Annotated in this window: 84 protein-coding genes, 2 tRNA genes and 4 pseudogenes; 46 read left to right on the top strand and 44 right to left on the bottom strand. The window is 60.5% G+C overall.

Going from position 1 to position 91,790, the window contains the following annotated elements:
- Positions 1 to 298: 298 nt before the first annotated feature.
- The 6 genes from QQL28_RS36770 to napE all read right to left on the bottom strand — a co-directional run bounded on the left by QQL28_RS36770 (position 299) and on the right by napE (position 5,759).
- Positions 299 to 1,414 (bottom strand): ATP-dependent DNA helicase, encoded by a 1,116-nt coding sequence (locus QQL28_RS36770; RefSeq protein ID WP_284273566.1) that lies wholly within the window; start codon positions 1,412 to 1,414, stop codon positions 299 to 301.
- Between the two features lie 164 nt (positions 1,415 to 1,578).
- Positions 1,579 to 2,232: a NapC/NirT family cytochrome c gene (locus QQL28_RS36765; protein WP_284273564.1), complete on the bottom strand. Its 654-nt coding sequence runs from the start codon at positions 2,230 to 2,232 to the stop codon at positions 1,579 to 1,581.
- Positions 2,229 to 2,699, bottom strand: coding sequence for a nitrate reductase cytochrome c-type subunit (locus QQL28_RS36760; protein WP_284273562.1), 471 nt, complete (start codon positions 2,697 to 2,699; stop codon positions 2,229 to 2,231). The genes QQL28_RS36765 and QQL28_RS36760 overlap by 4 nt, the downstream gene beginning before the upstream one ends.
- A 2-nt stretch (positions 2,700 to 2,701) precedes the next feature.
- A complete protein-coding gene (gene napA / locus QQL28_RS36755; RefSeq protein WP_284273561.1) occupies positions 2,702 to 5,206 on the bottom strand; it encodes a nitrate reductase catalytic subunit NapA in 2,505 nt (834 codons plus the stop codon).
- Positions 5,207 to 5,236: 30 nt separating this feature from the next.
- Entirely contained in the window at positions 5,237 to 5,551 is a 315-nt protein-coding gene (locus QQL28_RS36750; RefSeq protein WP_284273559.1) for a chaperone NapD, read from the bottom strand.
- Between the two features lie 25 nt (positions 5,552 to 5,576).
- A complete protein-coding gene (napE, locus tag QQL28_RS36745) occupies positions 5,577 to 5,759 on the bottom strand; it encodes a periplasmic nitrate reductase, NapE protein (protein ID WP_284273558.1) in 183 nt (60 codons plus the stop codon).
- 535 nt (positions 5,760 to 6,294) lie between these two features.
- Between napE and QQL28_RS36740 the strand changes: the two genes are divergently transcribed.
- The 8 genes from QQL28_RS36740 to QQL28_RS36705 all read left to right on the top strand — a co-directional run bounded on the left by QQL28_RS36740 (position 6,295) and on the right by QQL28_RS36705 (position 13,577).
- The gene (locus QQL28_RS36740; RefSeq protein WP_284273556.1) at positions 6,295 to 7,167 is read left to right on the top strand and encodes a L,D-transpeptidase; all 873 of its coding nucleotides are present in this window, start codon (positions 6,295 to 6,297) and stop codon (positions 7,165 to 7,167) included.
- A gap of 90 nt (positions 7,168 to 7,257) precedes the next feature.
- Positions 7,258 to 8,463: a cytochrome P450 gene (locus QQL28_RS36735; RefSeq protein WP_284273554.1), complete on the top strand. Its 1,206-nt coding sequence runs from the start codon at positions 7,258 to 7,260 to the stop codon at positions 8,461 to 8,463.
- Between the two features lie 348 nt (positions 8,464 to 8,811).
- The gene (locus tag QQL28_RS36730; RefSeq protein ID WP_284273552.1) at positions 8,812 to 9,762 is read left to right on the top strand and encodes an aliphatic sulfonate ABC transporter substrate-binding protein; all 951 of its coding nucleotides are present in this window, start codon (positions 8,812 to 8,814) and stop codon (positions 9,760 to 9,762) included.
- A 146-nt stretch (positions 9,763 to 9,908) separates the two neighbouring features.
- Positions 9,909 to 11,075 carry an FMNH2-dependent alkanesulfonate monooxygenase gene (gene ssuD, locus QQL28_RS36725; RefSeq protein ID WP_284273549.1) on the top strand — a complete coding sequence of 389 codons (1,167 nt, stop codon included), beginning with the start codon at positions 9,909 to 9,911 and terminating at the stop codon, positions 11,073 to 11,075.
- Positions 11,072 to 11,881, top strand: coding sequence for an aliphatic sulfonate ABC transporter permease SsuC (gene ssuC / locus QQL28_RS36720; RefSeq protein WP_284273548.1), 810 nt, complete (start codon positions 11,072 to 11,074; stop codon positions 11,879 to 11,881). Before ssuD ends, ssuC begins: the two co-directional genes overlap by 4 nt.
- Positions 11,882 to 11,888: 7 nt before the next feature.
- Positions 11,889 to 12,719, top strand: coding sequence for an ATP-binding cassette domain-containing protein (locus tag QQL28_RS36715; RefSeq protein WP_284273547.1), 831 nt, complete (start codon positions 11,889 to 11,891; stop codon positions 12,717 to 12,719).
- Between the two features lie 32 nt (positions 12,720 to 12,751).
- The gene (locus tag QQL28_RS36710; protein WP_284273546.1) at positions 12,752 to 13,333 is read left to right on the top strand and encodes a flavin reductase family protein; all 582 of its coding nucleotides are present in this window, start codon (positions 12,752 to 12,754) and stop codon (positions 13,331 to 13,333) included.
- Positions 13,334 to 13,421: 88 nt separating this feature from the next.
- A complete protein-coding gene (locus QQL28_RS36705; RefSeq protein WP_284273545.1) occupies positions 13,422 to 13,577 on the top strand; it encodes a hypothetical protein in 156 nt (51 codons plus the stop codon).
- A gap of 105 nt (positions 13,578 to 13,682) precedes the next feature.
- Here QQL28_RS36705 and QQL28_RS36700 read toward each other — a convergent pair whose 3' ends face one another.
- On the bottom strand, positions 13,683 to 14,831 hold the full coding sequence (locus QQL28_RS36700) for a M20 family metallopeptidase (protein WP_284273544.1): 1,149 nt from the start codon (positions 14,829 to 14,831) through the stop codon (positions 13,683 to 13,685).
- Between the two features lie 263 nt (positions 14,832 to 15,094).
- Here QQL28_RS36700 and QQL28_RS36695 point away from each other — a divergent pair, with 263 nt between their 5' ends.
- Positions 15,095 to 15,427 carry a GYD domain-containing protein gene (locus QQL28_RS36695; protein ID WP_284273543.1) on the top strand — a complete coding sequence of 111 codons (333 nt, stop codon included), beginning with the start codon at positions 15,095 to 15,097 and terminating at the stop codon, positions 15,425 to 15,427.
- A gap of 84 nt (positions 15,428 to 15,511) precedes the next feature.
- Here QQL28_RS36695 and flbD read toward each other — a convergent pair whose 3' ends face one another.
- The 8 genes from flbD to QQL28_RS36655 form a co-directional block, all read right to left on the bottom strand.
- Positions 15,512 to 16,894: a sigma-54-dependent transcriptional regulator FlbD gene (flbD, locus tag QQL28_RS36690; RefSeq protein WP_284273542.1), complete on the bottom strand. Its 1,383-nt coding sequence runs from the start codon at positions 16,892 to 16,894 to the stop codon at positions 15,512 to 15,514.
- Between the two features lie 126 nt (positions 16,895 to 17,020).
- On the bottom strand, positions 17,021 to 17,371 hold the full coding sequence (gene fliN / locus QQL28_RS36685; protein WP_027523198.1) for a flagellar motor switch protein FliN: 351 nt from the start codon (positions 17,369 to 17,371) through the stop codon (positions 17,021 to 17,023).
- 3 nt (positions 17,372 to 17,374) lie between these two features.
- Complete coding sequence (locus tag QQL28_RS36680) at positions 17,375 to 17,995, bottom strand: FliH/SctL family protein (protein WP_284273541.1); 621 nt, start codon at positions 17,993 to 17,995, stop codon at positions 17,375 to 17,377.
- Positions 17,995 to 19,089 carry a flagellar motor switch protein FliG gene (gene fliG / locus QQL28_RS36675; protein WP_284273540.1) on the bottom strand — a complete coding sequence of 365 codons (1,095 nt, stop codon included), beginning with the start codon at positions 19,087 to 19,089 and terminating at the stop codon, positions 17,995 to 17,997. Before fliG ends, QQL28_RS36680 begins: the two co-directional genes overlap by 1 nt.
- A gap of 18 nt (positions 19,090 to 19,107) precedes the next feature.
- The gene (gene fliF / locus QQL28_RS36670) at positions 19,108 to 20,727 is read right to left on the bottom strand and encodes a flagellar basal-body MS-ring/collar protein FliF (RefSeq protein WP_284273539.1); all 1,620 of its coding nucleotides are present in this window, start codon (positions 20,725 to 20,727) and stop codon (positions 19,108 to 19,110) included.
- Positions 20,728 to 20,906: 179 nt separating this feature from the next.
- Entirely contained in the window at positions 20,907 to 21,182 is a 276-nt protein-coding gene (sciP, locus tag QQL28_RS36665; RefSeq protein ID WP_002714638.1) for a CtrA inhibitor SciP, read from the bottom strand.
- Between the two features lie 285 nt (positions 21,183 to 21,467).
- The gene (locus tag QQL28_RS36660) at positions 21,468 to 22,166 is read right to left on the bottom strand and encodes a flagellar hook assembly protein FlgD (RefSeq protein ID WP_284273538.1); all 699 of its coding nucleotides are present in this window, start codon (positions 22,164 to 22,166) and stop codon (positions 21,468 to 21,470) included.
- 12 nt (positions 22,167 to 22,178) lie between these two features.
- A complete protein-coding gene (locus QQL28_RS36655; RefSeq protein WP_284273537.1) occupies positions 22,179 to 23,771 on the bottom strand; it encodes a flagellar hook-length control protein FliK in 1,593 nt (530 codons plus the stop codon).
- Positions 23,772 to 24,135: 364 nt separating this feature from the next.
- Here QQL28_RS36655 and mnmA point away from each other — a divergent pair, with 364 nt between their 5' ends.
- The 4 genes from mnmA to QQL28_RS36635 all read left to right on the top strand — a co-directional run bounded on the left by mnmA (position 24,136) and on the right by QQL28_RS36635 (position 26,652).
- Positions 24,136 to 25,317 (top strand): tRNA 2-thiouridine(34) synthase MnmA, encoded by a 1,182-nt coding sequence (gene mnmA / locus QQL28_RS36650; RefSeq protein WP_284273536.1) that lies wholly within the window; start codon positions 24,136 to 24,138, stop codon positions 25,315 to 25,317.
- 18 nt (positions 25,318 to 25,335) lie between these two features.
- On the top strand, positions 25,336 to 25,974 hold the full coding sequence (locus QQL28_RS36645) for a class I SAM-dependent methyltransferase (protein WP_284273535.1): 639 nt from the start codon (positions 25,336 to 25,338) through the stop codon (positions 25,972 to 25,974).
- A gap of 46 nt (positions 25,975 to 26,020) precedes the next feature.
- Entirely contained in the window at positions 26,021 to 26,389 is a 369-nt protein-coding gene (locus QQL28_RS36640; RefSeq protein WP_284273534.1) for a hypothetical protein, read from the top strand.
- Positions 26,390 to 26,575: 186 nt separating this feature from the next.
- Positions 26,576 to 26,652 (top strand) — tRNA-Met (locus QQL28_RS36635).
- Here the strand turns inward: QQL28_RS36635 and QQL28_RS36630 are convergent.
- The gene (locus tag QQL28_RS36630) at positions 26,609 to 28,267 is read right to left on the bottom strand and encodes a recombinase family protein (protein ID WP_431309706.1); all 1,659 of its coding nucleotides are present in this window, start codon (positions 28,265 to 28,267) and stop codon (positions 26,609 to 26,611) included. The genes QQL28_RS36635 and QQL28_RS36630 overlap by 44 nt on opposite strands.
- A 762-nt stretch (positions 28,268 to 29,029) precedes the next feature.
- On the opposite strand from QQL28_RS36630, the gene tenA reads away from it, so the two are divergent.
- The 4 genes and pseudogenes from tenA to QQL28_RS36610 form a co-directional block, all read left to right on the top strand.
- Positions 29,030 to 29,704, top strand: a complete 675-nt coding sequence (gene tenA / locus QQL28_RS36625; protein WP_284273533.1) for a thiaminase II — start codon at positions 29,030 to 29,032, stop codon at positions 29,702 to 29,704.
- A tRNA-Met gene (locus QQL28_RS36620) sits at positions 29,663 to 29,768 on the top strand. Before tenA ends, QQL28_RS36620 begins: the two co-directional genes overlap by 42 nt.
- 567 nt (positions 29,769 to 30,335) lie before the next feature.
- Positions 30,336 to 33,611, top strand: a complete 3,276-nt coding sequence (locus QQL28_RS36615; protein ID WP_284273532.1) for an ABC transporter substrate-binding protein — start codon at positions 30,336 to 30,338, stop codon at positions 33,609 to 33,611.
- A 221-nt stretch (positions 33,612 to 33,832) separates the two neighbouring features.
- Positions 33,833 to 34,099 (top strand): annotated as a pseudogene (locus QQL28_RS36610) (hypothetical protein); the annotation flags it as partial.
- A 131-nt stretch (positions 34,100 to 34,230) separates the two neighbouring features.
- Here the strand turns inward: QQL28_RS36610 and QQL28_RS46335 are convergent.
- Positions 34,231 to 34,275 (bottom strand): annotated as a pseudogene (locus QQL28_RS46335) (hypothetical protein); the annotation flags it as partial.
- A gap of 217 nt (positions 34,276 to 34,492) precedes the next feature.
- A complete protein-coding gene (locus QQL28_RS36600; protein ID WP_284273581.1) occupies positions 34,493 to 36,634 on the bottom strand; it encodes a tetratricopeptide repeat protein in 2,142 nt (713 codons plus the stop codon).
- 915 nt (positions 36,635 to 37,549) lie between these two features.
- On the opposite strand from QQL28_RS36600, the gene QQL28_RS36595 reads away from it, so the two are divergent.
- On the top strand, positions 37,550 to 37,885 hold the full coding sequence (locus tag QQL28_RS36595) for a hypothetical protein (protein WP_284273530.1): 336 nt from the start codon (positions 37,550 to 37,552) through the stop codon (positions 37,883 to 37,885).
- A gap of 79 nt (positions 37,886 to 37,964) precedes the next feature.
- On the opposite strand, the gene QQL28_RS36590 is transcribed toward QQL28_RS36595, so the two are convergent.
- The 6 genes from QQL28_RS36590 to QQL28_RS36560 all read right to left on the bottom strand — a co-directional run bounded on the left by QQL28_RS36590 (position 37,965) and on the right by QQL28_RS36560 (position 45,954).
- Positions 37,965 to 38,342, bottom strand: coding sequence for a hypothetical protein (locus tag QQL28_RS36590; protein ID WP_284273529.1), 378 nt, complete (start codon positions 38,340 to 38,342; stop codon positions 37,965 to 37,967).
- A 250-nt stretch (positions 38,343 to 38,592) separates the two neighbouring features.
- Positions 38,593 to 40,224 (bottom strand): arylsulfatase, encoded by a 1,632-nt coding sequence (locus tag QQL28_RS36585; RefSeq protein WP_284273580.1) that lies wholly within the window; start codon positions 40,222 to 40,224, stop codon positions 38,593 to 38,595.
- Between the two features lie 1,704 nt (positions 40,225 to 41,928).
- Entirely contained in the window at positions 41,929 to 42,876 is a 948-nt protein-coding gene (locus tag QQL28_RS36575) for a helix-turn-helix transcriptional regulator (protein ID WP_284273528.1), read from the bottom strand.
- Between the two features lie 382 nt (positions 42,877 to 43,258).
- Entirely contained in the window at positions 43,259 to 44,002 is a 744-nt protein-coding gene (locus QQL28_RS36570) for a S1 family peptidase (protein ID WP_284273527.1), read from the bottom strand.
- 196 nt (positions 44,003 to 44,198) lie between these two features.
- Entirely contained in the window at positions 44,199 to 44,942 is a 744-nt protein-coding gene (locus QQL28_RS36565; protein ID WP_284273526.1) for an AraC family transcriptional regulator, read from the bottom strand.
- Positions 44,943 to 45,540: 598 nt separating this feature from the next.
- Positions 45,541 to 45,954 (bottom strand): GNAT family N-acetyltransferase, encoded by a 414-nt coding sequence (locus QQL28_RS36560; RefSeq protein ID WP_284273525.1) that lies wholly within the window; start codon positions 45,952 to 45,954, stop codon positions 45,541 to 45,543.
- 366 nt (positions 45,955 to 46,320) lie between these two features.
- Between QQL28_RS36560 and QQL28_RS36555 the strand changes: the two genes are divergently transcribed.
- The gene (locus tag QQL28_RS36555; RefSeq protein ID WP_284273524.1) at positions 46,321 to 46,908 is read left to right on the top strand and encodes an IS110 family RNA-guided transposase; all 588 of its coding nucleotides are present in this window, start codon (positions 46,321 to 46,323) and stop codon (positions 46,906 to 46,908) included.
- Positions 46,909 to 47,361: 453 nt separating this feature from the next.
- Here QQL28_RS36555 and QQL28_RS36550 read toward each other — a convergent pair whose 3' ends face one another.
- A complete protein-coding gene (locus tag QQL28_RS36550; RefSeq protein WP_284273523.1) occupies positions 47,362 to 47,817 on the bottom strand; it encodes an SRPBCC family protein in 456 nt (151 codons plus the stop codon).
- A 379-nt stretch (positions 47,818 to 48,196) separates the two neighbouring features.
- Here QQL28_RS36550 and QQL28_RS36545 point away from each other — a divergent pair, with 379 nt between their 5' ends.
- The 6 genes from QQL28_RS36545 to QQL28_RS36520 all read left to right on the top strand — a co-directional run bounded on the left by QQL28_RS36545 (position 48,197) and on the right by QQL28_RS36520 (position 54,295).
- Complete coding sequence (locus QQL28_RS36545; RefSeq protein WP_284273522.1) at positions 48,197 to 49,144, top strand: ABC transporter substrate-binding protein; 948 nt, start codon at positions 48,197 to 48,199, stop codon at positions 49,142 to 49,144.
- Positions 49,145 to 49,395: 251 nt separating this feature from the next.
- The gene (locus QQL28_RS36540; RefSeq protein ID WP_284273521.1) at positions 49,396 to 50,838 is read left to right on the top strand and encodes an adenylate/guanylate cyclase domain-containing protein; all 1,443 of its coding nucleotides are present in this window, start codon (positions 49,396 to 49,398) and stop codon (positions 50,836 to 50,838) included.
- Between the two features lie 246 nt (positions 50,839 to 51,084).
- Positions 51,085 to 52,173, top strand: coding sequence for an ABC transporter substrate-binding protein (locus tag QQL28_RS36535; RefSeq protein ID WP_284273520.1), 1,089 nt, complete (start codon positions 51,085 to 51,087; stop codon positions 52,171 to 52,173).
- Positions 52,170 to 53,150 (top strand): ABC transporter substrate-binding protein, encoded by a 981-nt coding sequence (locus QQL28_RS36530; RefSeq protein WP_284273519.1) that lies wholly within the window; start codon positions 52,170 to 52,172, stop codon positions 53,148 to 53,150. Before QQL28_RS36535 ends, QQL28_RS36530 begins: the two co-directional genes overlap by 4 nt.
- A gap of 253 nt (positions 53,151 to 53,403) precedes the next feature.
- On the top strand, positions 53,404 to 54,012 hold the full coding sequence (locus QQL28_RS36525) for a hypothetical protein (protein ID WP_284273518.1): 609 nt from the start codon (positions 53,404 to 53,406) through the stop codon (positions 54,010 to 54,012).
- Between the two features lie 37 nt (positions 54,013 to 54,049).
- Positions 54,050 to 54,295 (top strand): hypothetical protein, encoded by a 246-nt coding sequence (locus QQL28_RS36520; protein ID WP_284273517.1) that lies wholly within the window; start codon positions 54,050 to 54,052, stop codon positions 54,293 to 54,295.
- A gap of 433 nt (positions 54,296 to 54,728) precedes the next feature.
- Here the strand turns inward: QQL28_RS36520 and QQL28_RS36515 are convergent, their stop codons facing one another.
- Positions 54,729 to 55,004, bottom strand: a complete 276-nt coding sequence (locus tag QQL28_RS36515; protein WP_284273516.1) for a hypothetical protein — start codon at positions 55,002 to 55,004, stop codon at positions 54,729 to 54,731.
- A 40-nt stretch (positions 55,005 to 55,044) separates the two neighbouring features.
- Entirely contained in the window at positions 55,045 to 55,905 is an 861-nt protein-coding gene (locus QQL28_RS36510; RefSeq protein WP_284273515.1) for a hypothetical protein, read from the bottom strand.
- A gap of 145 nt (positions 55,906 to 56,050) precedes the next feature.
- Between QQL28_RS36510 and QQL28_RS36505 the strand changes: the two genes are divergently transcribed.
- Positions 56,051 to 56,569, top strand: a complete 519-nt coding sequence (locus QQL28_RS36505; protein ID WP_284273514.1) for a thermonuclease family protein — start codon at positions 56,051 to 56,053, stop codon at positions 56,567 to 56,569.
- Between the two features lie 352 nt (positions 56,570 to 56,921).
- Here the strand turns inward: QQL28_RS36505 and QQL28_RS36500 are convergent, their stop codons facing one another.
- Positions 56,922 to 57,083 carry a hypothetical protein gene (locus QQL28_RS36500; RefSeq protein ID WP_284273513.1) on the bottom strand — a complete coding sequence of 54 codons (162 nt, stop codon included), beginning with the start codon at positions 57,081 to 57,083 and terminating at the stop codon, positions 56,922 to 56,924.
- A gap of 135 nt (positions 57,084 to 57,218) precedes the next feature.
- Here QQL28_RS36500 and QQL28_RS36495 point away from each other — a divergent pair, with 135 nt between their 5' ends.
- Entirely contained in the window at positions 57,219 to 57,521 is a 303-nt protein-coding gene (locus QQL28_RS36495) for a hypothetical protein (protein WP_284273512.1), read from the top strand.
- A gap of 476 nt (positions 57,522 to 57,997) precedes the next feature.
- Here the strand turns inward: QQL28_RS36495 and QQL28_RS36490 are convergent, their stop codons facing one another.
- From QQL28_RS36490 to QQL28_RS46330, 4 genes and pseudogenes are all read right to left on the bottom strand, one after another.
- Positions 57,998 to 58,354, bottom strand: a complete 357-nt coding sequence (locus tag QQL28_RS36490) for a response regulator (RefSeq protein ID WP_284273511.1) — start codon at positions 58,352 to 58,354, stop codon at positions 57,998 to 58,000.
- A gap of 10 nt (positions 58,355 to 58,364) precedes the next feature.
- A complete protein-coding gene (locus QQL28_RS36485) occupies positions 58,365 to 58,757 on the bottom strand; it encodes a response regulator (RefSeq protein WP_284273510.1) in 393 nt (130 codons plus the stop codon).
- A 103-nt stretch (positions 58,758 to 58,860) separates the two neighbouring features.
- Positions 58,861 to 59,001 (bottom strand): annotated as a pseudogene (locus QQL28_RS36480) (PilZ domain-containing protein); the annotation flags it as partial.
- Between the two features lie 179 nt (positions 59,002 to 59,180).
- A complete protein-coding gene (locus tag QQL28_RS46330) occupies positions 59,181 to 59,504 on the bottom strand; it encodes an HNH endonuclease (RefSeq protein ID WP_431309705.1) in 324 nt (107 codons plus the stop codon).
- Positions 59,505 to 59,725: 221 nt separating this feature from the next.
- Here QQL28_RS46330 and QQL28_RS36475 point away from each other — a divergent pair.
- A pseudogene (locus tag QQL28_RS36475) lies at positions 59,726 to 59,986 on the top strand (transposase); the annotation flags it as partial.
- 483 nt (positions 59,987 to 60,469) lie between these two features.
- On the opposite strand, the gene QQL28_RS36470 reads toward QQL28_RS36475, so the two are convergent.
- Complete coding sequence (locus QQL28_RS36470; RefSeq protein ID WP_431309703.1) at positions 60,470 to 62,065, bottom strand: SGNH/GDSL hydrolase family protein; 1,596 nt, start codon at positions 62,063 to 62,065, stop codon at positions 60,470 to 60,472.
- A 653-nt stretch (positions 62,066 to 62,718) separates the two neighbouring features.
- Here QQL28_RS36470 and QQL28_RS36465 point away from each other — a divergent pair.
- Both QQL28_RS36465 and QQL28_RS36460 read left to right on the top strand, forming a co-directional pair.
- On the top strand, positions 62,719 to 65,160 hold the full coding sequence (locus tag QQL28_RS36465; RefSeq protein ID WP_284273508.1) for a leucine-rich repeat domain-containing protein: 2,442 nt from the start codon (positions 62,719 to 62,721) through the stop codon (positions 65,158 to 65,160).
- Between the two features lie 26 nt (positions 65,161 to 65,186).
- Positions 65,187 to 65,729: an SDR family NAD(P)-dependent oxidoreductase gene (locus QQL28_RS36460; protein ID WP_284273507.1), complete on the top strand. Its 543-nt coding sequence runs from the start codon at positions 65,187 to 65,189 to the stop codon at positions 65,727 to 65,729.
- A 485-nt stretch (positions 65,730 to 66,214) separates the two neighbouring features.
- Here the strand turns inward: QQL28_RS36460 and QQL28_RS36455 are convergent, their stop codons facing one another.
- Positions 66,215 to 67,117, bottom strand: coding sequence for a LysR family transcriptional regulator (locus tag QQL28_RS36455; RefSeq protein ID WP_284273506.1), 903 nt, complete (start codon positions 67,115 to 67,117; stop codon positions 66,215 to 66,217).
- A gap of 135 nt (positions 67,118 to 67,252) precedes the next feature.
- Here QQL28_RS36455 and QQL28_RS36450 point away from each other — a divergent pair, with 135 nt between their 5' ends.
- The 5 genes from QQL28_RS36450 to QQL28_RS46325 all read left to right on the top strand — a co-directional run bounded on the left by QQL28_RS36450 (position 67,253) and on the right by QQL28_RS46325 (position 70,495).
- Positions 67,253 to 67,531: a DUF1330 domain-containing protein gene (locus QQL28_RS36450; RefSeq protein WP_284273505.1), complete on the top strand. Its 279-nt coding sequence runs from the start codon at positions 67,253 to 67,255 to the stop codon at positions 67,529 to 67,531.
- Positions 67,532 to 67,580: 49 nt separating this feature from the next.
- Complete coding sequence (locus QQL28_RS36445; RefSeq protein WP_284273504.1) at positions 67,581 to 68,606, top strand: NAD-dependent epimerase/dehydratase family protein; 1,026 nt, start codon at positions 67,581 to 67,583, stop codon at positions 68,604 to 68,606.
- A gap of 86 nt (positions 68,607 to 68,692) precedes the next feature.
- On the top strand, positions 68,693 to 68,971 hold the full coding sequence (locus QQL28_RS36440; RefSeq protein ID WP_348522547.1) for an EthD family reductase: 279 nt from the start codon (positions 68,693 to 68,695) through the stop codon (positions 68,969 to 68,971).
- Between the two features lie 64 nt (positions 68,972 to 69,035).
- The gene (locus QQL28_RS36435; RefSeq protein WP_284273503.1) at positions 69,036 to 70,025 is read left to right on the top strand and encodes a zinc-dependent alcohol dehydrogenase family protein; all 990 of its coding nucleotides are present in this window, start codon (positions 69,036 to 69,038) and stop codon (positions 70,023 to 70,025) included.
- Positions 70,026 to 70,273: 248 nt separating this feature from the next.
- Positions 70,274 to 70,495 (top strand): excisionase family DNA-binding protein, encoded by a 222-nt coding sequence (locus QQL28_RS46325; RefSeq protein ID WP_431309704.1) that lies wholly within the window; start codon positions 70,274 to 70,276, stop codon positions 70,493 to 70,495.
- A 125-nt stretch (positions 70,496 to 70,620) separates the two neighbouring features.
- On the opposite strand, the gene QQL28_RS36430 is transcribed toward QQL28_RS46325, so the two are convergent.
- The 4 genes from QQL28_RS36430 to QQL28_RS36415 all read right to left on the bottom strand — a co-directional run bounded on the left by QQL28_RS36430 (position 70,621) and on the right by QQL28_RS36415 (position 74,198).
- Positions 70,621 to 71,997, bottom strand: coding sequence for a site-specific integrase (locus QQL28_RS36430; RefSeq protein WP_284273502.1), 1,377 nt, complete (start codon positions 71,995 to 71,997; stop codon positions 70,621 to 70,623).
- Positions 71,998 to 72,469: 472 nt separating this feature from the next.
- The gene (locus tag QQL28_RS36425; RefSeq protein WP_284273576.1) at positions 72,470 to 73,027 is read right to left on the bottom strand and encodes an oxidoreductase; all 558 of its coding nucleotides are present in this window, start codon (positions 73,025 to 73,027) and stop codon (positions 72,470 to 72,472) included.
- On the bottom strand, positions 72,931 to 73,386 hold the full coding sequence (locus tag QQL28_RS36420) for an oxidoreductase (protein WP_284273574.1): 456 nt from the start codon (positions 73,384 to 73,386) through the stop codon (positions 72,931 to 72,933). Before QQL28_RS36420 ends, QQL28_RS36425 begins: the two co-directional genes overlap by 97 nt.
- Complete coding sequence (locus QQL28_RS36415) at positions 73,308 to 74,198, bottom strand: GAF domain-containing protein (protein ID WP_284273501.1); 891 nt, start codon at positions 74,196 to 74,198, stop codon at positions 73,308 to 73,310. The genes QQL28_RS36420 and QQL28_RS36415 overlap by 79 nt, the downstream gene beginning before the upstream one ends.
- 1,133 nt (positions 74,199 to 75,331) lie before the next feature.
- On the opposite strand from QQL28_RS36415, the gene QQL28_RS36410 reads away from it, so the two are divergent.
- Complete coding sequence (locus QQL28_RS36410) at positions 75,332 to 75,544, top strand: hypothetical protein (RefSeq protein ID WP_284273500.1); 213 nt, start codon at positions 75,332 to 75,334, stop codon at positions 75,542 to 75,544.
- Positions 75,545 to 75,615: 71 nt separating this feature from the next.
- Entirely contained in the window at positions 75,616 to 75,861 is a 246-nt protein-coding gene (locus QQL28_RS36405; protein WP_284273572.1) for a hypothetical protein, read from the top strand.
- Between the two features lie 363 nt (positions 75,862 to 76,224).
- Here the strand turns inward: QQL28_RS36405 and QQL28_RS36400 are convergent, their stop codons facing one another.
- The 3 genes from QQL28_RS36400 to QQL28_RS36390 form a co-directional block, all read right to left on the bottom strand.
- Positions 76,225 to 76,704, bottom strand: a complete 480-nt coding sequence (locus tag QQL28_RS36400; RefSeq protein WP_284273499.1) for a hypothetical protein — start codon at positions 76,702 to 76,704, stop codon at positions 76,225 to 76,227.
- A 301-nt stretch (positions 76,705 to 77,005) separates the two neighbouring features.
- Entirely contained in the window at positions 77,006 to 77,323 is a 318-nt protein-coding gene (locus QQL28_RS36395; protein ID WP_284273570.1) for a hypothetical protein, read from the bottom strand.
- 1,009 nt (positions 77,324 to 78,332) lie between these two features.
- Positions 78,333 to 78,620 carry a winged helix-turn-helix transcriptional regulator gene (locus tag QQL28_RS36390; RefSeq protein ID WP_284273498.1) on the bottom strand — a complete coding sequence of 96 codons (288 nt, stop codon included), beginning with the start codon at positions 78,618 to 78,620 and terminating at the stop codon, positions 78,333 to 78,335.
- A 307-nt stretch (positions 78,621 to 78,927) separates the two neighbouring features.
- Between QQL28_RS36390 and QQL28_RS36385 the strand changes: the two genes are divergently transcribed.
- On the top strand, positions 78,928 to 79,503 hold the full coding sequence (locus QQL28_RS36385) for a TetR/AcrR family transcriptional regulator (RefSeq protein WP_284273497.1): 576 nt from the start codon (positions 78,928 to 78,930) through the stop codon (positions 79,501 to 79,503).
- Between the two features lie 346 nt (positions 79,504 to 79,849).
- Complete coding sequence (locus tag QQL28_RS36380; RefSeq protein ID WP_284273496.1) at positions 79,850 to 80,122, top strand: hypothetical protein; 273 nt, start codon at positions 79,850 to 79,852, stop codon at positions 80,120 to 80,122.
- A gap of 421 nt (positions 80,123 to 80,543) precedes the next feature.
- On the opposite strand, the gene QQL28_RS36375 is transcribed toward QQL28_RS36380, so the two are convergent.
- Positions 80,544 to 81,314 carry an alpha/beta fold hydrolase gene (locus QQL28_RS36375; protein WP_284273495.1) on the bottom strand — a complete coding sequence of 257 codons (771 nt, stop codon included), beginning with the start codon at positions 81,312 to 81,314 and terminating at the stop codon, positions 80,544 to 80,546.
- An 87-nt stretch (positions 81,315 to 81,401) separates the two neighbouring features.
- On the opposite strand from QQL28_RS36375, the gene QQL28_RS36370 reads away from it, so the two are divergent.
- From QQL28_RS36370 to QQL28_RS36350, 5 genes are all read left to right on the top strand, one after another.
- Entirely contained in the window at positions 81,402 to 82,997 is a 1,596-nt protein-coding gene (locus QQL28_RS36370; RefSeq protein WP_284273494.1) for an HD domain-containing phosphohydrolase, read from the top strand.
- Positions 82,998 to 83,057: 60 nt separating this feature from the next.
- Positions 83,058 to 83,471, top strand: a complete 414-nt coding sequence (locus QQL28_RS36365; RefSeq protein ID WP_284273493.1) for an RrF2 family transcriptional regulator — start codon at positions 83,058 to 83,060, stop codon at positions 83,469 to 83,471.
- A gap of 55 nt (positions 83,472 to 83,526) precedes the next feature.
- Complete coding sequence (locus QQL28_RS36360; RefSeq protein ID WP_284273492.1) at positions 83,527 to 84,288, top strand: SDR family oxidoreductase; 762 nt, start codon at positions 83,527 to 83,529, stop codon at positions 84,286 to 84,288.
- Between the two features lie 189 nt (positions 84,289 to 84,477).
- Positions 84,478 to 85,974, top strand: coding sequence for an MFS transporter (locus QQL28_RS36355; protein ID WP_284273491.1), 1,497 nt, complete (start codon positions 84,478 to 84,480; stop codon positions 85,972 to 85,974).
- Positions 85,975 to 86,241: 267 nt separating this feature from the next.
- The gene (locus QQL28_RS36350) at positions 86,242 to 87,264 is read left to right on the top strand and encodes a zinc-dependent alcohol dehydrogenase family protein (RefSeq protein ID WP_284273490.1); all 1,023 of its coding nucleotides are present in this window, start codon (positions 86,242 to 86,244) and stop codon (positions 87,262 to 87,264) included.
- 376 nt (positions 87,265 to 87,640) lie between these two features.
- Here QQL28_RS36350 and QQL28_RS36345 read toward each other — a convergent pair whose 3' ends face one another.
- Positions 87,641 to 89,374 (bottom strand): adenylate/guanylate cyclase domain-containing protein, encoded by a 1,734-nt coding sequence (locus QQL28_RS36345; RefSeq protein ID WP_284273489.1) that lies wholly within the window; start codon positions 89,372 to 89,374, stop codon positions 87,641 to 87,643.
- Positions 89,375 to 89,391: 17 nt separating this feature from the next.
- On the bottom strand, positions 89,392 to 89,697 hold the full coding sequence (locus tag QQL28_RS36340; RefSeq protein WP_284273568.1) for a hypothetical protein: 306 nt from the start codon (positions 89,695 to 89,697) through the stop codon (positions 89,392 to 89,394).
- 352 nt (positions 89,698 to 90,049) lie between these two features.
- Between QQL28_RS36340 and QQL28_RS36335 the strand changes: the two genes are divergently transcribed.
- Positions 90,050 to 90,421: a cupin domain-containing protein gene (locus tag QQL28_RS36335; RefSeq protein WP_284273488.1), complete on the top strand. Its 372-nt coding sequence runs from the start codon at positions 90,050 to 90,052 to the stop codon at positions 90,419 to 90,421.
- 83 nt (positions 90,422 to 90,504) lie between these two features.
- On the top strand, positions 90,505 to 91,722 hold the full coding sequence (locus QQL28_RS36330; protein ID WP_284273487.1) for an ammonium transporter: 1,218 nt from the start codon (positions 90,505 to 90,507) through the stop codon (positions 91,720 to 91,722).
- Positions 91,723 to 91,790: the final 68 nt, after the last annotated feature.

The following is a 91,790-nucleotide window of genomic DNA, read 5'->3' as shown; positions in this document are numbered from 1 at the left end:
GCAATCGGCCACGCACTCGATGCCTTCACATCCGAGGAATGCGCCAACTACCTCAAAAATTCAGGTTATCGAACTTAATGCCATCACGCTTTAGTGCGCAATTGCGCACGGGGGGCCGGGACCCATAACCCAAGGGAGGAGTGGTGGTGCGAGTTGGCAACCACGAGTCTTCGCCAAACCAAATCCTGTGGTTATGGATCCCGGATCGGCGCTCGCTCCGCTCGCTTGTCCGGGACGACGAGCGGAGGTTGACACTCAGAAATCGTAGCCCGGATGAGCGAAGCGACATGCGGGGCGACTACACCACCACGCTCAGCCTCTTCGCCGCGCGCGTGATCCCCGTGTAGAGCCACCGTGCGCGGCTGTCCTGGAACGCAAAGCTCTCGTCGAACAGCACGACGTCGTCCCATTGCGAGCCCTGCGACTTGTGCACGGTCAGAACGTAGCCGTAGTCGAACTCGTCATAGGGCTTGCGCTGCTCCCAGGCGATCTGCTCGATGCCGCCCTCGAAGCAATCGGCGCGCACGGAGACCTTCGTCACCTTGTGACCGAAGTCCTCGTCCGGCGACAGCCGCATGCTGAGGATGCGCGATTTGGCGCGCGAGGTGTTGCGTGACTTCACGCGCCACAGGCCGCCGTTGAACAGGCCTTTCTTGCGATTGTTGCGCAGGCACACCAGCTTGTCGCCGGCGACCGGAAACTGGTCCTCGATGTTCTGGCGCTGGCGCACGCGCATGTTGTAGGCGCGGCGGGTGTTGTTGCGGCCGACCAGGATCTGGTCGGCGCTCATGACGCGGTCCGGATCGAGCTCCTTGCGCGAGACCACCTCGCTCTCGCCATAGCGGCCGATTTCGAGCTCGCGGCCCTCGCGGATGTCCATCGACATCCGCACGATCGGATCGTCCTGCGCCTGGCGGTGCACCTCGGTCAGCATCGCGTCGGGCTCGGTATTGGTGAAGAAGCCGCCGCCCTGGATCGGCGGCAACTGCGCGGGATCACCTAGCACCAGCAGGGGACAATCGAACGACATCAGGTCGCGGCCGAGTTCGGCGTCGACCATCGAGCATTCGTCGATCACGATCAGCTTTGCTTTCGACGCCGGCGCATCATCCCACAGCTCGAAGCTCGGCTGCTCCTCGCCGGATTCGCGGGCGCGGTAGATCAGGGAATGGATGGTGGAGGCGTTGTCGCAACCCTTGTTGCGCATGACGAGCGCCGCCTTGCCGGTGAAGGCGGCAAACTTGACCTCGCCGTCGACGCCGTCCGCGATGTGCCGCGCCAGCGTGGTCTTGCCGGTTCCGGCAAAGCCGAACAGGCGGAAGATCGGCGGCGTGCCGCCTCGGCCTGGCTTTGCCTTGAGCCAGTCGGCGACGGCCTTGAGGGCGGCATCCTGATGCGGGGTAAATGTCGGCATTTTCGTCTTGAGGAAGGCGAAAATAATCGATTCGCCAGCCCCCAAAACTAACCATTCCCCCCGCGGGTTCAAGCGGCGGCGCATGATCCGGAAAAGTGCGCAGCGGTTTTCCGAAAAGATCATGCTCAAACAACAACTAAAGCGCGATGACATCGCGCTTTGCCCTATTGCCAGCCGGGAACGCCGCGCATGTCGGGCAGGTGGTGGGCGATGCCCTTGTGGCAGTCGATGCAGGTCTTCTCGCCCGTGAACAGGAAGCGCTGATGCGCGACGGAAGCCCGCGGCGACTGCTTGGTGATGTCCATGGAATCGGCGCTGTGGCAGTTGCGGCATTCCAGGGAGTCATTGGCCTTGAAGCGGGCCCATTCATGCGCCGCGAGCTCGAGCCTGTGATCGAGGAATTTCTCGCGTGTGTCGATGGTGCCAAAGATCTTGCCCCAGACTTCCTTGGAGGCCTGCATCTTGCGCGCGATCTTGTCGGTCCAGTTGTGCGGGACGTGGCAGTCCGGGCAGGTCGCGCGTACGCCGGAGCGGTTGGTGAAGTGAATGGTCGACTTCAGCTCGGCGTAGACGTTGTCCTTCATCTCGTGGCAGCCGGTGCAGAATTTTTCGGTGTTGGTCAATTCCAGCGCGGTGTTGAAGCCGCCCCAGAAGATCACGCCGGCCGCGAAGCCCGCGAGCACCAGCGTGCCCAATGCGAACACCGTGCTCGGCCGCGTCAGCACGCCCCAGAGCTCGAGCGCGAAATCCCAGCTTCGCGCGAGAAAGCCGCGCTTGGCCTTGGGGCCTACGTTGGGGTCATCGGCGGTCGTCGTCATCGGCGGCCACCGGGGCTTGAACGCGAGAGCAGCGTGTCGATGTCGGTGAAGTCGTTGCTGACAGGCGGAGTGGCAGTGTTCTGCGGCACGTGGCATTCCGTGCAGAAGAAGCGCCGCGGCGAGATCGAGGCCAGGAACTGGCCGTCACGGTCCATGAAATGCGTGATGGAGACCATCGGCGCCTGCGATTCCGCCGTACGCGAGCGTGCATGGCAGGACAGGCATTTGTTGCTGTTGAGGTCGATCTGGTAGCCGTCGATCGAATGCGGGATCACCGGCGGCTGCTCCGGATAGTTGCGCGACTCCTTCTCGGAGGTGTTGCGGTTCGGCAGCATCGGCGGCGCCGGCCCTTCGTCGTTGAGCGGGGTCGGCCCGCGCAGGCCCGAGGTCACTGTCTGCGCGGTGAGCGAGCTCGCGCCCGCGGCAATGGCGAGCGCCAGAAGGACTACTCCGGATCGTTTCATCATGGTCACACCCGCTCGATGCGCACGGCGCATTTCTTGAAGTCGGTTTGCAGCGAGATCGGATCGGTGGCGTCCAGCGTCACCTTGTTGATCAGCTTGGACTCGTCGAACCAGGGCACGAAGACGAGGCCGCGCGGCGGCCGGTCGCGACCGCGCGTCTCGACGCGGGCGCGGATGTAGCCGCGGCGGGACACGACCTTCACCTCGTCGCCACGGCGCAGCTTTGCGTCCTGCGCGTCGTCGGGATGCATGAAGCAGACGGCTTCGGGGAAGGCCTTGTAGAGCTCGGGCACGCGGCGCGTCATGGTGCCGGAGTGCCAGTGCTCCAGCACGCGGCCGGTCGAGAGCCAGAGGGGGTAGTCGTTGTCGGGCGATTCCGCCGCCGGCTCGAAAGGCAGCGCAAAGATGCGCGCCTTGCCGTCGGGATAGCCGTAGAACTGCACGTCCGTGCCCTGCTTCACATAGGGATCGCTGCCCTCGCGGAAACGCCACTTGGTTTCCTGGCCGTTGACGACGGGCCAGCGCAGGCCGCGCTCGCGGTGATAGCTCTCGAACGGCGCGAGGTCGTGGCCATGGCCGCGGCCGAACTGTGCATATTCCTCGAACAGGCCCTTCTGGACATAGAAGCCGAACGCCTTCGATTCCTCATTGGCGTAACCAGCCTCGATCTCCGAGGTCGGAAACTTGTCGACCTGACCGTTCTTGTAAAGCACGTCGAACAGCGTCTTGCCGCGATATTCCGGTTTCTTGGCGAGCAACTCCTCGGGCCACACCTCCTCGATCTTGAAGCGCTTGGAGAATTCCATGAGCTGCCAGAGGTCGGACCGCGCTTCGCCCGGCGCGGTCACGAGCTGGTGCCAGAACTGCGTGCGCCGCTCGGCATTTCCGTAGGCGCCTTCCTTCTCCACCCACATGGCCGTCGGCAGGATGAGGTCGGCGGCGAGCGCCGTCACCGTCGGATAGGCATCGGAGACGACGATGAAATTGTCGGGGTTGCGGAAGCCCGGATAGGTCTCCTCGTTGACGTTGGGACCTGCCTGAAGGTTGTTGTTGACCTGAACCCAATAGGCATTGAGCAGGCCGTCCTTCAGCATCCGGCTTTGCAGCACGGCGTGATAGCCGGGCTTGTCGGGGATGGTGCCCTCGGGCAACAGCCAGATGTGCTCGGTCTTGTCGCGATGCTCCTTGTTGGTGACGACCATGTCGGCCGGCAGGCGATGCGAGAAGGTACCGACCTCGCGCGCGGTGCCGCAGGCCGAGGGCTGGCCGGTCAGCGAGAATGGGCTGTTGCCGGGCGAGGCGATCTTTCCGGTCAGAAGATGGATGTTGTAGACGAGGTTGTTGCACCAGACGCCGCGGGTGTGCTGGTTGAAGCCCATGGTCCAGAACGAGACCACCTTGGTCTTGGGATCGGCGTAGAGCTCGGCGAGCGCCTCCAGCCGGTTGAGCGGCACGCCGGACATTTTTGCGGCCTTCTCCAGCGTGTAATCCGAGACGAATTTGGCGAATTCGTCATAGGTCATGTCGGTGGAGTCGTTCGCCTTGGCCGCGCCGGTTGCCTTCTTCTGAAGCGGGTGTTCGGGTCTGAGGCCATAGCCGATATCGGTTTGCCCGCGCTTGAACACGGTGTGCGCGGCGACGAAATCCTTGTTGACGCGGCCGGTCTTGATGATGTGGTTGGCGATCGCGTTGAGAATGTAGAGGTCGGTCTGCGGCACGAACACCATGCCGATATCGGCAAGGTCGAACGAGCGGTGCTCGAAGGTCGAGAGCACGGCGACGCGGACATGCGGCGCGGAGAGGCGGCGGTCGGTCAGCCGCGTCCACAGGATGGGGTGCATCTCCGCCATGTTGGAGCCCCACAGCACGAAGGCGTCGGTCGCCTCGATGTCGTCATAGCAGCCGGCCGGCTCGTCGATGCCGAAGGTGCGCATCATGCCGGCAACCGCAGAGGCCATGCAGTGGCGCGCATTGGGATCGATGTTGTTGGTGCGGAAGCCGGCCTTGAACAGCTTCGAGGCCGCATAGCCTTCCCAGATCGTCCACTGGCCGGAGCCGAACATGCCGACGCCGCTGGGCCCACGCTTCTTCAGCGCGTCCTTCCACTTCTCCGCCATGATGTCGAAGGCTTCGTCCCACGACACGGGCGTGAACTCGCCGTTCTTGTCGTACTTGCCGTTCGTCTTGCGCAGCATCGGCTGGGTCAGGCGATCATGGCCGTACATGATCTTGGAGAGGAAGTAGCCCTTGACGCAGTTGAGGCCGCGATTGACCTCGGCCTTGATGTCGCCATGGGTCGCAACCACGCGGTTGTCCTTGGTCGCAACCATCACGGAGCAGCCGGTGCCGCAGAAGCGGCAAGCGGCCTTGTCCCATTTCAATTCGCTATCGTCACGCTCGGTGACGAGGTTGGCGGCGAGCGCCGGTGCCGGCATGCCCGCGGCGGCAGCTGCGATCGCAGCGGCCTCCAGCTTCAGCATCTGGCGGCGGTCGATCTTCGGTATGGTCATAACGGTTCTCCCGGCGTCAACGACGCGGTCTCAGGCAGTTTCGATGGCGTGAAAGACGAGCGTCGCGGAATAGACGTGCGGCATCGACTGGATGTCGTTGAGCATGGTGCCGAGGCTGCCGGCATCAGGCGCCTCGACCACGACGACAAGCTTGCCGCGCGCATCGCGGCCGTGAATTTCGCAGCCGGGCAGAGCCGTGATGTCGGCTTCGACCTCGGCGAGGCGCTCGGGGCGCGCCTGCACCAGAATGCTGGCGATCTCGCCTCCGGGCGGGGGCACGATGCGGTCGGCGGTGAGGACCCGGCCGGTGATCAATGCGCGGCGGTTGAATGTGGCTTGGGCCATGATGCCTGCCTTTCGCTCTCGGAAATCAATGTGGGGGAGGCGGGCCGGGAGGGCCTGCGAACATCTGGTAGATCCACACGGCGAGCCCGTAAGAGCCGACCGTTCCGACCGCGAGGGCGGGCATCACGACCGCGGTCAGGAACAGGAACGCAAAGATCTCCATGCGCTTACGGCGCACGCGCCCAGTCGTGTCGTCAGCGGCCGACATGTTCGGTCTCTCTGAAATTTGGGAATCGGACGGCTTCCGGGCCGTTACCTCTGATGCACCATTAGGTATCCGGCGGCAGATCGCTTTGATCTGAATCAATGATCCCGCCCGGGCACTTGGCCGCACGACCGGGGCTAAAGTCGCGGGGCCGCATGGACTGAACTGAGGGGATTCCAGGTCCCGCTTCCGGGGCAAGCGGACATGCACCCTGCCGCCGGGATCGTCGCCTTTTGACCCGCAGCAGGCTTGATCAGTATTGAAGCGAGTTCTTAAGTGCCTGCGAAGGACCGGGTGTCACGGCAGAGCATGGAATTCCTGTCAGCATGGATCGCGGCATATCTAGTCGGCGAGTCCGATGATTGGGTACCGCGAACGCTATTGGGCTGCGATCCAGGCTTGAACGACTCGGTCCAGCAAGCCGATCAACAGTTCGGCGTTAACCATCGCTGACGGTTCCGCTCCAAGCGACATCGCTTCGAAGTTCCTTAAATTTTGCTGGGTTACCTCTTCAGGCATTGTGACCTGGGGAAAGAGTATGGGTAAGCGGGCCAAGTGTGGAAAGGCGGAGACGTTCGCACTGCCAATGGCCGCGCGCGTTGCCGTTGGCGTCGTGGCTGTCGCCGCAGCGGGGTACGGTTTGCTGTATCACCCGGCGAGCGTGCAACCGGCACGGAAGCCGTCCGCACCCCAGGCCCAGGCGTCGTCAACGCCGGTTTACGTGGCACCTCCACTTCGTGCAGCAGCGGCAGCGCAGACTCCGCCTCCAGCTCCGATTCCGGCCCCGGCTCCTCTGGTCGAACCACCAAAAGCCGCTGACGGTCCCGGAGCACTTGTCCGGCAGGTGGTCGACTACGCCAGCCACCAGGCGCCGGGCACCGTGATCATCGATACCAAGAACACATTCCTCTATTTCGTCCTGAACGACACGCAAGCGATGCGCTACGGCATCGGTGTCGGCCGCGAGGGTTTCACATGGTCCGGCGAACAGACCGTGGCCCGCAAGACGGAATGGCCGGACTGGCGTCCGCCTGCGGAGATGGTCGTGCGTCAGCCTTACCTGCCGCGGTTCATGGCGGGCGGTCCCACCAACCCGCTCGGCGCCCGGGCGATGTATCTCGGTGAGACCGAATATCGAATTCACGGCACCAACAAGCCCGATACGATCGGGAAGCGGGTGTCGTCCGGCTGTATCCGGCTGACCAATGAGGACGTTGTGGACCTCTACGACCGGGTGAAGGTTGGGACGAAGGTGATTGTGCTTCCGGCAACCGTTGCCCGTCGACCATCCCAGGGCGCGCCGTCCGACGCGGCTTTCCGGTTGCCGGACCCGGCATCGCCGATGAGCCGGCCCTTGGCAGCCAACGCGCAGATGCCGCCATCTGGGCCGAGGATCGCCGAGGCCCGGTAACTTGGTCCTCCGTCGGTCCGCGCTAGGGACAGACACCGGCAGCGGAGTTCGCTAGTCTCGCCTGAAGCACACGAGCATCAGGGGAACGTCTTGAGCACCGCGCCGCGCATCGACATCGACCCGGCTTCGTTTTGGCAGGATCCCTATCCGATGCTTGCGACGATGCGGAAGGAGGCGCCGATCGCCTTCGTGCCGCAGCTCGGCTCGACGCTGCTTGTGAGCCGCGACGACATCTCGATCTCCGAGAAGCAGATCGACGTGTTCTCCTCGCACCAGCCAGAGGGGCTCATGAACAAGCTGATGGGCCACAACATGATGCGCAAGGACGGCGAGGCGCACCAGGTCGAGCGCCGAGTCCTGTTTCCCGCGGTCTCGCCGAAAACGGTGAAGGCGCACTGGACCGCGCAGTTCCAGGCCCATGCCGACCGCATCATCGATCAAATCGAGCCGGGCAGCCGGATCGATTTCATGCGCGACTTCGCGCTGCCGTTTTCGGGCGAATGCCTGAAGTCGATCACCGGCCTCACCAACATCGGCTTTGCGGAGATGGATGCGTGGTCACAAGGGATGATCGACGGCATCGCGAACTATGCCGGCGATCCCGCCGTGGAGGCACGCTGCCATGCGGCCACCGCCGGCATCGACGCGGCGATCGACGACATGCTGCCGGTGATGCAGAAAAATCCGGACCAGAGCTTGTTGGGTGTGATGCTGGCGTCCGCCATGCCGATGCAGAGTGTGCGCGCTAACGTCAAGCTCGCGATCTCCGGTGGCCAGAACGAGCCGCGCAAGGCCATCGCCGGCACTGTCTGGGCGCTCCTCACCCATCCTGATCAGCTCGAGTTCGTCCGGCGCGGTGAAGTGTCCTGGCTCCAGGCCTTCGAGGAATATGCCCGCTGGATTTCGCCGATCGGCATGTCGCCGCGCCGGATCGCAAAGCCGTGGACCATCCGTGACGTCTCGTTCGAAGCTAATGAGCGCGTGTTCCTGATGTTCGGCTCGGCCAATCGCGACGAGAAGCATTTTGAGCGCGCCGATGAATTCGACGTGCGGCGCGATGTGTCGAAGAGCGTCGCTTTCGGTGCGGGGCCGCATTTCTGCGCCGGCGCCTGGGCCTCGCGCGCCATGATCGCCGACGTCGCGCTGCCGACGGTGTTCGCCAAGGCGAGCAATCTGGAACTTGCCGACGACGAGCCGGTTCGGATCGGCGGCTGGGCTTTCCGTGGGCTGCTGAATCTGCCCGTGAGATGGGCGAATGAACCCACTAGGGCTCTGCGATCCCAAGCGCGGCCATGATGACATCTTGCCCCTGTTTTGCCCGACGTGTCAATTTGTTTTCGTAAAATCAGCAATGCCTCACGGCGGCCCGTCACTCCTCTGTACGACTCCTTTGCATGGGGTTGTTTTCGAGATTTTAGTCGTCCGGTCGCTAACCCTCACGTCAACGACGCGTGGCGCTCACATTCGCGTGCGGAAAATTTCTCTCTGCATTCGCTTCGGCAATTGAAAGATTAATCACGCGCATTGCCGCAGATGCAGTGCGCGTGTCGCTATTTTTCCGGGCGTCTCGACAGCCTTCGCAAGGCGCACCATCATTCCCGCATCGCAATGGAATGCACGGCCGCACGCGGTCGGGAGTTGGGAATGCAGCGTCGGGACTTCCTGAAATTCTCTCTTGGAACAGCGGCGCTGGCTGCGTTGCCCTCGCGCGCAAGCGCGCAAAGTGCCGTGAAGGAAATTCGAATCGGCTACCAGAAGAACGGCGTGCTGGTCGTCACGCGCCAGCAGGCCGCGTTGGAAAAACATTTCGTCCCGCAAGGCATCGAGGTGAAATGGGTCGAGTTCTCCTCCGGCCCGCCGATGATGGAGGCGATGAATGTCGGCAGCGTCGACTATGGTGCGGTCGGCGATTCCCCGCCGGTGTTTGCCCAGGCCGCAGGCGCGGCGATCGTCTATGCGGCAGGCCAGCCGATCACCAACGGCCAGGGCATCCTGGTGCCGAAGGATTCGCCGATCCGCTCGATCGCCGAGCTCAAAGGCAAGCGCATCGGCTTCACCAAGGGGTCCAGCGCGCACAACATTGTGGTGCAGGCGCTGGAGAAGGCCGGCCTGACCTATGCCGACATCACGCCGGTCTATCTGACGCCCCCGGACGCCGGCCCCGCCTTTGCCAATGGCAGCATCGATGCCTGGGCGATCTGGGATCCCTATTTCGCGATCGGCGAGACCAAGCAGAACGGCCGCATCCTGATCGATGCGCGCGAGGTCACCAAGAGCAACTCCTTCTATATCGCCAACCGCGATTTCGCGAAGAACCATGGCGAGATCCTTCAGCAGATCGTCGACGTGACGACGGCGACGGCGCGCTGGGCCGAGCAGCACCGCGACGAGGTCGCGAAATCGCTGGCTGCGGTGACCGGCATTCCCCTCGACATCCAGACCATTGCGGCCAACCGCTCGGCCTTCGTCGTCGGTCCCGTCACCGAGGACATCATCGCGACCCAGCAGGGCGTTGCCGACCGCTTCCACAAGCTCGGCTTGATCCCGAAGCCGATCGTCATTCGTGACATCGTCTGGCGCAGCACCGCGACCTGATCGTGCCCACCGGTCTTCCGATTTCAAAGGGTTTGAACATGAGGCGTCTCATTCAGCGTGTGATCGCGGCCATCGTCATGTCGATAGGGATCGTGGCGGCCGCTGTCGGGACGACCTACGGCTAAGCATCCAAGCGTGAGAGATCCATGAGTCAATCTCAGAAGAGCAACATCCTCTGGTTCCTGCCGACCCATGGCGATGGCCGCTATCTCGGCACGTCGCAGGGTGGCCGCGAGGTGAATTTCAATTATCTGCGCCAGGTCGCGCAGGCTGCCGACCAGCTCGGCTATTACGGCGTGCTGCTGCCGACCGGGCGAAGCTGCGAGGATTCCTGGATCGTTGCCTCGAGCGTCGCGCCCTTCACCGAGCGGCTGCGCTATCTCGTAGCCGTCAGGCCCGGCCTGCAATCGCCGAGCGTTGCGGCGCGCATGACCGCGACGCTCGACCGCGTCACGAACGGCCGGCTGCTGATCAACGTCGTCACCGGAGGCGATCCCGTCGAGAACAAGGGTGACGGCATCTTCCTCGCCCATGACGAGCGCTACGAGGTGACCCGCGAGTTCCTCAACGTCTATAGCAACCTGCTCGCCGGCAAGACCGTCAATGTCGAGGGCAAGCACATCCGTGTCGAGGACGGCCGATTGCTCTTTCATCCCGTGCAGTCGCCGCGCCCGCCGCTCTATTTCGGCGGCTCGTCGGATGCCGGCATAGACGTCGCCGTTGACGCCGTCGACAAATATCTCACCTGGGGCGAGCCGCCGGCGCAGGTCGGCGAGAAGATCGCGAAGGTGAGGGACGTCGCGGAGCGGCGCGGTCGAAAGCTGTCCTTCGGCATTCGCCTGCACGTCATCGTGCGCGAGACCAATCAGGAAGCCTGGAAGGCCGCCGACGAGCTGATCAAGCATGTCAACGACGAGACCATCGCGCTCGCGCAGAAGAATTTTGCGCGCATGGATTCGGTTGGCCAGCAGCGCATGGCGCAGCTTCATGGCGGTCGCCGCGACAAGCTCGAGATCAGCCCCAACCTGTGGGCCGGCGTAGGTCTCGTGCGCGGCGGCGCCGGCACCGCGCTGGTCGGCGATCCCCCGACGGTCGCCGCGCGCATCAGGGAGTATCAGGATCTCGGCATCGATACGTTCATCCTGTCCGGCTATCCGCACCTGGAGGAAGCCTATCGGTTCGCCGAGCTGGTCTTCCCGCTGCTCTCGCTCGAGCACGGCAGCAATGTCATGCGGCTGCATCCCAACAACGGCCCGTTCGGCGAGACCGTCGGCAACGACTACCGTCCCTCCAGGCAGGCATCGCAATCATGAGCCTCATCGACAGTCTTCCGCGCGTTGCGCGACCCCTGCGTTTGCCGCGCGCCGACGGCCTGATCCAGTGGATCGTGCCGCTCGCCATCATCGTGATCTGGCAAATCGCCTGCGTCACCGGTCTCGTGCCGACACGGGTGCTGCCGGCGCCGAGCGACGTCGCGCTCGCGGGCTGGAAGCTGCTGCTCTCCGGCGAACTAGTGCGCAACATCTGGGTCAGCTTCTGGCGTGCCTCGATCGGCTTTCTGATCGGCGGCAGCATCGGCTTTGCATTCGGGCTTGCAAATGGCCTTTCGCAGCTCTCGGCAAAGCTGACCGACACGACGCTTCAGATGGTGCGCAACGTGCCGCATCTGGCGCTGATCCCGCTCGTCATCCTGTGGTTCGGCATCGACGAGAGCGCAAAACTGTTCCTGGTGGCACTCGGCGTCTTCTTTCCGATCTATCTCAACACGCTGCATGGCATTCGCACCGTCGATCCGCAGCTCATCGAGATGGGCCGCATCTACGGCATGAGCGACGGCGAATTGTTCCGCCGGGTGATCTTTCCGGGCGCGCTGCCCTCGATCTTCGTCGGCATCCGCTTCGCGCTCGGCATCATGTGGCTGACGCTGATCGTCGCCGAGACGATCGCGGCGTCCTCCGGCCTCGGCTACATGGCGATGCAGGCGCGCGAGTTCATGCTGATCGACGTCGTCGTGCTGTCGATCCTGATCTACGCCCTGCTCGGCAAGCTCGCCGACAGCGCCTCGCGCCTGCTCGAGCGCCTGACGCTCGCCTGGCACCCCGCCTTCCAGAAACGTTGAGAGTGACATGCAGACAGCTCTTCTCCTTCCCGAGACCGAACGCGACCAGCGCCAGCGCACCCGTATCGCGCCGCAGGCCCGGCGCGTGCGAGAGGACCGGCCGGCTCTCGGCCTGCCGCTTACGATCCGGAACTTGCGCAAATCCTTCGGCGACAACGAGGTGCTGCGCGGCATCGACCTGCACATCCCCGCCGGTCAGTTCGTCGCGATCGTCGGCAAAAGCGGTTGCGGCAAGAGCACGCTGCTGCGGCTGATCGCCGGCCTCGACAAGATCGATGCCGGCGCCATCAGCTTCGGCGAGGCGGCGCGGCCCGAGGATATCAGGGTGATGTTCCAGGAGCCGCGGCTGTTGCCCTGGGCGCGGGTGTTGTCGAATGTCGAGGTTGGCCTCGGGCGCGATCGCGCCTCTCTTGATGCCCACCCGCGCGCCGAGCACGCGTTGACCGAGGTTGGGCTCGCCGACAAGCGCGACCAGTGGCCCTCGGTCTTGTCGGGTGGCCAGAAGCAGCGCGTGGCGCTGGCGCGTGCGCTGGTCAGCCAGCCCCGCGTGCTCGCCTTCGACGAGCCGCTCGGCGCGCTCGATGCCTTGACCCGCATCTCGATGCAGCGGCTCCTGGAGCGCGTCTGGCGCGACCAGGGTTTTACCGCGATCCTGGTGACGCATGACGTCGCGGAGGCCGTTGCGCTCGCCGATCGCGTGCTCGTGATCGAGGAGGGCCGCATCGCCCATGATGTCACGGTTCACGCGCCGCGGCCGCGCGAGCGCGGTTCGGTGGAGCTCGCGAGCCTCGAGGGCTCCATTCTGCGCCATCTTCTCTCGGCGGACGATCGTACCTAGATAACAGGGGCCCTGCTTTCGGGGAGCATGCCATGAACGTGATTGCCCGCCATATCATGACCGACACCACGATTTCCTCGGCAGATTTCCGCGGTGCCATGCGCCACCTCACCGGTGGCGTCAGCGTCATCACGGCCGGCCGCGGCAGGGACATCACCGGCATGACGGTGACTTCGGTGACGTCGCTGTCGGTCGATCCGCCGACGCTGCTCGTCAGCATCAACCGCGACGCCTCGTCGTTCCCGCTGATCAAGCGCCACGGTGCCTTCGGCGTGAACATCCTCAACGCCGACCAGCTCGACATCGCCGAGCGCTTTGCCGGCAAGGGCGGGCTGAAGGGCGCCGACCGCTTCGCCGGCAGCGACTGGGTGACCGCCGTCTCCGGTGTTCCGCTGCTCGCCGGCGCGCTCGCCGCGCTCGATTGCGAGGTCGAGGAGATCATCGAGCGTCACTCGCACGGTATCGTCATCGGCCGCGTGCGCGACATCCGGAGCTCGACCCGCAGCGCGGCGCTTGCCTATTGGCATGGACAGTACGTCGCGGTCGATCAGGATGAGGACGCGGTGAGGCTCGCCGAGGTCAGTGTTCCCGCGCGGGGACGGCGCGTCATTTGACCGCCGGGTGGCCTTCCGGGCTGGCCTTTTCGTTTCCCTCGATCTAGAAGCCCTGCCAGAGCCTCCCGGAGGAGGCGATGGAGCCGGCATGAAACGCGTTGCGACCTGGGCCTTCTACGCCGTCGGCGCGCTCGCGATCGCCTATCTCGCACTCTACGCCTATGCGATGTTCACCGGCCGGCAAATCGTGCCCGGCGACCCCATTCACATCTTCCGCAATCCGGACGCGCCGAGCTATTCGTGAGATGAGGGATGTAGGGTGGGTTAGCCGAAGGCGTAACCCACCGCTTTGGATTCCGCGTCGACGGAAGTAGTGGGTTACGCTTCGCTAACCCACCCTACGCAACCGCTAGCTCCGCAAGATCGCCAGCGCCAGCGCCTGCGCGCGGGGGACGATGCTGTCGATCTCGAGATATTCCTCCGCCGTGTGTGCAAGCCCGCCGACGGGGCCGACGCCACAGATCGTCGGCGTGCCGACGGCTGCGGTGAAGCCTGAATCGGCGCAGCCGCCGGAGAACTCGCCGGTGAGCGTGCTCAGCCCGACGTCGTGTGCGGCGCCCTGGTAACCTTCGAACAGCGTCTTCGACGCCTCGCTCTGAACCGCCGGCACGAACTCGCCCTTGATCGTCAGCGTGGCGCTCGTGCCCGGCACGTAAGCGGTGGCGACGATCTTCTCGATCGCCGCCATCACGGCCTCGCGATCGCTCGGCTCCACATAACGCAGATCGATCTGGCCCTCGGCATAAGGCGCGGTCGTGTTCACAGACTGTCCGCCCGAGATCAGTCCAACGTTCAGGGTGATCCCCTTGGAGACATCGGTCAGCGCGTGGATATGGACGATCTTGTGGGCGAGCTCGCCGATCGCACTCACGCCGGCTGCAAAATTCGCGCCGGAATGCGCGGCCTTGCCGGTGACGGCAAGGTGCATGAAGATGCCGCCCTTGCGGCTCGTGACCACGTTGCCGGTCGGCCGCCCCGGCTCGGAATTGTAGACGGCGCGCGCGGACCGTCCCTCGCGCTCGATCACCGGGCGTGAGGACGGCGAGGCGATCTCCTCGTCCGAAGTGATCAGCACCTTGATCGGATGCGGGCTGCCGCCGAATTTATGGAAGGCCGTGGCCACGAACACGTTCATGACGAGGCCGGCCTTCATATCCGCGACCCCAGGGCCATAGGCGCGGCCGTCCAGAATCGTAAAGGGGCGGCGTTCGGCCTCGCCTTTGCCGAACACCGTGTCGCGATGCCCCATCAGCAGGATCGGCTTCTCGTTGCTGCCGGGCTTGGCCACGGTCGCATGAAGCGCGTCGCCATAGGTGCCGCTCGGCTCGCGCCAGCTCGAAATGCCGTGTTCGGCAAAATGCCGCTCGAAGCGCGCGCCGACCGCATCCACGCCGGCCTTGTCGTAGGATCCGGAATCGATGTTCACGACATCGCGCAACAGGTCGATCATCGCCTGCTTCTGCGACGCCAGCCAGTCCGTGATTTGAGCTTCCAGCATCGTCACCTCGTGTATCAATACTGACGTACCTATAAGTCCTGTCTCGTCGACGACCTAGTCGCCGAGCGCTCGTGCATGGCTGCATTGTGTAGCCGCGAAAAGCCGCTATAGTTCGTGCCCAGCTGCCAGTTGGACGTGCCGAAGTCCATTCTCTCTGTTTTCAAGGCAGCTCGCATGCCGTCGGCAGGCCATGCCTCGCTCCCAATCAGAGCGCTTTTTTCAGAACCTCATTGCTGTTGTCGTAACCTTCGACGGAGAGAAACATGCCGCTGTTCATCTCGTACGTCTCATACTCAAACGCGGGCATCAAGGGAATGGTCGACAAGCCGATCGATCGCTCGTCAGTCATCGGTGCACTGGTCGAAAAGGCCGGCGGAAAGCTCCAGGGAGCTTTCATGACCACTGGCCAACACGATGCAGTGCTCGTCACGGAGTTTCCCGATGGCTCCGATGCCATTGCGATTGGAATGGTTGCCGCCGCCAGTGGCGCCATCTCCAAGATCGAAACCGTGCGCGCCTGGAGGATGGGTGAATTCAAGAGCATCGCGGAAAAGGCTGCCAAGCTCGCGAGTTCCTACGTCCCGCCGGGCAAGTAGTTCGGACAGATCGCGACATGAAAAGGCCCGGAGCGCCCCCGCGCTCCGGGCCTTTTTTCAGACGTTGCGTTTGAAGATAAGCGCTCACCCCATCGCCGGCATGCGCGGGTATTCGCCTGGTGTGCCGGCGGGGGGGATCGGGATGCCGCCATCGGCATATTCGTTGAGCTTGTTGCGCAGCGTGCGGATCGAGATGCCCAGGATGTTGGCGGCATGGGTCCGGTTGCCGAGGCAATGCTTCAGCGTCTCCAGGATCAAATCGCGCTCGACGTCGGCGACTGTGCGTCCCACCAGCGCCCGCGTCACCTGTTCGGCCGCCATCGTGGCGTGCGCCACCGCCGGAGCGGTCCTCGCGACGTCGAGGCGGTCGCCGTCCGGCGTGATGATGGCGTCAGCCCCGATCTCGTCGCCCTGCGCCATCAGCACCGCGCGGTGCATGGTGTTTTCGAGCTCGCGGACGTTGCCCTGCCAGCGGTTGGTCGAGAGCACCCGGCGCGCCTCGGCCGAGATGGGGCGCAGCGGCACGCCGTTGGCCTCGGCATACTTCTTCACGAAATGCTGGGCGAGTTCGAGGATGTCGGCGGGACGCTCGCGCAGCGGCGGGATCTTCAGGTTCACGACGTTGAGGCGGAACAGCAGGTCCTCGCGGAACGTGCCTTCGCGCACGGCTTCGGCGAGGTTGCGGTTCGAGGTCGCGATGATGCGGATGTCGACGGGGACTGGCTTGGTGCCGCCGACGCGGTCGATCACGCGCTCCTGAATCGCGCGGAGCAGTTTTGACTGCAGGCGGACGTCCATCTCGGAGATTTCGTCCAGCAGCAGCGTGCCGCCGGTAGCCTCCTCGAACTTGCCGATGCGGCGGGCGATCGCACCGGTGAAGGCGCCCTTCTCGTGACCGAACAGCTCGGATTCCAGGAGATGCTCGGGGATCGCGGCGCAATTGATGGAGATGAAGGGGCGTTTGGCGCGGGCCGAGCGCGTATGGACGTAGCGCGCCAGTACCTCCTTGCCGGTGCCGGATTCGCCGGTGATCATCACCGAGGCGTCGGAGCCCGCGATCTGCTGGGCGAGCTTGATCACGCGCGCCATGGCGTCGTCGCGATAGATGAGCTCGCGGGAATCGTTGGCGACCGCGGCGAGCACGGCGGCGATCAGCTCCGGCTCCGGCGGCAGCGGGATGTATTCCTTGGCGCCGGCGTGGATCGCGGCGACCGCGGCGCGGGCGTCGTTGGTGATGCCGCAGGCGACGATGGGAGCGTGGATGTGCTCGGCTTCCAACCGCATCACGAGATCGCGGATGTCGAGGGCGACGTCGACCAGCAGCAGGTCGGCGCCCTTGCCGCCGCGCAGCACGCGCATCGCCTGCTCGTGGTCCTCGGCGTGGGTCACGGTAGCGCCGTTCTCCATCGCGATCTTGGTGGCGGTGGTGAGCTGGCCCTTCAATGTGCCAACGATGAGAAGCCGCATGTCAGTCTCCTGTCCGTCTGTTTGCGCGGCTGCGCGTCATTCCCTGCGACTGCATGATCCGGACCCGAAGGGCCGCGCTAGCGCAAAGTGCGTAGCGGTTTTCCGAGACGATCATGCTCAAACCAATTAGCTGCGTTCGGTCCTGATGATTTCGGTCATGGTCACGCCGAGCTTGTCCTCGACCAGCACCACCTCACCGCGAGCGACGAGGCGGTTGTTGACGTAGATGTCGATGGCCTCGCCGACGCGCCGGTCGAGCTCGAGCACGGTGCCGGGCCCGAGCTTCAACAGCTCGCCGACGTCCATCTTGGAGCGGCCGAGCACGGCGGAAACCTGCACCGGCACGTCGAACACGGCCTCGAGGTCGGCGGCGACGCGGGCCGCGTATTCGTCCTCGTTGTAGCCGACATCGGTGCCGGTCGGCGCCATCGGGCCGTTGAGATCGGGAAGCGGGACCTGCCCGTCGGTGTCGCTCATGGCTTAGTTCCCCTTGCGGGACGCGATATAGCGTCCGACGAGTTCGTCGATCTTGCCGAGAATGGCGCCGCGCTCGAGCACGACGCCGCCATCGGCCCATTCGATCCGGCAGTCGCCGGTCGCAATCTCCGGCTCGGCCAGGATCACCAGCCGGCCCTCGAAGCCGCTTTGCTTAGCGAGCCGCTCGATCCGTTCGCGCGCGCTCTCGTAGAGCGCGTCGTTGATGCGGACGACCAGATGCGGCGTCGCGACCAGGTGCGAGAAGCAGTCCTTGACCAGCGCGACGATCTCGCCGAGCGGTTCGGCGGCGATCAAATCGGCGCACAGCTTGCGCGCCACCGCGACCGCGACGTCGACTGCCTCGGTCTCCATCCTGACCTCGATATTGCCGATGCCCGACGCGATGCCCCTGACCGAGATGTTGATCTCCTCCATGGCGAGCGCGACGCGGCGGTCGCTCTCGGCCTTGGCCTCGCGCTGTCCGGCGTCGAAGCCAGCCTGGTAGGCGCGCGCCTCGGCCGCCGCGATCTTCTGTGCGATCTCGGCTGCGCTCGCGGCCTTCTCGCGCGTCCGGTCGGGCGCGGAGAAGTCGTTGTCGAACAGGAATTTCGCGGGCGCCGCCATCAGTACACCAATTCGTCGTCAGCGCGGTTCTTGGTCAGCATGATCTCGCCCTTGGCGGCGAGGTCCTTGGCGAGATTGACCAGCAGTGCCTGCGCCTCGTCGACATCGCGCAGGCGGACCGGTCCCATTGCCGCCATGTCGTCCTGGAGCATCTTGGCGGCGCGCGAGGACATGTTGCCGAAGAAGAAGTTGCGGACGTCCTCGTTGGCGCTCTTCAGCGCGACGGCGAGCTTGTCCTTGTCGACGTTGCGCATCAACGTCTGCGCGGAGCCGGAGTCCAGCTTGACGAGGTCGTCGAAGGTGAACATCAGGGCCTTGATGCGCTCGGCCGATTCCCGGTTCTCCTCTTCCAGCGAGGTGATGAAGCGGGTTTCGGTCTGGCGGTCGAAATTGTTGAAGATTTCGGCCATCACCTCGTGGGCGTCGCGGCGGCGGGTCTGCGACAGGTTCGACATGAATTCGACCCGAAGCGTCTTCTCCACGCTCTCGATGACCTCCTTCTGCACCGCCTCCATCTTCAGCATGCGGTTGACGACATCGAGCGCCAGCTCCTCGGGCAGGATGCCGAGGACGCGCGCGGCGTGCTCCGGCTTGAGCTTGGACAGCACCACCGCGATGGTCTGCGGGTATTCGTTCTTCAGGTAGTTGGCGAGCACCTCTTCCTGCACGTTGGAGAGCTTCTCCCACATGTTGCGGCCCGCAGGGCCGCGGATCTCGTCCATGATGCCGTTGACGCGCTCCGGCGCCAGGTATTGCTGCAGCAGTCGCTCGGTGGCGTCGAAATTGCCCATCAGCGCGCCGGAGGCCGACATGCGCGAGACGAATTCGAGCAGCATGTCCTCGACCGTGTCGACCTCGACCGTGCCGAGGGTGGACATCTCCAGCGAGAGCTGGCGCACCTCGTCGTCGTCGAGCATCGACCAGATCTTGCCGCCATATTGCTCGCCGAGCGCCAGCATCAGGATTGCGGCGCGCTTCGGTCCCGCCAGCGGCTCGGACTTGCCGTCCTTGGCCCGGTTGCCGGCGCGCTGCCCGAGCGTCGAGATCACGCTGGTGATGTCTTGCGAGTTGGCGTTCTGTAGGGAGCCGGCCATGTCAGTTCACTTCTCGGATCATTTCGCGGGTTCGCTCAGCCATTGGCGGATGATGGCGACGGTTTCGTTGGGGTTGCGCTCGGCGAGTTCGCCGACGCGGTGAACGGACTGGGCGTGGACCTGGCCCTGGATGGTGGCGACGTCGATCGCGCTTGCTGTGGCGTTGCCGCTCGGGACCAGCGCGTGGCCGCCCGAGGCGGAGCCGGATTCGTCGGTGAGCGCTGGGGCGCTCAGCGCGCTGGTCAGGGCTGCGACTTCGTCGGAGGCGAGGATCCGCTTCACCAGCGGCCGGATCACCATGAACATCACGACGAGGCCGAGCAGCATCATCACGCCGAGCTCGACGAAGTACATCACGTCGTCCTTGGTGAACTGGAGCATGCCGAGGAAGCCCGATGGCTCGGCGATCGGGGCGGTCGACGGCGCGTCGGCAAAACGCAGGTTGACGACCTCGACCTGGTCGCCGCGCTTCTGGTCGAAGCCGATCGCCGAGCGTACCAGCGTGGCGATGCGGTCGAGCTGCTCCTTGGTGCGGTCCTGATAGACCAGATCGCCCTTGTCGCTCTTGGAATAAATGCCGTCGACCAGCACCGCGACCGAGATGCGGTTGACGCGGCCGGCCTCGGTCACCTCGGTCTTGGTGGTGCGGGAGATCTCGTAATTGTTGGTTTCTTCGGTCTTCTTGCTCTGGTCCTTGGCCAGCACTCCGCTGTTCTGCTGGTTGCCCGGCAGCTCGTTGTTGACCGTGACCTGGCCGTTATTGTCGGCGGTGAGGCTGCTCTCTTCCCGGGTCTGGCTCGAGCGCAGCACGCGGCCTTCGGGATCGAACTTGTCGGAGGTCTGGGTGATCTTGTTGAAGTCGAAATCGGCGGAGAGCTGCACCCGGGCGCGGCCCGAGCCGACCACCGAGGAGACGATGTCCTCGACCTGCTTGCGCATCCGCTTCTCGAACGCGGTGCGGCGTTCGTCGCCGAGCGCCTGCTCGGGATCGGTTGCCGCGCCGTCAGCGAGCAATTGACCGGATTCGTCGACGATCGAGACGCGCTGCGGCTTCAAGCCGTTGACGGCGGAGGCGACGAGATGGCGGATAGCGCGGATCTGCTGCGCTTCCAGCGAGCCGCGGACCCGCACCACGATCGAAGCCGACGGCTCCGGCGCCTCGCGCGAGAACAGCGGACGCTCGGGCAGGACGAGGTGGACGCGCGCGGCCTGGATGCGGTCGATGGCGCGGATGGTGCGCGCGAGCTCGCCCTCCAGCGCGCGCAGATGATTGATGTTCTGGACGAAGCTGGTGGTGCCGAGCGCGTCCGACTTATCGAACACCTCGTAGCCGACGCCGCCGCCCTTGGGCAGGCCGCCTTCGGCAAGCTTCATGCGCAGCCGCGTGACCTTGTCCTTGGGCACCATGATGATGGTGCCTTCATTGCGCAGCTCGAACTGGATGCCCTGGCGCTCCAGATCCTTGATAATGCTGGAGGAATCTTCGACGCTGAGGTCGGTGAACAGTGTCGTCATCTGCGGCGTGGTCACGCGCATGATGACGAAGGCAAAGAAGCCGATGAGCGCGGCGGTGACCGCGATCATCGCCCCGAACCGGGCGGCGCCGATACCTTTCAGGAAGTCCAACAGACCTTGCAAGCAATCGCCCCGCCAGATTCGGCCTGCAACCGGCAAGCCGACTGGGCAATTATTGCCTAGGTGATGGTTTCGATATGGTTAACAGAGATTAAGAGGTGGGACAAAAGTCGCGACATGAAAAAAATCGGCCTCGCAGAGCGAGGCCGATTTGCGTCAAACTTGGCGAATTTCCAGATCGCTTACTGGCGATACTGCTGGATGCGCGTGGTGCGCAGTCCGGCCAGACCATGCTGGTCGATGGAAAACTGCCAGGAGAGGAATTCGTCGACCGTCAGGGTGTAACGGCTGCAGGCTTCCTCGAGGGAAAGGAGGCCTCCTCTGACCGCGGCAACGACTTCAGCCTTGCGTCGGATGACCCAGCGTTTGGTCCCCGGTGCAGGCAGATCCGCGATCGTCAAAGGGCTGCCGTCCGGCCCGATGACGTATTTCACCCTCGGGCGATGGGGTTCTGTCATGGCGTACTCACAAACTCTCAACCACTGAACTCACGCCGTAACCCTACGCCGGTCGACTTAAAAATTGGCTAAGCCTAAGGGTTCAATACAATTCTCGTTGAAAATGGCTGGAACGCGAGCGGCCCGGCGGGTGAGACGGGGGTCTCCAACCGGCCAAGCGGGGTAGAAGGTAAATACTTTACTAACGGAAATGGCCCGTGCGTAAGGTTGCAAGGCGCTCGGACTGTCGATTATGGGTCCCCTGGGCCTTCGCCAGGACGACACTGCACGTGGGGCAGCGTCGTCCTAATTGACGATGCTCTTGACCTGGCTGACCGTGTAGGTGCTGCCGTCGATCGTCAGCAGCGGCGGCGACTGCGTCAGATCGACCGAAGATACCGTGCCCTGCACCTGCGCGGCGACGCCGACCGAATTCCCCGAGGCGTCCTTGCCGGTCGCGCTGATCGTGTACTTTCCGTCGGGCCACTGCGTGCCGTCATTGCCCTGGCCGTTCCAGGTAAACGGGATGTCGGAGCCGGCGCCGGCGGTGTACTTGCCGGTGAAGACGGTCTGGCCGCTGGAGTTGGCGATCGAGATGTCGACGGTCGCACTGGAGGGGACGTTGAGGTGCCAGGTCGCCGACGAATTGGTCATCGTCGCGGTCGTGCCGTCGACCACCGCGGTCTTGCCGACGAAATTCAGCGCCTGGGTCGCTTGTGTGGTCTGCTGCAGTGACACCAGCGTCGAGAGCTCAGTGTTGGTCTTGAGCTGCTGCTCGACGCCGGCAAACTGCACGAGCTGCTGGGTGAACTGGTTGGTGTCGAGCGGATCGAGCGGGTTCTGGTTCTGAAGCTGCGTGGTGAGCAGCGTCAGGAAGGTCTGGAAGTTGCCTGCCAGCGTCGAGCCGGTGGTCGAGCTCAGGCTGGAGCTCGACGAGGACGACGATGAGGTCTGGGTCGTGCCGGAAATGACTGAAGGGGCGGTGGCGGCATTCGTGGTGGTCATGTCGAATACTCCTCACACTCTGATGTCAACGCCGCTGCTCGATCCGAGCATGCGACCGTAGCCGCGTCCGACGGGCGCGGCCGGAACTGCGTCCTCATCGCTGATGATGAGCCGGCGGGCATTGCTGCCGTTGTCGTTGTTGTTGCTGTTGTTCTGTCCGGATGAATTCTGGTCGCGCAGGCTGAACGACAGGCCGTTGCTGCCGGTCTTGAGGCCCGCATCGTCGAGCGCGCGCTGCAATTGCGGGGCGTCCTGGCGCAGCATCGAGAGCGTCTCTGGCTTCTCGACGGTGAGATGCGAGGTGACCTGGCCGTTGCGGTCGACGTTGATGCGCACGTCGATGCGGCCGAGCTCGGCGGGATCGAGGCTGATGTCGAACCGGGTCTTTCCGGCGCGCGCGGCCGCGGCGATCTCGACCGGCACACCGCTGATCGGCACGGCGGTGGCCGTCGCGGCGGTGGCAGTCAGGGTCGCCGTCGACGCGCTGGCCGTCGAGGTGGTCGTGGTCAGCGGCGCCTGCACCGCCGCGGCGGCCTGGGAGCTGGTGTCCGTCGTGCTGGTCAGCGCCTGAGTGCTGGCCGTGTGGTCGTGCGTCGATGCCGGGGCGGGTGCGGCCGGAGCGGTCTTGTCGGTTGCATCGGCCTTGGCCTCGGTCGTGTTGCCCTCGACCTGTGGCTTGGCGGCCTGCGGATGCGCGGCCGCGTTCGGGGTCGTGGCCGTCGTCGCCGGGTTGGGCGTCGCGCTCGTCTTGCTTGTATCCTGCCCGAGATCGGAAACGTCGGTGTTCTGCTGTGTCGTCGCCACAGCCTTGAACGAGGTCTTGGGCGTCGCCTGGGCGACGGCGGCGGTCAGCGCGCCCTGGGTTTGCGGATCGGTCGGGGAAGCATCGGTCGCAGCTGATGCGGCCGCATCCGTCAGCGCGGCCTTTGCGGCCGTGCCGGCATCGGTGGTCCCTGCGGTCTTGCCGCCGGTTGCATCCGTCTTGACCGCGGGTGCAGTGATCTGGGCTGCGGTCGAGGCACTCGCGGCGATGCCGGCGGCCGCGATCGTCAGCGGCGAATTGGAATTGCTTGCAGCCGCATTCGGATCGACCGGCACGACCGGAGCCGCGACGACGACGGCGTTCGGATCGGGCGTTACAGTGGGCGCTGCGGCCGTCTGCGTGGCACCGGCCTGAATGGCGGCGCCGAGACCATCGGTGTCCTCGGTCTTGTCGCCCTTGCTGTCGTCGGATTTTTCGGTCGATTTCGTGCCGGAGGCGTCCGACTTGCCTTTGCTCTTGTCGGTCGTCTGGGTGGGGTCGGCCGGCGTGTCGGTGGCGGCAGACGTCGAATTGTCCGTCGCATCCGTGGACTTGCTCTGCGACGATGGATCGGTCGAGGAGGTGTCGCGCGCGCTCTTGTCGGAAGAGGACGATGACGTGCTGTCGCTGCGGCGCGGGGCCGGGTCCGAGGTCGCGGTGGGCGTGCTGCTGGCGGCCGCCGTGTTGCTGTCGACGAGCGCGCCGAACGGGTCGTTTGCCGTCGCCCCCTGCGAGCGGGCAGGTTTCGGCGGCGCGGTCTGGACCGACACGCTTGCGGCTACATCTGACGTCACGCTGACCACGGACACGCCCCTTGCAATGAACTCGGGACAAGAGGTTAGCAAGGAGCGGGCCAGCTCGGCTTCGAGGTTATTTACGTAATAAAATCAAATACTTGATATGATGGCGGTGGCGCCGGGAAGGCCTCGGAAATACGGCTCATTTCTGCCTCCCGGCAAGAATTGCCCTAAGCGCGTGGCGAAAGCCTCCCCTGCGATTGCTTCACGGGAGTACGGCCTATATTAAAGGGTAGCTCTCAGCCGCTTTCGACCGGGCAAGCCGACCTCGTGGAACTCTTTCCCGTTCCCCGAGACCGCCCTTTTCCCGACCGATAAGGCGAGGACAGCGGAACGTTGGTCCGCCCAGTCGCAGTCAACAGCCGGAACCATGCGCAACAGTCTGGATCTCGAAGGCCGTCCGCAGGACACCAGGGTCGTCGTCGCCATGTCGGGTGGCGTCGACTCCTCGACGACGGCTGCGCTGCTGAAGGCCGAAGGCTACGACGTCGTCGGCATCACGCTCCAGCTCTATGACCATGGCGCGGCGACCCATCGCAAGGGCGCCTGCTGCGCCGGCCAGGACATTCACGACGCGCGCGACGTCGCCGCAAAGCTCGGCATTCCCCATTACGTGCTCGACTACGAGGACCGTTTTCGCGAGTCCGTCATCGACAATTTTGCCGACAGCTATGCGCTCGGCGAGACGCCGGTGCCGTGCATCGAGTGCAACCGCTCGGTCAAATTCCGCGATCTCCTGAAGACCGCGCGCGAGCTCGGTGCAGTCGCGCTTGCCACCGGTCACTATGTCGCCTCGCGCGGCCTCGCCGACGGCTCCCGCGCGCTGGTCTGCGCCGCCGACGCCGAGCGCGACCAGAGCTATTTCCTGTTCGCGACTACCCGCGAGCAGCTTGACTACTTGCGCTTTCCGCTCGGCGACATGACCAAGACCGAGACGCGCGAGCTTGCGCGCCGCTTTGGCCTCAGCGTCGCCGACAAGCACGACAGCCAGGACATCTGCTTCGTGCCGACCGGGCGCTACACCGACATCATCACCCGACTGCGTCCCAACGCGATGGACCCAGGCGATATCGTCGATCTCGACGGCCGCGTCATCGGCCAGCATCATGGCATCGCCAATTTCACCGTCGGCCAGCGTCGGGGCCTCGGCATCGCCTCCGGCTCGCCGCTCTACGTGGTGCGGCTCGAGGCCGCGACCCGCCGCGTCGTAGTCGGCCCGCGCGATGCGCTGAAGATGCACCGCATCGTGCTGCGCGACGTCAACTGGATCGGCGACGGCGATATCGATCGCGCCATCGGCAATGGCCTCGAGATGTTCGTGCGCGTGCGCTCGACCCGCGCGCCGCAGCCGGCCTGGCTGCGCGGCGGAGGCGGCCACTACGAGGTCGAGCTGGTCGCGGGCGAAGAGGGCGTTTCGCCCGGACAAGCCTGCGTGTTCTACGACGCGCCTTCGGGGCAGGCGCGCGTGCTCGGCGGCGGCTTTATTCAGAGCGCGGCCGCGAAGGTCGCAAGCGACGCGGCGCGGCCGCTCGCGGAAGCCGTGCGCGGCTAATTTTCCAGGGCAGGGGGCATGGCAGCAGATATCTCGCGCGCCGGGGTCGAGAAGGCCTATGGCCGCTGGGCGCCAGTCTACGATCTCGTATTCGGCAAGGTGTTCGATGCGGGCCGGCAGTCGACCATCGCGGAGGCCGACAAGATCGGCGGCCGCATCCTCGACGTCGGCGTCGGCACCGGGCTGTCGCTGTCGGATTATTCGCGCTCGACGAGAATCTGCGGCGTCGACATCTCCGAGCCGATGCTGCGCAAGGCGCAAGCGCGCGTGCGCGCGGAAAACCTTGGCAATGTCGAAGTGCTCAGCGTGATGGATGCGAAGAACCTCGCATTCCCCGACAGCTTCTTCGATGCGGTGGTCGCGCAATATGTCATCACCGCGGTGCCCGATCCCGAAGGTACGCTCGACGAGTTCGTGCGTGTGCTCAAGCCCGGCGGCGAGCTCATCCTCGTCAATCACATCGGCGCCGAGAGCGGACCGCGCAAGCTGTTCGAGCTCGCCTTCGCGCCGCTCGCACGCCGGCTCGGCTGGCGTCCCGAATTTCCCTGGGAACGACTGGTCAACTGGGCGGCGCGGCATGGTGGCATCACGCTCGCCGAGCGGCGGCCGATGCCGCCGATGGGCCACTTTTCGCTGATCCGCTACCGCAAATCGTGAGTGCCGCAAGCTGGAACATGCGCATGTCGCTGCGCGTTTCCTTGCCATGCGCACGATATCAAATCTCATCCTCGCAAGCCTGCTGATAGCGGCCACCGCGCCTGCGATCGCGCAGGCTCCGCCCAGCGCGGCGACGCCGCCGCAGGCGACCGCGCCGCCGCCGCCCGCGCAGCGCGCCAGTGACTGCGCGCCGACCCAGATGGATCGCCCGCGCGGCACGGTGACGCCCAATGGCTCGACCACCGGCCGGGCGAGGGAACCATTGGGCGACAAGCTGGCACAATCCGACGGCGTGCTCTGCCCGCCCACAGGCGTCGACCCCGAAATGCGCGCGCCTGCGCCGGATGTCGGCAAGACCCCGGTCATTCCGCCCCCCGGCAGCCCTGGCGGCGACCCCACTGTGCGGCCGAAATAGGCTGCTTTCCGAGCTCTCCCGCTCGCGCGGGAGAGGAAATCCGCGCGGCAGCGCGGATCTCGGGCGAGGGGATTCTCCACGCGAAAAGGGCCGGCAGGGCGGCCCACTTTGCTTGACAGCCCGCCGCCCCCTTCCTTATATGCCGCGCGTTCGCGAGATCGGCCGTTTCGGCCCCGCGAGCCCTGTGGCGGGGTAGCTCAGCTGGTTAGAGCACGGGAATCATAATCCTGGGGTCGGGGGTTCGAGTCCCTCCCCCGCTACCACCTTTCCCCACACTCCTTTGACCTGGTTTGGATAGGCGTTTTCCCCGAGCAGGGCGTTTAGCCGGCCTGCTATCTCAACGGATACCCCACCTGGGCGCTCCCAATCGCGGAACACAGTGACCGTCTCGACCAGGTCTCTGATGGCTTCCGCGGCCTCTCCGTCGCCCGCACGGGCACCTTTCGCTAGTGCTTCTTCAAGCCGACCGAGTTGCTCCTCATATCGTTTGAGGATGGTCGGATGCAGCGCGACTTCCTTTAGGCTCGGCGGTTCGCTCTGCAACTCCTCAGTTATCCGCTTTCGTTCGGCATCTAAGGCAGTCGATCTCGGTCCGAGAACGGATGGATCGCCATGCCCTTTTGCAATCGCGTCCACCAATCGTTCGATTTCCCGGTTTAATTGCCCAAGCTGCTGCTCAAGCCGCTGCCGTTTTGCATGTGATGTGGCTGCGAGGCGCTTCCGCTCATCGAGATACGTGCGTACGTATTCTGAGATAACCTTCGGCGCGCGCAATTCCGCCTTTAGGCCGTTGAGTACCGCGCTCTCGACAGTGTCTAAATAAAAGGTCTTGGCGTCCGGACACGTGCCGCTCTCCGTCGCCGCCGAGCAGCGAATGCGAACGCGCCCTGATTTGTCTCGCCCATTGGTTGCCATGCCCGAGCCGCACGAGCCGCAACGGAGCAAGCCAGATAGCATCCGACGAGGCCGGCGTTGATGGCTGGGGTGGGTGTGACTTCGCTCCTCTTTGCGGTGCTGAGCGGCTGTGAATAGCTCTGGATTGACAATTGCAAGATGCGGCACTTCAGCCACCTGCCAGTCACTCTTAGGATTTGGTCGCGACAGGCGCTTTCCCGAGTCGGGATCTTTCACCATCCTGACTTTGTTCCAGACGAGACGCCCGACATAAAGCTCGTTCTGCAGAATGCCGGCACCCCTCTCGAAATTGCCATTGATGGTTGATGCATTCCATGCCCGACCTCGCGGAGGTGATACCCTCTCCTTGTTGAGATCGTGCGCGATTTCGCGAGGCGTGCGACCGTCCACGTATTCCTGGAAGATGCGCCGGATTACCTCTGCCTCGGCCCCGACGATGACTCGTTCGCCGCTCTTTCCGGCGACCGCGGCGTATCCGTATGTTAGGCCACCTCCAGCTAAACCTTGCTTGACCCGGCCTGCTTGGCCACGCCGCACCTTGTGCGCGTTGTCCTCACGATAGAGTTGTCCGACCAGGCCGCGAAGACCGACCAGCACGGTGTTAACGACGCCTTCGTGGACCGCCCGGATCTCGATGCCGAGAAAAGATAATCGCTTATGGATACCTGCGAGATCTTCCATGTCGCGAGAGAGGCGATCGAGCGCTTCGACGATCACTACGTCAAAAGATCTCTCCCGCGCTTGGTCCAACATCCGCAGAAGGCCTTCGCGTCCCATGACCGAGCCACCTGAACGAGCCCGATCTTCATGGGTGCTGATAACCGTTAAGCCTTCGCGCTCTGCATAGCTTTGACAAAGTGAAAGCTGATCTTCAATCGAACGCTCGTTTTGAAGATCGGTCGAGAATCGAGCATAGATAGTCGCTCTCTTCCTTGTCTCTTCGATCGCCGAGCTCTCTTTCATGATCTTCCCTCGCAGCCAGACGAGCAAGTACGCGTGCAAGGCGCAAGATCGCCTTGTCTGGATTCGTCTGCAAGGACAATTTGCGATGTGTGTCCTGCACGATCGAACCTCTAGGTCATCGCGCAACTCAACGAGGTGCACGCACCTGCGCTGGCGCCATTCCACAAAATGTCGGCGTTGGTGATCATCCAGAGCATCATGCTCGGGCGGCGCCTAAGCGGAACGGCCGCTATGAACTCGTCGTGTAATTGGATGCCGCGGCGAAGAAAAAGGGGATGGAGCTCGGAAGGCCTTCGGCCGCCGAAGTGTGCGCTGCTAGGAAGGGTTATATCCAGTTCTTTGGCACGTGGCAGATACTGGGGCGAGAATCCGGCACCGTCACCAACAGACTGCGACCAGCTTTTGAGTTTGGCCTGAATCAAAGCTGCAGCCAGACCGTTATGAGCGGCGGGATAATGGCCGCCGCCGTTGATTTTCTTGCGTTTTTCCTAGAATTCGACCACGTTCGCCGCGCTTCGTGCGGGTTGTTTCTGGTGCGAAACTGGTGCGGCTCGTTCAATCGAAACTTGGACTTAGGGCATTGCGTTCTGTTGGTGATAACGTGAGAACGCAAGTCAGTCCCGGCGATCGACGGCAAGCGAATTCCGTGCACCATCGCTGCCGGCTGATCGCCGTGGCCTGTCAAGGTCAGCGTCCCGGTTCGCGCGCTATCGGTAGCGAGCAAAAGAGGTTCATGGGAAAGCAAGCCAGGCGAAATAGATCGTGAGTTTCTTCGAGCGTCTAAAGACAGAAGCATCCGCTGAGTGGCGGGCCTACACCGAGCATCCCTTCACGAACGGATTGGCAGACGGCTCGCTCGCCGAAGCGGCGTTTCGTCACTACCTCGCGCAGGACTACCTGTTCCTCATCGAGTTCGCGCGCGCCTACGCGCTCTCGGTCTACAAGTCGCCCAAGCTTGCCGACATGCGTGAAGCAGCGGCCGGCCTCTCGGCCATCCTTGATGTTGAGATGAACCTTCATGTGAAGCTCTGTGCCGGTTGGGGTCTATCTCCGAGCGACCTTGAACAAACCCCTCCGGCGGTCGAGACGCTGGCCTACACACGCTACGTGCTCGACGCTGGAATGCGCGGCGATCTGCTGGCACTCAAGGTGGCGCTTGCCCCCTGCGTGATCGGGTACGCGGAGATCGCCACGCGGCTCGCCTCACGACCCGATGCGGACGCTGCGACGAACCCCTATCGCGTTTGGATCGCCGAGTACGCCGGCGCGCCATACCAGGAGGTCGCGGCGAAAGCGCGAGCACACTTGGAGCATCTCGCCGATTTCTACGCCACGCCGGCCCGCGAGGCAGAGCTGATTGCGATCTTCAAGGAAGCCACCCGACTCGAGGCAGATTTCTGGGAGATGGGCTGGCGCGCGGGTCAGCGTGTCGAATAGCCGTTCGGCAATCGTCAGGGTCATAACCTGAAGGTCATAGGTTCAAATCCTATCCCGGCAACCACTTTCATTATAACTCGCTCACCGTCCCGGTCTAACGACCGGGACGGACTTAGATTCTCTTCGGAACGCGGAGCAGGCGGCCAGTTGAGCGGGCGCTGACCAGATTTTCCCAACCTGATTGCATCCACAAATTGTGAACGTCAATTTTTGTTAGGTTGCCTCGGAAGTCGCCCCGGGCGGTGACCTAAATCTCAACTTCTCCGCCCCGAATGGCAGTCTGATATGGCATCGGATCGTCGTACGTGGACACCGCACTTTGAGGCATGGGACACCTCTACGGACACAATGAATAACGCTACCTGCCCTTTTACAACGGAAATTAGACACAAATCTATTTTCCGGCGGCACCTCCGTGGCTTACGGGGGCGAAATGGCAACCTAATTGGCACGATGGCGTAGACCTGAGATTCCGATTTCGCATAGGCGGCCTCTCATCACGCGGGCAATATGGGCCTCACCTGCCGAATGCGCAGAGGAGCCCTGTCGCGTTGCTTGATTATGAAACACCGCGACGACCCAGGTTCGATTCAGTCATCCTGCCGGTGGGTTTTAACGCTCGAGGGACGCAATGATGCACCTCGGAAATTGGATGCGGAGCCTTGGTCTCGAATGCTTTGAGACGGCGTTCCGCGAAAATGCGACCGATAGAAGCGTTCTGTCGCATCCTCCCGTTCGAGGGGGACGGCTGGTTTTGGCGCTGCTAGCACTCTTGATCGCAAACCCATGCGCGGCTGCGGACAAGGTCTCGCTGCAGCTGAAGTGGCTGCATCAATTCCAGTTCGCAGGATATTACGCGGCGCTCGATCGCGGCTTCTACAGGAACGCAGGGTTTGACGTCGACATTCGCGAGGGCGGTCCCAATATTGACGCGATGAAGGCGGTCGAGGAAGGCAAGGCTGACTTCGGAGTCTGCACCACGAGTATATTGCTCGAGAAGCCTGAGACGCCCACGGTCGTGAGCCTCGGCGCGATCTTCCAGCATTCCCCTGCCATCATCCTGGTGCCCAGCCGCGCCCGCATCGGTACGCTATCCGAATTGCGAGGGCGCCGGCTCATGGACACTCCCGGCAGCGATGATCTGGCCGCGATGCTAAAGCACGAGGGTATCGACTATGCCAGCTTGCCGCGTGTCCAGCACAACGGCGATCCGCGCGATCTGATCGACGGCAGGGCGGACGCCATGGTTGCCTACAGCACCAACGAGCCGTTCATTCTGGACCAACTCCGCATTCCCTATAGGACCTTCTCGCCACGGATGTTCGGGCTCGATTTTTATGGCGATAACCTGTGCACGTCGGCTGAACAGGCAAAGGCCCATCCCGAACGGACGGCTGCTTTCCTCGCAGCCTCGCTTAAGGGCTGGGAATATGCGCTGGCCCACAAGGAGGAAACGGTCCAACTGATCCTGGACCGGTATTCGACAAAGAAGACGAGGGATGCTCTGCAATTTGAGGCGATACAGACGGAGGCGCTGATCCAACCTCGGTTGATCCAGCTCGGTAGTCAGTCCGAGCAACGCTGGCAAAACATTGCCAATTCCTATCGAGATCTCGGGATGCTTTTCGACGCACGGTTGCCTGACGGGCTGCTATATCGGGCAGAACGCGATCGTGTCGTCGCCTGGCTTTGGCGGGTTCTCCTGGGTCTAATGATACTGACAGCCGTGTCTCTTCCGGTCCGGCTGTCGTACCACTGGTTCAAGCGTCGGATCGATCTGGCGGCAAAAAAGCCAAAGCTGAGTACGATCATGGCAGGCCTGTTCGTCTGCCTCAGCATTCCAATCCTGATTTTCATCCTCGCTTACAACTACCATCGAAACTCCGCAACGATCATCGCGACGCTGCATAATGACGTCGCGAAAGCCCGCCAGGCCAGCATCGAAAATTTGGAGGCCATGATACATGGTGTGGCGGGAACAATACGTTTGCTCGCTGAGGTGGCCGCAGCCAAACCGGATTTCTTCCGCACCGAACAGAGCAGAGAGGTGCTCTTTCGCGCCTTAACGACTGCCGAGGAGATGGATGCCGCATTCGTCAGCTTTGAGGATGGATATCATCGGGCAGTAACGCGGATCGACGATGACCGCCGGCGTTCCGATCCCAGGATTCCGCGGACCGCCAACTGGCATTCGAATTTCATCGACGATTTCTCGGTTGGTCCAAGCCGTAGTCGCCATCGAACTTTCTTCGACACGTGGGGGCATGTGGTCGGCGAATACAGCGTTCCGACCACGACCGACTATCGAACTAGCTCGGGATATCCGGCAGTAAAAGCGTCAGGCGCCATGGTTGTTTCTGAGCCTGAGATTAACCTCGACACAGGATATCCGATCATTAACATCAGAGTTCCCATTTTCCGTGACGGCGCTTTCATCGGTAGCGCTGGGGCCACAGTCACCCCAAGTGTCATGTCGCGATTTCTTGCGAGCCATCGGGCCAGCACGCACAGCACGACCGTCATCGCAGATCCGACCGATGGCAAGATCATTGCAGCCTCCGAGAAGGAAAAAGCTGTTCAGATGTCGGACGGCAAGCTCCAAGTGGCGAGGTTGCAGGACTTCGCCGACGATGATATGCGCGAAGCCTATCGATTGCAGACGCAAACGGGCGAGGACAACTTCCTGTTTCGCTCTCCCCGCGACGGACAGGAGTTAAGTGCATCCTTCGCCCGGTTCCCGGAAAGCTTCGGACGCCCATGGGAAGCGGTGACAGTCACGCCCACTAATGATTTTATCGGCGATCTCAAGGCGACGAACAAGCAGATTCTCCTCCTCATCATCGCCCTTTCGGCCGTCGAACTCTTCCTGATTTACCTTATGTCGCGCAGGCTTTCGCACCCGATCGAAAGCATCTCGCAGGACCTTAAAGCGGTCGAAAATCTCTCTTTCGATGCGCCCCCGAACCGCCCCTCCAATGTCCGGGAAATTGCCCAGCTTCAGTCCGCGATCGCGCTTCTCCGCAATTCGCTGAAATCATTTTCTTCATTTGCGCCTGTGGACCTGGTCAGAGGTCTGATCAAATCGGGTATTCCCCTGGCTCTCGGAGTAGAGAAGCGATACCTGACTATTCTGTTTACCGACCTTGAGAACTTTTCGACCCACGCCGAACAATCTTCCGCAGATGACCTGCTGGCCCAGATGTCGATCTATTTCGAGCAGATCTGCAGAGCGATTTCAGAGGAGAAGGGAACAATCGACAAGTTCATTGGTGACGGCGTCATGGCATTCTGGGGCGCACCAGTTGCCTTGGAAGACCACGCACTGCACGCCTGCGCGGGCGCTCTCCGCGCTGTCAGGCGAATGGAGCAGGTCAACGATACCTGGCGCGCGGAAGGAAAACCGACGTTGCGGATCCGGATCGGCCTTAATGGCGGCGAGGTATTGGTAGGCAACGTCGGCTCCTCGGATCGCTTCAGCTATACCGTCATGGGTGACGGAGTGAACGTCGCAGCGCGCCTCGAAGGCCTAAACAAGGTGTTCGGCACCACGATCTGCATCAGCGACAGTGTGTTCGACTTCGTTGCATCCAAAGTGGTGGCGCGGCCTTTGCGTCACGTCCAGGTCAAAGGCCGTAAGCAGGCTTTCCTGGTCTATGAGTTGCTCGGGATGGCAGGCAGCGACGACGCGGAAATCGAAGCTCGCCCCCGTGACATAAAGCTGAGCCAGATGACATGGGGAGCATCAGAGTGTTTCGAGAGAGGACATTTCAGCGAGGCGGCCCGCCGCTATCAGAAGATTCTGGAAGAATTTCCAAACGATGCGGTTGCAAAGTCGATGCTTGAGGTTTCTGTCCAAAGCGCCGTGCACTCGGCAACAATCAGCGCGGACAAGGCGGTCGGCGAATAAGCCCTTGCCAGTACGCAGCGTGATCCGGCCATCGTCGATCGCTGGAAGGCTGCCAAGTGTTTCCTGCTATTCAAACCCGAAACTGCCCGGGTCGAGGGTCTGGTTCCTCCTCCAACATTAAGAGTGCAGATTGGCCGCTTCGGGTCATTCGCGACCGGGTCGAGCCAGCCGCAAGTCCGGCCATGTCCGTCATTCCGCCGAAAGCGGAAGTAAATGGGGTATGGGCAAACATTCCGCCGAAACGCAATCGCAAAGACCCGATCAGCTTCAGCCCGTATCTGTATCGCGCGCGCAGCTTGATCGAACGGTTCTTCAACAAGATCGATCAAGCAGTGCCGTCGTGTCGCGACCCGATATGACAAGCTCGCTGCCAACTATTAGCCTTCGTCAAGCTCGCATCCATCCGCATTTGGCTGCGTGCTAATAAGTCCACGCCCTTAGACAAGGCGGTCGACCCGACTAGATCGGAGAAGAGAACGGTCACTTGACGACGTTCCGCCGCCTCCGCAGGCCGCGTATCGGCGGTTGCCACGAATTTGGAGGTGGTCTCATGAGACTGTGCGTCGGCCTTCAAAGCCGCGATGGCGTCAAGTATCTTGCGGCGGTGCCTGACCAAGGTGACGCCGAGGCCTTTCAGATCCTCGGCAGTCAAGCTGAACAGCACAGAGGCGTCGATTTCATTTTAGCGAAAGTCAGCCTCGTAGCGTTCGAGTCCGAGGCTGCGCAGCCAGGATTCCACATCCATTATGGACTCCATCTACCTGCCCTTGGTCCCCACTTCGCTGACGAAAGCGGCGACGATCTGATCGCCGTGAAGGATGCAGTCTGGCACAGCGTCCGCAACGCAATCAGCCAATAGCCGTCGCGATATTGGTCGACCTCTATTGCTTCAAGCGGGTGCGAAGATCGTCGGTGAGACGGGTCAAATCAGGGTCGTTCGGGGCAATGCGAGAGAGCTGTCCGGCATATTGGCGGGCAGCCTCGATGTCTCCGGCCTCGCGGTTGAACGTCACGAGGGCCAGCAGGGTGTCGCGATCGTCCGGATGCCGCGCCAGGTTCTCTTTCAGGACCTTCATCGATTCATCGACGCGCCCTGCCGAATGTAGCGCGACGGCGTAGACATAGGCATAGCGCGACCTGTCGGGTTCCAATTCGGTCGCGGTGCGGAATTCGGCAAGTGCATCATCGGGCCGTCTCTCTCGGGTCAGTGTGAGCCCGAGCGCGTGGTGCAGGCCAGCGTCGTGAGGTGAAGACGCGATAGCCGTCCTTAGCACGCTGTCTCCATCGCCATCGCGGCCAAGCTGCCGATACAAATCCGCGAGATTGATCGCTGCAGGCGCATATTGGGGGCTGAGACGCAGCGCGGCCTTGTATTCGTTCTCTGCGTCAGCACGTAGCCCGCGACGGGCGTAGAAATTGCCAAGCGTCGAGCGGGCTTCAGGCCGATCCGCGTTTAGATGCTGCGCGGCAATGAACTCAGCTGCCGCCCGCTCAAAGGCGGGGCGGTCGGAGCCCGGCTGGATGGCGGTCGGGACCGCAGCCAGCACCGATACCGCCCGGATACGAACACCAAGGCTTGAATCGGAGAGCAGCGGGTAGACAAGGGGCCAGGTCCGGTTGCCCGGCAAGCCATCGAGCATATCAAGTGCACCGATCCGTACCATCGGATCGGGGTCGGCCAACCCCTTGCGGGCGAGCTCGATATTGGTGGGCGAGACCCGCGAGTGCAGCTCGCTAAGCGCGCTGGCACGCGCGATCGCCGGCGTAGTGGGGCTGGCCGCCACCACTGCCAGAAGCGCGGCCGCATCGGCGCGGTCGGTCCAGGAAGCCTGGAATGCCTCAGCGTAATTCTGGAACCCTTTCCGGGTCGGCCCGTGCCAGCGCTCTATGGCGTCGGCCGCCCATTGTGCGGATTTGTCGGCATGACAATTGTTGCAGGCGTTGGGGGTGCCAAGCTTCACGGAAAGATCCGGCCTGGGAATGCGAAAGCTGTGATCGTGCCGTTTGTCGATCACCATGTAGGTGCTGACAGGCATGTGGCACGACGCGCAGGTGACCTTCGGCGTGACGTCGCCGTGGTGGGCATGGGAGGCGAGCTCATATTTATCGGAGGCGTGGCATTGCAGGCACACGCCGTCGCCTTCAGCCCGTAGTTTGGCGGCGTGCGGCTCGTGGCAATCGCTGCAGGTGACACCTGCCGCAAACATCTTGCTCTGCTTGAACGAGCCGTAGTTGTAGACTTCGTCCAGCATTTGCCCGTCGGCGTGATAGAGGCCGCGGGCGAGCGTGGAAACTACGTGGGTATCGGACAAGGGTGGTCCAGGTATCCAGTCCTCGGAAAATTGTCCGCGTCGCGCGTGGCACAGGCCGCACGTCTCGACTTCTCGGCGTGTCGTTGCGGGAGCGATACTGCGCTGCGGATTGCCGGTCTTCGGATCGGGTTGCCAGGTGACGCGATCCCGCTCGTTCAGGAAAACAGCGAGTCCCTTCCGAGGGTCATGATCCTTCCCGAACGGCCACCAGCTCCTCTGACTGTACGCCCAGCCGACATGCCGCGAGCCTTTGCCGTGGCACGCCTCGCAGCCGACGCTGATCTCCGCCCATGTCGTATGGTAAGCGTTAGTCGCCGCGTCGTAGTTCTTCTGCACGCCGGTCGAGTGGCACTCTGCGCACATGAAATTCCAGTTCTGATTGAGCTTGGTCCAGTGCAGCACGTCGTCGTGCTTGATCTCCTCATTGGGATAGAGATGAAACCAGCGTTGGCCACCCTGGTCCTGCGGCCGGCTGTCCCACGCGATTGAAAGCGCCTGTATCCGGCCGTCCGGGAATTCGATCAGATATTGCTGCAAGGGATCGATGCCGAACGTGTATTTCACCTCGAAGGTCGCAAGCTTGCCGTCAGGACCGTCGGTCTCGACGAAGAATTTGTGGTCCTTCTTGAAGAAGCGGGAACGGATGCCGAAGTGATCGAAACCGGCATCATCGAAATCGCCGAGCACTGAAGCCGCGGTAGCGTGCTGCATGGCATGCTTGTGCTGGGATTCCTTCCACAACGCAGCTTCGGTCTGGTGGCACTCAACGCAGGATTCGCTGCCGACGAAGGCGAGGGCAGGGGTCGCGCTTTGGCTACGAAGAACGTTGGGCAAGACGAGTTCACTCTCGGCGACAAACAAGAACGCCAGACCACCTGCCGCGACGGCTGCGATTGCCGTCAAGGCGGCCAGCCGGGGCTTTGATTTCCACGAGAGGAGGGGTGGGGTGCTGCGGGCACCGCCGCTCCCGGCGTCTACCGAGAGTTCACTCGGCCTCGATTTGGCGGTGCGCTTCGACAGTTTGTCGATCTTGCCGGTTTTGTTCTTGTTGCGCGCCACGGGTACCTCGCCGACGTTAAAGTCTAACAGGGATCGTCCCCGGGCTATGCAGATTCGGCAGACGCGCAACAAGCAACCATCAATTGCCGGCTTCGCGCGGTTCTGGTCCAGCCCGGATTCCGCTTCATCCGGTCGGTGGCCCCGCGCCCGCCGAAGCTGCATAGCGGGTCAGGTGCTGCCGGCGTTAGGTTGCCTGCTCTGCCAATTTAGTGGAGTGAACAATGAGCATGACCAGGACCTTCTGTCTCGGCCTACTTGCCACGGTGACGATGGCGAGCAGTTTAGCAGCGCCGTCGACTGCTTTCGCGAAGACCGCTCGTACAAAAGTTGTGGCCACTCATGGTGTTAGGCCAATCACGCCGGTCGTGGATGGCTGCAGGGTTGCGTTTACCTGCACGCAAGACTTGTTCGATCGCAACAACCCGAACAACCTGAGATCAGATTGGCCTGGTCCACCCGCTCAACCGGCCCAGTTCTAAAGAGCCTTGCGATTTACCGCATTTGGCCGCGCGTTGAATGCGGAGACTGGTCGGGGCCGGCTTTCTATTCGAACGAAGGGAGATCCTTATGGGACGCCTATCGCTGGCTATCGGTATGCTGGCCGCGCTTGCGGCCACAGGTGCATCCGCCCAATCGATGAACCTGACCGGCATGTATAAGTGTACCCAAATGTGTCGGGGAAGTCTGCCTGCCCATGTCACGCAGAACGGGCCTGAACTCAATCTTTTGACCGAAGCAGGCGTGCCTTCACGGGCATGGCCGGATTGGTTCTCGCCGGCAAACCGGATTTGGATTGATGCATTTAACGAGAGCGCGGTTTATTCACCGGATGGCATGCTGATTCAGTTCGACAACGGGACGATCTGGCAGCGAGACTTGCTGCCGCCGCGCCGACGCAGGTAGAAGCCAGCGTGGGGCGATCTTGATCAACGAATATAGCCGGCGGCTCTCTCCGGGCGCCGATGCTGCGCGGAGCTTAACCTTAGTTCTTGTTTCGATTCCTGCTCGCGCCCCTCAAGGCCGGCGCTGGTGACAACGTCGCCGGATCTGTCATCTGCATGCAGGTCAACAGATCAACATAGCTGCCCATTCCGGCAATCGTCGCTTCGGCCGCGCAGCGGTCACGAATAGACGCGGCATAATTTGACCAGATAGCGGCAAGCTGCTGTTGCGCGGCATTCTCGTCGCGCATGCAATTCTCGACCGATTGAGGAAGAGCGAGGTTCACGGCCTTGTCCGTGGCCGCCGTTTCTTTGCAGGTCTTTTCTATGTTGATAACAGGTACCACATCTCCGACGGGTATCACCAATGGATTTCCAAGTTGACTGGCAAGTGCGATTGATAAAAGCGCGACGTTCATGGGGACTCCTTCCAGCTACACTGAATCACGGACCGGAAGCTTCCAGCGCGAGCTCGCTCGCAACTCCGGCCAGTTCTCTGGTTGGCGATACTCCTCGTCGGACTGCCTGGCCTCTCGACGGATCGAGCCATGCTAGGTCCTGTTCCCAGGGTCGACTATGCAGAATTGGAATTTCCGAGTCTGAGCCGGAAAGCGTCCCGTGAGTTGCGGGCGCTCTCTGGAGAACGCCCGCTTGTTGAAAGAGGGCCGACTACTGTCCGTGATGTGCCCTGATGGCTTGCTCAATTTCCCTTTTTACGGCTTCAAGGTTGAAGCTCGCCGGCGCTTGCATTGGCGGAAACTCGACGGCCGTTTGCGCCAATGCGGCGACGTCCTGCTGAGTAAGCACGAACCGCCAGAATTCGCGGGCCATGAAGTCATTCATGTAACCTCCGCCCATATCGTTGAGGCTCTGACCGCGGATTGACGGTGTCCGCTCAAACGGGTCCTGGCGGATGTTGACCATGGTGGGCATATCGGTCGTGTCCTTTTCGCCCGGCCACCCGTAGGGCTGCTGGAAGAACTGGAACTTGAAGTCATCGTGGCGAAGGGCACCCAGATGCGGGCCGGCGAAATAGAAGATCTCATGGCGAGCTGAGGGTCCCTTGCCGGTCAGAAGATCCATCTGGTTGTAACCGTCGAGGTGGTTCTTGTACGTACGACCTTCCAGCGACACGCCCTTGAGAAGCTGGTCGGTAATGTTCGGGTTTCCGGCAGCAGCGGTCAGTGTGGGGAACCAGTCGAGCCCTGAAAAGATTCCGTTCTCGACGGAGCCCGGCTTGATGCGGCCAGGCCAGCGAATAATGGCAGGCACGCGGAACCCGCCTTCATAGCTGGTCCCTTTGGTGGCCTTGAACGGAGTCATGCCGCCATCCGGCCAAGTGAACACCTCGGCGCCGTTGTCCGTTGTGAAGATGACAATCGTGTTGTTGGTTTCACCCATGTCGTCGATATGTTTGAGCAGGGCGCCGACGCTGTCGTCCAGCTGCGCCATGCCGGCTTCCTCGAGACCGTAGTTCGTCTCGTTGTTTTGCATGCCGCTGTACTTCTTCGACAGGAACGTCCAGACGTGCATGCGCGTCGTGTTGTGCCAGACGAAGAAGGGTTTTCCGTCGCGCTTGGCCTTATCCATGAAGTCGCTGGACGCTTTGACCAAGACCTCATCGAAGGTGGTCATATCGTATTTCGCCTTCAGGAACGGCAGATCATGCATGTTTGGCACATTCAGCATGTCGGGAAACGGTGGCAACGGGCCCTCGTCGACGATCCGTTGCTTGCCAATCTTGCCCCAGCGCGGCATATCGGTGGAGTCGTCCTTGTCTGTCGCATAGCTGTGGACCAGGCTGCGCGGGCCGTACTTGTTGTAGTAGTCCTGGTTGATCGGGAACGAGTACCAGTACGGATCAGACATCGCGTCCAGGTGGTATAAGTAGCCGAAGAATTCGTCGAAGCCGTGCACCGTCGGCAGATATTTGTTGAGATCGCCGAGGTGGTTCTTGCCGAACTGTCCCGTTGCGTAACCGAGCGATTTGAGCACAGTGGCGAGTGTCACGGCCTGGTCGGGTATGCCGACATCGGCACCAGCCTGACCGACAGTTGTCAACCCGGTACGGATCGGCAACTCGCCGGTGATGAAGTTGGCGCGCCCCGCCGTGCAGCTTGCTTCAGCGTAATAGTCGGTGAACATCATGCCTTCGGACGCCAGCTTGTCGAGGTTTGGCGTCTTGCCGGACATCATTCCGCGGTGGTAAGCGCCGACGTTGAACCAGCCAACGTCGTCACCCATGATCACAAGGATGTTGGGTTTCTGTCCCTGCTGGGCGGAGGCAGGAATGCTCGTCATTGTCGTGGCGGTACATAGCACGACAAGTGCGCCCCAGATCGTTCTGAACCAGCTCATGGTCGTTTCCCTCGATGTCGGCTGCCGAAACCCGGGCCGCAGCCTTCGCCCAGTTCCACCCACCGACCGTCTTTCCCCTTGCCGACCCATGCAGGATCACGTTTCGGGCAACCGGTCGGACGCCTCGCGGACGAGGAGATTGGTCGAGGCGCCCTGGATGGGCTATGCGATTTCGGCACGTTGCAATATTTGCGGATAGCGTCGCCGCGGGATGAAATGCACGGCTCAGGATCAAGCAAGGGACCCGCCGCCGTTTCTGGGACCGACGCGGATAAGACCAGCGCTTCTCATATCTTTATTGCCGGCATCACCAATGGCTCCAAAGCCTAGGCTCGCCACAACCGATCAATATTCGAGGTTCTCGCCGAATTGACAAGGGTGCGCCAAAGACGCGGTCCTGTTTTAGAGCTCGAACTCCGGACGTGATCAGGAACGGAGCCTTCCACGAATATCTTTCGAGCCTTCAAGAATGTCCAAGCGAGTGGATTTCGCTCGCGCGCAGCAGCAGGTGGACGACGGTATTTCCACCTTCCAGCAGTCGAGCCTCCAGGTCGGATACCTGCGCAGGAGTGCCGAAGCTGCGCGCGGCGCCTTGAGAATTGGGACGGAGCAATATGAGCAAGGGCTGCGGATTTCACGACCGTGCTGACTGCCGAGCAGAATCGGTTTCAGGCCGAAAGCAACAGATACGCGAAGACGGTTACTTCGTGACCGCTGCGACGCGCGACCAAATGCGGGCGCGGACCAACTGGGGAGAGTTGCTGCCGTCGGCCGGCCGGCCGCAACCGCCGGCTCCGGGTCTTCCCTCGCCCGGAGATATTGGACCGACGGTTCGGCCGCCGGAGTGGTGATTGTTGGGTCGGCAGCGCAGGTGGCGAGCGGATCGCGGAAGCACAATCCTTCCAGAGCGCGAATGGGATTTGGTTGAATCACCTGCCAGGTCCAAATCCGAGCATTGAAATGGGCGGCGGTAAAATCGCGATGGCGTGCCGCCGTCCGAAGCGCTGCGTGACCGAGTCAATACTGATTTGAGCAGACCCAAGCGCCGTAGGCGTTACGATAACAGCCGTTGTTGTAGCCGTAGGCGCCGTAGTAACCGGCCGCCGCACCTGCCGCTGCTGCGCCAACTGCTGCTGCGCCAACCGCCGCTCCACGATAGGGATAGTACCCTCCGCGCCAAGCGGCCCCACGGTAAGCCGCCCCACGGTAAGCCCCGCCACGATAGGCCACGCCGCGCCCTCCAACGCCTACAGCGTGCCCTCGGAAACCTGCAGCGTGAAACCCGCCGCCGTGAAACCCTCCACCACGGAAGCCGCGAGCGAGCACGTCGTCAGGGACAAAGGCTGCGCCCACAAGGACGGCGGCTGCAAAGCCAATCAGCGTCTTACACAACATTGGACATTCTCCTTTCCTGACAGTCGCATGATGGGAGCCGGCCTGTGCATCGGAGTAGGTGTTCGGCGTCCGTTGCAACTTGGCCAATCACTCCGACCTTCCGCCACCTTCTGACACCAACGCCGATAAGAAGAACGGCGTTTCAAATCTCTGCATCAGTCCACACCGCGTTGTGAGTTTTCCGGGTGCGGATTGGTGCGGAGTCCAACCAGCAAAGGGCCTCTCGCGCTATGCGGCTTCGGCAAGTCGCGTTTATGTGTGCGGAGCACGTTGCAGTGTGACGGAGGGGGATTCACCGAAGGTGGTGCGATACGTCACTGCAAACCGCCCAAGCTCTAGGAACTGATGATTTCGAGCAACCTCCGCGACGCTCGCCTTTGCAGGATCGGCACGCCGCAGCGCAGCGCGAGCCTTGTTCAAGCGTTGCAACAAGAGATATCGCGCGGGGCTCACGCGAAGAAACTTGGCGCAACACATTCGCAACGTTCGCTCTGCCACGCCCACCTCCGCACAAAGCTTGGGCATGTTGAGTTTCTGATCAATGCGCTTGCTCAACGTCTCTTCGAAGCGAGCCATGATGGCGGCGTGATGGTGCCTCGCCCTGGGATGGTCGTCAGCCTCCTTGGCGGTTAGGCAATGGATGATGGCGTAGAGCATTTCCTGCTCCAGCGCTCTTGCGACCTCGGGGCTCTCGATCAATTTCTTCCGGGCTTCCGCGAGATGGCAGGCTTGTCTGAACAGATCCTGGAATCTTGATGCTTCCGTGCGCGAAGGACGGAGTATCCTGCTCGCCGGCGGTGGCGCGATCGGTTGCCCGGTCAATGCCTTGCTGGTGCAGCCGAGTTGTCCAGGCGCCAACGATATCAAACCCCACTGACACTCACCTTCGGAATGTTGATGCATGCACTCGCCGCGGCTGTGAAAAACCATGTCGCGATTTCGCAAAGCAAATCCGCCGCATGTAAGAGATGCAGTGCCGGCTGGAAAGGAAAGGAAAATCCGTTCGGGGAGTAGCGAAATATAGGCAATGCGGGGAAGGCTTTCGCAATACTGATGAATTTCCAGATGCTCCAATTTCAGCCGTGTCAGCCGAGCCTTGAAATCTCCGGCACCCGTTATCGTGAGTTTGACGCGCGCATCGCTGAATGCCGCGGCGTAGGCATCAGGATCGCTAAATGTGAGGGTACCGGCTTCTGCCATTGGCCCGTTCCGTCGGATCGGCGGACGGTTCTCGCGACCTGTTGAAGGTTCTACGCCTCACCGAGTTTCGACAGCATCAAATAACTTGGCACTTCCGGCTATGCGGTTTCGGAACTTCGAAGGTGAATTGCGAGGTCCGGCGACTATGCGATTCCGGCAGGAGGGACGATTTCGATCAGGAGCGATCAATTGAAAGATCGCCCTCGTTGTGCCGGTAGCGAAGCTGACAGCGATCGACAGGACAGAGTCCGCTATGCCTTTTCGGCAAGGATCACGAGATCGCTGGACCGAACGGTCGACAATCGGGCAACCATCTCAACCGGGCAATTACGAAGTCGGTGATGCCAAAGGACCAGAAGTGTCTGCTGCAAAGCCTCGGGCCTCAGTCGGCTTGGGAAAACTCATCCAGCGCCTGGACGGGGACCGACACGACGTTGGGCGTCCCCCATGCGGTCGAGATCCGTATCTCGCGCTGTGCCCAGTGGATGCTCTGGGTGAATACGTTGCTGACGACCGCGGCGACCCGGCCGTTGCAATCGACCACGGGTGCTCCCGAGGCGCCGTGATCGATGACAAGGCGGTTATCGCCTTCGTACAGCTCCAGAAGCGCCATGCCGGCGAGCTTTCCGTCATCTCCGAACCGAACAAACCGTCCGCTCACGAGCTGGGGGCGGCCAGCCGGATAGGCGAGCGCCATGACCTGCTCTTCCGGCGCAAGCGGCTCCCTCCGGATCGTAACGCTTCGCGCGGCGGAAACGGCGCGCTGGAGTTCGATGACGGCCAGCTTTTCCGCCTGGGTTCCGGCCAGGCGCTGGATTCGCGCGGCGATGAGCTGGCTGCTATCTCCGTCAACAATCTCGAGCGGCTTCCAGTCCCGGGCCGAAAGCATCATACCCGCAGTGACGTGCTCGGCCGTGACGATCATTGTTGGCGAGAGGAACCAACCGGTTCCCCGCACACCGATGAGGCCGCGATGCGCATCGCGCTCCGCGTCATCGAAATACCGCGTGATGCTGACGGTCAGGTGCGCGAGCTGGGTGGGATCGACGCACGCTGCTTCGATAACTTGTGTGTCTGCAAGCAGAACGACAAGAATAAACAGCCAACGACCAATGCGCCGATGCATTGCTGAGCCCCCTGCCTCGGTCGCAGGGGAGAACCAAATTGGGCCCATGACAACAGAACTGGGCGACTTATCCGGAGGTTTTTCCGGAGCGCGCAAATTTTCGCGCTCGGCGTCGCGCTTTTGTCACAGTCAGCGCCATGCAGTTTCAGCCACCGGAACTTTCGGTGTACGTGCGGATGATTGTCTAATCGGGTGTTCACGCGTATCCAGGTTCGGTGACTACAAGGGATGATGGCCGATTGAGGTGAATTGCAATCCGATCCGCGGGGCGCCGCAATGTCTCCGATGGCGATTCCCCGAACAGCGCCCGATAGGCGACCGAAAAACGGCCAAGCTCCCAAAAACCATGATCGGTGACAATGCGGGTGACGGTTGACTTCAACGGATCCGCCCGCAGCAACGAGCCATGCGCGAGGTGCATGCGGCGCAGAGTGAGAAAACGGATCGGCCCCATGCCTAGATGCTCTTCGCAGGAGGCGCGAAGCGTTCGCTCCGCGACGCCGATGGCGGCGCAGATTTCGGTGAGATAAAGCGGCCGGTCGGGATTTGCCTCCAAAAACTCCTCGAACTGCGCGAGGATCGCATCGTGGCGGCAGTCACCCGTTGTGGGTTCTACGCCGACGCCGTCGGCGAGACATCGGACCATGACGTGGATGAGCTCATTCTCCAGTGCGCGAAGCACCTCCGGCATTTGCAGTATATCGGGAGTGTCGTGGGCGAGCTGTCCGATCGCTCTGTGCAGCTTCAACAGCCGCGCCATCAACTGAGGATGTGGATGAACAATGCGCCGATCTGATTTTTCCACGAACTCGCAGCCGATGATCGCTTCGACTGCGTTATCCAGCTCGTCGGTTGGGAGAGAGATCGAGCCGTAGTCGAGATCATGGCCTGATCGGCGATGGATGACGTCAGACCTGTTGACGATGATGTCGCCGGGCAAGACCTCGAGGCCACAGTGCTGGAGGGGTGACGAATTGGATTCGGTCAGAAAGCCGATCGACTGCCGCTCGGGTTTGCAGGCGACGGTGCAGACTGTCGGCGCGGATGCATGGAGACCTTGCAGCCAGACTCGGTCGGCGCCGACCTGCGTGATCTCGACCTCAAAATCTTCCTTCGTCGTTGGGAGTATCTCGACGTCGGCAGATAGGATCGCCGCCTGGCATAGCAACGGATCTGTAAATGTAAGAACTCTACTCCAGGGCATTTAGGCCTCCTTCGAGGCACAAAAGTGCGCTGTTACACGTAACGGTTACACACAATCAGTTCGTCAGAACGAATTCGCCAGCTTCTCAGAGAACGGCGCCTACACCTAGCTGACGCCGCTTCTTAACATGAGATAGCAGTAGTATCTTAGCTCGGCTACTACTCCGGATCAATGTAGCGTTTGTGACACTATGGTGACGGTACCGTCCTATTCAAATTCCCGCGACTATCGATGCGCTTGAAGTACTACCCTTCGAGGACGTCAACCGTGAGCTTCCGCCCGGCCGTTAACGCGACAAATTTTTCTACTGTCAAGTTTGCGTTCCCACCCCTTGCTACCTCGCCTTTCTCAACATTGAAATCAGAGGCGGTGCATCTTCGGGTAAAATGTTTTTCTGAGCCACAAAGCCGCCGCGCTCATACAGCGGCGTATTTCTCGGATTCGAGTTCTCGAGATAGGCGGGCATGCCAACCTCGTCGATACGCCTGAGCGTCGCGCCAAGAATCGCCGCTCCCAGCCCCATCCCCTGAAAAGGGGGATCTACAGCCATAAAATTCAAATAGAAATGCATTTCGCGCGGATGAGCCCTTTCCAATTCGCCGGATATCGCAGCCCCGCGCACTATCCGCCCAAATCCACACATCTGCAGGAATAGAGGCAACAGCTTCAACTGCTCGAAGATTCCAGGAGGCCATGCCGGTATCCCAGGCGGCAGCCATATTGCACATGCCGCGCCGTCATCGCTCATCCATACTTCGCCGGCGGGTATCGCGCGCTCATACAAGAGCCAAAAGAAGAATGCCTCCAGTCCCGGGGGCGTTCTGGGCCTGATCGAGCCAACCAATCCATAACGGGGTCGTTGAGAAATGCCTTCGTCAACAGCCGCGCGAGTCGGTCGGTATCCTCCAGCCTTGCGCGCCGCTGCGACAGAAGAACGACACCACGGACGCGGAGGCAATTTGCGAGGCGGTCACGAGACCCAGCATGCAGTTCGTGCCGACCAAGACGGTCGAGCAACAGAGCTGTCTGATGCTTCACCGGGCGCGCCATCTGTTCATCCGCCAGCAGACTGCCGTGATCAACTAAATCCGCGCCTATCTCGCCGAGTTCGGGATTGTCGCCCCTGTCGGGCGCAGGGGTTGTCGAGCAACTGCTGGAAGTCGTCGCCGATACAGCCGACGGCCGGCTCCCGGAGGTGGCCCGTGCGTGTCTTGCTGCTCTCGGCAGTCAATTGCGCGCACTGAAAGCCCAAATCCTGGGGTTCGACCGACGCATCATCGCCTGGCATCGATCAAATGCGACGAGCAAACGGCTGGACGCGATCCCCGGCGTCGGGCCGGCGTTGGCAACAGCTTTGGTCGCCAGCATTGCGGATCCCAAGGCTTTCCGATCGGGACGGGATTTCTCGGCCTGGGTGGGGCTCGTGCCGAAGCAGAACTCGAGCGGGGGCAAGGACAAGCTTGGCAGTATCAGCAAGCAAGGCGATCTCTATTTGCGCAGCCTGTTCACGGCACGCGCACTCGCCGTGATCCGCTATGCCAAGATCCATGGCACGGGGCATCGGCCTTGGCTCACGGGACTGCTGACGCGCCGACCCACCAAGGTTGCTGCGATCGCGCTCGCCAACAAGATTGCTCGGATGGCATGGGCCATGATGGCCAGGGGTGAGCGCTACAGGGAGCCCGTCGCGCTCGCGGCGTAACCTATCGCGCCGGACATCTGGTGTGACGTAACGGTTGGGAGGACGAACAGCACTTAATGCAGCGCCGGTCGATCTGGCGATCAGGACAACCCACTTGGGCCATGGCACCATCGAGTGCGTGTTTTTGACCGGGACCTGATCCGCGGAGGGCATTATGGCCAGCGGTCATGGGTACCGCGCTAACAGGCCGAACACATGGCTGCTCCGACCAATGCTGTAAGTGAAGATTCTTCTTGCTAACCCGGAGCCGTCCACACATGGCCCATCGCTTCGCCAAAAAAGCTTCAGAGGGCCGACCGCGCCGATTTTTGCCCTACGGTATCGCCCGGATGCAACCCCGCCCGAAGTCCGAAGGCAGAGGCAGCAACTTCAGCGCTAGCCGCTAATCATCGGGAGGGGCCATGCCGGCGCAGGCGGCGACGATCGCGTGCATCGGCTGAAGTGCGACGGCGTTCACTCGTTGCCAGTACGGCCGTGCCAGGGGTCCGGGCCCGGGTCGCGTCCCGCTGCAAGCTCGGCCAGCCGGTCGAGGTAGTGGGCCCAGCCTTCTGCGTGGCCGGCGCATTGCTCGGCACTGGGCAGGCCCGTATGGGTCAGGCGCAGCAGCGTTCCGTCCGGCTGCTCCATCAGGTCGATCTCGACCAGGCTTGATGCCGGCGGCACCACCTCGCTACCGTCCCACCCGAAGCTATAGGCGAGGCGATGCACGGGCACCACCTCACGGAAGGACCCGCGAGCAATGCGAGCGCCGGTGACATTGACGAGATAAAGCCCGCCGGGCTGAGGCTCGACCTGCGCCTCCGTTCCCATCCACCGAAGGATCTTCTCCGGATCAGTCAGGAACGCGAAAACCGTGGCGCGCGGCGCCGGGATGTGCGTCTCGCGGCGGACGACGAGTGCCTCTTGCATCGGTTTCCTCCACGGTTGCCTCCCCGCCTGCAGCGGAGAAGGTAGGGCAAGTCTTTCCCCTAGGATAGACCCGCGAGGTAGCTGCACCAACCGCGCAGTGACAGACCAAGGTCGTGGCTTCCGCGTTGCTGCGCTGCATGAGTCCGGATATGGCCCGTTTGAGACATTCTGGCTGGTGCTGAAGATGTCCGCTCACCAGGCCCGACCAGAAGTCAGCGAGGGAGGACCAAACCGACGCTCGTGACCCATTCCGGAAATCCCAGAGTGGTGGCCGATCCTCAAGAACCACACTGGCTGAATAGCTTTCTCTGTGATTTGATCAACGAGCGTGAGGTGCTCGCCGGGTGAACAAATGAGGCGACGGGATTTCATTCTGTTGATGGCCAGCGTTGCCCTTGACGCCTCGGCAGCGGCCTACGGCCAACAATCGGCGATGCCACGAACCGTCGGTTTCCTGGTGGCGGGTACACCGGCTTCTCATGGGGCATGGGTAGCGGCATTCACGCAGCGACTGTCGGAGCTTGGCTGGACGAATGGGCGCAATATCAAGATCGAATATCGCTGGGCAGCTGGAGATGTTCCACAAACGACGAACTTTGCGGCTGAGTTCGTTCAGCAAAAGGTAGACGTAATCGTTACGTCAGCATTCGGTGTTGATGCCGCAAAGGAGGCAACGTCAACCATTCCAATTGTATCCGCCGCCTTCGGCGATATGGTCGCCAAGGGGCTCGCCAAAAGTTTGGCCCGGCCAGGTGGGAATGTGACCGGGCTTTCGATCCAGCCTGTTGAACTCAGCAGCAAGCGTCTTGAATTGTTGAGGGACATCATTCCGAATGTTCGCCGTCTCACTGCACTGGTAAACACCCATATCGTAGGTCAGCAAGAAGTGGTCGCCATCCGGACGGCATCTGTCAAATTGAACATAGATGCCAGTGTACTCGACGTCCAAACCGCCAAGGAAATTGAAGCCGCGATGGCAACACTGGCGGGCCAAACAGATGCTCTTTATGTGTTCAGCGAGCCCCTAACAAATGCCAATAAGGACAAAATTATTAAAGCGGCCACTGTCGCAAAGATCCCAACAATCTTCGGTTTTAGAGAGTTCGTGGACGCAGGCGGCCTGATTTCGTACGGGCCGAACTTCGTCGATCTTTTTGTACGTGCTGCAGAATTTACCGATAAAATCTTGCGAGGAGCAAAACCGGCTGACTTGCCCGTGCAGCAGCCGGTAAAGTTCGATCTCATCATCAATCTCAAAGCAGCCAAGGCTCTCGGGTTGAGTATCCCCGAGACTGTTCTCACCCGCGCCGATGAGGTGATCGAATAGCGCTTACCAACTTCCGTTTCTGGCCCTTCGCTTCACTTGGTGCTGTCCAGCGATATCTTGGGAGTTGGGGGTAGAATGTCGGAAGTTGGGGTAGACCAGAAATGTTTGGCGCTAGGTCAAACGACGCGATTGACCCAGAGCGGGCATTTATCCTCGGTTTTGTGTTAGCTTAGTTGCGTTAACAAGCGGACAGCATTTTCTAAGCGTGAACTTCCGTTCAACCTCTCATTTGATGACTAGGGGTGGAGAAAATGCATCACGTTCAGGAACGGCTCCTCGAAAGCAAGATGACCGAGGTCGAGCAGGCCCGGGCTTGGAGCCCCCGCGTCATCTCCAAGTTCGAAACCCTGATCCGCAGCGGTGATGATCTTTCCCTTTACCGTGTCAATCCGCTTACCTTTGCGCGAGATCGCGCCATAAGCGAGGCAGAGAGCATAGACTTGTTTCTCTATGCTACGCGGAGCGGTCTGTTCGACATGAGCTGGGACGTCGTGTGTCCCCAGTCCGGCATGGTGCTCGACAGTTTCGGCGCCTTGCGAACGCTGAAAACCCATTACGTTTGCGGCCTGTGCGATGTCACCGGCGACACCGACCTCGATGACTTCATCGAAGTCAGTTTCACCGTGTCGCCGCAACTTCGTCGGCTTCCTTTCCACGATCCCGGCTCGCTTTCGGTCGAGGATTTTCACTGGAAGGCCCGCTTTCTGAGCGACGGGCGATTGCCGGGCCAGGTCCGCTTTCTTGATGTTCTACAAGGTCTGGTTCGTGGCATTTCCTTCCTGCCGTCGGGCTCAACCATGGCACTGCGGTCCGAACTCGGTCCTGGCGTGCTCGCGGGAGTTAACGTGGAGACGCAGGCCAGCTTCGCTGTGCACGTTGTCGGTCAGCCTGCGACAGCGCCAACGCGCTTGCCTATAAAATACGACGGCAGGCTTTTTTCTCCTTCGCTATCCGCAGTGCCGCCTGGTCCGATCGTCGTCGAGGTAGAGAGTTCATCCGCTACACGTGGCTCGTTACTTCTGATCAACTGGCCGCCCGAAATCGTGGCGCAGACGGTCAAGCCAGCCCTCGACTTCGATCCCTATTTGTCGGGTGGTATGTTGCTCGCCCGACAGACTTTCCGGCGACTGTTCCGGTCGGAGCGTGTTGATGAGAAGGAAGGTCTTGGCATCCGGCAGGTGACGTTGCTGTTCACAGACCTGAAAGGGTCAACTGCCATGTACGAGCGGCTTGGCGATCTCAATGCCTATGCGCTGGTCCGCGAGCATTTTGCCTTGCTGGCAGCAACTGTACAGGAGCACTCGGGCGCCATTGTCAAAACGATCGGCGACGCCGTGATGGCCGTCTTCTCGCGCCCGACGGACGCAGTCTCGGCCGCGTTGCACATTTTGGGAAGCATCGAGCGGTACAATGCAGAGCATGGCGATCCCAGCATCATCCTAAAGCTCGGCGCCCATTGCGGTCCGTCCATCGCCGTAACGTTGAACGAAAACCTTGATTACTTCGGACAGACCGTGAATGTTGCGGCGCGTGTACAGGCGCTGGCCGACGCCGGGGAAATCTGCCTTTCCGAAGCACTCTATTCGGCCCCCGGCGTAAGCCAGCTTCTCGACAGTCACAAGATCATTGCGTTCGACGCGCCGCTCCGGGGTGTCGCGGGAAGCGCGTGCGTCTATCGCGTTGTGGGTGGGTAGATGATCTTTTGTTCGCCGGGTGCCGCTTCGATGTCGGATGTTGGCCCTTAGCGTCGCACCTCAACCCTCGCCATAGTGTCGGTTCCTTGGGGTAGACCGGACGTGGTCGCGGTCATGCCCGATCGACGCAGATGCCCATGTCGGACATTCGACCCGGAGAATATTTCAGTCCGAATGGTCTTTGGACGACTTCCCGATGATAAGCTCCGACAGGTAACTGCCGCGTTCTGATCCTTGGAGGCGGGCATGCAGCGGCGTGATTTCCTCGGACTGATAGGCGCAACCGCGTTGAGTATTTCTCGACCGGGCTATGCCCAGAAAAAGACGGACATGCCGTTGGTCGGGTTCTTGCTGTTTCAAAACCTGGAGACCTCAGTCGCTAAAGATAGAATTAGCGGGCTGCGGAAAGGCCTTCAGGAGGAGGGTTTCATCGAAGGGACGAACTATTCCCTTGCCGTGCGGTCCGCCGAAGGAGACTTAGACCGTTATCCTCAGCTTGCTAGGGAATTGGGCACGCTCAATGCACGCTTGATCGTCGTGTATGGCTCTCTCTATGGGTTGGTAGACTCAGTGTTGTGCACGGCCGGATCGTATCGCGGACAAGCGACCCCAGCGAATATCGCGCGTCAGTGCGAAGTATTTCACGAGTTTCGTCGATCCTTTCCAGAGCTGCCGCTTGTTTTTTGCAACGTTGCTGCCGACGTCGTCGCGCTAGGCATAGTCCAAAGCTACACGCACCCGGGCGGGATCCTCACCGGAAACGTGATGAACGCAGCCGGTGGCGAAGAAACGATGACCCAAAAGCGAATCGGGTTCTTCAAGGAGCTTGTTCCAAATCTGGTGCGCATCGGCATGATAGCGCCCGCCAACGGGCTGCTCGCGATGCAGGAGAAAGATGCCCTGCAGAAGGTGTCGGCCCAGTTGGGCTTTGAGGTCGTTCACTACGAACTCAACACCCTTGACGATCTGGAAAGCGCCGTTGCAGCGGGTCTTCGTGATAACGTGAGCGCGTTCTACATCTCCGGCGAGCCTCTGATGGGCGCTGATGTTTCACGCGTCGTAAGTTCCGTTACGGCCTCCGGTAAGCCGAGTGTCGGACCTTATCCGTACTGGGGACAAGCCGGACTTCTGATGAGCTATTCGAACGACCCACGCGAAGGTGTGCGACATGCGGGCATCTATGCCGGAAAAATATTGCATGGCGTGAAGCCCGGCGATCTTCCGATCGAGCAGGGGAGCAAGTTCACCCTTGTCATCAATCTTAAGACCGCCAAAGCGCTCGGCATTACCGTGCCCTCCCACTTGCTAGCACTCGCCGACGAGGTGATCGAATGAGGCGGCGTGAGTTTTGTTTCGGATTGTCTGCCGCTCTTGCGACGAGTGCGGCGCCGGCCCCGACGCAGGGCGCGAAACGTCCCGTTGTCGGTTGTCTGGGTCTAGGATCGCTCAAGGATGTGCGCACCAATTTCGGCAGCGTTCGGCGTGGTCTGGCCGAAACTGGCTTCGTCGAGGGTAGCGACTACGAGGTCGAGTATCGCGCCGCCGACTATCAGCCAGATGCACTGCGTGGCCTCGCGGCGGAATTGATCGTCCGCGACGTAGCCGTGACCGTCACGCTCGCCAGTCCCGCGCTGCCGGTGGCTCAGGCAGCGACCAAGTCGATTCCCATAGTGTTTCTGACAGGGTTCGATCCGATTGCGAACGGTTTCGTTGAGGGTCTAAATCGTCCCGGGAGCAATCTGACGGGTGTCTTCATCCTGACCGCACCACTTGGCCCGAAACGTCTGGAGATCTTGCGAGAACTTGTCCCGGCTGCCCAGTCGCTGGCCGTTCTGTTGAGCGCGTCGTCGTTACGCTTTGCAAACCTGAGAGAAGATTTGAATGCGGCGGCGAAGTCTCTGGGGGTGCAGTTGCTTATCCAAGAGACCGACTTGCCTAGTGAATTTGAGGCCGCCTTTGAGGCCGTCGGCCGCGCCGGTTGTGAAGCGCTTATGGTCGGAGGCGACGCGGTCTTCACCAACAATCGGGCTGTCGTCATTGAACTCGCCGCGCAGCATCGAATTCCTGCGATCTATGCAGAACGCGACTATGCGGCGGCTGGGGGCCTCGCGAGCTACGGGCCAAACTACGGCGAGGCCTATCGTCTGCTCGGCACTTATGCGGGCCGGATCCTTAGCGGCGACAAGCCGGCAAACTTGCCGGTACAGCAGGTCACGAAGGTCGAATTTGTGCTGAACGCAAGAACCGCTAGAGACCTGAACATGACGTTACCGCTTGCGTTACTCGCCCGCGCCGACGAGGTGATTGAATAGGCGAAGAATTGTGGCCTATTGGCCCATCTCGGACCTTCGCCCAGTCGCCGCATTGGTCCGCTCTCTGCTGTACATCGGACATGCGGCTAACGAGATCGGAATCACGAAGCAGCTCACCCCAGAGTTGCTGTGCCCATTGGTTTTGATTGGAATTTCAGCTCGTGCGACGCACTTAAGGCTTGCCTAGACTTCTCCTGACAACAGGAGTTGGCAAGCAATGGCACTATTCAAATCATCTAACCCTGAAAAGACGGTGCAGCGCGACATCGACGCCGCCACCAAGACCCGCGAGCGCTTGTCGGCTCAGATCGTCGAGTTCGAGCAAGCGATCACGCGTCACGCTGCTGCCGCGAAGCAAGCTGCGCTGACCGGCGATGACGCCGACCTTGATCGCGCGGAAGCTGCATTGCGCGCGGCACAGGATCGTAGCGCCACCTTGAAGGCGGCACTCTCGGAAGTTGATGAGCAGTTGGCGGGCCTTGAGCGTAACAAGGCCGAGATGCTGGACCGCAAAGTGCGTACTGAGACTGCCGCCGAGATCGAGCTGCTTGCTCGCAAGCTGACCGAAGTCGGCGCGGTATTCAACAGCACGACGGCGCGCCTGTCCGAGCACACGCGCCACGCCGTTCCGATCGTCTATGACGCGCTCGGCCTCGACAATTTCATGGCGATCTGTCGTGCGGACGTGCCTGCGACGCTCGAATTGGTCAGCAAGCTGTTGCGTGCGCATGCCGATGCGGTGCTTGACGGTCGGGCACCGGCCAAGCTGCCGCGTCCGGACAAGGCGTCGGCGCCCGCGGCTGCTCAGCCGCCGAAAGAGCCGCACTTCAAGTACCAGCCGATTAAGGCTATGGCGCAATGAGCACATTGGCCCACACTCGCAAACCGGAGGTGATCACATGAAATTCGCGCCGCCGGGCGCCGAACCGTACAGGACCTTGACCAGGGTAGACGGATGGTTCGGAAGCAATCCAAACGAAATCCCGAATTCGATCGCGCGCGAGATCGCGGCAGCGCTGCCCCTGTCGGGCCTTAACGAAAACGACCGCATTCGGTCGCGCATGATGGCGCGTCAAATGGCCTATGAACGCAAGAAGAAGGTTCGAATTGCGTTTCGGCGGAGGTTCGGTCTGCTGACGCGATAGGTGCCCGGTGGACCCAACGGAGGAGGCGTCGTGGCAAACGGAGTCAGTCCCGGGACAGCGGCCAGCTTGTCGGGAACGGCGAGCTGGCCGCGAACTACGAGGCAGTTAACTTTCGGTTTGTAGACGCTCGTCAGTGTGACGGCTACCACAGATCGGAGGGATAATCGGCCGTATCAAGGATCGGAAGGCGCGGCGGACGTACCCGTGCCGGATGATCTGAATGACCCCGACGTGCGACCGCGTCGGGGTCTTTGCTTTTAGGGGAAGTCTTAGCGGCCGTTTGAGTGCCTTTCAGCCGAGCATCGGCGGCGTGCCGACTGGCGTAAACCCGAGCTGGCCGCGAGCCGCTTTCGCGCTGCATGCGATCACTTAGATGCCTCGCGGTTGCCATATCTTGTGCAAGATTAGATGCCCTTATCGGCAACATCGTCGATCAGAGGGCACGGCGGATGTAACCGGCCTCATGATCTTGAAGGGCCACGACGTGCAACATCGTCGTGGCCTCTTGTTGTTGTGCTGATCTCGCGCTGATGCGGATAGAGCTGGTGCTGCGCGCAACGACGCCTCCGCGCGGTCGAGGGATCGCGGCGGGCAGTGCGCTGACGCCGTCAGGCAGGCGGATATTGCTCTTGATCCACTGCGGCAACTGCAAGCGCGATGGCGGGATCAGCGAGCGGAGGACATTGCGGTGAATGGTGGCGATCGTCACATGTTGACTGCATAAGGAGCGTCATCGCAGAGGTGTCCAGTTAGAATTTGGGTTGCGGGTTGATCGCGCGCTGAGCTTCGAGCCCGGCGTCACGCTTGGCGTTTGCCGCGTCGATATCTCTCTTTTTTAGATCCTCATCGAGTAGTTTCAAGATATACTCGTTTGGCGCATTCGCTGTGGCCGGACTGTTCAAGCGGAGTTCTAGTTTAAGCCCAGCGCTACGCCATTGCGCGAGTAGGCCACCAACGGCCACAACGAGCTTAGTGGTGCCCCACAGCGTGGTGAATGGTTCGAGCCGTGCAGTTGTCGCATGAGCAATTTCCGCGGACCAGTCTGCCTTGATTGGCGTCATATTAAATTGCTCGGATACGATTGAGATCATTTCGCGCGGCGAAGTGCCGCTTTGAAATATATGCTCGATCTCGAAAATGCGTGAAGGCTCCATGGATTTGGTATACACGAGCGATGGCCGTTTGCCCGGTGTGATTACGACATTCGCCTCTCTCTCGGTCATTCCTAACCTGATGCCCTGAATGTCGTTTTTTCTGGATGGTTCTTGAGGCATGACGCTCATTTTGACGCGACAAGATTTATAAGCGTCGCGGGTTGAACGGGTTATCACCTCAGGTTTAGTGCTTTCAATGTCCGCAGCAGAAATTGCACCAAGAACGGTATCGGATACGCACTTGCAAATATTATCGGTGTCGGTTTGTGCCATTGAGCCGGCCTGTTGTGCGATGGCCGCTCTACACGCGTTTTGAATTACTAGTGAAACCTCCGACGATCGAGCCATGGTTGAAATAGTTAACGTGATGGTGCCCGCCAGAGCGGCCGCCCGGACCGGGCACGCAAGTTTTGCAATTCGTCGCGCCTCGGGGTGGTTGGGCTTTCTCTCGGTCATGTCCGTTCCCTTTAAGCGCGGCTCCAAGGACGTGTGCGCATGATGCCGATCCTCGCGAACAAGCGACAGATCGGGCGACCGCTATTGTGAGGTAACCCAACAGACTGCCTTTTCTCACTCCACCTGAACCGGCACGGTAGCAGCCATGACCGTGATCCCATTTCGGCGCCGTCGCACGTTTTCGGGCTGGCCCATCATTCTCGCCGCACTAGTCGCTGCCGCTTTTGCGTTGGGTGCCGTGTCAGCATTCTTGGTTTGGCAAAATGTACCTCACTCGACAGCACCCAACCAAGGCGGATCTCAAGCGATCCAGGTGATCGACGGCGACACCGTCAGGCTTGACGGCATCACCTACCGTCTTGTCGGCTTCAACACGCCAGAAAAAGACGATTTGGCTCGCTGCGAAGATGAGCGTCAACGGGCAGATGCCGCCACCAGACGGCTGAAAGCCCTTATCGCAACAGGCGACGCCCGACTGAACCGCGTTGCATGCGCGTGCAAGCCGGGGCACAAGGGTACCAAGCTGTGCAACTACGGGCGGCTATGCGGAGTGCTATCAGTTGGCGGGCGCGACGTGGCGCAGATCATGATCAGCGAGGGGCTTGCCGAGCGCTACGTTTGCGGTGCGACGAGCTGTCCGCCGCGGAGATCGTGGTGTGGCTAACGCAGCGTTGACGGCGCCGATCTCTACGATCTACGGGGGCCGTGGCTTCCGGTCTGCAACGGGCCGCTCGGCGGCGAACTTCATCAGCTTGCGGCTCTGCCTTCGGCAAGGCGTGCAAGGCCCTTCCACGCCAAAGCGACCTGCAACCATCTCAGCCGTTCGGCCGGACAGCTTGCAGCGACGGCCTTCTTCATCGCCAGCACCGCTTCGGCTTGATGGTCAGGTTCTCGATCCACAGAGGTATTCATTCGCCCGGAATTATTAAGGTTCAGCGAAAATCGACAGCCCGGGGAAATACTGCCATTTCGGGGCGGTCCGCCGATCTTGTCCGCCCCGCAAGTTAAATATTCCGCTAGCCCGTCGCCGATAGCCTCACGTCATCCAGCCAGGGTCGTGCAAGGGGCTCCATGACAACGGAGAAGCGGTCTTTGCGACCGTTGTGCCCGCTGACGATCTCCAGCAGGCGCGCAAACGCCATGCTGTTCTGCAAGGGCAAGGAGGCGGTCTTGATCAATACAATTTCCCGACCGCTCTTATTGCGACGTTAACCTGCTTCGGGTCTGGCCCGGAACGGCGGGCGCGCATCCTCACTTGCTTCCCAGCCTTCCCTTTTCGGGAATGAGGAAACGAACTGGAGGCGGATATGAGGATGAAGCTATTTTATTCGGCCGCGGTGTGCGTTGCATTGCTCGCGGCAGCGCCACTTGCACACGCGCAGATTGGCGCCGGTGTCGGCGCGGGAGTTGGCGGCGTCGGCGCAGGTGCCGGCGCGGGCGTGTGGGAGCCGGTGCCGGCGGAGTGGGCGCAGGAGTTGGCGGCGACGGAGCGGGCGCTGGGGCCGGTGCGGGCGTCGGCGGCGTGGGTGCGGGCGCTGGCGCGGGCATTGGCGGTGGTTCGGCTGGCGTTGGTGCCGGCGCTGGAATTGGCGGAGTTGGAGCCGCCGTGGGCGTAGGCATCGGTGGAAATACGATAGGAGCTGGCACAGGTGCGGGCGTTGCCGGGCTTGGCGGCGCTGGCATTGGAATTGGGACTGGCGGCCTCGGTAGTGGCAGCGTCGGTACTAGCGGCCTCGGCACGGGTGGCTTCGGTCCTGGCGGCGCAGGGATTGCGGGCCTTGCTAATGGAAACAGCAGCACTGGCTTGGCTGGCCTGAACTCTGCCAATATTGGCACAGCCTTTGCGTCTCTGGAGCTCGCCGAACAGCAGCGACTATTGCGTCGCTGTGCAACTGTTCTTAAACGCCCACATCAGTACGACCGCGAAACGCTCGCCGTGTGTCATGTGGTGGCCGCGAGGTGAACCCGAGCGGAGATCCCTTGTAGAGCCGCCGGACGAACGGCAGTGAACGGAGCCCGGCGTGAGACTGCCGGGTTTCGTGCCGATGGTGCGACTTGAGCCGCGAGCCGCAACCAAGCCCCTCGCGCATTCTCAGCCGTTCGACAGGACGGCGTCGATAGTCCGTTTGAGGGCTTCCAGCTCGCACGGCTTGGAGAGCACCGGGGCTCCCTTGAATTGATCCGGGATGCCTCCCGATCCATAGCCGCTTAGAAAGAAAAGTGGCAGGTCGCGAGCCGCGATGACCTCCGCCACAGGCTCCACGTTCATGCCATGCAAGTTAACGTCGAGGATCGCGAGGTCGTATTGCTCGATTTCTGCAAGAGACCGGGCCTCATCTACGTTGCCTGCTTCAGCGATGACCTCGTGCCCCAGCTCCTCGACCATTTCGACAAGCATCATCCGAATGAGCGCCTCGTCTTCGACAAGGAATATCGATGCCTGTCTCATTTCTCTTGCCTCAAGCCTTGCTTGAACCGGCCGCCAAGCGCTCATTAAGTAGCTGAGAGAGCGCTGTTGTAAGCTGCGCGGTGGCAAACGGTTTCTGAAGCATTATGCTGTTGGGGACACCCTGTGTGGCCCATTCGCGAGCAGCGACGCCCGACATGTAGACTACCGGAAAATTGGGATCGACATCGCGCGCCGCGCGCGCGACCTCCCAGCCGTTGAACTTCCCCAACAGCTTGATGTCAGTAACAAGGGCACGGTATCTAAGCAGGCGGCCCTTGAGGAGCGTCACGGCCTCCTCGCCGGTCCTGGCCATGGCAGCCTCGAAGCCTCCCTCGCTCAATGCATCCTCGACAACGCCTTGGATCGCCTCGTCGTCTTCGATGACAAGGACTGTTAGTGGCATTTCCGTCAAACTCCCCGATACTCGTGGGCAAGACGTTACAAAGTGCACACAAGCGGAAAGTTCCAGAGCAGCCGGGAAAGTCTGGCACTTTTTGGCTGCTGTCCTAGACCGGATCGGAGGATTTCTTGGTCTGCTTCGTCTTATTCTTTTGGCGCAGGAAGCTGACCTCCAACTCTCCGCCATTCACCCGGTCGAGCTGACATCGGCGATAGGCAAGCCCCGTGGACGAAAGCAAAAGAAAGAACAACTGGGGTGTCCACGAACGTTTCTATGAACTCCTCGACTCGGTTGACCATGCCCCATCGAAAACGCAGTAGCGCGGAAAGATGTTGCAAAACGCCTCGCCAATCCAAGCCGACAGGGCGCGGGGTCTAGAAATTCCCTGACTTTCGGTAGAACTCCTAGCACTGCTCCCATTCTGAGCTAGACCGCACTCTGAAGTCTCGCCTCGATTTCCTTGACGCTCTGCGCAATCAAGGCATTGTAGTCTTCCGCATCTTTCCCATGCGTAACCCGGCTGTGGCAGTTTGGGCAAACAGCGGCCACGTTTGGAGGATGATCTGCGCCTCCGTCTGCGAGCGCACGAACATGATGGACTTCAAGATACGGCTGGTCGTTACGACGCATGAATGGAGCTGGGGGTTTACACGCTTCGCAATTGCCGCGTGATCGACAAAGCGCGTATTGGGCGATGATTGCGCTTCGAGTCCTTTGCCATACTTCGCGCCGCGCTTGAGGCGGTGACATATCCGCCATTTCGTACGCTTGTTCGCGAAGTTCTAGAATGCTTGGTGCGGACGATTGATCAATCGCCACTAGTTCGTAGTCATGCGCCCGACCGCTGATCGTGCCCGGTTTGGGCACCGCCATTAGCTTTACTTCCGGCGTGTAGCTTGTGTCGCGGATGACCGTGCCCCACGGGCTTAATCCAGCTTGAAGTTCGCTCTGGCCCACATAAGGACCAGAGCATGAAGCGCAGTCGCTTTACGGAAGAGCAGATCATCGGGATTTTGAAGGAGCACGAAGCCGGCGTTTCGGTCGCCGATCTGTGCCGCAAGCATGGCGTCAGCGACGCCAGCATCTACAAATGGAAGGCCAAATTCGGCGGGATGGAGGTGTCGGAGGCCAAGCGGCTGAAGACGTTGGAGGACGAGAACACACGGCTGAAGCGGCTCTTGGCCGATGCCATGCTGGACAATGCGGCCTTGAAGGAGCTCTTGGGAAAGAAATGGTGACGCCTGTCATTCGGCCTGCATTATTGACCCCCTAAGCCGGGGGATCGGCGTCCAAAATTTGAACGCCGATTGACACCCCGAAGGGCTAATACGCCACGGCGGCCGCTGGTGGAAGCTGGCTTTTGTTTTTCGCGGCCCCACCATATCCAAGAGCATGGGGTTGATTCTCCGATTTGGTCCCCATCCACCCACATTGCCAACAATGGCTTATCCAGCCTCGCGGACAGGCTCGATGGTTCGTACCCGCGTTGCTCTTACCCGCGTTCATCTCTGGTGCCGGACGCCCAGTTCGCGCGCTCCTCTGATCAGCAGGCCAATCTCGCGTCGCTGCTCGATTGCAGCCTTCGTGCACCGGCCATGCTTAAAGGCATTGCTATTGCCGGTGCTCCAGGTGAAGGGGGCCACCCTGCATCGGCAGCTGCCGTTTGCCATCGCGGGCGACTGACATGGTTTCCCGCTCCGCCGCCATTAGGCCGCTTACCAAGCATTGTTGCGCGCGAAAGCGGGCTCACGGACTATCCCTCTAGGAACCGTAAAAAGGTAGCTCCGGTCCCAACTCTGGCGCCGATGCTTTTTCGACTTTAGCGATTTCGCCGGCGCCCTTACCACGGCAATGCCATCGGGCGATGCCAATGCCATTGCTTCCTCACCCTTGGCCGGTTCGCTTCCGACTTCGCGGCGCGGCCAGGAAAATTCATCGGCGCGGCCTGCGGGCGGCGTCAGCGCTTCGCCCTTGATCAGCGTGCGAGCGGCAAGCGCATCGACCGCGGCCGGGCGCGTTCCCGGCCCGCCGAGCAATTGATCGGTGCTGACGGAGGAGGCGACCAGCGGCAGGATTGGTCCTGCGAGGGGCCGCGGCGCGGGCTGACCGGGCACTGCATTGGCATCGGGCGTCGCAGGCGCGGTCGGCAGGGCGATCGGCGCCGAACGCGCGGCGAGCAGCCGCGTGATTTCGCGCTCGACATAATGCGCGAGCTTGCGTGCGCCCGGTTTGGTGAAATAGACGCCGTCATAGGAGCGCAACTGGCGCATCTGGCCTTCGAAGTCGGGACCCTTCTGCAGGAAGCCGCCGGCTTCGTCGACAAATCCGTCCCAGACATCGACATATGTGATGCCGGCCTTGGCGGCCACATCGCGATAGAGCGAATCCAGGAACAGCGTGTCGGCGGTCGCCTTGGGGCCACGTACCACCGGCAGACCGACCCACAGCACCGGCACGCCTTTGGATTTCAGCACGCCGATCATCTCTTCAATTTTTTTTTTGTAGAGTTCGACCCAGCGTTCCTCACGAAATTCGTAGATGCCGTTCGGCGAGCGTGTGCTCTTCGCCGGTGCGATGGCCGGCGGCGCGCCATTGTCGGTGACGTCATCCGGCGACAATTCGATATCGACCCGCTTGTCATCCGGCTTTGCGGTGGCGATTGTACCGCCATTCGGTTTGGCGCTCGGTTTTCCGTCCGCAGGCTTGGCGTCCGGCTTGGCTTTGGCATCCTTCTTGTCGGTCTTTTTGTCCGACGACGGGCTGTCGGATTTCTCAGTCGGCGGCTCGCGGATCGCGACACGGTCGTCGAGCCCGAGCATGACGACAATGGCGTCTGGGCTTTCGGTGGCAAGAAAGCCTTTTGCAGCGGCGGTCCAGTCGGCCGGATCGCCCCTGGGCTGGTATTTGATCAGGCCGGAGGGGTTCTTCGCCTTTCGGATCACGCCCATGTCTGGCTGCTCGGCATAGGCGTCTTCAAGACCATAGCCTAGCCAGTCCGCCATGGCGTCACCGAGCACAAGAATGTGGCGCTCCGGTATAGTGTCGCGTTTCTCGGGCGGCGGCGCCCTTGAAAAATCCTCGCGCACGGGCGGTAGTGTTTGCCGCCGAGGCTGGGGCGCCTGCGGCTGGAACGGCTGAAACGTGTCACCACCAAACCAGCCGCCACCGAACCCGCCGCCACCGCGTTGTGGCTGCGGCCGCTGCTGAAATCCGCCGAAATTGAAGAACTGCGCCGAGGTGGGTCCGACAATGCCGAGCAGCATTCCCGCCGCGATGGCTAGCGCAATCAGCGGGCCTCTCTCGGTAAACATGCGCAGCTTTCTTGGCATGCTCTTGGACCGCACAAGAACTTGCCCCGAACACAAACTAGCACTCAGGCTCCATGACGAGTCTCAGATTACCGTGAAGTGCGTTACCGTCAGTGCGGACCAAACGAAGCAACAGCCTTGGTCCGATTCGGGGTTGGCACTTGGGTTACTCAGGATGGGAGCACACCATTCTCCTTCGAGGGACCTTCAACTTCGTAAATCTTGTTCGCTTCGAGCATGTGTTGATCGAGAACCAACGATAGCCCCAACAATCCCGATCCAGGCTGCCGACGACCCAAAATCGAAATAAACCTCGCGCTCAATTCATCTGTGCTTCCTTCGCAGAATCGAAATCTCTTGGCTAACTTGAATGCGCCGTTTTGATCTCAAAAGACATTTAACCCGGCCAATTTTGCGACCAATTCAGCGCAACCGTAATTCAGAGCGTCTTCGTACTGATCGAATTTACTCTCGTGCCGCTCGTACGTTTTCTAGCGCATCCATTTCGGCTTCGGCGGCAAGTCCAATTCGTCCGGGTCGTTGTCCCTGATTAAGCCAGCTTTGGTCCGCGATCCGTCGACACAGCCATGGCCTGCGATTCCGTGGTAAGCTCTCCGCCTGCTCTTACTTTGTTTATCTCCTGATTGGAGTGGGTAATGAGCGACACAGAAGCACTGCGCGCTCACTTTCCGAAACTGCCGGAACTTGACCCAGAAGAAGTTAAAGCCGTGCGCAGCTTCTTGCCCGGGAAGCTCCTCGGCCGGACTGCCGCATTTTTGTCTCTAGTGCTGCTTGTGCTTGGCTTTGTGTCATTGGCCGATATCGGCCTCAGGCGACTGCTCGGGACCGAGCTCCCGCTTCCTTCACCACTGTACTACGTGTTTCTCATCGGGCTCCCCCTAATGGCGGTAGTCGCCCAAGTGATTGTTGAGTTTCGCGCTGAACGCAATCGGCGATTACTTCAGGCTCTAGCGGTGCGTACTGGCGTGGAACAATCGGGCTATTTTCGCATCGGCCCTTATGAGAACACAGCGAAGGATCGGGCCAAGTTAGCGCGTGCGGACAAGGCCCAGGACAAGGTGCTGACTTGGATTGAACGCTCCGACCTTATTCCTCTCTACCTAACCGGAGATTCGGGGTCTGGCAAAACTTCGCTGATGAATGCCTTCGTTCTACCCGCGCTTAGGGAGCGGGGATGGGATGTGGTCGAGGCGCGCGCATGGCAGGATGCCGAGGAAGCGCTGCGGGGTGCCTTGACGAAGTTGCCTGCTGCCCGGCGCCCACGCACAGGGGAAAATCCCGCGCTGGCCGACCTGATCGCAGCCGCAGCCCGGCGGGCCAAAACACATTTATTGCTCGTTCTCGACCAGTTTGAGGAATTCCTGATTCTGGCGGAGCACGAACAGCGGGTGGCATTCAAGACGCTGGTTGCCGACTTGCAGTCACGTCAGGTCAGGCGCCTTACTTTGCTGCTCGTATTGCGAAGTGACTATCAAACCATGCTTGCGGATCTTGGGCTTCCGGCGCTTCGCCAGGGCGAAAATTTCTGCCAAGTCGGGCGCTTTTCGCTGTCGGCAGGTTGCGATTTCATGAAGCAATCTCAACTTGACTTGCAGCCGGACGCACTCGATCACTTGCTGACCAGCACAGCGGAATTGGACGAAACCCCCGGCCTAGTCCGGCCGATCACCTTGAACATCATCGGATATGTATTGGCTTCCGGCCGCGCGGTTGCCCCGTCTCTGGATGCTGGGCGGCTCGTGCGCCACTACATCGAGCAGACCATCAACCAGTCCACCATCCGCGATTTCGCGCCGCCGATTCTGGAGCAGCTGATTACCGAACAAGGAACGAAGCGGCCACGTTCGGAGCTGGATCTTGCTAGGGAAACCGGCTGCCGTCCCGGCGAGGTGCGCGCGGTCTTGACGGGGCTCGGCGATGCCGCCCTTGCCCGCCCGCTCGACCCGGCGCAGGGCATATGGGAGTTGTCGCACGATTTTATCGCGCGCGCCGTCGCTCGCCATCTTGGCAGGCGGCGGAGCGGTCTGTTACGGCGCAGCGGCGCTTATGCTGCGCCCGCCCTGCTCGCTGTCGCATTGCTGGCCATAACCAGTATTTCTGCTTGGAATCAATTGAGGGCGGTGCGACTTCAATCGGAACTGGCTAACCTCGGTATAAGTGTCACCTCCACGGCGACGCGGGGAGAACAGGTCAAATTTCCCTCAAACTTTGCCGAGGCAAATTTGCCCAAGGCGGCCCTGGTCTTGGCCCAGATAAAGCAGCTCACAGGCGTAGACCTGTCAAACACTCAAGTAACAAATCTGGAATGGCTGAAGGGCTTCACCGCGCTTCAAGGGCTTAACCTGGCGAATACCCCAATCACCAATCTGGAACCGCTGAGGGGTTTGACCAGACTTCAATGGCTAAGCCTATTTGGAACGCAGGTTATCGATTTGAAGGAGCTGAAGGGAATGACCGAGCTTCAATGGCTATTCCTTTCAGGAACGCAGGTTGTCGATCTGGAGCCGCTGAAGGGAATGACCACGCTCAAATCGCTCGAACTGTCGGGGACGCAGGTCGTCGATTTGAAGGAGCTGAAGGGAATGAGCGAGCTTCAACGGTTACTCCTTTCAGGAACGCAGGTTGTCGATCTGCAGCCGTTGAAGGGAATGACCGCGCTCAAATGGCTCGGACTGTCGCGAACGCAAGTCATCGATCTGGAGCCGCTGAAGGGCTTATCCGTGCTTCAAGAGCTCGATTTGTCGGGAACGCAGGTCGTCAATCTAGAGCATCTAAAGGGCCTGAGCTCGCTGAAATTACTCAACCTGAATATTACCAGAGTTGCCGATTTGGAGCCGTTGAAAGACTTAACGAAGCTTCAAAAGCTTTTCCTAGTTGATGCCAAGGTCAGCAACCTCGAACCGCTGAGGGGCTTGATCGCGCTTGAAACGCTCTACTTGGAAAACACTCAGGTGGCCGATCTGGCGCCGGTGCAGGATTTGCCCAAGTTGAGGGTTTATGGTCTCTCAACGCTGCCTCCAAATGAGAAGAACCGATTCGTCGAGTACCGAAAGAACCACAACCTGCCCTACCAGTGACTGGCCTGAATGGTAAGAAATTCAGTATGAGGAGCGCTCACAGGTGCTTCCCGTTTCGCGATTTCAAAAGACCTTTAGTCCCGCCAGTTTCGCTGCCGCCTCAGCGCAGCCATAGTCGAGGATGGCCTCGTACCGGTCGAATTTTCGTTCGTGCCGCTCGTACGTTTTCCACCGCATCCATTTCGGCTTCGGCGGCAAATCCCATTCGTCGGGGTCGAGGTTTTCAAGGCGCTGTCGTCAACATCGCTTCGATGTGGAGTTACTTCGGTTCTGCAGCCACGCTGGCCTATGCTTCGAGTAAAGCCGGTGTTGTAGCGCTTACCCGGTCGATGGCTGTTGCGTGGGGCCCTCAAGGAGTCCGCGCGAATGCCGTGGCGCCCGGATGGATTGAGACTCGGCTTTCGTCCAACGCCAAAAACGATCCCGATCGTGCACCAAAAATTGCCGCGCGCATTCCGCTTGGCAGATGGGCTCAGCCGAAAGAAGTCGCGACGGTAATCGCCTTCCTGGTCTCGCCAGGTGCCTCTTACACTAATGGCGCTCTTCCGTCGACGGAGGTTACTCCGTAGCGTGAACGAACACACCCGCCTAATCGCTTCGAGCGCATGGACGGAGAAGTGTCAATGATGTGGGATTCGAATTCCGGCCGCCTCCTGGCCGGACTCCCGGGGACTATAAGGTCCCATAACTGAAGCCCGACGCGCTAGTGCGGGCTTCTTTTTTGACCTAACGGATCGTCTTTGACTTCTGCTGTCACGGCCGCTCGTGATTTCGGATGTGCTCTTAGCTTCGGCCTCGGCCAGCCACTTGACGACGAGATCACCCCACGCGATGTCTGCCTGAATGGCCTTGCGTGATCCATCAGCATCGCGCGCACGGAGCGAGCGCACCACGTCCACATTCCGGTTGCCGGTTTCATGGAAGCAGCTAGCCCGGACCCGCCATTCGCCCAAGGATGCGTTTAGCATCTAATCGCAGCTACAGCATTGTTCGGGGAAGCGAGGACAACAAGGCTTCCGATGTACGTTCTCGATCATCGATCGGATGTACCTTGTCATCCATCCTGGCCAAGCTTCTGCAGGTGCGATGCGAATGCCTCCACGAACACCCTGACCCTGCGCGGAATATAGCGGTTTGATGGATAAATCGCATGAACCGATTGCGCCTCGTAATGCCATTCCGGAAGCACGCGCTCCAGCACGCCGGATTCGACCATGGGTTTCAGCAATACCGCATGGACCAGCCCTACACCACGGCCAGCGGATATCGCCTCGCTCACCATGTGCGAATTGTCTGATCGCAGCACAGGCTCGACCTTCACCGTCTGTTTCGTGCCGTCGGTGTGGGTGAGCGCAAAAGTGCCTCCGCCTGGGATAGCGGCATGGGCGATATAGTTCATTTGACCCAACTCCGCGGGCGAGGCCGGTCTTCCTGTATTGTCGAGATAGGCTGGCGTTGCCGCAAGGCAGCGTTCGATTGTTCCGACGTTTCTCGCGATGATGTTGGGCTCATCGACCGCGCCGAGCCGGATCGCAAGATCGAAGCCTTCCGCCACGATGTCCACGAACCGGTCTGACAATGAAACATCCAGCTGGATTTTCGGATAGGTCTGCATGAACTCGAACAGAAAGCCTCCGAGCAGGCTCGTGCCGAAATTGACCGGAGCATTGATCATGAGCTTGCCGGACATGGCGCTCTCTTGCTCGGCAACTCTGGCATCTGCCTCCGTCAGGGCCTCGAGAACCAGCTTTACATCCGCGAGATAGCGGGCACCCGCGTCCGTCAGAGCAAAGCGCCTCGTCGTTCGATCAATCAGGCGAACCCCGAGGTGGGTCTCCAGAATCCGTAGCTGCTGGCTGATGGCGGACTGGCTGCGGCCCAGGCCCCGCGCGGCCTCGGAGAAGCTGCCACTCTCTGCGACGCGAACGAAGCAGGACAGTGCGGCGAAATGGTCCATCGGGATCTCATTTATAAGAATTTCAGATGTATCATATCAGGCGGGGCGGGGTTCAACGTAAATTCTTATATGTTAGATCGCGGTGCAACAGTGGCATCGCCCGGTGATCGCCGGGCCAATCTTGGGAAAAGCGCAATGGCCGCGTTTGTTGTCGTCGAAATGGAAGTGAAGGATGCGGCCGCAAAGGATCGCTATTCCAGGGCCGCCGTCCCGACCATCAAGGAATTTGGCGGGGAGTTTGTCGCCACCGGAGCGTGGACCCAGCTTGCAGGCGAGGCCGGCCTGAAGAATGGAGCGATCATCCGCTTCGAGAGCCGCGACCGGGCGCGCGCCTGGTATCACTCCACTGCCTATCAGGCGGCGCTTGAAGATCGCGACGCAGGCATGACCTGTCGTTTCCATCTGCTGGGCTAAGGCCCGCGCCTGTCCCCAGCCTTGGACAATCCAGAAGACGGACTCCCCCATGACCGATACATCCGACAAGCCGGTTATCTTTATCACGGGGGGCACAGGGTATGTCGGCGGCTCCTTTCTGCACCTCCTGGTCACGCGCCGCTACGTGCATGATTTCACGATAAGGGCGCTGTTGCGGCGCCCGGCCGACGCGGCGGCGATGCGCGAACTGGGCGCAGAACCGGTGATCGGGTCGATCGACGATTCCGGATTGCTGCGCCGCGAGGCGGCCGGCGCGGATGTGGTTTTCGACACCGCGAACTGCGATCATCAGCCGAGCGCCCGCGCACTCATTCACGGCCTCTCCGAGCGGGCCAGAGCGACCGGCACGCGTCCGATCCTCATCCATACGTCCGGCGCCGGCGTGCTGTCGGAAACCTCCAACGGACGCGGCGTTTCGTTGGCGGATGATCCGACGGCGGAGATCTGGGACGATACCGACGCCGCAGCGCATGCGGCCATTCCACCCCATGCACCGCATCGCAATGTCGATCTGGAAGTCTTCGCCGCGGCGAGAGAAGGCTTGCTGAAAACCTATCTCGTCGTTCCGCCCACCGTATTCGGCAAGGGGCTGGGACCGTTCGCCGCAAATCGAATGTCAATCCAGCTTCCGCGGCTTGTCCATGCGTCGCTGGCAAGTCGCCGCGCCCTCTATGTCGGCACGGGCGAAGCCCAGTGGACCAACGTCCATGTCGCGGACCTGGCGGAGCTATATCTGCTGATCCTCGATGCGGCGCTGGAGGACGCGGCGCCGGAGGGGCTTGCCGGACTCTACTACCCGACGACCGAGTATTTCAGGTGGCTGGATGCCGCGACAAGCGTTGGCGAGGTGCTCCACACGAAGGGGTTGATCGACAGTCCGAAGGCGATGACCGGCCTGCGCCCGGGCTGGTTCTGGGGCAGCAACGTGCGGATGAGATGCACCAACGGCGCGAAGCTTGGCTGGAGACCTGTCCATGGCGGCACGAAAGCAATGCTGGACGGCATCGAATGGGACACGGAACTCGTCCTGCAGATGATCGCTTCAAAGGCCTGAGAAACCCAAATCATGAATCTCGGACGACAGCCTGAGCGCAGAGCAAGGATATACTAACGTGATCAAGACAATTCTCCTGTACCCCCATCACGAGGGAGCCCGGTTCGATTTCGATTACTATCAGAACAACCACCTGCCGATGGTCAGGCAAGCGGCTGGGTCCGGCGCTGAAGCACATCAGCGTCGACAACGGCGCTCCGAATGTCCCCGCCCCGTTTGTCGTCCTGGCCCAGATGCTCTTCAACAGCGTGGAAGAGTTTCAGCAGGCGATGGCCCCACATGTCGAGTTCATCATGAACGATGTTCCGAATTTTACGGACATCGTGCCGGTGCCGATGACCAGCCTGTCGATGCTCGATGCGTGAGTGTAGCCGGCAAGATCCCCAAGGCTCCTGGAGCCAATCAACAGCTTCTCCAAGAGGTGATGCCATGACACGCATCGTTCGTTTCCATGAATTTGGCGATGCAGACGTCCTAAAGATCGAGGATGTTGAATTGCCGGCCCCGGCTGCCGACGAGGTGCAGATCTCGGTCCGAGCCATCGGCCTGAATCGTGCGGAAGTCATGTTCCGCCGGAACGCCTATGTGAAGCAGGCACAATTCCCCAGCCGATTGGGCTATGAAGCGGCTGGCATCGTCCGGGCCATTGGTTCCGCTGTGAAGAGCTTCGCTGTCGGTGACGCAGTCAGCGTGATCCCGACCGAAGATATGGCCCGCTGGGGCACCTATGGCGAGCTCGCCAATATTCCCGAGCGCCATGTCGTCAAGCATCCTCGAAACCTCTCATTCGAGCAGGCAGCGGCGAGCTGGATGAAATACGTCACTGCATGGGGCGCCTTGATCGAGCAGGCCAAGCTCGCCGCCGGCGATTTTGTCATCGTGACCGCCGCATCCAGCAGCGTTGGCATTGCCGCCTTCCAGGTCGCGCATTCCGTCGGCGCGAAAGTGATCGCGACGACTCGCACGACGGCGAAGCGCCAGGCGCTACTGGATGCCGGCGCCGACCACGTCATTGCCACCGCCGAAGAAGATCTGGTCGCGCGGGTCATGGAGATAACCGGTGGCCAGGGTGCACGTGTCGTGTTCGATTCCATCGGCGGCCCCGCCATCGAACAGCTGGCGAATGCAATGGCGAACCGCGGCATCCTGCTGGAATATGGCGCGCTCAGCCCGGACACTGGCCCGTTCCCACAGTTCGCCGTGCTCGCCAAGAGTCTGACCCTGAAAGGGTATCTCTACAACGAGGTCATTGGCGACGACACGGCGCTTGATCGCGCGAAGGCCTTCATCTCCGATGGACTGGAGTCGGGCAGGCTCAATCCGCTCATCTCGCGGACGTTCCCATTCGATCAAATTCAGGACGCGACGAGGTTCCTGGAGTCGAATGAGCAGATCGGAAAGATCGTTGTCATGCTTTGATCAAGCGATCGATGCCTGCCGCCGGCGCGTCGGTTACGAAAAATTCTGCGTTGTCTTTCGTAGCCGGGACTTTTCTAACACTTCCTCACGTTCGCTAGAGCCCTCCCTTCTGCTCCTTTGCTTCCATTGACGTGGAATGCGGCGCGCCTCAGGGTAGCTCCTTCGATTATTGAGGAGACGCAATCTTGATACGGCGTAATCAGGACCTCGAAAGCAGTGTCCAAGTTGAACGTAGTGCGGCTGAAGATATGCCGCTGCCCGGTCATCTGCGTCGCCTTCCGTTCGCGCAGCGGTTGACCTGCACCGTCGCGGAGGCCTGTGAAGCGACAGGTCTCGGGCGGACCAAGATCTATGAACTAATCGGGGATGGTCGCGTTACGACGACGACAGTCGGTCGCCGCCGTCTAATCATTGTGCAATCTCTGTTGGCTCTGGTTGGTGTCAATACGATACCAGCCAACCCTGGATAGGTTCGCGTCTCCTGATGACAGTCACGCGAGAAGGTGCGGACGCTGACGATGGCAGGGCTACTATATCGATCGTGAATTGGCACTTAACTTGGTTGTCGTCTCAGCCCGGAAAAACGTCTTATTGATCATCCGTGCCCAACCGGATTTTCGCCGTGCCGCGGGACTAGGGGCACAACTGCCGCCCGAGCGAGATCTTCCAAGGCCGTTGAGATGAATTTCGCGTAATGCCGCTCGATCATTTTCACGGAAGTGTTGTGCAGCTTAGCCACGTGTTGGATGGGGAGTCGGTTTCGCAAGCCGCGAACGATGCTGGAATGTCGTAAGGCATAGGGAATAGCTTCTGGTAGCGCTGCGCGATCTCGTATGGCATGCCACGGACGGGTAAGTTCTGCCTTCTTCCACGGACCGCGTTCTGACTTTCTCCAAATCATGCTGGCGGCCCCCTGCTTGTAGCTCCATCGCTCGAACAACGGCGCGTCTTTTGGGCGCCCCAAAATTGCTGGCAGCAGGACTTCGATGACATCTTCGCCTACCGGAACTGGAACGGAGCCACCGCTGCCACCACGCCCCTTGTAGGAGCCGGGCAGCATCAACCGCTGCTCTTCCCGCTGTGCATCACTTACGCGCATCCGTCTTACCTGCGCGAATCGCGCTCCCGTGGCTGCAAGGCACACAACAATGCGATGAAGGTCGCCTTCATATCCTTGCTCATCGTCGATTTCGCGCGCGGCTCGAAGTAGGGTGCCTATTTGCGCATCCGCTAGGACTTGGTTGTCTCGGGCCACTGATATCTCGTCATCATCATCGATGCGCTCAGCTTTAAACCCGTCTTTCACAATTGAAGGGAATGTTGGGTTCAGCTTCTTTTGCTCCGCCGACAGGCGAGGCCAGGCTGCATTCAGCCCAGCCTTCAGGTCACTTATGAGCCTCTGTCTTGTCGTGGATTTCAATTCTACAGGAAGGTCCTCGCGCCACGTCAAAAGATCATCCTCCAGTAGCGCGTGCAGGTGCACTGCGGCGAGAGGGGCGGCCTGAACGGCTTCCTGGCTACCACGCTTCTCTTGACCAAGAACGTAACGCCGCAGGCGGTGACCAGCATCGGATCGAACCTCGCGACCGGCCCTTCGGCTATCACGGGCGTTTCGTTCCCTGATGTATGTCTCTACAGCCGTACGCACGGTGGGAGGCGGTCCGGCGGCATGAGCCGCCGCTTCAATTCTGGACCGGGTAACTTGTTCCCGCGCTTGTGTCACCGCCTGCTCGAAAGTCAGCGTGCCTTCGGCAGATTTGTCGTTGATGTCGTTGGCGATGCCGACCGAGGCCTGCTTGTAGTTGGCTCCGTCGTGGTGATTGCGCCAGCGTACAAACCAAACGCCGCTCCGCTTGCCCTTGCGATAGCCAAGATGCGCTTCGGCATCGAGGCGGCGCCAATGTACGCCAAGCTCCAATCTGGAGCGCGCCTTGGCAGTCGTGATCTGAGCTTCGATGAGTGTCTGCGTCATGGCGTCCGGCCCCGGAGTCGTCGAATATCCGTCGAATAAGCGCTGGCGAGCGAGGACGAACAACAACGAACGCCATTCTCGTAAGTATTTGATAATACTGAATTATGGCGAATGAATGTGAACGGGCCGAGAAAGAATTGTCGGCTCTCTCAAGGCTGAAACATGGGTTCGATTCCCCTAGGGAGCGCCAGAATTCAACAACTTAGAACCCCTGCGGATAAACCGTCGAATATCTGTTTATCCGAACGAAATTCGGTGAATAGAGGCGAAGGGGCGAGTGCTCGGCAGCCACGCGCGCACGAGACTCGGCGGTGAAAACGCCAATGGGAGCATGAACGAACATCTTGGGCATGCAATTCTCCTATTCTTCGTTCGACTGCCCTCTGGCAGTCGGCGCTTCAGATTCGATTTAGTGGGCGTGCAGCGAAGCTCGGCGAGCTGACGAGCGCGGCCGCGGGCTCAGCATCATCGCCTATGCCGTGGTAGTCTCGCCAAGAGCCTTGTAGTCCGTGTATCCCGTGGCGCCGCCGGCGTAATAGGTGGCGTGATCGGCCGCGGCAATCGGCGCATTCCGCCGCAAACGATCAACAAGATCCGGATTGGCGATATAAAGATGACCAAACGCGATCATGTCTGCATAACCCGACGCAACGGCATCGAGCGCCATCTGCCGATCGTAGCCGTTGTTGGAGATGTACTTGCCACCGAACGCCGCGTGCAGCGCCTTGAAGTCGAAGGCCGTGGCCGCGTTCGGGCCGCGGGTCTGTCCTTCAATGCAATGCAAATAGGCGAGGCCAAGCTTGCCGAGCTGCTCAGCATAGTAGCCGTAAGTCCCTTGCGGGTCGCTATCCAGCGGCGTGTCGGCGACCGCGCGGGTGAGGGGCGACAGACGGACGCCGACGCGATCGGCCCCCCAGACATCGGCAACGGCGGTCACGACGTCGATCGGGAAACGGGTTCGATTCTCAACCGAGCCGCCGTACCGATCGGAGTGCTTGTTGGTGCTGTCGCGGACGAATTGCTCGAGCAGATAGTTGTTCGCCGAATGGACCTCGACGCGTCAAATCCCGCGTCCTTGGCCCTGCCCGCAGCGTTCCTGTAATCGTTGACCAATGCCGGAATCTCGGCGGTAGCGCGCGGCATTGAGGGGGCGGCCTGGGTGCGGGTTTCGAGAAAGATCAGCTCACCCGCCTGGATCGCCGAAGGCGCGACCGGCGCCGCGCCATTTTCCTGGAGGTCGACATGCGACATCCGGCCGACATGCCAGAGCTGGCACACGATCTTGCCAGCGGCCCGGTGAACCGCATTGGTCACACTGCGCCACGCTTCGACTTGAGCGTCGGAATAGATCCCGGGTGTGAACGCATAGCCCCGGCCTTGCCGCGAGATGTTGGTCGCTTCCGTGATGATAAGGCGACGACCTTCTCCAGATTGTCTCTGAGAACGCGGGTCAGTTCGCTGACTTTCGAACAGATCTCTTCAGCAATGGCTCCCGGCCTCAGGAGGTCGTCGAGTTCGTCGGTCAGCTCGACCGACAATGCGGCGAAGTTGCTGACGAAATTGAGCGGGTTCTTGATCTCGTGGGCGATGCCGGCGGTGAGTTGTCCAAGAGACGCGAGCTTTTCGGCCCGCACAAGGCGGTCCTGCGCGTCGCGTAACTCCTCGAGCGATTGCGCAAGTTCGGTGGTCCTGGTCTGGACTTCGTTGAACAGCCGCGCGTTTTCGAGCGAAATGACAGCTTGATCGGCAAACGTCTGCAGCAGGCGAATATGCTCATCTGAAAAATCGCCGGTTCCTGCGCGCGTCACGCTGATGATGCCGATGCTTCCGGAATGGCCGAACAGCGGGATCAGGGCGACGCTTCGAAAACCACGCTTGCGCGAGATACCCTGCAGGCCCGGGTGGTCGGCGAATCCCAGTTCGCAATCTTCGATCTGAACAGGCCGTGTCTCCCCGACTACTGTCGCATACCAATCGACGTCCGAAAGCTTGACCGGAAAGAGATTGGCCAACGCCGTATCCGCGATCTCGCTCCGCCGGGTATTGGCTCTCTCTGCGATCGCAGCGAACATAGGGCCAAATCTCACTGGCGAACCAGCGACCACTCTCAGAATTTCAGCCGTTGCTGCCTCGCGCTCGAGAGCGTCGCGAAGCTGCAATTCGATCGGACAACGATGCGCCTGTCGCGTCTCACTCACCATGTACGTGTCAATTATTGGTTCTAGGCCATGCATCTGCGAACTCTCGCCTGCGGAATGGCTTACCCTCCCGACGGAAGCCGAATGTGTGGCGCGGTAGGCCGATCTTCTCCGTAACTTAACCGGCGTTCCGTTGATTGGCTCGTAAAAGCAGGTAAATCGCTGTCAATGCCGCTCTGGGTTTGTCGGTCTACGCAATATATGATCAGCTTTTGCAGAGGCCTCCCCGTGCGGTATTGTGAGGTTCGTTGAAGGGACAGGCCGTGACCTTGAATGCACACAGTGATCGAAAATATTGGGACACAACCTCTCGGTTGGTAGGCGCGACCGCGCTTTCGAATCCGCGCGTAGAACATCGATATCTCGAGGCTGGTTATTAAACGCCTGGGGGGGTGCGTAAGCAATGAGCTTGCGTTTGTGTTATCTGGCTGGACCTTTGCCGTTCAGGAAGCCAGAGGAGTGAGCCGCTGAAATTTTATTCAGCCAGGCGCCGCGTGCATTTGCCCGGAGGGGCGTAAGCGGCATCACGTCACAGATCGAGTGCCTCACATTTTTTGTCGCCAACTCTGATCCAAAATAGTGCTCTTGAAGACCATGACATCGATCCCACGAAGGCTGAGCTGGTCTATGTCGCGGACTTCGGGACGCACGTCGCTGTGCAACAGTCGCCTCTTCCACGGCGTTCTTTCGAGCCCAGATATCCCGACCACCAGCGCCGAAAGTTATGTTTGGACGGTAGCCGGCACACACCTTCGTCTGGGTTAGCTACGCCTTTGGATGCTCGTTGTTTACCTAGGTTCAATTGAGGTTTGCCTCGATCGGCTTAGCTTAAGCGCATCAGAGCACATGGCTTCGCTGCATGCGAACGTAAGGGAAGGAAGCTCGGCGAACCCGTGCGACAAACCACAGGAGGCAGCAATGCCCAGTTGCTTGGAATGTCCGAGGCACGGCGCAGCCATGCGATGTGCAGTCTGTAACGGCAGATTTGCCCTTGTCCGCTATTACTCGTGGGGAGCGCCGCTTTGCACGAAGGCATGCGTAGAGCGCTTCAGATCTCGCCGGGAAAGTGACCGCAACTGGCTGGGCGCGCTTCACAATGGCCTCGATGGGCTGCTTGAGCCTCGGACGAGGATGCCATGACCATTCAGATTTCACAGCGCGGCAAGCAGTATTTGCAGACGGCGAGGACGTTGATACGGGCGGCCCAAACCATGACCGATGAGGCCATCGCCGGACAACTGAAGGCCCTTGCCGACGACTATGAACGACGAGCCGAGAAGGCCTCGCGCGTTGATTCGGCCAGAGCATTGGCGCGCGAGACGGCGGCGGCGTCGCCGATCGAGTGGTAGTCATGACGATCGTTGAGCCGCGAATGTGGATTGAGCATGAGCGAGATCATTCAGTTTGACGCACCAGGCGAATTCGCCCGGTTCAGAATCTATCTGGAGCGAGCGAGGAGGTCGTCCCGTTCGTCTCGAAGGCCGAGCGCGAGCGCGCTCGCTTAATTCGAGAAGCGCGCGCGATCTACGACCATATCTTCCCGCCGGTTGGTCCTCTCGGCGCGCAGCAAGACAAGATGCGGGGCGGCCAAGTGCCGGCCGCCTTCGCCACGACCGGCCGGGGCGAGGGGGCCTGTCGTGATTGTGATCATCGCCGTGCTCCGTAGTTTGTCCTCTCCTGCAAACTGCTACGAGCAGACTGTCGCCACTTCGGATTTGGCGGAAAACTCTCGATGCGGTCATGTCTGATGGGCGCGCCGCAGCTTGCCGATTGAACGAAGCAACATCCGGCGGAGCGCCTTGGCGGCGTGGAGGTGCGCGATCGGCAAACAGGGTACGCGGCCTTGATCAAGGGCAGGTGTTCGACATATCGGCGCTTCAACGCGTTCCTGAGTGCATGGAGTTCGGCAAGGACGGTTTTGGCTGCATCCGCGTCCTCCAGGGCTATCGCGGATAGTCCGTATAAGGCGTCGAACACTCTGACCGGGTGCGTCGCGTAGGAGGCCACCCGCAGATACTTTTCCACGACGTCACTTCCGAAACGCTATCGCCGAACGGGCGGCGCAGGCTGCCAGCCACAGTGTCCGTTCGCGCAACAGAGGGAATGTGGGCGTCCACGAGACCCACTGTATGCGCTTCGCCATATCCGACAGCCAAGGGTTGGCCTCCGGCGCCGACGACAGAAGTATCGCGTTGCCCATGGCGTGCATCGCCATCCAATATTGGGCAAGTCTGGCCTCGTTCATTTTGGACTTGAGTATGTCGTACCTAATCGCGTCCATTAGGCTACTCATCCTAGTCGCACATCGATAGGCGAGATGTTCGAGCACGGGAGACCATTCGATCAAACGGCCGAACTGCTGCCGCGACGGCAAACCCCATCCGTGGACGAAGGGCTCCATCAGCTTCCACGCCCTTCTGAGGGCCCTCGTTTCCGCCGATGCCGCGTAAACCGCATCGCCGAGCGCCGGTTCGCGCGTCACAGCTTGCCCAAGGTCGATCGAAGGCAACCCTTCGGGCTTTTGGCGGTGCGCGGCAACCGATCCCTCAGGATCGATCTCGATCCATGCACTCGTCTACATGTGGCGCACGAAGATCGGTTGGCTCTCCGACGCACCGGCGAGCACTCTCAACCGGCTCCGAAGAGATCGGTTCAGTCCGATTCCGATCGAGAAGGCGATCGACGATTCCATTGCCGCATAATCGGAGGAAATCGAAGATGCCAGAGATTGTGCATCCGAGTTCGACTGCATATTCAACCCGTGCCCCCGCGTTATCAATCTCGATCTCGTCGTTGAACCATGGAAATCTCTAGGTCATGCTCCCCGGCATGAAGCAAATAACTTGAGGGTGCCCGTCCAACCAGAAACACCAAACCATCGTCCGCCCAGCACGATTTGGCTCTGTTACAACGGCATCCTCGGGGACGTCGACCCATTCCCCATCGATGTGAGCGCGATAGTGACCATCCTGTGAGTCCCAATCGATGTCCGAGAGCGCCCGACCATCGGCGTCGGAACAACAGCGGCCCTTTTTGCTAGCCAGTTGTTCAAACCATTCGTGAAGTGGCGAATTGGCATATTTGCCGTCGCGATCACGGGCATGAGCTGGCTGGAGGGCCAACAACATGGCCGCAAAGACGCCTAACGATCTGATCCACACAACCATCGATTACCTTTCGCGCTGCTCGAGAGATAGGCGGCGCTTACTGCACCTTCATTCGGTTCGGGTCGCGAAAATGGAAATTCTGGACCTCGGGAGGCGTGGAAGCGAAGTCGATGCGGTGTCCCAGGCCGATGGCCCGGCGCACGATGAAGACACACCTACGCGAGCACTGTCGCACCGCGCTGCTGCGGTTATATAGCTGGCCCCAGTCGACTCACTCGTGGTCTATGGAGCCGATCGGCAAATTGCGCTTGAGCTCAGACACTTCCTGTTCCAGTTGCAAGACCCGATCATAGAGAATCTCCATAGGAGACATCTCAACAGCCTCGATCATTCGGTAAAGTTGCCTCAGGGTCCTTCGCCATCCTGTGCCGACGGCAGATGGCGTCTCTACTGTTCGCATGTTCGCTCCCGTAAGCTGAGTGGAAAACGGCTTCCTGGCGCGGACAATGGACTTGAATCGCGCAAGAACAGTCCATAACGCAATCGCCGTATTTGATGATTGCATTAATTAGATTATGTTTGACATCTATATCGCAAGCTAGAACGGACGGACAAGCGGAGCCAATCCCCTCACACACGAAAGTGATGCCTCCCAAAGCTGATCAGAATCGAACTGAAATTTGGGTGTCAGTCGATGCAATGGAACGATAGCGGAGGGACGGTTCCCGCATCCGGCCCTAGTGCGCAATCACCCGAAGGTGGCGAAGCTCGGCCCAACGTCGAACTCGTTGTCGGCCGACCGCAACAATCCCGTAAGTCTGAAACCGGCATTCGCAGCGCGAAGTGGCATTCGTCGTCGTGAATGTAAGGATCTGAAACCGGCTCGAAGCAAACACCTTCAATCGATCACGTGCTTTCAGACGACTTCGGTTTCGGTGGCGTCAACGCGAGTGTGGTGTTGCGGAAGATGTAAGGACGTCAATCCTCGAAAACCGAGCAGGGAATACATGTGCCTGCGCGGTGTGGGTAGTCACTCGTGTCTCCTGCCGCATGGAACGTGCTCGCGGATCAAGAGCTGAGCTTCCTCAACGACCAAGGCATTTCCCCATCGAACGAGGGCCAGCAGAACGTGATAAAGCTGGCTCTTCAGCCTCGCGGCCAGCAGCGGTTTCGACAAACCCAGCGAAGACTGGATTTCCCCATATCTGCGAAGCCTGAGAAAACACTGATTCAGTATCAGCAGGGTCCAACGGTCCCCGATGACCGACAATGCTTTGCATATTGACGAGGATTGCTCTGCCAATGCGTTCCACTTCATAGGCCCTCTCCCCGCGTCGATTGCCTCTCATTGGAACCGGTCGGCGGCAGCTCTGACTAACCGCCGCCTGGCTTCGGCAGCTTGGGTTCTTGGTCTTTTCATCTCGCGGCCCCCGAGACCTCCGGGAAGAACAGCCACATCGCCCTTGACTCGTCAGATAATAATCTAGTTTAGATGTCGTTGATACGCTAAAGTTCGAACGCGTCCAGCGAGGGTGACGCGGCCAAACTGCGCTCGGAGATAGTTGGTGGATCCGACGCAAGATGCGTGGGCGGGATGCGTTCAGACATCCTGCAGGAGGCTATTCATGAGAAGGTCGAAAGCGGAAACGGCGGAGACGCGACGGAACATTGTGAAGACCGCCGGAATTCGTTTCCGTCAGAACGGGATCTGCGAAACGGGCCTGGCCGATCTGATGGAAAGTGCCGGCCTGACGCACGGCGGGTTCTACCGGCACTTCGCCTCAAAGGATCAACTCATCTCGGAAGCTTCGGCGGACGCGTTCGCGGCCAATGTCGCCGAAATGGAAGCTGCCGCCTCGACGGTCAAGGGTCGAAAAGCGCTTGAGGCAATCGCCGATGCCTATCTTTCCCCTGAGCACAGGAAGGACCGTGCTCATGGATGTCCTCTAGCCGCGCTCGGGAGCGAATTCGCTAGGTCGGAGAAGTCGACACGGTCCGTGGCCACCGAGGGAATCCTCAAGATGATTGCCATAGTCGCCGAACGGTTGAAGGATCCGAACACTGTCCGGGCAAAGAAGTCCGCCAGCGTATTCGTCGCGACGATGCTCGGCGCGCTGACGATCTCCAGAATTGTTGCTGATCCGAAGGTCTCAAGCGAGATTTTAGCCGCCACACGCGCCAAGTTGTCCTCTTGGGAGTGACAGTTTTCGGCGCATGCCGCATCACCCGGCCCGACGTGCCGGTCTCCCCGTCTGACAGGCATACGCCGGGTACTCCGGCACAACGGTCCGATCTCGATGCTTCGAGGATCTCCGACACGTACGTGGGGTCGTAGACGGCGCGCATAAAGACGCACTGACAACTTCAGTCGTCAACGAGCGCAGCGACGCCAGCGGGAATTCCTATCGCGAATTTGTACTTGAGCGGGGCATCGCTGGAAGGGGCGCCAAACCAGTAGTTAACGTGCTCGGAGCCAATTCTTTCACGCTGCGCGGCCGCGGTGACAGGACCGCCACCTGATGCGGGGACGCCGGCATTCCGTAGAGCATGAGCGTCGGCGTCGGTGATCTCTCTCGGACGCCAGCAGAACCCAACACAGCAACCTGGGTCTGCGTGATTGGAAATCCGGATCTTTCGAAAGTCGGACGTTCTTCAGCCTTCGCGTTAATTCCGCCAAGCACGACGAACGTTGCGCCGATAATCGAAAAAAGCTTGCTCACGCACACCTCCGTTCAAAATTGCGAACAACTATCCAGCAAGGCGCGCGATCAGTTCGGCTTTGCTGCGCCAGAACCTGTTAATATGTCGATTGACATCTAATTCAATCCCTCCTCTTCAGATGGACGTGTATCACTTTGCTGTGTGGAGATCGTTTTCGCTTGTCCGGCCGCGCTTGTGAGATGGATGTCGATTATCATCTGATTAGCGCATGCGCCAAATAGAGCGGGTACGCCACGGCTCGAAACCTTCACCTCGAGAGCGATTGTCCTTCCTAATAGGGAGATTGCACCGTGACGATGCTACGCTACCGAAATCTTAGGGCTCTTACCGCCGTAAGCGCGAAAGCAACAGGGACGGAGCGGAGACGTCCTTATGTCGCTTGGGCTTCGCCAGGGACCTACAGGTGGGCGCCACCCCGTATCGACGCGGCGATCTCAATTCGCCACGGCCCACAGAATAAGCTTGGCAAACAAAAACGTTTGCATCACTCTTTCCGTGGGCCGTGGACGTCAATGGGCGATTACCTATTCGCCGCCTCTAGGATAACATCCGCTACCTCTTGAGGCTTTGACAACATCGGCGCATGACCGGTCTTCAGAACAAGCGTCTTCGCACCGATCTTTTTGGCCATAGACAGCTGTAAGTCAGTGGCCATCATACGGTCATTGCTTGCCACGATGAAATAGGATGGCTTGGTTTTCCATGCTGCCGTAGTGACCTTTTCTCCGAAAGCCTTGCTATTGATTGGCACCTGACTAACGGCCATCAGCCTGGTTTCTTCTTTTGGCGCATCCGGAGCAAAATCCTGAACCATCGCTTCGGCAGGCAAGCTCAAATAGCCGCTATGATCAGCCTGCAATCTCTTCATACCGGCCGGAGGTTCATATTCTTTGCCCAAGTCGCCCGCCGCCTGACCTTCGGAAGGTGCAAAGGCCGAAATATAAACAAGCGCACTGACCTTATCGCTTGCCCCTGCCTCAGTGATTGCCATGCCCCCCCATGAATGACCGACCAGGACAACCTTGCCGGCCTGTTGGGAAATAGCACGTTGAGTCGCCGCGACATCCTCGGCCAGAGAGGTCAATGGGTTTTGCACCGAAACCACCTTCAAACCTTTGGCTTGCAACAGCGGGACAACCTTGTTCCACTCTGAACCATCGACGAATGCTCCGTGCACAAGCACGACGGTCGTATCCTGTGGTGCGGCCGGGGCCGAGGTCGGCATAGCCGAGCCGGACAGCATCGTCATCGTCAGCAGAAGCGTTTTGAGACTGGGGACAGTAAGCCGCATATTTCATTCCTTCCAAGGGTTCGTTGTTGACTAGCTCAAGGAATGACCGAGAAACCAACCGACCGGTATCGGTCGAACGACCGATCCATGGACATCGTCGACGTCACACATCATATGATGATCAGTCAGACCGCGACGAGGAGCTTACCCCGCACGATGGAAGAGAGTTCGACCCTCCGAGCCTTTGACGTCGCGAGAGCACTGGCGTTCGTCTGCGACCTCAGTATGGGTCAGCCGACAGACCATTCGCTGCGCACTGCCTGGCTCGCCCGACAACTGGCCATAGCTGAAGGCCTCAATCCGAATGAATGTGATGTCGTCTGCGAAGCGTCGCTGCTCCGCTGGTCTGGATGCACGGCCAATGCATCTGAATTTGCAGAACTGCTCGGCGACGACATTGCCGGTAGAGAAGCCATGGTCGCCATGCGGCCGGGATGGTCAGATGCTATGGACGCGATAGGGAATATCGATGACACGATCGAGCCGCTAGCGCGGATCCGCTGCGAAGTTTCGGTGGAAGTTGCGCGTATGCTTGGGCTCGACAACGCGACCCAAACGACATTGTGGAATATTCTGGAGACCTACGACGGCCGTGGAAAACTCCACCGCCTGCCGGGCAACCGTGTTCCGCTTCCTGTGTTCATCATTTCGGTGGCTGGTGATCTGGAGATATTCACCCGGGTTTACGGCATCCAACGCGCCTTGGCACTCATCGCCAAGAAGGGTGGCGCCTCATATCCTGAAAGCCTTGTCCACTCTGTCGCGGCACTGAGCGAGCAATGGCTCCGGGCCCTTGATCGAACGGAACCGGAGGAAATGGTATCGGCACTCCTGACTGCGGACATGCGGAAGGCAACGTCACCCGAGCTGATCGCCGACGTCATTGACCTCAAACTGCCTTGGATGACGGGATTTTCTCGCGCCGCCGCGCAATTAAGCGCGGCGTGCTGCGAAAATGCGGGTCTGGATAAAGCCAGCCAAAGCCGCGTCTATCGTGCCGGCCTCATCCACGGAATTGGGGGCGCGGCGGTTCCCAACGCGGCCTACGACGATCCCTCGACAAGATCAGCGTCAGCGTGGGAGAGATTTCGGCTCGCCCCCTACTGGACATTGCGTGCGGGGCGGCAGATTGCCGCTCTCGAGCGTGAAGCGGAAATCGCGTCGTTCGTCCATGAGCGCCTTGATGGCTCCGGTTATTTCCGTGGCGCCACCGGCAAGGCCATCCCCACGGAGGCACGTATCCTTGGGACTGTTGTTGCCTGGGTCGAGTTACGATCGGAGCGGCCTTGGAGGAAGGCGCTATCAACCTCAGAGACCGTGGCGCAACTCATGAAGGAAGCGAAGATCGGGCGTTTCGATCCCACTATCGTCGAGTGCGTCGGATCTGCGACGCTTGCCGATCGTCAACCTCGGCGAAGGCGTTCGAATGCGATCCGCCTTTCTTCGCGAGAAACAGAAGTACTTTATCGCATCAGCCTTGGCGCTAGCAATAAGGAGGTGGCACGGGACCTGGGCCTCAGCCCAAGTACGGTGCGCACCCATGTCGAGAGCGTTTTTCGCAAGCTTGAGTGCTCGACTCGAGCGGCAGCTGCATTGAAGGCGTCCTCAATGGGGCTGCTACCCTCGGCACCGACTGATCTGGTCTCCAAAGCGACTTCTTCTCGCTCAGACAATTCCATCTGAACAGAGTTGCCCCCGTGCCCGAGCTTGACACCCTTTAATGTAACTGATACGGATTCGTTTATGACCACGAATAGTCGTATGGCGAGTGCCATCCACATCATGAGTTTCGTCGCTTACGCTGGCGACGAGGGGACGACTTCGGAGGCAATCGCGAAAAGCCTCCAGACCAACCCGGTCGTGGTGCGGAAGATCCTCAAGCTCCTCGAGCGAGAGGGACTGGTCGCTCTTCGCCAAGGCCGCCAAGGCGGCGTCGGTCTCCGACGCCCGGCATCTCGCATTACACTCGGTCAGATCTACAAGGCGGTTGAAAGCGAGAGTGGAGTTTTTGCGATGCGCAGCCAAGTGCACGAGGGATGCGTGGTGGCCTGCGCGATGAAACGAAGGCTTGGCCCAATCTTCGGCGCTGCGAACGACGCCGTTGAGCAGGCTCTCAGCAAAACGAGTCTGGCGGAACTGGTACGCGGCGTCCGCTAAATTTGCCCAAAAATGTAACAGATACGGATATGTTTAATCTGAAGGAGCGGCGACAATGGGTAGACTAGCGGACAAGAATATCCTTATCACCGGCGGCAACAGCGGGATCGGGCTGGCCGCTGCGCAGGAATTCGACCGAGAGGGCGCGCGCGTCGCCATCTGCGGCTTGAATGAGGGGACGCTGCAGGCTGCTAAGGAGACGCTGGGAGCCGGAAGTCTCGCCGGTCGCGCGGACGTCAGCAAACTCGCCGACCTCGATGCGATGTTCGCTACGATCAAGCGGGAGTTCGGGCACTTGGACGGCGTGTTCGTAAATGCAGGTTACAGCGAGTTCCTGCCGTTCGAAGAGGTGACGGAGGAAAGCTTCGACATGGTGATAGGCTCCAATTTCAAAGGCGCTTACTTCACCATTCAAAAGGCCTTGCCGCTGCTGAGGCGAGGTTCGTCTGTCATCATCAATGCGTCCGTTGGCGCGCGCAAGGGGTGGCCGACAACCTCGACTGTCTCGACCTGCAAGGCCGCGGTCGTCCATCTCGCTCGAATCCTCAGCGCCGAACTCGTGGACCGCGGGATTCGCGTGAATACCCTAAGCCCGGGCCCGACGGACACGGCGATGTTCGGTCGCTTCGCAGGCGAAGAGCAGGGCGAGGGGGTTAAGGACATCCTCCGAATCAACAATCCAAGCAAGCGGATGGCTGATCCGTTGGAAATCGCGAAGCTGGCAGTTTACCTCGCGTCGGATGATTCCGCGTACGTCGTCGGAGCAGACTTCCTGATCGACGGCGGGGTCACGGCCATTTCGGGCGTGGGCGCCTGAGCCTCGTTACGGAGAATCGAGGCCGTTCTGTTCCCGCTCAGGCAGGGAACGGATCGCCGCCAACCCCCGTAACCTCAAAAAATGTCGGCCGTGACGTTTTTGCGGTCTGCCTCCGTGCGGCTGAGCTGGAAAATCGTCGGTTCCGCGGCTGACGGAAATACGAGCAGGGCAGGATAAGGAGATCACACGATGGAGTCCACTCTCAAGCAGAGCAAGGCGGCTCATACCCAACATGTCGACGGCTCTCCCTCGCCAGTTGAACTTGATGCCACTCCGAGCGCGCGACGATCCTGCGATCTCTCTCCAGCAACCTCTCCGAATCAGGTGCTGGCCATCGTCTCCGTCGGAATGATTCTGGCTAATCTCGATCTCTTCATAGTGAATGTCGGCCTACCCAACATTGCGTTGGATCTCGCCAATCCTAGCCTGGAGAGGCTTTCCTGGATACTCAACGGGTACACGATAACGTATGCGGCGCTTTTGGTATTCTTTGGACGCTTGTCAGAGCACTATCCACGCAATGTAAGCTTCCTCGTCGGGATCGGGGCCTTTACCGCAGCGTCAGCCGCCTGCGCCGCTGCCAGCAGTACTGAGATGCTCATCGTTTTTCGCGTCGTGCAGGCGGCCGCCGCCGCGCTCATGACGCCGACATCGCTTGGGCTATTGTTGTCCGCCTTCCCCCCTGAGGGCCGGAGCGGCGCCGTGCGAACGTGGACCGCTGTCGGCGGTCTCGCGGCGGCGCTCGGGCCGGTGATCGGCGGGGTTCTGGTCACAGCGAGCTGGCGCTGGATCTTCCTCGTCAATCTCCCACTCGGGTTGATCACCCTGGTCGTCGGTTGGCGAAAACTCCCGAGAGTACCTGGTCACAACAGTGCACGCCCCGATTTCGGGGCAGCGCTACTGGTGACCGCCGGCGTGGCGTCCTTGGTTTTAGCGATCGTCAAAGTAAACGACTGGGGTTGGCATTCTCCGGGCATCGGTGCTGCCTGCGCTGCGACGGTCATTTTCCTCGGGTGGTTCGTTGCGCATTGCCTTCGGTCGTCCGACCCGTTTATCGATCCGCACCTGTTCCGCATCCGCCCGTTCACGGGGGCCACGCTGGCTATCGCTCCGTTTTCGGCGGCCTTTGGCGCGCTTCTGCTGTCGATCGTATTGTGGGATCAGATGATCTGGGGTTGGTCGGCACTGAAGATCGGTCTTGCGATGGCGCCGGGTCCGCTGCTGGTGCCCGTCATCTCACTTCTCTTCTCGCGCCGGCTCATAGCCCAATTCGGCGCCGCCGCGGTTTCGGCCGCGGGGATCATTTCATTCGCTCTCGGACAGGTCTGGTGGTCGGTTGTGCCCGGTCTCGAGGCGAGCTTTCTCGCTGCGACTTTTGGCATGCTTCCAATCGGTGTCGGTGTCGGATTAGCGCTGCCGACGTTGATGGGAGTTAGTACGTCATCACTGCCTCCCTCATCGTTCGCGACAGGTTCCGGAGCAATCAACATGATCCGCCAGACTGGAATCGCAATCGGAGTCGCTCTGCTGGTCGCCATCGTCGGCGTACCTCACGAGGTCGCGGAGTGGGTACAGGCCTTCCGAGTGGCCTGGTGGGTTATGGCGGCGATCACCCTCGTTGGCCTCATTCCGACGTTACTTTTGATCAGGCCCAGACCCACCCGAGCGCCAGTTGTGTCAGAGTAAGGCTGGCAGGCCGCATGACGGAGATCTTGTTGAACTCCCGTTCGACGACGCCTCGCTTGAGCCCCCAATTCACGAACATGTTTGATCCAACCTCAACACTATTACTCACGCGCGGCGGTTTCAGCGTATGCGGAGCCAATGGTCGAGACCTATGCCGCCCCCGTTTCGGATGTGGGATTATCCGAGGGGAAACGAAACGTAATTGGGTTGCTAAGTCGGTGGGCGGTTTGATCATCGCAACGACATGACGACAGAGGGACTGCACTTATGAAAGCATTTGTTTTTGAACGCACCGGCGACCCCAACAACGTCCTGGCCGTACAAGAATTACCCGAACCGAAACCCGGCACCGGTGAAATTCTCGTCCGCGTGCGACTTTCGCCAGTTCATCCCAGCGACCTGCACATCATGCGCGGCCGGTTCGGTCGTCAGCCGATGTTGCCAGCCACTCCCGGCATCGAATGCGTCGGTGTCGTTGAGGCGCTTGGGTCGGGCGTTGCAGGTCCCGCACCTGGCACGCGCGTCGTTCTTCTGAACGTTTGGGGGTCGTGGCGTGAGCTCATTCTGAGTCCGGCGGAACGGGTCATACCTGTACCTGCCGATCTCTCGGACGAGGACGCCGCGCAGGCTTTAGTGAATCCGGTTACAGCCTGGGTGATGACCATGGTCGAGCACGATCTTAAGCCAGGCGACTGGTTGGCCCAGACCGCTGCCGGTTCGACGGTGGGCCAGCTTGTGCTGCAGCTCGCTCGTTCGGAGCGTTTCCGCACGGTCAACATCGTGCGCCGTCGCGCACAAGTTCCAGACATCAAGGCACTTGGTGGTGACGTGGTGATCACCAGCGAAGACGATGATTGGGGCATGCAACTCGCGACAGCAAGCGAGGGAAAGGTGCTATCCCGGGCGATCGATTGCGTGGCAGGCAGGACCGGAGCGACGGTTGCGCGGCATCTCGCGCCTGGTGGCCGTATGCTGGTCTATGGGGCATTGTCGTCACACAGGCAAACCGATCCTTCGGCATTTGAGATGCCAGTCTTCGCACCGCGGCTGATTTACAATGCGGCAGCTGTGCAAGGATGGTACCTCCTCCATTGGCTCGAAGTGACCCCGCTCGATGACTGTGCTGCCATCTTTGCCAAGGTCCTCGACCGTCTGGCGTCCGGCGCGCTGCGCCTCCCGCCGGCGAAACTTCATCGGCCACAAAACATTGCGGATGCCCTGCGTGACGCAGATGGAGCATCGCGCGAAGGCAAGCCATTGCTTGATCTTAGCAGCTGGGCTGCAGACTAAAGGATCGTGCTGTCCGACCCGGACGTGGTCGCCGCGACCTTGTGCAAGCCTGGCGTGGTGCTCAAGCGCCCGGCGGGATCGAGCGGCCGCTTCGCCGAGCACTCCGATCTACCGTCCGACCTCGGCGGCGGTGACATCGGTCACAGACGCCCAAAGAACCGTTTGAAACCGAGGAAGGGAGCGTCGCCAACCCGTTGTGGGGAGCGCCTTCTCAAGCTCGGCATCGAGATCGGCCAGACCAGCGCAGATGAGCCCGGCGAGTTCACACGGCGAGAATGGCAAGCTCGATCTGACCAAGGCCGAGGGCCGCCAGAGAAAGGCATATCCATCATTGTAGTCGAGGGGCCGGGTGAACGAACGCGCAGTGCGACGCCTTCTACTTGTGCTCCAAATGCCATGAACCGTCCCAATCGGCTGGAGGCGGCTTTTGCTTCAGGCAGCTGATGCGCCTCGCGAATGTCATCGAAGGGTGATCCCCGGGTATCGCTTCGAGTGCAGCAGTGAACGCATTTTGGGCGTCGTCCCAACGCCTTTCCCGATAAGCCGCCAGCCCCTCGGCATAGCGGGTTTGTAGCTGCATTTGTTCGGTCGTAAGCTCCCCCTTCCGGCCCATGATTTCGAAGACAACCTGCGGCTTCGTTTGACCAACCACGACAACGCGATCAATCTCGCGAACCTCGATCGTCGCGCCAGAGGCTACGGCCGTTGCCTCCGAGATCAGACAACGACTGCCATAGATCTTGTTGGCTCGTTCGAGGCGAGCCGCCAGATTCACCGTATCGCCCATCACGGTGTAGCTCATCCTGAATTCCGAGCCGATGCTGCCAACCAGCGCCTCGCCAGTTGCGATGCCGATTCGAATATCGCACTCCGTTGAGATCCGGCGCACGCCGAGGAGCTCGGGCAATTCCTTGCACAGCTTCGGAACGCGACCGATCATGCCAATGGCCGCGAGGCATGCCAAATCGGTCTGGTCTGCCTCAGCGATAAACGGAGGTCCCCAATACGCCATGATCGCGTCGCCGATGTATTTGTCGATGATTCCTCGATGCGCGTGGATCGGCTCGGACATCGTCGAAAAATAAAGATTCATGATTTTGACCAATCCCTGTGGCGTGACCCCTTCGCTCAGGGTTGTAAACCCCCTCATATCGCAAAACATGACCGTCATAACGCGGCGTTGGCCTTCGGTGGCAGCGAGTGCTGGCTGCTCAAGCAATCCTTCCGCAATCCGTGGGTCGATGTACCTTCCATACGTTTCTCTGACCTGCGCATTGCGGCGCAACGTCTCGATCATGCGATTGAACGCAGCTGAGAGTTCCCCTATCTCGTCCCGCGTCGTGACGCTAATCGATCCATCGAGGCGGCCGGCTTCCACCTCGCGTGTGCCTTCCAGCAGTCGCAGGATCGGACGCGTGATCCCGCCGCCAACGAGGATCGAGAACGCAAATCCGAGTAAAGCTGCGACCGCCGTTACGACTGCCGAGATCAGTATTGCCCGGCGCTGACTCCGAATAACTGTCTTGGCGCTCTCACACACCTGCCCCAGCATGTCGGCGCGAACGTCGTTGATCTTGGTGTTTAACTCGTCACGGAGCGCATCGACACTCGATAGAATGCGCCTTACCTCGACAAACTCATGCGCATCAAGCTCGCGACGCAGAAGCGCAATTTGTTCGTTCAAGCGGCTGCGAAGGTCGTTGACCACGGTGTCGATGCGATAATCGATACGTGCCAAGGCTGCTCTGTCCGAGGGAGTCCTTGCATCATCGATAATTGCGACGATAAGCCGATGTGCGGCTGTCGCTTCATGGTCGATATCGGAGTCGGTCTCTTCGAAACTCTTCAAGGACGCCGTATAACTAGCTTCGTCTGGGGGAGTCTCCATCTTCGCTATGATCATTCGCCGAAGTGCGAGGCTACGGTCGAGCAATCGAACATTTACCCGTACCAAATGGCCATAGGCGGGGATGTATCTATTTGTAACTTCATCCAGCAAATGACCGACTCTGCCGGTCAGAACGATCGACAGAACTGATGTGATCACCGCAAGGATGATCAACCCGGCGGCGATGCCGATGATCTTTTGCCTGATTGATTTTTGGAACATCGACTACGGCCGGCGCATCAGTTCATGCTTCCCGGCAGAAAGCAGCGCGCTTTCGGATGACCATCTTTGTAGTAGGGCCAAACCATCGTGCGACCAGCGCGGTTCGGCCCATCCACTACAGCTTCCATCGGAACATCAACCCACTCGCCGTCAATGCGCACGCGGTAGTGACCGCCCTGGTTTTCCCAGTCGGCGTCCTCTACGCGCTTCGCATCACTGCTATCGCAGCAGGGCCCCTTTCCGCTACGCGAGCTCTCATACCAACCGTTCAACTCAGGGCGCTCGTGATCGTGAGCGCAAGCAATTGTAGAGGTCGACAGCACGACAGCAGAGGCAACAACCGCCACATAGCAAGAGTCATGGAGAGCGATACGGTTCAAGCCGAGAACTCCTCCGTTCGCCCTGGCTTCTATCAAATGGTGATCGCAACCGCTTCGGGGCGCTTGCTGCTATTGTTTCGGTCGTGCTGCAATTGGATAGCTTACTGAACGGGTACGGCAAGTTCGAACGGGCGCCCGCAGGCTTGAGGTTGGATCATGGCCACCGCTATCGAAGCGCTTCGCTTGCGGTGACTTTTTCAAGTTTGCTGGATTGTAGTGAACCTGACTTGAAGGTCGGAGAGATAGATTACAGATCGCATTACGCATAGTGCGGCTCACTTCAGGAGACAGGACCATGGTCGATCACGAAGTAATTGGCAGTCAGCTCAAGACGGATCGTTTCCCCTTCCAGAGTGAGGGCGACATCACGTTGGCCGTCCGCAATGCGAACTACACGCTAGGGCCGGTGATGCTGCACATCACCATGAAGCCCGGCGCGGTCATTACAGCGCATCTCCACAAAGGCATGGCCGAGGCGCTCTATGTCGTTGAGGGCGACCTCATCAACGAGGGCAAGCAGTACCAAGCAGGCACTTCGTTGCACTTCAAAGCAGGCGGGCAACATGGCCCGCACACCACCAAGAATGGGTGCAAGCTACTCGTCCTTTGGACAGAACACACTGCGAAGGAGGCGGCGGATCTCACCGACTTTGTGATCGCAGGTTAGGCACCTTAACGCCATTGCGCTCGGATCAGGAGCGGCGAGCGCTAAGTCGCCACTTGCGACCGTCCTCCTGCGAGGTGCAGATCATGCTAGCCGACTCGCCCGATCTCAATATCGGAAACACCGCCTTCATGCTTGTGTGTTCGGCATTGGTGATGCTGATGACACCCGGCCTTGCGTTTTTTTACGGTGGTCTCGTTACAAAGAAGAACGTACTGACCATTATGATTGAGAGCTTCGCGTCGCTGTGTTGGACGACAATACTCTGGTTCTCCGTTGGTTATTCGATGTGTTTTGGACCGACTTGGCACGGCATAGTCGGTGACCCGACATATTTTGCCTTCTTGAACGGCGTACGTTTGAACACGATTTACGTCGGAAATGACGCCGGGATCCCTCTCGCGCTGCACTTCGTATATCAAATGATGTTCGCAATCATTGCCCCGGCCCTAATTACCGGCGCATTTGCTAATCGGGTGAATTTCGCAGCGTACTTGCTCTTCCTCACCGCATGGCTGGTTTTTGTCTATTTTCCGTTCGTTCACATGGTCTGGAGCCCGGACGGCTTGTTTTTAAAGATGGGCGTGTTGGATTTTGCCGGCGGGATTGTTGTGCACACAACAGCGGGGTTTGGAGCTTTGGCCTCTGTCATATTCATAGGGCGCAGATGCGACAGCACCGATGCGCCTCACAATGTTCCGTTGATGGCACTCGGTGCGGGGTTACTGTGGTTTGGTTGGTTTGGCTTCAATGCGGGTTCAGAAATTGGCGTCGATTGGGTGACCGTTTCATCCTTTGTCAATACGCAATTGGGAGCGGCCTTCGCTGGATTCACTTGGCTTGTTCTGGAATGGGCCAGCGTCCGACGCCCCAATTTTGTCGGCCTGCTGACCGGTGCAGTTGCAGGTCTGGCGGCCATTACCCCCGCTGCAGCGTATGTGTCATTCGGTGCCGCAGCGGTAATCGGAGTCTCGGCGGGACTGGTTTGCTACTACGCAGTTGCAGTTAGGAAGATTGCAGGGTGGGATGACGCGCTGGACGTGTGGGGAGTGCATGGTGTCGGCGGGGCCCTCGGCGCCATTTTGCTCGGAGTATTTGCTGCGAGGAGCTGGAATCCGCACGGAGCGGCAGGCCTGTTGTTGGGTGGCACTCGTTTCTTTCTTTCGCAATGCATTGCCGTTATTGCATCCGCGGCCTGGGCGTTTGCCTTTACCTATACCGCGTTATGGTTGATTGACCGCGTCACTTGGATTCGCGTGGATGCCGAAACAGAGAAACTAGTACCCACTTTTCTTAGATCGTGAGTCGTGATTCAAGGTCGGGATGATACCCGAAGCAAGAGAAGTCCGCCTTTCGAGGAAAGATCGCAAGG

This window comes from Bradyrhizobium iriomotense, from assembly GCF_030160715.1.
GTDB lineage: Bacteria > Pseudomonadota > Alphaproteobacteria > Rhizobiales > Xanthobacteraceae > Bradyrhizobium > Bradyrhizobium iriomotense.
This window is presented reverse-complemented; position numbering and strand designations above follow the sequence as displayed.

Coding starts and splice junctions, on each gene's coding strand:
- QQL28_RS36770 (WP_284273566.1), bottom strand. CDS start 1,414: ATGCCGACATTTACCCCGCATCAGGATGCCGCCCTCAAGGCCGTCGCC.
- QQL28_RS36765 (WP_284273564.1), bottom strand. CDS start 2,232: ATGACGACGACCGCCGATGACCCCAACGTAGGCCCCAAGGCCAAGCGC.
- QQL28_RS36760 (WP_284273562.1), bottom strand. CDS start 2,699: ATGATGAAACGATCCGGAGTAGTCCTTCTGGCGCTCGCCATTGCCGCG.
- napA (WP_284273561.1), bottom strand. CDS start 5,206: ATGACCATACCGAAGATCGACCGCCGCCAGATGCTGAAGCTGGAGGCC.
- QQL28_RS36750 (WP_284273559.1), bottom strand. CDS start 5,551: ATGGCCCAAGCCACATTCAACCGCCGCGCATTGATCACCGGCCGGGTC.
- napE (WP_284273558.1), bottom strand. CDS start 5,759: ATGTCGGCCGCTGACGACACGACTGGGCGCGTGCGCCGTAAGCGCATG.
- QQL28_RS36740 (WP_284273556.1), top strand. CDS start 6,295: ATGGGTAAGCGGGCCAAGTGTGGAAAGGCGGAGACGTTCGCACTGCCA.
- QQL28_RS36730 (WP_284273552.1), top strand. CDS start 8,812: ATGCAGCGTCGGGACTTCCTGAAATTCTCTCTTGGAACAGCGGCGCTG.
- ssuD (WP_284273549.1), top strand. CDS start 9,909: ATGAGTCAATCTCAGAAGAGCAACATCCTCTGGTTCCTGCCGACCCAT.
- ssuC (WP_284273548.1), top strand. CDS start 11,072: ATGAGCCTCATCGACAGTCTTCCGCGCGTTGCGCGACCCCTGCGTTTG.
- QQL28_RS36715 (WP_284273547.1), top strand. CDS start 11,889: ATGCAGACAGCTCTTCTCCTTCCCGAGACCGAACGCGACCAGCGCCAG.
- QQL28_RS36710 (WP_284273546.1), top strand. CDS start 12,752: ATGAACGTGATTGCCCGCCATATCATGACCGACACCACGATTTCCTCG.
- QQL28_RS36705 (WP_284273545.1), top strand. CDS start 13,422: ATGAAACGCGTTGCGACCTGGGCCTTCTACGCCGTCGGCGCGCTCGCG.
- QQL28_RS36700 (WP_284273544.1), bottom strand. CDS start 14,831: ATGCTGGAAGCTCAAATCACGGACTGGCTGGCGTCGCAGAAGCAGGCG.
- QQL28_RS36695 (WP_284273543.1), top strand. CDS start 15,095: ATGCCGCTGTTCATCTCGTACGTCTCATACTCAAACGCGGGCATCAAG.
- flbD (WP_284273542.1), bottom strand. CDS start 16,894: ATGCGGCTTCTCATCGTTGGCACATTGAAGGGCCAGCTCACCACCGCC.
- fliN (WP_027523198.1), bottom strand. CDS start 17,371: ATGAGCGACACCGACGGGCAGGTCCCGCTTCCCGATCTCAACGGCCCG.
- QQL28_RS36680 (WP_284273541.1), bottom strand. CDS start 17,995: ATGGCGGCGCCCGCGAAATTCCTGTTCGACAACGACTTCTCCGCGCCC.
- fliG (WP_284273540.1), bottom strand. CDS start 19,089: ATGGCCGGCTCCCTACAGAACGCCAACTCGCAAGACATCACCAGCGTG.
- sciP (WP_002714638.1), bottom strand. CDS start 21,182: ATGACAGAACCCCATCGCCCGAGGGTGAAATACGTCATCGGGCCGGAC.
- QQL28_RS36660 (WP_284273538.1), bottom strand. CDS start 22,166: ATGACCACCACGAATGCCGCCACCGCCCCTTCAGTCATTTCCGGCACG.
- mnmA (WP_284273536.1), top strand. CDS start 24,136: ATGCGCAACAGTCTGGATCTCGAAGGCCGTCCGCAGGACACCAGGGTC.
- QQL28_RS36645 (WP_284273535.1), top strand. CDS start 25,336: ATGGCAGCAGATATCTCGCGCGCCGGGGTCGAGAAGGCCTATGGCCGC.
- QQL28_RS36640 (WP_284273534.1), top strand. CDS start 26,021: ATGCGCACGATATCAAATCTCATCCTCGCAAGCCTGCTGATAGCGGCC.
- QQL28_RS36630 (WP_431309706.1), bottom strand. CDS start 28,267: ATGAAAGAGAGCTCGGCGATCGAAGAGACAAGGAAGAGAGCGACTATC.
- QQL28_RS36615 (WP_284273532.1), top strand. CDS start 30,336: ATGATGCACCTCGGAAATTGGATGCGGAGCCTTGGTCTCGAATGCTTT.
- QQL28_RS36600 (WP_284273581.1), bottom strand. CDS start 36,634: ATGCAGCACGCTACCGCGGCTTCAGTGCTCGGCGATTTCGATGATGCC.
- QQL28_RS36595 (WP_284273530.1), top strand. CDS start 37,550: ATGGGACGCCTATCGCTGGCTATCGGTATGCTGGCCGCGCTTGCGGCC.
- QQL28_RS36590 (WP_284273529.1), bottom strand. CDS start 38,342: ATGAACGTCGCGCTTTTATCAATCGCACTTGCCAGTCAACTTGGAAAT.
- QQL28_RS36585 (WP_284273580.1), bottom strand. CDS start 40,224: ATGACGAGCATTCCTGCCTCCGCCCAGCAGGGACAGAAACCCAACATC.
- QQL28_RS36575 (WP_284273528.1), bottom strand. CDS start 42,876: ATGGCAGAAGCCGGTACCCTCACATTTAGCGATCCTGATGCCTACGCC.
- QQL28_RS36570 (WP_284273527.1), bottom strand. CDS start 44,002: ATGCATCGGCGCATTGGTCGTTGGCTGTTTATTCTTGTCGTTCTGCTT.
- QQL28_RS36560 (WP_284273525.1), bottom strand. CDS start 45,954: ATGAGCGATGACGGCGCGGCATGTGCAATATGGCTGCCGCCTGGGATA.
- QQL28_RS36550 (WP_284273523.1), bottom strand. CDS start 47,817: ATGCAAGAGGCACTCGTCGTCCGCCGCGAGACGCACATCCCGGCGCCG.
- QQL28_RS36545 (WP_284273522.1), top strand. CDS start 48,197: ATGGCCAGCGTTGCCCTTGACGCCTCGGCAGCGGCCTACGGCCAACAA.
- QQL28_RS36540 (WP_284273521.1), top strand. CDS start 49,396: ATGCATCACGTTCAGGAACGGCTCCTCGAAAGCAAGATGACCGAGGTC.
- QQL28_RS36535 (WP_284273520.1), top strand. CDS start 51,085: ATGCAGCGGCGTGATTTCCTCGGACTGATAGGCGCAACCGCGTTGAGT.
- QQL28_RS36530 (WP_284273519.1), top strand. CDS start 52,170: ATGAGGCGGCGTGAGTTTTGTTTCGGATTGTCTGCCGCTCTTGCGACG.
- QQL28_RS36520 (WP_284273517.1), top strand. CDS start 54,050: ATGAAATTCGCGCCGCCGGGCGCCGAACCGTACAGGACCTTGACCAGG.
- QQL28_RS36510 (WP_284273515.1), bottom strand. CDS start 55,905: ATGACCGAGAGAAAGCCCAACCACCCCGAGGCGCGACGAATTGCAAAA.
- QQL28_RS36505 (WP_284273514.1), top strand. CDS start 56,051: ATGACCGTGATCCCATTTCGGCGCCGTCGCACGTTTTCGGGCTGGCCC.
- QQL28_RS36495 (WP_284273512.1), top strand. CDS start 57,219: ATGAAGCTATTTTATTCGGCCGCGGTGTGCGTTGCATTGCTCGCGGCA.
- QQL28_RS36490 (WP_284273511.1), bottom strand. CDS start 58,354: ATGAGACAGGCATCGATATTCCTTGTCGAAGACGAGGCGCTCATTCGG.
- QQL28_RS36485 (WP_284273510.1), bottom strand. CDS start 58,757: ATGCCACTAACAGTCCTTGTCATCGAAGACGACGAGGCGATCCAAGGC.
- QQL28_RS46330 (WP_431309705.1), bottom strand. CDS start 59,504: ATGTCACCGCCTCAAGCGCGGCGCGAAGTATGGCAAAGGACTCGAAGC.
- QQL28_RS36470 (WP_431309703.1), bottom strand. CDS start 62,065: ATGTTTACCGAGAGAGGCCCGCTGATTGCGCTAGCCATCGCGGCGGGA.
- QQL28_RS36465 (WP_284273508.1), top strand. CDS start 62,719: ATGAGCGACACAGAAGCACTGCGCGCTCACTTTCCGAAACTGCCGGAA.
- QQL28_RS36460 (WP_284273507.1), top strand. CDS start 65,187: ATGAGGAGCGCTCACAGGTGCTTCCCGTTTCGCGATTTCAAAAGACCT.
- QQL28_RS36455 (WP_284273506.1), bottom strand. CDS start 67,117: ATGGACCATTTCGCCGCACTGTCCTGCTTCGTTCGCGTCGCAGAGAGT.
- QQL28_RS36450 (WP_284273505.1), top strand. CDS start 67,253: ATGGCCGCGTTTGTTGTCGTCGAAATGGAAGTGAAGGATGCGGCCGCA.
- QQL28_RS36445 (WP_284273504.1), top strand. CDS start 67,581: ATGACCGATACATCCGACAAGCCGGTTATCTTTATCACGGGGGGCACA.
- QQL28_RS36435 (WP_284273503.1), top strand. CDS start 69,036: ATGACACGCATCGTTCGTTTCCATGAATTTGGCGATGCAGACGTCCTA.
- QQL28_RS46325 (WP_431309704.1), top strand. CDS start 70,274: ATGCCGCTGCCCGGTCATCTGCGTCGCCTTCCGTTCGCGCAGCGGTTG.
- QQL28_RS36430 (WP_284273502.1), bottom strand. CDS start 71,997: ATGACGCAGACACTCATCGAAGCTCAGATCACGACTGCCAAGGCGCGC.
- QQL28_RS36415 (WP_284273501.1), bottom strand. CDS start 74,198: ATGGTGAGTGAGACGCGACAGGCGCATCGTTGTCCGATCGAATTGCAG.
- QQL28_RS36410 (WP_284273500.1), top strand. CDS start 75,332: ATGACCATTCAGATTTCACAGCGCGGCAAGCAGTATTTGCAGACGGCG.
- QQL28_RS36395 (WP_284273570.1), bottom strand. CDS start 77,323: ATGTTGTTGGCCCTCCAGCCAGCTCATGCCCGTGATCGCGACGGCAAA.
- QQL28_RS36390 (WP_284273498.1), bottom strand. CDS start 78,620: ATGAAGTGGAACGCATTGGCAGAGCAATCCTCGTCAATATGCAAAGCA.
- QQL28_RS36385 (WP_284273497.1), top strand. CDS start 78,928: ATGAGAAGGTCGAAAGCGGAAACGGCGGAGACGCGACGGAACATTGTG.
- QQL28_RS36380 (WP_284273496.1), top strand. CDS start 79,850: ATGAGCGTCGGCGTCGGTGATCTCTCTCGGACGCCAGCAGAACCCAAC.
- QQL28_RS36375 (WP_284273495.1), bottom strand. CDS start 81,314: ATGCGGCTTACTGTCCCCAGTCTCAAAACGCTTCTGCTGACGATGACG.
- QQL28_RS36370 (WP_284273494.1), top strand. CDS start 81,402: ATGGACATCGTCGACGTCACACATCATATGATGATCAGTCAGACCGCG.
- QQL28_RS36365 (WP_284273493.1), top strand. CDS start 83,058: ATGACCACGAATAGTCGTATGGCGAGTGCCATCCACATCATGAGTTTC.
- QQL28_RS36360 (WP_284273492.1), top strand. CDS start 83,527: ATGGGTAGACTAGCGGACAAGAATATCCTTATCACCGGCGGCAACAGC.
- QQL28_RS36355 (WP_284273491.1), top strand. CDS start 84,478: ATGGAGTCCACTCTCAAGCAGAGCAAGGCGGCTCATACCCAACATGTC.
- QQL28_RS36350 (WP_284273490.1), top strand. CDS start 86,242: ATGAAAGCATTTGTTTTTGAACGCACCGGCGACCCCAACAACGTCCTG.
- QQL28_RS36345 (WP_284273489.1), bottom strand. CDS start 89,374: ATGTTCCAAAAATCAATCAGGCAAAAGATCATCGGCATCGCCGCCGGG.
- QQL28_RS36335 (WP_284273488.1), top strand. CDS start 90,050: ATGGTCGATCACGAAGTAATTGGCAGTCAGCTCAAGACGGATCGTTTC.
- QQL28_RS36330 (WP_284273487.1), top strand. CDS start 90,505: ATGCTAGCCGACTCGCCCGATCTCAATATCGGAAACACCGCCTTCATG.